Below are 111902 nucleotides of genomic sequence, written 5' to 3'. Positions count from 1 at the left end.
GTCCCCTGCCCGCCGCCGCGCTCGCCTAGCGCGCGTCCAGGTCGGCGTCGGCCTCGGTCAAACGGTTACGGTAAACCGCCGCGCGCATCAGCAGCATTGCCGTCACCGGCGACGATACGATCAGCAGCAACGTGATGATCACTTCATGGAACACGGGCCGCGACGACAGCGCCGAGAACACCAGGATCGACGCCGCCAGCACGCAGCCGCAGCCCATCGTGTTGCCCAGCGTGGGCGCGTGGATGCGGGCGTAGAAGCTGCGAAAGCGCAGCAGGCCGGCCGAGCCGGTCAGCGCCAGCAGGCCGCCCAGCACCAGCAGGATGCTGGCCGGGATGCTCGCCCACAGGGGAAGGTTGTCGATCATGGCTCGATCACCTCGCCGCGCAGCAGGAAACGGGCCATGGCGGTAGAGCCCACGAAACCGAACAGCGCGATCAGCAATGCGATGTCGAAGTACACCGACGTGCCCGAGCGGATGCCGAACACCAGCATGGTCAGCATGCCGTTGATGTAGAGCGTGTCCAGCGCCAGCACGCGGTCCTGCGCGGTGGGGCCGCGCAGCAGGCGGATGGCGGCGAACACCATGCCCAGCGCGAAACACACCAGGGCAAAGGACGCCGCCCAGTAAAGTATGGCGTTCATTCGAAGATCTCCATCAAGGGGCGCTCGTAGCGGTCTTGCACCAGGCGCACCCAGTCTTCCTCGTTCTGCAGGTCGAGCACGTGCAGCTTGAGGCGGTGGTCATCGCCCAGTTCGACCCAGACGGTGCCGGGCGTGTAGGTGACGATGCAGGCCAGCATCGCCAGGCCGTGCGGGTCGCGCATGGTCAGCGGGATCTTGATGAACCCGGGCGAGAAATCGTTGCGCCGCGGGTTCAGGATCAGCTTGCCCACGGCGATGTTGGACTTGATGATGTCCACGGTCACGTGCAGGAACAGCGGAATCGCCTTCCACAGCCGCCGCGGCCGCGCCTTGAGCGGACGCAGGCGCGAGGCGGCCCAGGTGAACCACAGCGCCAACGCCGCGCCCAGCGCGATCTGCCCGGCCGACAGGCTCTCGTTCAGCACCAGCCACAGGACGAACAGGAATACCGGCAGGAAGAGGAAATACAGGCGGCGCATCAGCTTCCTCCTTGCACGCCGCGCACCGTCTGCGCGGACATCACGGCATCGATGTAGCTCTTGGGCTGATCCAGCGAACGCGCGGCGTCATCCAGGTAGGCCGACACCGGGCCCGCGCCCGCCGCCAGCCCCACGCACAGCAGCAGCATGACCGCCACCGGCCCCGCCTCGATCACCCGCAGGCGCGGCGTGCTGCGGTCATCGCTGGCCCAGAACACGCGGATGCCGGTGCGGCCCAGGCCGATCAGCCCCGCCAGGCCGGACACCAGCACGGCCGCCACCAGGATCCAGGCGTCCATCGGCGGCGCCGATTCGTTGGCCGCCGAGACCGCCGCCGACAGCAGCGAGAACTTGGCGACGAAGCCCGACAGCGGCGGCAGCCCGGTCACCAGCAAGGCGCAACAGATGAACGCCAGGCCGAGGAAGGCCATGGCCGCCGGAATCGCCACCCCGACCACGTCGTCCGAGCGGTTCACCGAGGCCGGGTCGTCCAGGTCGAAGGCGTCCAGCGTCACCGCCAGCACGTTGGCGCCGAAGCTGCGGGTGCGTTCGATGAGCTCGGCCAGCATGAAGAATGCGCCCGTGGTCAGCACCGAACTGATCAGGTAGAACAGCGCCGGGCCGGTCAGCGTCACGCCGGGCATGCCCAGCGCCGTCAGCAGCGTGCCGGCCGAGACGATCACGCAATAACCCACCATCTTCTCGAGCTGCTGCGTGGCCAGCAGGCCCAGGCCGCCGAACAGCAGCGTGGCCAGGCCGGCCGCGAACATCCAGTCCAGGCTGAACGCCGCCGGCGCGCCGGTCGGCAGCAGCAGCGAGCCGATGCGCAGCAGCGCGTAGATGCCGACCTTGGTCATGATCGAGAACATGGCCGCGATCGGCGCGCCGGCCGAGCCGTAGCCCTTGACCAGCCAGAAGTTCAGCGGCCAGGCGCCCGCCTTCACCAGGAAGGCCACGCCGAGAATGGCGGCGCCGGCCTCGAACAGCATGCGGTCGGAACCGGTCAGGTTGCCGGCGCGCAGCGCCAGGTCGGCCATGTTGAGCGTGCCGCTCACGCCGTAGATCAGCGCGATGCTGATCAGCAGCAGGAACGAGGCCACCAGGTTGACCGCGATGTACTGCAGGCCGGCGCTGACGCGCGCCACGCCGGAGCCGTGCAGCAACAGGCCGTAGGACGCGGCCAGCAGCACCTCGAAGAACACGAACAGGTTGAACAGGTCGCCCGTCAGGAAGGCGCCGTTCAGGCCCATCAGCAGGAACTGGAACAGGGAATGGAAATGCACCCCGGCCCGGTCCCAGCGCGCCAGCGCGTAGGTCAGCGAGGCCAGGCCCAGCACCGCGGTCAGGGTCAGCATGACCGCGGTCAGGCGGTCCACCACCAGCACGATGCCGAACGGCGCGGGCCAGTCGCCCACCAGGTAGACGCCGACGCCATGCGGCCAGACGTCCGGCACGGCGCCGCCGGCGACCGCCAGCAAGGCGATGGCCGCGGCCAGCTGGGCCAGCGTCGACAGCATGGCAATGGCGCCGCGGGTGTAGCGGCGGGTGTCGCCCAGCAGCAGCATCGCGGCGCCGGCCAGCAGCGGCGTGACGATGGGCAGGACAGGAAGATGTTGAAGCCAGAAACTCAAGATTGGGACTCCCGTCCATCGACGTGGTCGGTGCCCGTCAAGCCGCGCGAAGCCAGCAGCACCACCAGGAACAGCGCGGTGGTGGCGAAACCGATCACGATGGCCGTCAGCACCAGCGCCTGGGGCAACGGATCGGCGTACCAGGAAGGATCATGGGCCATGGCCGGGTCCACCACCGGCGGGCGGCCCGACGTCAGGCGGCCCATGCCGAAGATGAACAGGTTGACCGCATATGAGACCAGCGACAGGCCCATGATGAACTGGAACGTCCGCGGCCGCAGCAGCAGCCAGACGCCCGAGCCCGCCAGGACGCCGATCGCGACGGCGTAAATCAATTCCATCAGGCTTCCCCCGTTTGTGCGGCGGCCGCCTGGCTTTCGGCGGCAGCCTTGCGTTGTGCGCGCAGCGATTGGTGAGCCAGCGCCACCAGCACCAGCACGGTGGACCCGACCACCAGCATGTAGACGCCGAGGTCGAACAGCAGCACGCTGGACAGGTGCACGTGGCCAACCAGCGGCAAGGCGATGTCCCAGGCCAGCGCGGCCAGGAACGGTTTGTAGGCCAGCCACGCCGTCACCGCCGCCGTGCCGGCGAACAGCAGGCCGATGCCGATCCAGTTCTGCGGGTTCAGGCGGCTGCGCGATTCGACCCAGTAGACCCCGCCCACCATGTATTGCAGGATCACGGCGGTGGCGAAGATCAGCCCGCCCACGAAGCCGCCGCCGGGCTGGTTGTGGCCGCGCAGCAGGAAATACACCGAGATCAGCGCCGCCGTCGGCAGCAACAGGCGCACCAGCACCGTCGGCACCATCATCGGGCCGGTCGGCACGATGGCCTTGATGTCCGGCGTGGGCGGCACCGGGCCGTCCTGGTCGATCTGCTGGCGCGGCAGGTCGGCGCTTTCGGCGGCCGGCCGGAAGCGGCGCAGCAGCGCGTACACCGTCAGCGCCACGATGCCCAGCACCGTGATTTCGCCGAAGGTATCGAATCCGCGGAAGTCCACCAGGATCACGTTGACCACGTTGGTGCCGCCGCCATCGGGCAGCGCGCGGTCGACGAAGTATGAGGAAATCGTGTCGGTCTGCGGCCGCACCAGCACCGCGTAGGCCAGCGCCGCCATGCCGGTGCCGGCGGCGGTGGCCATCAGCAGGTCGCGCAAGCGGCGGCCGCGGGCGCGCAGGGTCGCCCCCAGGCCCTCGTCCTCGTCCTGCGCGATGCGGCGCGGCAGCCAGCGCAGGCCGAGCAGCAGCAGCACCAGCGTCACCACCTCGACCGACAGCTGCGTCAGCGCCAGGTCGGGCGCCGAGAACCAGACGAACGTGAGACAGGTCACTAGGCCCGCGCCGCCGGCCAGCGCCAGCGACGCCAGGCGGTGGTACTTGGCCTGGTAGGCCGCGGCCACCGCGCAGACGCAACCCACCAGCCACAGCAGCGCGAAGGCCGGATCGACCTCGGCCGCGCGGCCGGTGCCCTCGAGCCAGCCGCCCGCCCGCAGCGGCAGCCAGGCCACGAACAAGGTGCCCAGCACGATCAGCAGCATCTGCACCTGCAGGCGCGACGACGCCAGCCAGCGCAGCAGCCAGGCGGCAGCGACGCTGGAGCCGTCGAGCAGCGTCTCGAACGAGCGGCGGCCGTCCAGGCGGTAGATGAACGGCACCCGGCCGGGGTTGGCGCGCTGGTGCGCGCGCAGCGCCAGGTACAGGATCACGCCCGAGGTCATGGCCACGAAGCTCATCACCAGCGGCAGGTTGACGCCGTGCCACACGGCCAGGCTGTATTCGGGCATGTCGGCGCCCAGGATGCTCTGCGCGGCGGTGGCCAGGAACGGGCCGAGCGTCAGGCCCGGCAGGATGCCCACCACCAGGCACATCAGCACCAGCAGGCCGCTGGGCAGCAGCATCCAGCCGGGCGGCTCGTGCGGCGCGCGCGGCAGGTCGGTGGCCGGCGGGCCGAAGAACACCTGCAGGATGAAGCGCAGCGAATAGGCCACGCTGAAGGCGCCCGCCACCGTGGCCGCCAGCGGCAGGCCCACCTTGGTGACCCAGTCGCCGCTGACGAAGGTGGTCTCGGCGAAGAACATTTCCTTGGAGATGAAGCCGTTGAGCAACGGCACCCCGGCCATCGAGGCCGCCGCCACCATGGCCAGCGTGGCCGTGATCGGCATGGCCTTGTACAGGCCGGACAGGCGGCTCAGGTCGCGCGTGCCGGTCTCGTGGTCGACGATGCCCGCCGCCATGAACAGCGAGGCCTTGAAGGTGGCGTGGTTGACCATGTGGAACACCGCCGCCACCAGCGCCAGCGAGCTGTTCAGCCCCAGCAGCAATGTGATCAGCCCGAGGTGGCTGATGGTCGAATACGCCAGCACCCCCTTCATGTCCTGCTGGAAGATGGCGGCATAGCCGCCCAGCACCAGCGTGATCAGCCCGGCGCCGCCGATGATCCAGAACCATTCGTCGGTGCCGGCCAGCACCGGCCAGAAGCGCGCCAGCAGGAACACGCCGGCCTTCACCATGGTGGCCGAGTGCAGGTAGGCCGACACCGGCGTGGGCGCGGCCATGGCGTTGGGCAGCCAGAAATGGAACGGGAACTGCGCGCTCTTGGTCAGCGCGCCCAGCGCCACCAGCACCAGCACGGCGGGGTACCAGGGATCGGCGCGCACCAGGTCGCCAGCGGCCAGCACGCGGTCCATGTCGTAGCTGCCGACGATGTGGCCCAGGATCAGCACCCCGGCCAGCAGGCACAGCCCGCCGGCGCCGGTCACGGTCAGCGCCATGCGCGCGCCGCGGCGGGCGTCCAGGCGGTGGTGCCAGTAGGCGATCAGCATGAACGAGGCCAGGCTGGTCATTTCCCAGAACATGACCAGCTGGATCAGGTTGCCCGACAGCACCACGCCCAGCATGGCGGCCATGAAGGCCTGGAAGAACGAGAAGAAGCGCGGCACCGGATCTTCCGGCGACATGTAATAGCGCGCATACAGCACCACCAGCGCGCCCATGCCGGACACGATCAGGGCGAACAGCCAGGCGTAGCCGTCCATGCGCAAGGTGAACTGCAGGCCCAGGGCGGGAGCCCAGGGAATGTCGACGCGGACCACGCCGCCGCCGGCGACCTGCGGATAGAGGCTGGCGACCAGAACCGCGCAGGCCAGGGCGATGATGCCCGCCAACCAGGCCTCGGCATTGCGGGCGTTGGAAGGCAGCAGCGCGGCGCACAGGCTGCCGGCGAACGGCAGAGCGAGGATCAGTATCAGCGACATGGCGTTCCGAGAATGTCCGGGCCCCCTCCCGCCAGCGCAGCAGCGAGAGACGAAACAGACCGGGGATTGAAAAACGGACGGAACCCTGGCCCGGTGCGTCGCTGCACTACACGTTGCCCCGCGGGGACATCAACCTACGCCATTGAACGGCGTGGACAGAAACAAACGCAATAGTTTTCTTGCAAGACCGGCCAAGAATCTCATCCGAAAAATATCAGATTCTTGTAAGTTATGCAGAGATTTATGCGCGTACCTGGGGGATGACGACATGATCGCCGCGCAATGATTACGCATCGATGACCGACCCCAATTTCGTTCAAGTTCTTGTCAGCATACGTTTTTTTCCTGCATCGTCGCCCTTCGGGACCGCTTCTTCCGGGGTAAAAATACCCACACGGAATGCAGGGGGAATACGGATTGACCGGTTCCATATAACTGTGTGGAATGGCGCCCACGAAGCGTCGACCAGGCCAGCAACCGAGCCCGGCGCGCTTCACCGACGCCGGCCAACGAAGCTGGCCGGCCCGGATTTCAATAAATAATATGGAGAAGACTCTTGACCGTGCTGTCTCAAGCCAAGGCCGTCCTGGCCACCGCCCTCGCCGGCCTCTGCCTCGGCGGCGCCGCGCAAGCCGCTGATGCCTACCCGAACAAACCCATCCGCCTGATCGTGCCGTTCGCGGCCGGCGGCACCACCGACATCGTCGCCCGCGTGGTGGCCGAGGGCCTGGGCCGTGAACTCGGCCAGGCCGTGGTGGTGGAAAACCGCGGCGGCGGCGGCGGCTCGATCGGCGCCGACGCGCTGGTCCGATCCGCCCCGGACGGCTACACCCTGGGCGTGGCCACCGTCAGCACCATGGCCACCAACCCCGCCACCAACCCCAAGAACCCGTACAACCCGCTCAAGGACTTCGCGCCCATCACCAACATGGTGAACGTGCCCAACGTGCTGACGGTGAACCCGGCGGTGCCCGCCAAGACGACGGCCGAATTCATCGCCCTGCTCAAGGCCAACCCGGGCAAGTACAGCTACGCCTCGTCGGGCGCCGGCGGCATCGGCCACCTGGACGGCGAACTGTTCAAGTCGCTGACCAAGACCGACATGGTGCACGTGCCCTACCGCGGCTCGGGCCCGGCGCTCAACGACGTGATCGCCGGCCAGGTCAACGCGCAATTCGACAACCTGCCCTCGTCCATGCCGCACATCCAGGCCGGCAAGCTGCGCGCCCTGGCCGTGGCCGCGCCCAAGCGCCTGCCCACCCTGCCCGACGTGCCCACGTTCGCCGAAGGCGGCCTGCCGGAAATGGACAACATGGCCTGGTACGGGCTGGTCGCCCCCGCCGGCACGCCGCAGGCGGTGATCGACCGCATCCACGACGCCACCGTCAAGGCGCTGAAGGATCCCAAGATCATCCAGCGCCTGGCCGACGGCGGCTCGCTGGTCGACGGCAACACCCCGGCGGAATACGCCGCGCAGATCAAGCGTGAACTGGAACTGCGCCAGCGCATCGCCAAGGAACGCAACATCCAGTCGACCAACTGAGGTTTGCCCGGCCGGTTGGGGCCGATGGCCGCCGCAAGGCGGCCAGCATGCGAATCAGGGCCGCCCGAGGGCGGCCCTGATTCATTGCAGCCCTGCCCCCAGGCATCAAAAGTCCATGGTCGCGGACACCAGGACCGTGCGCGGCGCCGCCGGCGACACGTAGCTGGACATGTAGACACCCTCCCAGTAGCGCCGGTCGGCCAGATTGTGGACGCTGGCGCGCAGCGTCAAGGCCCTGCCCGCGACCCGCGTGGCGTAGCGCGCCCCCAGATCGAACCGGGTCCATGACGGCATGCGCAGGACATTGGCGTTGTCGACGTACTGCGCGCCGGTGTGGATGACACGGCCGGTCAGGGTCAGGCCCGCCACGCCCGGCACGTCCCATTCCAGGCCCAGGTTGGCGGCGAGTGGCGCCGTGCCCGGCGCGTCGTTGCCGTTGTCGGCGCCATCCTGGGTCCGGGTCAGCTTGCCCCGGGTGTAGCTGATGCCGCCCAGAACCCGCACGCGCCGGGTCAGCGCGCCGAAGAACGCCCACTCGACGCCGCGATTGCGCTGCTCGCCATCCAGGCGCAACGTGGGCAACGGCGAGGTGCCGCGATCGGACAGGGTGCTCGGCCGGGTGATCTGGAACAGGCTCAGGGTGTTGGCGAAGCCGCCGCGATCCAGCTTGGCGCCGATCTCGAACTGCCGTGTCTTGTAAGGCGGCAAGACCTCGCCGGCGTTCTGGTAATTGCGACCGACCGTCGTGCCCGCCTCCAGGCCCTGGATGTGATTGGCGTACAGCGAAAGAGGCACGAGCGGCTTGATCACCAGGCCGACCATCGGCGTCCAGGCACGCTGATCGTAGGCCGAAGTGACGGGCGTGAAGCCCTGCAGCGTGGCGCCGAAGTTGTCCACCTTGACGCGCTGGCGCCGCGCGCCCAGCGTCAGCAGGGCCCGCTCATCGTCCAGCGACAGCGTATCCGCCAGCGCCACGCCGTCGAACCTGGACCGCGACGTCTTCGGCGGATCCCCGGCGGCAGGGGCCGGGTGCCGTGCCGCCGGCGGGTGACGAATGTGGGTGACACCGATGGGCGCATAGACAAATCCCTGGCGGGTCTCGTCCTGCTGCCGCGTGCCGCTCAGCGCGAACACATGCCTGATGGCGCCCGTGCGGAACGCGCCGCGCGCGCCCAGCTCCGCCGATCGCGCATGGTTGTCGGCCCGGGTGCTGAGCGGAAACAGGTAGGCGCTGCCATCGGCCTTGACGTTGGTCACCAGTTGCCCGTGCCCGGCAAAGTCATTGTGGCGCCTGCCGAATCGGACAAAGGCGGTCCAGTCGCGGGTGAGGTCGAACTCACCGCCGACCAGTGCCGTCGTATTGTGGGCGTCATAGTCGTCGTCCGAGACCGTGATCGCGCCGTCAGGCGCCGCCGGCATCGTGGCCAGCGACGCATCCATGCTGGGAATGATGGGCGTGCCGCCGCGATTCCTGACGGTCGAGCGCCACACGTCCAGGGCCGCGCGCAAGCGCTCGCCGCGGTAGTCCAGCGCGAGCGCGCCGACATCGTCCTTTCTCGACACCCCGGCCAGCGGCGTGCCGCCATCGCGCCGGCTGGCGTTGACGCGCAGCCCCCATTCGCCGCCGGCGCCGAAGCGCCGCCCCAGGTCCGCGTGCGCCTTCGCCAACGACGCCGACTCCCTGCCCACGGTGACACGGGCCAGCGGCTCGTCGGCGGCGCGCTTGGGCACGATATTGATGCTGCCGCCCACCGCGGCCATGCCGTTGAGCAGCGCGCTCGGCCCCAGCAGGACCTCGACGCGCTCCGCGATGTCCAGCGGCGGCGTACCGCCATAGGTCGACACCAGGCCATACAGGCCATTGATGGCCGTCTGCGAATCCGACAGCGCGAAACCACGGATCTTGAACTGCTCGCCGATATTGTTGGGCGGCACCGAGCGCCGCACAGAAGGCATGTTGTCCAGCACGTCGCCCAACGTGGCGGCCTGCTGGTCCTCGATCAGCGCCGAGGTATAGCTGGTCTGGCTGAATGGCGCGTCACTCAGGTCGACATTGCCCAGCAGCCCGAGGCGGCCGCCAATGGCAACCTGCCCGCCCGCATGGACGGGCGCAAGGTCATTGACGCGGCGGCCTTCGACCACCACGGGTTCGAGCTGGCCGGCCTGCACCGCGCCGGACAGTCCACTCACGATGAACAGCAATGGCACAACCCGGCGAGCGTGGCCGGAGCCAGAAAAGGCACGCGTACGCGGCAACGGCCGGCGCGCGCTGAAAACACGGTGATTCACGAGATCGATCCCAGAAAAGTCGGAGGCAACAGGACGGGTGATCGATCGGGAAGGAAAGACGCTCGTATGGCATGGCCTGGAAACGCGGAATACGGCGGGTCTTGATTGAAGCAATGATCGGCGATCCGTTGGATGGGCAATTTGCCTGCATTGCGCCAGGGATCGCGGTTCCGGACAGATCCCGGACCACTCCTACCCTCGGCCATGCGGCACGCTGACAGGAGGCGGCGCGGACACCGCGCGCGAGTCCGCCCGCTCTGCTACCATTTCGCCCGTGCGAACCGATTTCTCCCGTCTCTCCGACGCCGCCTGCGTCCTTTGCGCCCTGCGCTCGACCCTGTTGAGCTCGCAGGAAGTCGCCGCGCGCTGCGCCTACGCGCGTTCCAAGCCCGGCTAAGCGCCCGCGCACCCTCCCTCCCGTTTTGTTCCCACCGGCCCGCCGCCGGCCACCAGCACGTCCGTACGTCCCGATGACGTACACATGATCTGGCGCCAGGCCGGCCGGTACGACCGCCTCGCCTCAAGGCCAGGCGGTCTTCGCCCCATGTTTCGTCCGCGCGCCGGCCCTGTCCGGCGGGCGGCGCCACGCCTTGATTGCCACCGAACGCCATGCAACTCACCAAGAAATTCGTCAAAGCCAAGAATCCCTGCGCGGGCGGCTACAAATGGTTCCTGCGCGACCACAACGGACAGGGGGACTACCAGGCCGTCCTCGATGCCCTGGTCGCCGACGGGCGCGTGGGTGACGCCTGCTGGCTGCTGGACCAGTTCGGCCCGACCGACGCCGTGCTGAAGCTGGACACGCTGGACGCCCACGCCATCGTCTTCGCCGGCACGCTGGAAGTGCGCATGGGCATCAACGTCGACAGCGTGGTGCGGGCCGGGCGCAGCATCGTCACCGGCGGCGGCATCCGCGCCGGCGAATCCATCGTGGCCGGCGAGAACATCAGCGCCGGCGCCAACATCGCCAGCGCAGGCGACCTGCGCGCGGGTGGCGACGTGTCCGCCGAATGGGGCATCGAAGTCGCCACCGCCTTCGACTGCCGCGGCAACCTGCGCGCCAAGTGGGACATCTGCGCCGGCCAGGACCTGGCCGTGACCGGCCACCTGCGGGCCGGCCAGGACGTGCAGGTGCAAGGCGCCCTCAAATGCGGCCAGGGCATCAAGGCCGGCGGCGGCGTCCAGGCCGCCAAGGACATCGATGCCGCCTGCGGCATCCAGGCAGGCGCGGCCATCGCCTGCGGCGGCCACCTGGCCGCGGGCTGGGGCCTGATTGCCGGCGAGGACATCCGCGCGGATGGCTCGATCCGCGCCGGCGAAGGCGTGCAGGCCGACGGCCGGATCGAGGCTGGCGACGGCCATGGCGTCTATGCCGGCCTGAACATGCGCCTGGACGCCTGGGCGGTCTGCGCCCGGGTCCAGGCGTGCGAACGGCCGGCGCAACTGGTCAGCGGCCATTGGGCCGGCCAGGAAGAAGCCGCGCACGCGTAGCGCGCAATCCCCGTCAGCCGCCCGCACGCGCCGCCGCCGGCGTGCGCAGCACCAGCATCAGGCCCAGCAGGATCCCCGCCATGCCGCCCAGGCTCAGCAGCGACAAACGGTTGCCCAGCACCAGGTAATCCAGCGCCGCGGTGCCGGCCGGCACCAGGTAGAACAGGCTGGTGACGTTGACCAGATTGCCGGACTGGATCATGCGGTAGAACAGCAGCGTCGCGCCGACCGAGATCACCAGGCCCATCCACAGCAGCGGCAGGATGAAGCCCACGCTCCAATCCGCGTGCAGCGGCTGGAACGGCGCGAACAGCAGGCACAGCGCCAGGCTCACCACGTACTGCAGCGGCATCACGTCCATCGGCGCCTGGCGCACGCGCTTTTGCAGGATGGCGCCGGCCGTCATGCTGAGCAGCGCCGCGAACGCGAAGGCCATGCCAGCCAGCGAGAAACGCGCCATGCCGATGCTCTGGAACATCACCATGCCCAAGCCGCACAGGGCCAGCAGCAGGCCCGCCAGCCGCTGCGGCGGAAAGCGGCGCTCCAGCAACGCCAGGGTCAGGATGGGCTGCGCCCCCAGCAGCGTAGCCAGCACGCCCGGCGTGATGCCGTGGTCCAGCGCCAGCAGATAGCAGATGGAATAGCTGCCGATCAGCAGCAGACCCGTCAGCGCGACGATGCCGCGCGTGCCCGGCGCCGGCAGCCAGCGCCGCCGCCCCGCGCAGATCAGCAGCAGGACGGCCAGGGCCAGGATGAAGCGCAGCAGCAGGAAGCCGAAGGCCGAGGCGTGCGCCAGGCCCCATTTGGCGAAGATCGCGCCGCCGCTCCACAGCAGCACGAACAAAGTGGTGGAGCCATAGGCGGCCCACGCATTGCGATTGAAAGACATGAGAGTTTCTACCTGTCGGGTATGGAACAGGCTCCCGCGGCGCCGCGCGTCTTGCGACGCGCGAACGGATCAGGCATGGACACGCGGCGGGCGGACGCGAACGTGTCGACGCGTCAGCGCATCAGCGCGGCGGATCCAGGCGATAAAGCGGGAGCGGGAAGTGAGCGGCGGTCAGCCGACGACGGCGGCCACGGGCGGATAGGCGCCCGCGACACCGACGACGACATCGCACGGCGGCGGCGGTGCGGCCGGCGGCGATACGACCGTCGAGACGACAGGAGAAACCACGGGAGGCGACACGCCATGCCGCAGGCTCGCGCGCAGGCCGACGCCGGCTGCGCGGGCAGCAAAGGCGGATTCGGCGGCAGGCGTGAAGTCGGGCATGTGAGACGCGTCGGGTTCGGTGATGAACCCGTGTAGGCTACCGGCGCGGCGCGGCGGCGTCAAGTTGGCCGGCGCCTGCGCGCAGCCGGCGACGCGCTTGCCCGCACCGGTGCGCGCCTGCCGGCGCGGGCTGAGCTTGCCGACAAGGCATCAAGCGCCGATGCGGCGCTGCTCGACGCCCAGGTCGCGCCAGGCCTCGCCATGGCAGGTGAACATCAGGATCTGGTGGCGCGTGGCCGCGTCGAACAGTGCGCGCTTCATCAGGTCGCGGCGGCCGTCGTCGGTGTGCACCAGCGCATCATCGAGCAGCAGCAACGTCGGTCGGCCGGCCTCGCGCAGCAGGTCGGCGTAGGCAAAGCGCGCCAGGATGCCCAATTGCTCGCGCGTACCGAAGCTGAGCGCGTCCAGCGGGTCCTCGCCGCCCGCGCGTTGCAGGGCGGCGGGCAGCAGCGCCTCGTCCAGGCGCAACGCGGAATCGGGGAACAGCAGCGCCAGGTAGTGGCTCAGGCGGCGCGCCAGCGGCGCCTGCAGGCGCTGCGTGGCGGCGTCGCGCTTGCCGGCCAGCAAGGTGGACAGAAGCTCCAGCGCCTGGGCGCGACGCTGGAATTCGTCGCGGCGGCGTTGCAGGCGTTCGCAGGCGGCCTCGGCTTCCGACAGGCGCTCGCCCAGGCCTTGCGCGCCGGCCTGCTCCAGCTTGCCCAGCAACTGCTGGATCTCGCTGTGGCGCTTGTGCTGGGCGTCGCGCTCGATGGCGGCGGACTTCTCGTAGCGCTGCGCATCCTGTTCCAGCAATTCCGGACGCAGCGCCTCCAGCGCGGCCTGCGCCTGATGCAGGCGCTGTTCGAGCAGGTCGTGGCCGCTGCGGGCTTCGGCCAGCCGGCCGGCGCGAGCCTGGCGCTGCGCGGCGCGTTCGGGCGACTGCAGGTCGGCGCCACGCGTGGCGGCCTGGGTGTCGAGCAATTGGGCACGGGTGCTGTCGGCATCCAGCGCACGCTGAGCCGCCGCCAGGGCCTGTTCGGCTTGCGCCGCGCTGGCTTCCGCATCGCGCAGCGCCTGGCGCGCTGCGGGCGCATCGGCGTCGCCCGCCTCGGCCGCTGGCGGCAACAATGCCAACCGTTCGGCCAGTTGCGCGCGCCGCGCCTGCGCCTCGTTGCGCTGCCCGCGCAACGCCTCCACGCCCTTGGGCGCGTGGATCGCCAGCGTCTTGCGCATGGCTTCCAGTTCGCGCTGCAAGTCGATGCCGCGCGCGTGGCGTTCCTCGGCCTCGGCCACGTGCGCCACGCCCAGGCGCGACAGCAAGGCGGCGCTGGCCGCCTGCATCTCGGCCAGTTCGCGCTTGAGCGCCGGCAGGTCCTGGCCGCCCGGCTCGATGCGCAGGCGGCCCAGGCCGGGCAATTCCAGTTCGGCCGCGGCGGTCAGCAGCAACTCGCCGCTGCCGGCCAGCGCGGCGCCGTCGAGCCGGGCCTCGCGGCCCGCGTCCAATGCGTACGACAGGCGCGTGGCGATGGCCTGCTGGCGCAGCTGCAGGTCGCCCAATGCGCGTTCGCTCTTGCGCAAGGCCTGGATGTCGGCGTCGGCGATCTCGATGCGCACGGCCTCGGCCTTCAGGGTCGAGCCCTGCTCGATCAGGCGGGTGGCTTCTTCCAGCGCGCCGTCCAGGCGTTCGATGTCGCGCGCCAACTGGTCGATCTGGTGTTCGAGATCGCGGCGGTCGGCCACGGCCTGCACGGCCGCGACCCGCTGGCGCGCCGCGTCGGCGGCGGCGGCGTGCGTGTCGCGCAGCTTGCGGGCGCGGGCCAGCGGCTCCTGTGCCTGCTGCACCGCGGCGCGGGCGGCCTGCGCCTGCGCCACCAGGGCCTGCAATTCGGTTTCGTCCTGCTGGTCGCGGCGCACCTGTTCCTGCAGCACCGCGAGGGTCTGCGCCGCCTGGCGCTGCTCGCGTTGCAGTGCCTCGAACGCTTCGCGTTCCTTGGCCACGGCCGCAAGCCGGGCGCGCGCCTCGGCGGCGCGGGCCTCGAAGTCTTTCCAAGGCTGGCCGGCTTCGGCGCGCGCGTGTTCGGCGCGCAGCGCCGCCAGCCGGTCGACATCGGCGTCGAGCTGGGCCTTGGCCTGGGCGCATTGATCGCGCTCGGCCTGGGCGGCGGCGAGCGCGTCCTCGGCGTCCTTGTAGATGCCCTTGGGACGGCCGTTGCGCGCATCCAGCAAGGTGGCGCGCTCGGCGGCCACGCGCTCGTAGAGCCGGTCGCCGTCGCCGGAAGCCAGCTCGCCCGACAATTGCGTCAGGGCCTCGCGCAGATGCCCGCCGGCGTGGCCGGCGGCGGTTTGCAGGTTCTGGCCGTCGCCCTGCTGGATCCACAGCAGGCCCGGCACGCCGGCCAGGTCGGGCTTGCTCTGGCCGCGCGCGGCCAGTTCGAAGCCCAGCAGCGCGGCCAGCGCGTTCTCGGCTTCCTCGCCGTCGAGCCGCTGCGCGCCGTCGTCGATCAACAGCTCGCAGCGGGCGCGCGACAGGAAGTGTTTCTTCAGCAGGTAATCGTGGCCGGCATGGCTGAACGTCAATTCGACGCCAGGCCGGGCGCCGCTCTCGCCGCGCGGCGCCAGATCCGACACGGTGCGGGTGCTGTAGCGCTCCAGGAATGCGGCGCGGATGGCCGCGGCCACGGTGCTCTTGCCGGCTTCGTTGGGACCGACGAACAGGTTCAGGCCATCCTGCAGGCCATCCAGCACCAGGGGCTGGCGAAACTTGCGGAATTCTTCGAGGGCGATGCGCGTGAGCTTCATTGCGCGCCTCCCGCGGCCGCGCCTTCGCGCTGGAACCGCAGCAGCAGCCTCAGGGCCTCCCCGGCCACCGCCGCCTGGTCGGGGTCGGCCTGCATGGCCTGCAATTGCGTGGCCACTTCGCCGACGTAGCCGCTGGCGCCCAGTTGCGCCAGGTCGGCCTCGTCGGGTTCGAGCAGCAGGCCGGTGAAGTCCGGCAGCACCGCCCTCGCCTGCGCCGCCGCCTGATCCACCGCGCGTTGCAGCGCCTCCCAGGTGGGCACGTTGACGTGGCCCAGGAGTTCCAGCCGCAGCACGTCTTCGGCCCGCAGCGCCGCCAGGCGCTCGGCCAGCGCCTGGGCGTCGGTCGGCAGGCTCAAGGTTTCGGTCCAGGCCGACCAGCGGTACTTGCCGGTGGCCACGCGCTCGACCTGCGGCGTGGCGCCCGGCGCGGCGATGCGCACGTCCAGCGCGTAACCGGGTTCGTTGCCGCGAAAGCGGTCCTGCTCGGGCGTGCCGGCGTACCAGGTGCGTTCGTCGATCGACAGGCAACCGTGCCAGTCGCCCAGCGCCAGGTAGTCGAGCCGCGCGCGGGCGGCGCGATCGGGCGCGATGGGGTTGGTGGCGTCGATGGTGTCGGGCAGGCGGCCGGCCACGCTGCCATGGGCCAGGCCCACGCGGATGCGGCCGGGCTCGGAGTCCAGGGCGTCGAAGGCCTGGGTGACGTCGTCGTAGGTATGGCGCTGGGTCAGCGGCGCGGCCAGCACCGCGAGGTTCTGCGCCGCCAGGTCGACCACGCCGGTACGTAGCGGCACCTGCACGTTGGGCGGAATGCAGCCCAGTTGCGCCGCGCGGCTCCAGACGCTGTCGGCCAGCGCCGCGTCGTGGTTGCCAGCGATCATGACCCAGGGGCCGGCGTAGGCGGCCAGCGCGGCGAACAGGCGGCGGATGGTGCGGTCGGACACTGCCTGGGTGTCGAACACGTCGCCGGCCACCAGCACCGCGTCGACCTGGCGCTCGGCCGCCAGCGCGGCGATGCGCGCGACGACATCGAAGCGGGCCTCGGCCAGCAAGGCGGCGTCATCGGTTTCGAACTGGCCGTACTGACGGCCGATCTGCCAATCGGCGGTGTGCAGGAAATGGGTCATGCCGGGATTGTAGAGGCCGGCGCTCATCGATACGACCCTCGACATGCCGCAAGGTGTCGCAGGAATGTCCCAGGCACGCCCCCGGAGGAACAACGGCCCGGCCGGCATTGTGCGCCGGGCGGGCCGTCGAGACGCCGGCTTATGGCCGGCGCCGGGGGAAACAGGTGTGGGGAACGGGCCGGAGAATCAGGCGCCCTTGCCGTCCAGCACCAGCGGCCGTTCGGCCGGGGCGTGGCGGTCGTAGCGCGACAGCGCCAGGCCGTCGGTGCGGATCTGCGGCCGCTGGCCCAGGACCTGGTCGGCCACCAGCTTGCCGGAGCCGCAGGCCATGGTCCAACCCAGCGTGCCGTGGCCGGTGTTCAGGAACAGGTTGCCATAGCGGGTCGGGCCGACCACCGGCGTGCTGTCCGGCGTCATCGGGCGCAGGCCGGTCCAGAACTCGGCGCGGGCCACGTCGCCGCTGCCGGGGAACAGGTCGTTGACCACCAGCTCCAGCGTCTTGCGGCGCGCGTCCTTCAGGCGCAGGTCGAAGCCCGACAGTTCGGCCATGCCGCCGACGCGGATGCGGTCGTCGAAGCGGGTGACGGCGATCTTGTAGGTTTCGTCCAGGATGGTGGAAACCGGCGCGGCGGCCTCGTCCTTCATCGGGATGGTCAGCGAGTAGCCCTTGACCGGGTACACCGGCAGGTCCAGGCCGAGCGGCTCCAGGAAGCCGCGGGTGTAGCTGCCGAAGGCGGCGACATAGCGGTCGGCCGTCAGGACCTCGTTGCCGACGCGCACGCCGGTCACCTGGCCGCCGACGGTGTTCAGGCCGGTCACCGACTGGTTGTAGCGGAACTCCACGCCCAGCGCCGCGGCCATTTCGGCCAGGCGGGTGGTGAACAGGCGGCAATCGCCGGTCTCGTCGTTGGGCAGGCGCAGGCCGCCAGCAAGCTTGTGCAGCGAACGCGCCAGCGCCGGCTCGGCGGTCACGAGGCGGTTGCGGTCCAGCAGCTCGTAGGGCACGCCCACTTCTTCCAGCACCGCGATGTCGCGGCGCGCGGCTTCCATCTGGGCCTCGGTGCGGAACAGCTGCAGCGTGCCGCGGGCGCGCTCTTCATAATGGATGCCGGTGTCGGCGCGCAGCTCGCGCAGGCAGTCGCGGCTATATTCAGCCAGGCGCAGCATGCGTTCCTTGTTGACCGCGTAGCGCTCGGCCGAACAGTTGGCCAGCATCGCCGCCATCCATTTCAACTGGTACAGGCTGCCGTCCAGGCGGATCGCCAGCGGCGCGTGCTTCTTGAACAGCCACTTGATGGCTTTCAGCGGGATGCCGGGCGCGGCCCAGGGCGTGGAATAGCCCGGCGACACCTGGCCGGCGTTGGCGTAGCTGGTCTCCTGGGCGGCGCCGGGCTGGCGGTCCAGCACCGTCACTTTGGCGCCCTGGCGGGCCAGGTAGTAGGCGGTGGTGGTACCGATGACGCCGCTGCCGAGGACGATCACATGCATGATTCTTTCCGAAGTTTGGATTTGGTCAGGAATTTCGGTAGTCTATGAGCCTCATCACAGTGAAAATCACTGAAGATTTTCATTCGGCAGTGGTTTTTCCCGGCCAACCGTCCTTTTTAGACCGCCAGAAGTGAAATGCGCGACCTCGATCGTATCGACCTGAAAATCCTGGATATCCTGCAGCGGGAAGGCCGTATTTCCGTCACGGAACTGGCCGAGCGCGTCAGCCTGTCGGCCACGCCCTGCTCCGACCGGGTCAAGCGCATGGAACGCGAGGGCGTGATCTCCGGTTACCATGCGCGCGTCAATCCGGCGGCGCTCGGCAAGAACCTGCTGGTGTTCCTGGAAATCAAGCTCTCGGCCAAGTCGGGCGACGTGTTCGACAAGGTCAAGAAAGAGCTGCTGTACGTGCCCGAGGTGATGGAATGCCACCTGGTGTCGGGCGATTTCGACTACCTGGTCAAGGCCCGCCTGACCGAGATGAATGAATACCGCCGTCTTCTTGGCGAAATCCTCAAGCGCCTGCCCGCGTCGGCCGAATCGCGCAGCTACGTGGTGATGGAGGAAATCAAGGAGACCCTGTACCTGCCCGTTGACCGGTAGCGATTCGCGGCACTTGTTACCGGACCCCGCGCCGCCTGCTGCTATGCTGGCGGCCCTTCCGGTCCGCGCGCCACGCCGGACCCGACCCTGATTTCCTGGCTTTACGACTATGACCCGTCTCTACAAGTACTTCTTCCGTGGCCTGATCACCGTCCTGCCGCTGGCGTTGACGATCTACCTGCTCTATATCTTCCTGGCCTGGACCGAGGCGGTGGCGCTGACCTTCCTGCGTCCCTTCATCGGCGGCTTCTATTTTCCCGGCCTGGGCCTGCTGCTGGGCATCCTGGGCATCCTGGCGATCGGCTACCTGGTGTCCAAGGAACGCGTCAAGCGCGTGATGGCGCTGCTGGAGATGCCGTTCACCAACCTGCCGGTGGTCAAGAGCATCTATTCGTCGCTCAAGAGCTTCGCCGACTACTTCTCGCCCAGCTCCAAGGCCACCGCCCAACAGGTCGTGATCCTTCGCATCCCGGGCCAGCAGCTGGAGCTGGTCGGCCTGGTGACGCGCAGCAACCTGGAAGGCCTGCCGGAAGGCTTCACGCAGGGCGACCGGGTCGCCGTCTACCTGCCGATGGGCTATATGATCGGGGGCTATACCGTGTTCGTGCCGCAGGAATGGGTGCAGCCGATCCAGATGTCGGTCGAGGAAGCCATGCGCTCATCGCTGATCGCCTGGATGGCGCGCGCCGAGTCCGGCAACGGCCGCCCGGTGATGCCGATCGACGTACCGCCCGCGCCTCCCGCCCCGCCGGCCCCGCCCGCCCCGCCCGCCGGCGGCAACGTCCCCGGCGGCCAGGCCTGAACCGCCCGATCCCTATTGCATACCCGTTCGCGCCATGCCCATCATCGAATTCACGCTTGCCGAAGGCAGCCCCTTTATTGAAGTCAACCAGTTGCTCAAGGCCACCGGCGTCTGCGACAGCGGCGGCGCCGGCAAGATGCTGGTGGCCGAAGGCCACGTGAGCGTGGGCGGCGTGGTCGAAAGCCGCAAGACCGCCAAGATCCGTCCCGGCCAGATCGTCACCTGTGGCGACGTGCGTATCGTGGTGCGCGCGTCATGAAGTTCAAGATGTCGCAGAACTCCATCTTCGCGGTGCTGCTGCGCTCGCCGTGGTGGATGAGCGCCGGCGTGGCGCTGCTGCTGTCGGTGGGCGGGTTCGCCGCGCTGCCGCTGGAGTACGCGGCCATGGGCGTGTTCGCCGCGGTGCCGTTCGCGGTGATCGCCATCATGGCGGCCTACAAGCAGTTGCGCGCGCCGTCGGGCGCCCGCGTCGACGCCGTGGCGCAGGCTGCCGCGGCCATGTCGTGGCAGCAATTCGCCGCCACGGTCGAAGCCGGTTTTCGCCGTGATGGCTGCGAGGTCGAACGGCTGCAAGGCCCCGGCGCCGATTTCGCCCTGACCAAGGACGGCCACGTCGCCATGGTCAGCGCCAAGCGCTGGAAGGCCGCGCGGGTCGGCGTCGAGCCGCTGCGTGAACTGCAGGCGGCGCGCGAAAAGCGCGGCGCGCGCGAAGCCATCTACATCGCGCTGGGCGAGGTGTCCGACAACGCGCTGCAGTACGCCCGCGCCGAGGGCGTGTCACTGATGACGGCGCCGGAACTGGCCAAGCTGCTGCGCGACCTGAAACCCTGACCGCCGGCGCCCGATACCCGGCACCGCACCATCCCGCCCCGGGCGCGGCGCCCCAGCCGCGCCTTCCGCACCCGGAGAACTTGCCGCATGATCTACCGCCTGCTGGCCGACGCCGTCCTGATCGTGCATGGCCTGTTCGTCGCCTTCGTGGTGTTCGGCGGCCTGCTGGCGCTGTGGCGCTGGCGCCTGGCCTACCTGCACCTGCCGGCGCTGGCCTGGGGCGCGATGGTCATCGGCATGGGCTGGATCTGCCCGCTCACCCCGCTGGAAGTCTCGCTGCGCCAGCAGGCCGGGCAGCAGGGCTACGCTGGCGGCTTCATCGAGCACTACGTGCTGGCGGTAATCTACCCGGACGGCCTGACACGCGACGTCCAGATCACGCTGGCGCTGCTGCTGATTGTCGGCAACCTCGTCATCTACACCCTCTGGGCGCGCCGCCGCCTGGCCCGCCGCGCCCGCGCGCTCGGCGCCTGAACCCTGGACACGACATCCCATGAGCTTCCTGAAGAAACTCCTCGGCAAGCAAACCACTCCCGCCGATGACGGCGACTCGCCCTCGCCCGACGCCGCACCGCCGGTTTCCGAGCCGATTGCCGAGCCGGACAGCGAGGCCGACATGATCCGCGCCCACGACGCCTACGGCCGCGAGATCTTCGTGCCGCGCGACCAATGGCGCGAAAACGTGCTGGCCGGCGCCATCGAGCGCCACTGGGACGACGCCGATTCCCTGTCCGGCCTCATCATCCAGTCGCTCGGCGACGGCTTCATCGATGAAATGGTCAGGCCCGTGGACCGCCTGGTCGAACTGCAGCCCGGCGCCGAGCGCGGCGTGGTGCTGCAGGCCATCGTCTACATGAAGACCGGCCGCCTGGACGAGGCCGAGCGCGCGCTGCGCGGCTTCATCGGCCAGCATGGCGAGACCGGCGTGGTGCTGACCAACCTGGCCAAGATCCAGGACGAGCGCGGCGACGAGCCCGCTGCCGTGGAAACGCTGTGGCGCGCGCTGGAACTGGACCCCAACCAGGAAAACGGCCTGGGCTGGTATGAAGCCATCCACCGCGAACACGGCGGCGATGCGGCCGGCGTGGCCGCCATGCGCAAGGTCGCCGCGCTGCCCGGCAGCTGGCGCGCGCAACTGTGGCTGGCGCACGGCGAACTGGGTTCGCACAACCTGTCGGGCGCGCTCGCGATGTACCAGGAAGCGCTGGCGCGCGCCGGCACGCCCGCGCCCGCCGACCTGCTGGCGCAGATGAGCGGCGACCTGGGCAACGCCGGCGCGATCGAGCCGATCGTCGAACTGGCCGGGCCGCGCTTCGATGCGGCAAGCCACGGCATCCAGGTCGGCAACAACCTGATCCGCGCCTACGTCGAACTGGGCCGGCCCGACGAGGCCCGCGCCCTCCTCGATCAGCTCTACGCGCAGCAGCGCCCCGACTGGAAGGACAACCTGGCCTATTGGGACACCGAACTGGCGCGCGCCGCCCTGGGCGACGGCGCGGCCGAGCCAGCGCAGATGCGGCTGGCCATGCTGCTGGGCCGCGGCCCGGTCTGGCTGACGCCCGATTCGCCCGCGGCGGCGCTGTTCACGCCGGTGACGCCCGATCGCCCGCTGGTGTCGCTCCTGGGCGGCTCGGCCGAGATCGGCGCCGCGCCCGAGCGCGCCGAGCGGCAACTGGCCGACGCCACCGGCCGCCTGAGCCGCGCCCTGCCGCTGTACTTCAACGAACAGCTGGCGCTGCGCTGCGGCCTGCGCACGCAGACGCTGGTGCCGTGGCTGACCGAACCGCATCCCGGCTTCCTGCTGAGCGGCGCGGCCTGGGACGACACCGATGCCATCGGCTATGCGCAGCAGTGCGAGGCGCAAAGCGATTACGTGGTGATCTCGCACCTGGTCACCATCGCCGAGCCGTGGCGCGCCGAGGTGCGCGTGGTGCGCACCGAGGACGCCGAGTGCGTCGGCGCCCTGTCGGCCGAATTCCCGATGGCCGACCCGACCGCCCCGCTGCAGCGCCTGACCGAGGAACTGGTGGCGCTGGTGGGCCGCGCCACCGCGCAGCCGCCGCTGGCGACGCCGGCCAACTACACGGTGCCGGACGGCGCGGCCTTCCCGTATTACCTGCTGCGCCTGGAACAGCTGCTGGCGGTGCGCTGCAACGGCGCCAACCCGGAGCAGCCGGGCCAGCTCAATGGCGAACGCGAGATCCTCGACGGCAACCTGCGCCAGTGCCTGGACTTCCCGCACAGCATCAACGCGCGCCTGCTGCTGGCGCAGACCGTGCGCGCCATGAAGAAGCTGCGGCCCGACGTGGCGGGCGAGTTCGAGGAAAAGATCGCGCGGCTGCAACGCGAGCAGCCGCTGGCGGGACCGGCGCAAGCCGCGGTGCAGGCGTTGCTGGACTGAGGACTCGCCGACGCCCGCGTGGGCGGCCGCTGCCGGCGCCGGCTTACAAGGCGCGCGCGATCACCAGCCGCTGGATGTCGCTGGTGCCTTCGTAGATCTGGCACACGCGCACGTCGCGGTAGATACGCTCCACCGGGAAGTTGGCCAGGTAGCCGTAGCCGCCCAGCGTCTGGATCGCGGCCGAGCAGACCTTCTCGGCCATCTCGGAGGCGAACAGCTTGGCCATCGAGGCCTCGGTCAGCGCCGGCCTGCCGGCCTCGCGCAATGCCGCCGCGTGCAGCACCATCTGCCGCGCCGCGTGGATCTGGGTGGCCATGTCGGCCAGCCGGAACGACACCGCCTGGTGCTCCATGATGGGCTTGCCGAAGGCCTGGCGGTCGCGCGCATAGTCGCGCGCGCATTCGAACGCGGCGCGCGCCATGCCGACCGCCTGCGAGGCGATGCCGATGCGGCCGCCCTCCAGGTTCGACAGCGCGATCTTGTAGCCCTCGCCCTCTTCGCCCAGCCGCCACGCGGCGGGAATGCGCATGTCCTCGAAGGCGATCTGGCAGGTGTCCGACAGGTGCTGGCCGAGCTTGTCCTCGACCCGCACCACCTCGTAGCCCGGGGTGTCGGTCGGCACGATGAAGGCCGAGATGCCGCGCTTGCCGGCCTGCGGATCGGTCACCGCGAACACGATCACCAGCTGCCCGGTGCGGCCCGAGGTGATGAATTGCTTGGCGCCGTTGAGCACGTAGTGGTCGCCGTCGCGCACCGCGCGGGTGCGCAGGCTGCTGGCGTCGGAACCGGCCTGCGGTTCAGTCAGGGCGAAGCCGCCGATGTGCGCGCCGCTGGCCAGCGGCCGCAGGAACTGGTCCTTCTGCGCGTCGGTGCCGTACTTCAGGATGGGCATGCAGGCGACCGAGTTGTGCACGCTCATGATGGTCGAGCAGGCGCCGTTGCCGGCCGCGATTTCTTCGAGCGCCACGGCGTACGACAGGTAGCCGCTGGCGTTGCCGTCCCATTCCTCCGGCACCAGCATGCCGAAGAAGCCAAGGTCGGCCATCTCGCGGATGGCGTCGGCCGGATAGTGGTGTTCGCGGTCCCAGCGCTCGGAATTCGGCGCCAGGCGTTCCTGCGCGAAACGGCGCGCCATGTCCTGGACGCTGAGCTGTTCTTCGGTCAATAGCATGTTCGATGTCTCCTGGTCGGGCAGTGCCGGACTGGCGCGGGTAGACGCCGCCCGTGTTCTCTTGCGCGGGCCGGCCGCCCGGGATGCGGGCGCGGCACGATTGCGAGAATACACCGGAGCAGCGCCCGCTAGCGCTCCGTGCAGTGCGGATGCAGCTTGAGCCGTCGATGGAAGTCCTGCGCCAGCTGGTCCATGCGGATCGTGGCGAAGCGCTCCAGCAGCAGCCGGCGCGACTCGGCCATCGCGCCCTCGAGTCCGGCGTTGACGGCCTGCTCCACCAGGCACTTCGGTTCGCTCTGGTCCAGCCCCAAGGCGAAGATCGGCGGCTCGCCCAGCGCCTGGTAGACATCCAGCAGGGTCAGCTCGGACAACGGGCGCGTCAGCACCCAGCCGCCGCCGTGGCCTTTTTCCGATTGCACGTAGCCGCGCTCGCGCAGGCCGGACATCATGCGCCGCACCACCACGGGATTGGTGTTGAGCATCTTGCCGATGGTCTCGGAGGTCAGCGGCGCATCCTGCTCCGCCATGTGCAGCAGCACGTGCAGCATGCGGGACAGGCGGTTATCGCTGCGCATGGAAAGACTCCTGGTTCATGGTTTGAAACATTATAAGTTGCATGAACGGACAGGATCGCCGTATCATGCAACTTTTAAAGTATCGAGAAATCCATGAAGCCCGAAAAACTGCTCTCCAGCTATGACGCCGTCATCATCGGCGGCAGCTTCGCCGGCCTCTCGGCCGCCATGCAACTGGCCCGCGCCCGCCGCCGCATCGCGCTGGTGGATGCCGGCCAGCCGCGCAACCGTTTCTCCGCGCATTCCCACGGCTTCCTGGGCCAGGACGGCAAGACGCCGGCCGAGATCGTCGCTGTCGGGCGCGCCCAGCTGGCCGCCTACCGCACCGTGGATTTCATCGACGGCACCGCCGCCAGCGCCAGCGGCGAATCGGGGCGCTTCAGCGTCGTCATGGAGGACGGCCGCGAACTGCGCGCCGCCCGCCTGATCCTGGCCATCGGCGTGCGCGACGAGCTGCCCGCCCTGCCCGGCCTGGGCGAACGCTGGGGCCAGACGGTGCTGCATTGCCCGTACTGCCACGGCTATGAGGTGGCCGACCAGCCGCTGGGCGTGCTGGCCGCCCACCCCATGTCGTCGCATCAGGCCGCGCTGCTGCCCGATTGGGGCCCCACCACCTATTTCACCCAGGGCGAGTTCGAGCCGGATGCCGAACAGACCGCGCTGCTGACGGCCCGCGGCGTGCGCATCGAGCGCACCCCGGTGGCGCAATTGCTGGGCCCGGCGCCGCGCATCGACGCGGTGCAACTGGCCGACGGCCGCCGCCTGCTGGTCAATGCGCTGTTCGTCGCCAGCCGCGTGCACATGAGCAGCCCGCTGGCGATGCAGCTGGGCTGCGCCTTCGATGAGGGGCCGCTGGGACCGTACCTGCGCGTCGATGATTTCAAGCAGACCACGGTGCCCGGCGTCTACGCGGCGGGCGACGCCAGCACGGCGATGGGCAATGCCACCCTGGCCAGCGCCGCGGGCGTCATGGCCGGCGTCGGCGTGCACCAGTCGCTGGTGCACGATGATCCCGCCAAATGCCGGCGGGCGCAGGACGGCAGGCCCGTCTAGCTAGGCGAGCGCGTGGACCGCGCCGCGACGGCGGATGCCTGCCGCGCGGCGTCCAGGCGCATTGCCGCCGTTCAGGTGCATTGCCACAGATGCGCGCTGACGCGGCAATGCCCGCACCAGAAGCTGTAGTTGCAGCCGCCGCTGCCCCACATCCAGTCGCCGCCGTCCGCCTGCGGCAGGTCGGAATCCAGCTGCATCGCGAACGACATGCGCCGCTCGCAATCCGGGCAGGCGGGGTATTCGGCGGACTGCACCCAGCTGGGCGGCCCGCCGACGCGGCTCAGGTTCTGGCGGCCGTTGGACTCGCCCCAGTCCTGCCAGGCCCAGCGCGCCGGCGCCTGGAACAAGGCCACGTCGGCCTCGCGCAGCGGTTCGGCGGGAAACTCCGGCGTCACCGGCTCGGCCTGGCGCTGCGACGGATGCGCTTGCGGCACGCCGTCGCCGTCGTGGCGGAAGAAGAGGATCGGGCCATCCTGTTCCCACCCCTGGCAGGACAGGCAGGTGGCCAGCGTCAGCGGCGTTGGGCAATCGATGCCGGCCAGCGCGGGCCGAGGCAGCGTCAAGAGGCGATGCAGCGGCCCGTGGCACAGGCCGCAGGTGGCCGCGAGCGTGCCGCCCATGTGGCCCTGCGCGACGGCAGGCGCGGCCTCGGCCCCCGGGAAACCCCAGGTGGGATGCAGGCGCTGGATCTCGCGCCGCCATTCGGGTTGCGAGGCGGCCATCTGCTTGCGCTGCGCCGCGTCGAAGCGGATGTGCAGGGGCCGCTCGCCGTGCAGCGCGCGCGCCTGGCCGCCTTCGTCGGCATAGCCCACTTCCATCAGCCAATAGATGGCGTCGGGATCCACGCCTCCCGCGAAGGCCTGGCGCCAGACGCGCAGCACCGTCTCCGGCTGGCGCGAGTGCAGCACGGCGCGGGCGCGCAATGAATCGGGCGAATCATCGTCTTCGATCCGCGGTGGCAATTGCGCCAGCCACGCCTGCGCCGTTTCGGCATCGAGCGCGCGCCAGGCGTGGTCGGTATTGAAGCGCGGCCCGCCCGCGCCGGCCTGCGCGGCCGCCAGCAACGCCGGCCAGGCGCCGGCGAACAGCGCGGGCCATTGCACCGCCGCCGAATCCAGCACCTCGGCCAGCGCCTTGGCGGTCTCGCCGTCCCGCGCGCGCTGCCACGCCCGCCGCAGGGTTTCGGCGTAGGTGGCGTCGTCCATCAGGTCGAGCGCGGCGTCGATGAAGGTGGCGTGCTCCAGCCCGCGATCCAGGAACAGCGTGACCAGTTCTCCCAACGCCGCCGGATCGTCGCGGCGCAATCGCAGCACCTGGCCCATCGGGTCATTGTTCTTCCAGCCCAGCCGCGCGTAGGCGTCGACGATCTGCGCGGGCGACAGCGCGCCTGGCGCGCCCGTATCGCGGGCTTGCGTCATGCCGGCTCCTTGCGGCCGGCGCTGGCGAATTTCTTCCAGTCTTCGTTGTCCACCAGGGTCGAGCGGAACACGCGCAGCTTCTCGCAGCCCTTGATCGACTTCAGCACCTTCTTGACCTGGTCGCAGACCGTGGCCGGCAGCCACGGGCTGAGCGTGACGCGCTTGATGGTCGCCGGCGCCACCGGGATGCGCAGCACCGGCGTGTCACGCGTCTTGCGGCAGACGAACAGGCGGAACTCCTTTTCATCGCGGAAGGCGTGGCGCTTGAGGAACGGCAGGTCGGCCTCGGCCGGCGGCTGCTCGCGCAGCGACTTGATGGTGCGGTACTGCACCGTCTCGGCCCGCAGATCGGGCACGCCGCGCACCTGCTCCACCAGCTTTTCCTTGTCGAACTCGATGCAGACCCCGCCGCTGCCGTTCGAGAACACGCGCCAGTGGTGATAGGTCTCGGAGGCCTCGGCCATGCACAGCGCGTAGATGCCGAGCAGACGCTTGGCGCGCGCGTATTCCTCGATGTAGAACGAGTCGTTGCGGTCGTCCCACGCTTTCGGATTGAGCAGGGCCAGCTCGCCCGTCTGCAGGTAGTCGATCAGGTAGGGAAGCTCGGTGTATCTGCGCAACGAGGTGGCCAAGGCGGTGCTCCGGTGTGTACCCAGACGCCAGTCTACCCGCATCGCCGCCGCCACGACGTTACACTGGCCCGTTACCCAAAGGAGGCTCCATGCAGCAGAAGAATGGTGAAGCAAGACAGGCTCCACGGCGCCACGCGCCCACCAGCAAGCGGTTCTGGTATGTCGTGCTGGCAGGCACGCTGGTCACCCTCAGCTATGACCTCCTGCCGCTGCTGCGCGGCCAGCTCTCGCCGCTGGTGAAGCTGATCCTGCCCGGGCTGCTGCTGGCAGGGCTGTACCGTGGCAGCGAATGGGCGCGCTGGCTGCTGATGGTATTGCTGCTGGGATTCGGCGTGCTGATCATGTACAAGACAACCTCGCTGATGCCCTACTCCATCGGCATCTGGCTGCACCCCTTTGTGTGCAGTGCCTTCATGGTGGCCACGGGGTTGTACCTGGCGCTGGCCAAGAAGGACTTCGCGCATTACTGCAATTACGTCGCGCTGCGCGACGGACCGAAGGCGGCGGCCAGGAGACGGGCCGCGGCACAGGCCGGCCGCCAGGACTCGGCGCGCTAGCCGATAGCGGCCTTCACGACGGCCTTCACGACCGCCGTCATTGAAGGCCGGCTTGCCCGGCGCGGGTCAGCAGCGCGGTCTTGAAGAACGCGACCACCGCCGCGTTGAACTCACGGTGCCACGCCGCCCGGTCGAAACCCGCCGCATCGCGGCAGATCGCCGGCGCGGTCTCGGCCTGCGCGGCGGAGCACGGCGCCAGGAAAGCGAAATGGCCGGCGCCGGCGACCCGATGGAATTCGGGCGCCGGCAATCCCTGGCGCACCGCATCGACGCTGGCCGGCGTGACACCGTCACCGCCCTGTTCCGAGGCCCATAGCTGCACCGGGATCGACACCGCCTTGAGCGCATCGGCGCTGAAGGCGTTGAGCGGATCGGCGATGACCAGGGCCTTGATGCGCGCGTCCTTCACGTAGGGTTGCGCCGGCACATTGCCGTCGCGGATGTCGCGGCACATCGGCAGCGCCGGTTCGTCGGCGCAGATGCCCAGGCCCTGCTTGAAATCAGGCGTCGCGCCCGCCAGCACCAGCCCCGTATAGCCGCCGCGCGAGAATCCGAAGAAACCCACCGCGCCGTCCAGCCGCGCCCGTTGCGGCCACGCGCCGGTCAGGTAGTCGATCAGCCGCCGGATCTCGCGCGGCCGCGTCGAGAAGATCGACAGATAGCCCTGCCGCGAGCGGTCCACCGCGTTGTCGCCGACGTGGTTGATCGCCGCCACCACGAAGCCCGCGTCCGCCAGCGCCGCGGCGGTGTCGTGATGCCCCAGATACGAACCGGCCGATCCGTGCGACATGACGATGAGCGGCCGGGATCCGTCGGGCATCGGGCAGTCCGGCGTCGCCGCCAGGGTGACGCGGCCGATGGCGACGTCCTGCGCGGGCGCGGCGCACGGATACCAGATGCCGCCCTGCAACGCCGGGCCGTTCATGTCCATGGGCAGATTGAGCCGCTGGAAACCGGCCGCGTGCGCGGCGCCGGTGGCGATCAATGACAGGGCGAAGCAGGCGCGCAGGAAAGGCTTGAACATGGAATCGAAGGACGGTGATGCGGGCGGAGCCCTGGCAGGAAAAGATGACGGTATCGCGACGGCAACGCGATCGATATTGTCATTTTAATGTTCGCGAACTGTCGATCGCGGCCGCGCAGACTGCGAGTCGCCCTGCAACCGAAGGCCCGTCCTTCGACCGCACGGCGCCATTCGAGTTTTCCAGCCTACGGAGTCATCCATGAAAAAACAATTCGCCGCCGCGGCCGCCATGGCGCTGTCCGGCGCGGCGTCCGCGCAAACCTCGGTCACGCTCTACGGCCTGATCGACACGGGCATCGGCTACGCCAACGTCGACGGCAGCTACACCGACCCGGCCACCGGCCGCCGCAGCAGCATCGACAACAGCCGCATCGGCACGACCACCGGCACCACGGCCGGCTCGCGCTGGGGCCTGCGCGGCAAGGAAGACCTGGGCGACGGCCTGTACGCCGTGTTCCAGCTGGAGTCGGGTTTCGACAGCCGCAACGGCAGTTCGCCGCAGAGCGGGCGCCTGTTCGGCCGCGAAGCCACCGTCGGCCTCGGCAGCGCCGACTGGGGCGAGGTGCGGCTGGGCCGCCAGTACAACGTCGCCACGCGCTATTTCGGCGGCATGCTCGGGCCAACTTTCGGCGGCGGCTTCAACCAGCTGAACACCGGCGGCGGCCTGGGCTTCAGCTCGGCCTACTTCCCGCGCTACGACAACCTGGTGGTGTACGAGACGCCGTCGATGGGCGGTTTCAAGGCCGCGGTCGGCTACGCCTTCAACATCGACGACCAGAAGACGGCCCAGTCCGGCTTCGCCACCACCGACAACACCCGCGCCATCACCGCCGGCCTGCGCTACGACAACGGCCCGCTGATGGGCTTTGCCACCTACGACCAGCTCAACGCCTCCAACAAGCTGAGCGCGGGCCAGGTCGACGCCACGCCGCGTTCGTACATCGTGGGCGGTTCGTATGACTTCGAGGTCGTCAAGGTGGCGCTGGCGTACAACCGTCTCACCGACGGCTGGTTCGCCGGCAAGAGCCTGCCCGGCGGCGGCAGCATCGGCGCCTTCACGGGCACGCCGTCCTACGCGTTCTCGAAGGGCTTCCGGTCCAACTCCTACATGCTGGCGCTGGCGGCGCCGGTCGGCAAATCGGGCGGCGCCTTCGCGTCGTGGCAACGGGCGGACGCCAACAGCAAGCAGCTCACCGGCGGGGATGCGGCCAGCAACACGTACAGCCTGGGCTACAACTACAACCTGTCCAAGCGCACGGATCTGTACGCGGTGGCGTCCTATACGACGAATTGGGCCTTCCTGGACAACGCCAAGGCGACCGAGGTGAACATGGGGATCCGCCACCGCTTCTGACCGCCAGCGGCGCGATCCCCTTTGCGCAAGATCCCGTTGATGACGCCCGCCTCCGCGAAGGGATGGGTGGTATGTCGCCGCGCGCTGCCGGGCTTGCCCGAAGGCGCGCGTTTTTTTCCCGCCTCGATACGGGCTCGCCACGGCCAGCAGCCCTCGGGCAGCCGCCAGCAGGAGGCAACTTCAGGCGGCCGCGTCAGGCCCCTGGATCATCTTCCAGCCATTGCCGGCCGGATCCCGGAACCCCGCATCGATGCTGCCATAGCGCTCGACCGGCTCCTGCGTGAATTCCACGCCCAGCGCCTGCAAGCGGGCGTAGCTGGCGCGGCAGTCGGCCACCGCCAGCACCAGCGGCGGCATCGCGCCCTTGGCGACCATGGCATGCAAGGTCCGCGCGGTGGCTTCGTCATGAACCGGCGGCCCGGGCCGGAACAGGCCCAGCTGGAACGACGGCTGCTCCGGGTGCTGGACGGTCAGCCAGCGGTATGGGCCATTGCCCACGTCGGTATGGACGCGAAAGCCGAGCTTGTCGACGTAGAACCGCAGCGCCTCGTCCTGGTCGTCCACATAGACGCCGACGACATTGATGCCTGCACTCATGACCACTCCTTGGATACGTTGTTTGGCGACCCAACGCGGGTCGATCAGCGCACTCTATCCTTGCCCTGGCGCCGGCGCTTCTCCAAAACTGCGATGTTCAGGTCAGGCCGCGACGCGGCCTTGACCACGCAGGCGGGCACCTGCCCCAGCCCGTCCATGCCGGCCCGCGCCGCCTCGCGCATGGCGCCGGGGCTGCGGCCCGTGATGTCGTGGAAGATGCGGCCGAAGGTGCCCAGGCTTTCCCAGCCGGTCGCGTAGGCGATCTCGGTAATGGCCAGGTCCGTGTCGCGCAGCAGCGCGACGGCCTGCTCGATGCGCCGCGTCAGCAGGTAACGGTGCGGCGGCAGGCCGAAGGCGCGCTTGAACGACCGCGCGAAATAGGCCGCGGACACGCCGCTGACCTCGGCCAGGCGCGCCACCGGCCAGGCTTCGTGCGAGGCCGCGTCCATGCGGTCCTTGGCGCGCAGCAGGCGACGCAGCAACGCCGGATCCAGCAGCGGTTCCTCGACGGCCCCTGGCGGGCGGGAGGCGCGCGTCGCCGCCATCCTAGACCTCCTCGATTACCGCCGTGGGCGCGAACGGCGTGCCCAGGCCCAGCGCGCGATAGATGCGCTCGAGGATGCGCTGGCGCCGCGTCGGCCGGCCCATGCGCCAACGCGCGTCCAGGAACAGCAGCGGCAGCGCCACGCACAGCCATGCCACCAGCAAAAACGCGAACACCACGGCCGCCAGTTCCGGCGCCTGCTCGCGACTCGATGGCGAATCGGAGGTCGCCAGCACCGCCACGACCACCAACCAGCTGAACACCAGCAGGATGGCCAGCAGCCGCAGCAGCGGCACCCGCTGCCCCAGGCCCACGCCCACCGGCGCGATATCGGTGAACGCGCCGCGGAAGTAGTGATGGCAGACGTAGACGCGATCATCTTCCAGATTGCGCAGGCCGTAGACCAGCTGGTCCGGGCCTGCGCCCGCGAGCTGGCCGGCGTAGGCAGCCAGTTCCACCCGGTCGCCTTCGGCCAGGAACGGCATGGCATCGCCAAAGTTCTCGGCCACGTACATGACGCAGCGGCGCGCGCCGACCTGGAAACGGTAGATGCCATAACTGGGCGTCGTGCGGGTCGAAGGCCTGGCCTCGTGCGTCAGCGAGGCCAGGGCGCCGCGCACCACCAGTATCTCGGGCGCGGCGTCGCTGACGAGCGTCTCGCCCTCGTCCTGCGTCGGGCCGGCGGGCGCTTCGGCCGGCGGCGCGACCGCGATCGGGGTCTTCAGGAGCTCCCGGTAGCGCGCTTCGCTGCGCAGGATCGCCGAACGGTGCAAGCGGTTGTGCCACAGGCCGTGCAACGAGAACCCGGCCAGCAGCAAGGCGACCAGCGTGACCGTCAGCGCCACCACCAGGGCCAGCACTTGCGCGAAGGACGACAGGTCCAGCAGGCAGGCCCCGCCCGCCGCCGCCACGGCGACGGCCAGGCCGATGCCGATGCTGCGCCACGCGCGGCGCCGCTGATCGACGTAGTAGCGCGGCGCGATTCCGCCGCTGGCCGCGCTCAGCCAGGAAAAGTGGCGCAACCCGTGCGCGCCGTCTTCGATCACGCCGACGCGCACCGGCGCGGCTTGCAACGCCAACCCCCGCAACATGCGGATATCGGCCGGGTCTTCGAAGGCGCCATTGACCGGCACTCCGCCCACCCGCAGGTACACCTGGCCGCGCACCAGCGGCACCGCGACGCGGAGCTTATCGATGCGGCCTTCGACCGTGGCAGCGATGGTGTTCTTGCGTTTGGGCATGCGGGGCGGCGGGCCGCCCTATGCGGCCGTGACGGGAAAGCGCCCAGCATAACGCAGGCCCCGTGGCCGCTGGCCAGGGCTGGCGCTTTCATGGATTTTTTGCATCAACCCGGCAGTTAATTGCACTTCACAGGGTCGTCGGCGCGGCGGGAAAATGACCTGGCGCCATCGCGTGCCGCCCGGCGGTCGCCGCCTTTGCGGCGCGCCGCGCAATAACAAGGAGCCCGATCATGAACATCGCCCTGGAACACCTGGCGCGGCAGCTGGACCTGGATGCGCCGCATCACGAAACGCTGCGCCTGGCCTTCGGCCTGGCCTGTACGCGGCGCGTCGAGCATCTGCTCGAAGCGTCCCAGGCAGTGGATTGCCTGGCCATCCTGGGCCGCTATCTCGACGGCGCCTGCGACCGCGAACAGCTCGCGCAGGCCGCCGCCATCGCCTCGCGGCTGGCCAATCATCACCCGGGATCGACATCCATCGACGGCTGCGGCCATGCCGCGGTGTCCGCGACCTACGCCGTCGCCAGCGCGCTGGCCGGCAAGGCGCTGCGCGCGGCCGAATACGCCGCCTACGCCGCGGTCTACGGCCAGGGCGGCCATGGCGCGATCTCGGACCCGGCATCGTTCGACATCGAGCATGCCTGGCAGGTGGCGTGCCTGGAACGCTGCGCACTGCCGGCCTGATAACCCGGCGCGACGGCGCGGCCCACGGCCGCCCGCCGGCCATGGATCCCGAGACTGCCTGGCCGCCTCACAGCGGCCCCGCGGCCAGCATGAAGCTGCCGCCGCGGATCACGTGCAGCAAGCGCGGCCGGCTGCCGCCATCGACCTTCCTGCGCAGCCGGCGCATGGCGATCGCCACCGCCTGGCACTTGACGTGCCCCGCGCCCAGGCCCGGCGCCTTGGCCTGCCAGACCGATTCGGCCAATTGCCAACTGGAGAACACCGCGCCCGGGCTGCCCATCAGCATGGCGAGCAGCCCGAACTCCTTCGGCGTCAACAGCAGCGGCTCTCCATCCCGGTAGGCGCGGCAGCGCAACAGGTCCAGCTCCAGGTCCGCGAAGTGCAGCCTGTCGCCGGACTCGGGAATGCATGTCAACAGGACGTGGCCCATGACCGCGGATGCCCCGATGCCGCGGGCGCGGCTATCGGCGGCTCTCGTTCTGGCGCTGCACTTCGGCCTGGTAGTCCGGACCCGAACGCAGGCGCACATATTCCGAGAACGCCGCTTTGTACTCGGGGCTGTAGATGTCCGGCGTGGCCTCGCCGCGCCAGAACCGGTCCACGCCCGCGCGCTTCCACAGCGCCAGGTCGGCCAGCACCTCGGCGCGCGTCAGCGACGCGCCGTAGGGGCTGGTCAGCGCCGTGGCCGGCGCCTGCTGGGCCAGCGCCGTGCCCGAAACGCCCGCCGCCAGGGCCAGGATCAGTGCGGTTTTACGAAGAATCTGCATGCTTCACTCCTATGAATCGTGGGGGGTACTGCTCGGGATTCATTCTAGGAACGTGATGCGGACAGAAAGCGGATAGGCGGATTACGTTTTCGACAGGTAGCGCACGGCAACCCGCGCCGGACGCGCAAGAAAAAGCGCCACGGAAACCGTGGCGCTTCGAGGCCGCGAAGCAATCGCGCAGTGCTTACCGCACCTTCCCTTCCTTCCAGGCCTCCAGCAGCTTCTCATACGCCACCGTCTCGCCCTTGGGCTTTTCATTGGCCAGCTTCTTCCACGGCGCGTGCTGATCCGACAGCCACTTGTTCGGATCGCCCTTGGCGTTCAGCTTGGGCGCGCATTGCGCCATGCCGGCCCGTTCAAGGCGCGCCATCACCTGGTCCATTTCGTTGGCCAGGTTGTCCATCGCGGCCTGCGGCGTCTTTTCGCCGGTGACGGCAGTGGCGACGTTCTTCCACCACAGCTGCGCCAGCTTGGGGTAGTCCGGCACGTTGTTGCCGGTCGGCGTCCAGGCCACGCGCGCGGGGCTGCGGTAGAACTCGATCAGGCCGCCGTAGTTGGCCGCGTTCTTGCTGAAGTAGTCGCTGTGGATGTCGCTGTCGCGGATGAAGGTCAGGCCGGTGATCGACTTCTTCAGCGACACCGACTTGGCCGTGACGAACTGGGCGTACAGCCAGGCGGCCGCCATCTTGTCGGGGTTGGTGGACTTGAAGAAAGTCCACGAACCGACGTCCTGGTAGCCGTTCTGCATGCCGTCCTTCCAGTACGGGCCGTACGGCGACGGCGCCATGCGCCACTTGGGCGTGCCGTCCTCGTTGACCACCGGCAGGCCCTTCTTGGTCATGTCGGCGGTGAAGGCCGTGTACCAGAAGATCTGCTGGGCGATCTGGCCCTGCGCGGGCACCGGGCCGGATTCCGAGAAGGTCATGCCCATGGCCTGCTGGGGCGCGTACTTCTTCATCCAGTCGACGTACTTGGTCAGGGCGTAGACCGCGGCCGGGCTGTTGGTGGCGCCGCCGCGCGCCACCGAGGCGCCCACCGGCGTGCACTTGTCGTCGGCCACGCGGATGCCCCACTCGTCCACCGGCATGCCGTTGGGCAGGCCCTTGTCGGCGGCGCCGGCCATCGACAGCCACGCGTCGGTAAAGCGCCAGCCCAGCGACGGGTCCTTCTTGCCGTAGTCCATGTGGCCATAGACCTTCTTGCCGTCGATCTCCTTGACGTCGTTGGAGAAGAACTCGGCGATGTCCTCGTAGGCGGACCAGTTGGTCGGCACGCCGAGGTCGTAGCCGTACTTGGCCTTGAACTTGTCCTTCAGGTCCTGGCGCGCGAACCAGTCGGCGCGGAACCAGTAGACGTTGGCGAACTGCTGGTCGGGCAACTGGTAGAGCTTGCCGTCCGGCGCGGTGGTGAACTTGGTGCCGATGAAGTCCTTCAGGTCCAGGCCGGGATTGGTCCACTCCTTGCCGGCGCCGGCCATGTAGTCCGACAGCGGCAGGATGGCGCCGTAGCGGTAGTGGGTGCCGATGAGGTCGGAGTCGGAGATCCAGCCGTCGTAGATCGACTTGCCCGACTGCATCGAGGTCTGCAGCTTCTCGACCACGTCGCCTTCCTGGATCAGGTCGTGGTTGACCTTGATGCCGGTGATCTCGGTGAAGGCCTTGGCCAGCACCTTGGACTCGTACTCGTGGGTGGTGATGGTCTCCGACACCACGTTGATTTCATTGACGCCCTTGGCCTTGAGCTTGGCCGCGGCCTCGATGAACCACTTCATCTCGGCCATCTGCTGGTCTTTGGACAGGGTCGACGGCTGGAATTCCGAATCGACCCACTTCTTTGCTTCCGGCTCGCCGGCCCAGGCTCCTGACGTCCCGATCAGGGCGATGGCGGCCGCCATGGCGTGCATGCGCAATTTCATGACCTGTCTCCTCGATAAGTCTTCCCCTGTGGTGCTGCGGACTTCTGGCCGGGGAAGACATTGGCCGCTCGTCCTTCCAAACCGCTGATATCGCGCGGGGTCTGGCGCCCCTTCAGCCTTTTCTCATGATGAAGGCCAGCAGCAGCATGGACAGCACGAAGCTGATCCACACCGACGGCGGCTCATCCAGCGAAAACCATTCCACTGCCTTCTGCCCGAACCCCAGGAACGCCAGGTTCACCCAGGCCGCGGCCATCAGGCCGATGAAGAGGCGGTCGCCCCGGGTCGTGCGCAGCGGCAGGAAGCCCTTGCGCTCGACCGTGGGCGATTTCAGTTCCCAGATCGTCATGCCGACCAGCATCAGCACGATGCAGGAGAAGAACACGGCGACCGGGGTGGTCCATACCATCCAGCTGAACATGCGCAGCCCTCCCCCTAGACCCGGCCCATCGCGAAGCCCTTCGCGATGTAGTGCCGCACGAACCAGATGACGATGCCGCCGGGCACGATGGTCAGCACCCCGGCCGCGGCCAATACCCCCCAGTCCATGCCCGAGGCCGAGACCGTGCGCGTCATGGTGGCGACGATGGGTTTGGCGTTGACCGAGGTCAGCGTGCGCGCCAGCAGCAGTTCGACCCAGCTGAACATGAAGCAGAAGAACGCCGCTACGCCCACGCCCGATTTGATCAGCGGCAGGAAGATCGTCAGGAAGAAGCGCGGGAACGAATAGCCGTCCACGTAGGCGGTCTCGTCGATCTCGCGCGGCACGCCGGACATGAAGCCCTCCAGGATCCACACCGCCAGCGGCACGTTGAACACCAGGTGCGCCAGCGCCACCGCCAGGTGCGTGTCCATCAGCCCGAACGAGCTGTACAACTGGAAGAACGGCAGCAGGAACACCGCAGGCGGCGTCATGCGGTTGGTCAGCAGCCAGAAGAACACGTGCTTGTCGCCGATGAAGCGGTAGCGCGAGAACGCATACGCCGCCGGCAGCGCCACGGCCAGCGAGATGACCGTGTTGATGACCACGTAGATCAGCGAGTTGATGTAGCCCGAATACCACGCCGGGTCGGTGAAGATGGTGCGGTAGTGTTCCAGCGTGAAATCGCGCGGCCACAGCGTCAGGGTGCTGACGATCTCGGTATTGGTCTTGAACGACATGTTCAGCATCCAGTACAGCGGCAGGATGGCGAACACCAGGTACAGCGCCAGGAAGGCGCCGCGCCACCAGGTCGATTGCTCACGCATTGGCGCGCTCCTCGTCGAAACCACCGGTGGTGCCGGCGCGCTGCATCCAGTTGTACAGAATGAAGCAGAGCAACAGGATGATCAGGAAGTAGATGATCGAGAACGCCGCCGCCGGACCCAGGTCGAACTGGCCCACCGCCTTCTGCGTCAGATACTGCGACAGGAAGGTGGTGGCGTTGCCGGGCCCGCCGCCGGTCAGCACGAAGGGCTCGGTGTAGATCATGAAGCTGTCCATGAAGCGCAGCAGCACCGCGATCATCAGCACGCCGCGCATCTTGGGCAGCTGGATGTAGCGGAACACCGCCAGGCGCGAGGCGCCGTCGATGCGCGCCGCCTGGTAGTAGGCGTCGGGAATGGCGCGCAGGCCGGCGTAGCACAGCAGCGCCACCAGCGGCGTCCAGTGCCAGACGTCCATCACCAGCACGGTGACCCAGGCGTCGATGTCGTTGCCGGTGTAGTTGTAGTCCACCCCCAGCCACGACAGCGTCGCGCCCAGCAGGCCGATGTCGGTGCGCCCGAACACCTGCCAGATGGTGCCCACCACGTTCCACGGAATCAGCAGCGAGAGCGCGATGATGACCAGCACCGCCGAGGCGCGCCAGCCGCTGGCCGGCATCGACAGCGCCAGCAGGATGCCGAGCGGGATCTCGATGGCCAGCACCGCCAGCGAGAAGCCGATCTGGCGCAGCAGCGCGCCATGCAGTTCCTCGTCCTGCAGCACCGCGGCGAACCATTCGGTGCCGACGAACACGCGGCGCTCGGGCGAGATGATGTCCTGCACCGAGTAATTGACGATGGTCATCAGCGGCAGGATGGCCGAGAACGCCACGCACAGCACCACGGGCAGGACCAGGAACCAGGCCCGGTGATCGATTGGTTTCATCGGATCAGCTCCTCGTCGCGGTAAAAGCAGGTGTGCGTATTGAGTACCGACAGCCACACGGTGGCGCCGGGCGCGATCGAGGCGGCGTCGGTGCCCAGCCGGGCGCGCAGCGGCGTGCCCTCGAAGTCGGCCAGCAGCAAGGTGTAGGTGCCCACGTCCTGCACCCGTTGGACCGTGGCCGGGATGGCGCCGGGCGCGCCGGCGTCGGCCAGGCGCAGGTATTCCGGCCGCACGCCCAGCTTGACCGGGCCGGCATCGGCCAGCCTGGCCGCCATCGCGTCCGGCACGCCGTCGACGCGGCGCTGCCCCACCGCCAGGCCGCCGTCGCGCCATTGCGCCGCCAGGAAGTTCATGCCGGGCGAGCCGATGAAGTGGCCGACGAAGGTGTGGGCGGGACGCTCGAACAGGTCATCGGCGCTGCCCACCTGCACCGCGCGGCCGCGCGCCATCACCATCACCTGGTCGGCGAAGGTCAGCGCCTCGGTCTGGTCATGCGTCACGTAGATCAGCGTCAGCTTGAACTCGTGGTGGATTTCCTTGAGCTTGCGGCGCAGTTCCCACTTCAGTTGCGGGTCGATCACGGTCAGCGGCTCGTCGAACAGCACCGCCGACACATCGTTGCGCACCAGGCCGCGGCCCAGCGAGATCTTTTGCTTGGCGTCCGCCGTCAGGCCGCTGGCGCGGCGGTCCAGCACTTGCGACATCTCCAGCATCTCGGCGATGCGGCCGACGCGTTCGCGGATCTGCTTGGCCGGCACGCCGCGGTTGCGCAGCGGGAACGCCAGGTTCTCGGCCACGGTCATGGTGTCGTACACCACCGGGAACTGGAACACCTGGGCGATGTTGCGCGCCTGCGGCGTCTTGTTGGTGACGTCCTGGCCGTCGAACAGGATGCGGCCATGCGACGGCCGCAGCAGGCCCGAGACGCAATTGAGCAAGGTGGTCTTGCCGCAGCCCGAGGGGCCCAGCAAGGCGTAGGCGCCGCCGTCGCGGAAGGTGAACTTCAGCGGCAGCAGCGCGTAGTCCTCGTCGGCCTGGGGATGGGCGACGTAGGAATGGGAGAGGTCCAGCTCGATCTGCGCCATCAGGCCATCCCTCCCCGCTGCGGTGCCGCCAGCAAGGCGCCGTCGCCGCCGAAGGCGTAGGTCTGGGCGGGGTCGAAGTACAGCGTCAGGCGCTGCTCAAGCGTGTAGCGGTGCACGCCCGGCAGCTGGGCGACCACGTCGCCAGCGGCCGTCTCGGCATGCACGAAGGTATCGGATCCGGAGATCTCGGCCAGCTTGACCACGCCGTCCAGGCCGATGTGGCCGGGGCGCGGCGCAATGTCCAGCGCGCCGGCGCGCAGCCCGGCGGTGAGCCCGGCGCCGTCGCCCGGGGGCAATTGCCGCGCCACCGCGATGCCGCCCTGCAGCGTGAAGCCGCTGGCGCCGCGCTGGGCGCTGAACAGGTTCATGGGCGGGTCGCTGAAGGCGCGCGCCACGCGGATCGAATTGGGCCGGTGGAAGACCTCGGCGGTCGGGCCGTACTGCAGCAGCTCGCCCGCATCCAGCACCGCGGTATGGCCGCCCAGCAACAGCGCCTCGCCCGGTTCGGTGGTGGCGTAGACCACGGTCGAACGGCCCTCGGCGAACAGCGCCGACAGCTCGTCGCGCAGTTCCTCGCGCAGCTTGTAGTCCAGGTTGACCAGCGGTTCGTCCAGCAGGATCAGCGGCGCGTCCTTGACCAGCGCCCGCGCCAGCGCCACCCGCTGCTGCTGGCCGCCCGACAGTTCCGACGGATGGCGGCCCAGCAGGTGGTCGATGTGCAGGCGCGCGGCCATGGCCCCGACCTTGTCGGCGATGCCCGACACGCCGCGCAGCTTGAGCGGCGAGGCGATGTTGTCGAACACCGTCATGGACGGATAGTTGATGAATTGCTGGTACACCATGGCGACATTGCGCTGGCGCACCGGCACGCCGGTCACGTCGGCGCCGTCGGCCAGCACCCGGCCCTCGGTGGGCCGGTCCAGCCCGGCCATGATGCGCATCAGCGACGTCTTGCCCGCCAGGGTCACCCCCAGCAATACGGTCATGGCGCCCGGCACCGGGGCCAGGCTCATCGGATACAGGTGCGTCTGCGAGCCGGCTCGCAAACCTATCCTGTCCAGGGTCAGCTGCATCTGGTCTCCTCTACCTCTAATACGTCCCCGGTTTTCAGGCCGGACATCGGTACATCGGTACAGCGGCCCTTGCGGCGCGCGAGAACGCGCCGGTCCAGGTTCTTCTTTCAGATAGCTTTCGTTTTTTGTGCGTTTTACCGAAGAAGCGAAAAAAAAACAATCTTGCAGCGCGTCATTATTTTTCGCTTTTGTTGTTTTATGATGCGAACATGACACTGAATCCCCGACAAAGCGCCTTGATCGAAATGGTTCGAGCCCAGGGCTCGGCCACGATCGAAGAGCTGGCCAAACGCTTCGACGTCACGCTGCAGACCGTGCGGCGCGACGTCAACATCCTGTCCGAAGCCGGCCTGCTGTCGCGCTTCCATGGCGGCGTGCGCATCGAAGCGTCGACCATCGAGAACATCGCCTACCGCAAGCGCCAGGGGCTGCACGCGGCCGGCAAGCAGCGCATCGCCGAGGCCGTGGCCCGCGCCGTGCCCGACGGCTGCTCGCTGATCCTGAACATCGGCACCACCACCGAGGCCATCGCCCGCGCCCTGCTGCGCCACCGCGGCCTGCGCGTCATCACCAACAACCTGCACGTGGCCGACATTCTTTCCGACAACCCGGACTGCGAAGTCATCGTCGCCGGCGGCGTGGTGCGCTCGCGCGACCGCGGCATCGTCGGCGAGGCCACCATGGACTTCATCCGCCAGTTCCGGGTCGACATCGGCCTGATCGGCATTTCCGGCATCGAGGCCGACGGCACGCTGCGCGACTACGACTTCCGCGAAGTGCGCGTGTCCCGCACCATCATCGAACAGTCGCGCGAAGTGTGGCTGGCCGCCGACAGCAGCAAATTCAAGCGCCAGGCCATGGTGGAGCTGGCGCACATCTCGCAGATCGACCGCTTCTTCACCGACGCGCATCCGCAGGAACCGCTGGCGCAAGTGCTGCTGGACGCCGGCGTGCGCTGCGAAGTGGCCGCCGCGCCGAACGCGGCCAAGATACCCGCCTGACCGGCTTGACCCGGCCGGCATGGCGCTTGCGCCCCGCCCGGCCGGCACGAACAGAAACGAACACCGCACCGAACACACGCGGCCCCGCCGCCCCACGCATATGAACCAACCGCTCGCCACCGTCACCCCGCCCGACCGCAACCGCCTGCTGGCGCAACTGGACAACACGCCCGCCTGGGACGTGATCGTCATCGGCGGCGGCGCGACCGGCCTGGGCACCGCCGTCGACGCCGCCAGCCGCGGCTACCGCACCCTGCTGATCGAGGCCGCCGACTTCGCCAAGGGCACCTCCAGCAAGGCCACCAAGCTGGTGCACGGCGGCGTGCGCTACCTGGCGCAGGGCAACATCAGCCTGGTGCGCGAGGCGCTGCACGAACGCGGCCTGCTCAACCGCAACGCGCCGCACCTGGTGTGGCCGCTGGGCTTCGTGGTGCCGGCCTACAACCTGCTGGACCAGCCCTTCTACGGCATCGGCCTGAAGATGTACGACATGCTGGCCGGCAAGCTCAACCTGTCGCCCAGCCGCTGGCTGTCGCGCCGCGACACGCTGGCCAACGCGCCGACGCTGGCCGAGAACGTCAACGGCCGCGGCCTGAAGGGCGGCGTGCTGTACTACGACGGCCAGTTCGACGACGCGCGCCTGGCGCTGAGCCTGATGCGCACCCTGTTCGACCTGGGCGGCACCGCGGTCAACTACGTGCGCGCCACCGGCCTGACCAGCACCGGCGGCAAGGTCGACGGCGTCACCGCGCAGGACGCGCTGGGCGGCGCCAGCTTCACGCTGCGGGCGCGCTGCGTCATCAACGCCACCGGCGTCTGGGTCGACAGCGTGCGCCGCATGGAAGACAAGAACGCGCCGACCATGGTGGCGCCCAGCCAGGGCGTGCACCTGACGCTGCCGCATGACTTCCTGCCCGGCAAGCGCGCCATCCTGATCCCCAAGACCGACGACGGCCGCGTGCTGTTCGTGGTGCCATGGAACGGCCACACCATCGTCGGCACCACCGACTCGCCGCGCGACGACCTGCCGCTGGATCCGCAAGCCGGCGCCCAGGACGTCGACTTCATCCTGAGCACCGCCGCGCGCTACCTCAGCCGCAAGCCCACCCGCGACGACGTCACCAGCGTCTGGGCCGGCCTGCGGCCGCTGGTCAAGGCCACCGGCGACGCCTCCACCAAGTCGCTGTCGCGCGAGCACACCATCCTGGTGTCGCAGGCCGGGCTGGTGACGGTCACGGGCGGCAAGTGGACCACCTATCGCCGCATGGCGCAGGACGTGGTCGACACCGCCATCCAGCACCAGCTGCTGACGCAGGCCAGCTGCCGCACCGAGTCGCTGGCGCTGCACGGCGCCAACGGCCTGGCGCCGTCGCAGGAACACGCCGGCACGCCGGACAGCTACTACGGCAGCGACCTGCCCACGCTCAAGGCCCTGCCCGGCGCCGAGCGCATGCTGGTCAAGAGCAGCGGCCTGTCCGAAGCGCATGTGCGTTTCGCCGCGCGCTTCGAGCTGGCGCGCAGCGCCGAGGACGTGCTGGCGCGCCGCAACCGCGCGCTGTTCCTGGACGCCGAGGCAGCCATGCTGGCCGCGCCCGAAGTGGCGCGCATCCTGGCCGAGGAACTGGGCCACGACGCCGCCTGGCAGCAGCGCACGCTGCAGGAACTGACGACGGTGGCGGCGCATTACCGCTTGAAGTGATCCAACTGAAGCGGCCGGTCTGAAGCACCGGCCCGACATGATCCGCCTGGCTTGATCCCGCTGGCGCCACGGCTACCGTGGCGCCTTCCAGGCGCGTCCGGCGCGAACCGCTACGGCACGCGCAGCGGGCTGGACTGGATCATCGTCTCGAAGGTGCGCAACAGATCAGGATCGCATTTCGAACCCGCCTCGCGGTGCAGGATGCGCATGATCTCGGCGTGCGTGCGCGCCGGATGGTACGGCCGGGCATCGCCCAGCGCGTCGTAGGAATCGGCCAGCGAGATGATGCGCGCCAGCAGCGGGATCTCGTGCCCGGCCAGTCCGGCGGGATAGCCCGACCCATCGAAATGTTCGTGGTGATGGCGCACCGCCAGCGCGATCCGCTCGCGTTGCGGCATGTCGCTCTGCAGGATGATGCCGGCGCCCACGGCGGCGTGGGACTTCATGATTTCCCAGTCTTCTTTTTCGAGCCGCTTGGGCGAGAACAGCACGCGGTCGGGCGTCGCGATCTTGCCCACGTCGTGCAGGCGGGCGGCCACGGCCACGGCGCGTTGTTCGTCTTCGGGCAGGCCGCAGGCCCGCGCCAGCGCCACGCTCAGCGCGACCACGCGGTGGCAGTGGCGGCCGGTGGCGGCGTCCCGCGCCTGCATCGCGGCGAACAGCGCCGCCTCACAGGAGCCGGCGGGCGGCGCGGACAGGTCGCCGGAAATGCTTGGGGGAACGCTGGGAGGTACGTCTGGAGGCATCGGTAATGGCGCGCGGTTGCAACGGAACCGCGCGCTGTGTCAGAAAGTATCAATTCTGACACATACGCATGCAAGCCTCACCCCTTCAGCCGCTCCAGCAGCGCCTGCGCCACGCCCACCGACGAGGCCGGATTCTGGCCCGTGATCAGCAGGCCGTCGGACACGATGTGCGGCTGCCAGTCGGGCCCCTTGCTGTAGAGCCCGCCGAGCAATGCCAGCTCGTCCTCGACCAGGAACGGCACCACCGCCGTCAGCTGCACCGCGGCCTCTTCGGTGTTCGAGAAACCGGTGACCTGGCGGCCCTGCACCAGCGGCTTGCCGTCGGCCGTCTTGGCATGCCGCAGCACGCCCGGCGCGTGGCAAACGGCGGCCACCGGCTTGCCGGCGGCCAGCATGGTCTCGATCAGCGACACGGACTTGGCGTCCTCGGCCAGGTCCCACAGCGGGCCGTGGCCGCCGGGATAGAACACCGCGTCGTAGTCGGCCGCCTGCACCTCGGCCAGGCGGCGCGTGTTCGCCAGGCGCCGCTGCGCCTCGGCGTCCTGGCGGAAACGGCGCGTGTCGTCGGTCTGCGCGTCCGGGTCGTCGCTCTTGGGATCGAGCGGCGGCTGCCCGCCCTGCGGCGAGGCCAGCGTCAGCGTGGCGCCCGCGTCCAGGAACGCGTAGTACGGCGCGGCGAACTCTTCCAGCCAGAAGCCGGTCTTGCGGCCCGTGTCGCCCAGCGTGTCGTGGGAAGTCAGCACGATCAGGATATTCATGTTGCGCTCCTATTCATCCGGGCCGACGCGCACGATGCGCTTGCCGGCGTTCTCGCCCTTGAGCAGGCCCATCAGCCCGCGCGGCGCGTTCTCCAGGCCATCGACCACGTCTTCGCGGTACTTGATGCGGCCGTCGCGCAGCAGGTCCTGCATGGCCGCGCGGAATTCACCGAAACGCGGCGCGTATTCGTTGAAGATGATGAAGCCCTGCATCTTGATGCGCTTGGTCAGGATGGTGCGCATCAGCAGCGGCAGGCGGTCGGGGCCGTCGGGCAGGCTGGTGGCGTTGTAGGCCGAGATCAGGCCGCACACCGGCACCCGCGCGCGCGGATTGAGCAGCGGCAGCACCGCGTCGAACACCGCGCCGCCGACGTTCTCGAAATACACGTCGATGCCCTGCGGCACCGCCTTGGCCAGCAGGTTGGCCATGGCCGGATCGCGGTGGTCGATGCAGGCATCGAAACCCAGTTCCTCGACCACGTAGCGGCATTTGTCGGCGCCGCCGGCGATGCCGACGGCCTTGCAGCCGTGGATCTTGGCCAACTGGCCCACCACCGCGCCGACCGCGCCGCTGGCCGCGGCCACCACCACGGTTTCGCCGGCCTTGGGCTGGCCGATGTCCAGCAGCCCCATGTAGCCGGTGAAGCCCGGCATGCCCAGCACGCCCAGCGAATACGACGGCCGCTCGGGGGACGCCCCCAGCTTGAGCAGGCCGCTGCCATCCGACACGGCATAGTCCTGCCAGCCCGACTGGGACAGCACCCACTCGCCCACCGGATAGTCGGCGTGGCGCGAGGCCACCACCCGGGCCACGGTGCCGCCCACCATGGGCTGGCCCACCTGCACCGGTTCGGCGTACGACGGCGCGTCGCTCATGCGGCCGCGCATATAGGGATCGAGGGAAAGATAGACCGTGCGCAGCAGCAGCAGCTGGCCCGGGCCGGGTTCGGGTACCGCGCCGGTTTCCAGGCGGAAATCGCTGTCGGCGGGTTCGCCGCGCGGCCGCGAGGCCAGGACGATGCGGCGGTTGAGGGAGGACGATTGCGGCATGGCGTGCTGACTCCTTCTGTTCCGGTTCGGCCATTACACCATCCCTGCCCGGCCGCCTGCCGGCAGACCCTGCCGGCTGCCCCGCTTTTAATTAATTAAATATTTAATTAGAATCTGCCCCATGCCTGCCAAGCCTTCCCCCGCCCGCCGCCCCGGCCGTCCGGCCCGCCCCGACAGCGCCGCCGTGCGCGACCAGCTGCTGGACATCGCCACCGACCTGTTCGCCACCCAGGGCGTGGCCGCCACGCGCATCGCCCACATCGCCGAACGCGCCGGCGTGACCTCGGCCATGCTGCACTACTACTTCAAGAGCCGCGACCAGTTGCTCGACGCGGTGGTGCTCGAACGCGTGGTGCCGGTCATCAGCTACGTCTGGAGCCCGGTGCCGCAGACCCCGCGGCGCCTGGACGGGTCGGCCGACACCGCGCGCATCGTCATCACCGAAATCGTCTCGCGCATCGTGCGCTGCGGCACCGACCGGCCCTGGCTGCCGGCCCTGTGGATGCACGAGGTCGTCAACGAAGGCGGCCAACTGCGCGAGCGCGTGCTACGCCACCTGCCGGCCCAGCGCCTGCAAGTATTCGCCGGCCTGATCGCCGACAGCCAGCGCGCCGGCGCCATCACCCCGGGCGTGGAGCCGCGGCTGGTGTTCCTGTCGATCCTGGGCCTGACCCTGCTGCCGCTGGCCACCTCCAGCCTGTGGCGCCGCATCTGGCAGGACGACCCGCAGATCCACGCCATCGACCACGAGGCCATCGCCGCCCATGCCATCGCCATGCTGACGGGCGGCCTGTTCTCGCCGCACGCCGCGGGGCCGCAGGCGGCCGCCGCCGCGCCGCCCGCTCCCGCCCCCAGGCGGCGCCGCGCCCCGCGGCCGGCCGCCCCGGACACCGACCCCGCCACAGGACGCTGACCATGCGCACCGCTTCCCTTCCACGTTTCGCGCTGCCCGCCGCCGCGCTCGGCCTGTTGCTGCTGGCCGGTTGCGGCAAGCGCGACGAAGCCGTCTACCAGGGTTATGTCGAGGGCGAGTACCTCTACATCGCCTCGTCCGAGGCCGGCCGGCTGGATGCACTGTCGGTGCGGCGCGGCCAGCAGGTCGCCGCCGCCGCGCCGCTGTTCGCGCTGGAAGCCGCGCGCGAAACCGCCGCCCGCGACCAGGCCGGCGCGCAGTTGGCGGCGGCCAGCGCGCAGCTGGAAGACATCGCCACCGGCAAGCGCCCGCCCGAGGTCGACGTCAGCCGCGCCCAGCTGGCCCAGGCCGAGGCCGCCAGCCGGCGTTCGGCGGCGCAACTGGCGCGCGACACCGCGCAGTTCCGCGCCGGCGGCGTGGCGCGGGCGCAGCTGGACGACAGCCGCGAACAGGCCCAGTCCGATGCCGCCCGGGTACGCGAACTGCGCGCCCAGCTGGAAGTGGCCAACCTGCCCGGCCGCCAGGACCAGCGCCGCGCCCAGGCCGCCCAGGTCGAGGCGGCGCGCGCGGCGCTGGCGCAGGCCGACTGGACCCTGGCGCAGAAACGCCTGGCCGCCCCCGCCGCCGCGCAGGTGTTCGACACGCTGTACCGCGTGGGCGAATGGGTGCCGGCCGGCAGCCCGGTGGTCAGCCTGCTGCCGCCGGGCAACATCAAGGTGCGCTTCTTCGTGCCGGAAACCGTGGTCGGCACGCTCAAGCCCGGCCAGCAGGCCACGGTGCGTTGCGACGGTTGCGGCGACCCGGTGCCGGTACGCATCGACTACATCTCGCCGCAGGCCGAGTACACGCCGCCGGTGATCTACAGCCGCGAAACCCGCGGCAAGCTGGTCTACATGGTCGAGGCCCGCCCCGCGCCGGACGCAGCCACGCGGCTGCATCCGGGCCAGCCGGTCGAGGCGGCGCTGCAATGAACGACGCCTCCGTCCGTCCCGCGGCCGAGCCCGGCTACGTCATCGACGTGCACGGCCTGAACAAGCACTTCGGCAACAAGCACGTGGTCAACGACGTCTCGCTGCAGGTGCGCGAAGGCGAGATCTTCGGCTTTCTCGGCCCCAACGGCAGCGGCAAGACCACCAGCATCCGCCTGATGTGCGGCCTGCTGACGCCCGACTCGGGCAGCGGCACCTGCCTGGGCTACGACATCATCAAGGACAGCGCCCAGATCAAGCGCCACGTCGGCTACATGACGCAGAAGTTCTCGTACTGGGACGACCTGACCATCCGCGAGAACCTGGACTTCGTGGCCCGCATGTACGGCATGCCGAACCGCCGCGAGACCGTCGACCGCGCGCTCGAGGACCTGGGGCTGCAGACCCGCGCCAACCAGCTCACCGGCGCGCTGTCGGGCGGCTGGAAGCAGCGGCTGGCGCTGGCCGCCTGCCTGCTGCACGAGCCGCGCCTGCTGCTGCTGGACGAGCCCACCGCCGGCGTCGACCCGACCGCCCGGCGCGACTTCTGGGAACAGCTGCACGAACTGGCCGCGCGCGGCATTTCGGTGCTGGTCAGCACCCACTACATGGACGAGGCCGAGCGCTGCCACAAGCTGGCCTACATCTCGTACGGCAAGCTGCTGATCCAGGGCACCGCCGACGAAGTCATCGCCCAGCAGCGCCTGACCACCTGGGCCATCCACGGCCATGACCTGGTGCCGCTGGCGCAGCGGCTGCGCGGCGCGCCGGGGGTGGACCAGACCGTGGCCTTCGGCACCGCGCTGCACATCAGCGGCCGCGACGACGCCGTGCTCGAACGCACGCTGCGCGAGGTCGTGGCCGGCCAGGACCTGCGCCTGGAACGCATCGACACCAGCCTGGAAGACGTCTTCATCTACCTGATGAACCGCTCCGACGACAACTACGCGAGTCCGGCATGAGGCGCCACCTGGAGGGTTTCTCGTGGTCGCGCTGGTGGAGCATGGTGCTCAAGGAATTCCTGCAGCTGCGCCGCGACCGCATCACCTTCGGCATGATCGTCGGCATTCCGATCATGCAGCTGGCGCTGTTCGGCTACGCCATCAACACCAACCCCAAGCAACTGCCGACCGCCGTGATCGTGGCCGACCACAGCCCGTTCACGCGCAGCTTCGTGGCGGCGATGACGGCATCGGATTACTTCAACATCGTCGAGACGCTGCCCGACGAGGAAGCCGGCCGCGCCGCGCTGGCGCAGGGCCGGGTGCTGTTCGTGCTGACCATTCCGCCGGACTTCTCGCGCAAGCTGCTGCGCGGCGAACGGCCGGCGCTGCTGATCGAGGCCGACGCCACCGACCCGATGGCGACCGGGCTGGCGATCGGCTCGGCCACGCAACTGGCGCAGGCGGTGGCGCAGAAGGACCTGACCGGCCCGCTGGCGCACCTGGCCGGCGGCCAGCCGCCGTTCGATGTGCGCGTGCACCAGCTCTACAACGAAGAGCAGATCTCGCAATACAACACCGTGCCCGGGCTGATGGGCGTGATCCTGACCATGACACTGGTGATGATGACGGGCCTGGCCATGACGCGCGAACGCGAGCGCGGCACCATGGAAAACCTGCTGGCCATGCCGGTGCGGCCGCTGGAGGTGATGACGGGCAAGATCGTGCCCTACATCGCGATCGGCCTGATCCAGGCCACCATCATCCTGCTGGCGGCGTATTTCGTGTTCCACGTGCCGTTCCTGGGCAACCTGGTGACGGTGTACCTGGGCGCGCTGATCTTCGTGGCGGCCAACCTGACCGTCGGCATCACGCTGTCGTCGCTGGCGCAGAACCAGTTGCAGGCGATGCAGCTGACGATGTTCTATTTCCTGCCCAACATGCTGCTGTCCGGCTTCATGTTCCCGTTCCTGGGCATGCCCAAGTGGGCCCAGTACCTGGGCAACCTGCTGCCGCTGACGCACTTCAACCGGCTGATCCGCGGCATCCTGCTCAAGGGCAACGGCTGGTGGGACCTGTGGCCCACCATCTGGCCCATGCTGCTGTTCACCGTGGTCGTGATGACCGCCGCCGTGAAGTTCTACCGCCGCACCCTGGATTGAAGGCCGCCATGCCCCGCCCCCACCTGCCCTTCGCCCGCCGCGCCGCGCTCGTGGCCGCCTGCGCCCTGCTGCCCGGCTGCGCCGTCGGGCCTGATTTCGAGCGTCCGGCCGCGCCGCCAGTCAGCGCCTACACGGCGCCCGCCGACGCCGCTGCCGGCGGCGCGCAGCCGCGCCTCACCGACGCCGACATCCCGGCGCAATGGTGGCGCCTGTTCCGTTCCGACGCGCTGGACGCGCTGGTGCGGCAGGCGCTGGACGCCAGCCCGACGCTGGAACAGGCCCGCGCCCGGCTGCGCCAGGCCAGCGAGGACCTGAACGCCGAGACCGGCGGCCGCCTGCTGCCGGCGGTCGACGCCAACCTGTCGGCCACGCGGCAGAAGGTCGATCCGTCCGCCTACGGCGTGCCCGTCACCGAGCAGCCGGCGCCGTTCACGCTCTATAACGCGTCGATCGACGTGTCCTACACGCTGGACGTGTTCGGCGGCAACCGCCGCGCGCTGGAGGCGCTGGCCGCGCAGGTCGACTACCAGTCGCACGAACTGCAGGCCGCGCGCATGACGCTGGCCGCCAACGTCGTCACCACCGCCATCCGCCAGGCCGACCTGGCCGGCCGCCTGGCCGACACGCGCGAGCTGCTGGCGGCCCAGCAGCGCCAGCGCGACATCATGGCGCAACGCCTGCGGGCCGGCGGCATCGCCGAGGCCGACCTGCGCAACCAGGAACTGCTGCTGGCGCAGACCGCGGCCACCGTGCCGCCGCTGGAATACCAGCTGGCGCAGGCCACCCACCAGCTGGCCACCTACCTGGGCCAGCCGCCCGCCGCCTGGCAGGCGCCGCCATTGCGCCTGGCCGACCTGGCGCTGCCGGCCGAGATTCCCACCGGGGTGCCGTCGGCGCTGACCCGCCAGCGGCCCGACATCCTGGCCGCCGAAGCCCTGCTGCACCAGGCCTCGGCCGACGTCGGCGTGGCCACGGCCAACCAGTACCCCCGGTTCACCCTGACCGCCAGCTTCGGGTCGCAACGCACCCGGGCCGGCGATATCACCGATGGCGTCAACGTATGGAACCTCGGGCTGGGGCTGGTGCAACCGCTGTTCCATGGCGGTGAACTGCGCGCCCGCAAGCGTTCGGCCGAGGCGGCCTACGAGGCCGCGGCCGCGGGTTACCGGCAGACCGTGCTCGACGGTTTCCGCCAGGTGGCCGACGCCCTGCGCGCGGTGCAGACCGACGCCCAGGCCTACGACGCCTATGACACCGCCTGGCGCCGCGCCGACGACGCCGCGCGCATCGCCCGCGACCGTTACCAGGCCGGCGGCATCAGCCACCTGAGCCTGCTCGACAGCCAGCGCCAGCTGCTGCAGACGCGCATCGCCCGCAGCGCGGCCGACGGCGCGCGCCATGCCGACGTTGCCGCCTTGCTGCAGGCGCTCGGCGGCGGCTGGTGGAACGAGCCGCCGGCGGCCCCCGCCGACCCCGCGCCGTAGCCCGAAAACCCGCGCCGATACAGGCCTTGCCGGATCATGTCCGAGAATTCGGGTCAGAAAGTGGCGTTGTGCGACGTTTAGGAATCCGTTGTATCCGATGCATCATGCATGCGCTCAAGCTGCACTGATCTCGACAACGATTCATGAATGACCTACTAGACCTGATCGTCTTCTCGCCCGATACCCACCAACGCGCGCGCCGCTGCGACGCGCTGGCGGGCATGGGCTTCTCGCCGCGCGGGTGCGAGGACTCGAACGGCCTGTTCCGCCTGTTCCAGGCGCGGCGCACGCCGCTGCTGGTGATGGAAGCCGAACTGACCGATCTCTGCATGGCCGTCGCCGGCCTGCGCGCCATGGACACCACCGCCGGCATCGTCGCCGTCTCCACCTTCGACTCCCCCGAAAACCGCATCCTCGGCCTGCACTGCGGCGCCGACGCCTGCTTTCCGCCCGACGTGGCCACCACCGAGATCGCCGCCGCGCTGCAGGCGCTGGTGCGCCGCGTGCCCGTCAGCGGCCGCCGGCCGGCCGACCCCGACGCGCGTCCGCCGGCCGCCGCCCCCGCCGAAGCCACCGGCAAGTGGCAGTTCCAGGACGCCGCCTGGACCCTGGTCAGCCCGCGCGGCACGCGCCTGCCGCTGACCCAGGCCGAACGCGACTTCCTGCTCAAGCTGACCACCAGCCCCGACAAGCGCCTGCCGCGCGGCGACGTGCCGCCCGGCGATCCGCAGGCCGGCCGCGAATCGGTGCGCCGCACCGACGTGGTGGTCAGCCGGCTGCGCCGCAAGGCGCAGGAGACCAACATGGAATTGCCGATCCGCACCGTCTGGGGCTGGGGCTACGCCTTCACCGGCGACATCTAGCCCGCGCCGCCGGCCGGGCAGCGGCGTATCATGCGGCATGGCCCGCCGGATCCCTGGCGCCGGCCTTGCCAACCCACCGTTTGCCGCCATGGAAGTCTACGACCGCCTGCAGGCCCTGCTGACCGAGCACCAGGCCCGCTACCGCCTCATTTCCCACCCCGCCGCCGGCCGCTCGGTGGAAGTCGCCGCCGTGCGCGGCACCGCCGTCAGCCAGGGCGCCAAGGCGCTGGTGTGCCGCGTCAAGATCTCGTCCAACCAGCGCAAGAACGTGCTGGCGGTATTCCCCGCCGACCAGCAGGCCGACCTGGAAGCCATCGCCCGCGCCGCCGGCGGCAAGAAGGCCTCGCTGGCCTCGCAGGACCTGGCGCGCGAGCTGACCGGCTGCGAGATCGGCGCGATCCCGCCCTTCAGCTTCAACCCTGACCTGCACCTGCTGGTGGATCCCACCCTGCGCCAGCGGCACGATGAAATCGTGTTCAACGCCGGCCGGCTCGACGCCTCCATCCTGATGGACACCGCCGATTATTTCCGCCTGGCCGCGCCGCAGGAAGCGCCGCTGATCAAGGGCCAGGGTTAACCGGCCCGGGGCCGCCGTGCCGCACTCACCGACCTCCCGCGAGAACCGCCGCGCGCGCGCCTCCAACATGCGCTGGCTGATGAGCCTGGCGCACATGGAGCCGTCGCCGGTCAGCCGCTGGGTGGCGCTGCGGGCGGCGCTGGCCATCGGCCTGCCGACCGCCGCCGGCCTGCTGCTGGACCAGAGCGCGGCGGCCGCGCTGGTGGCGCTGGGCGCGCTGCCCGCCATCACCGGCGACAACGGCGGCCCCTACCGCAACCGCGCGCTGTCCATCGGCACCACCGTGTTCGGCGGCGCGCTGGGCTACCTCCTGGGCACGCTGCTGGCCGGCCACGGCCTCTTCAGCATCGCCGGCATGACGCTGCTGGTGCTGGCCGCCAGCCTGGTCGGCACCTTCAACAACATCGCCGCCGTCGCCACCCTGCAATTCGCCGTCTACGTGATCGTCGGCGCCAGCCTGACCTCGACCCTGCCGCCCTGGCTGCCGTCGGTGCTGGTGGGCGCGGGCGGCCTGTTCGGCCTGGCGCTGACGCTGCTGGGCTGGGTGGTGAACCCGACCGCGCCCGAGCGCGCGGCGGTGGCGCTGGCCTACCGCAAGCTGGCGGCCATGTTCGCCGCCATCGGCACCTCGCGCATCATGACCGCGCGGCGCGACATGGAAGCCGCCATGGCCACCGCCTACGACACGGTGCTTGCTGCCCGCCGCCGCGCCGCCGGCCCCTCGCCGCGGCTGGCGCGGCTGGCTGCCCAACTGCAGGCCTGCACCCCGCTGTCGGACGCCGCGCTGGCGTTGGCGCGCGCCGGACGCACCTTGCCGCCGGACTGCGCGCGCGTCATGAACCTGCTGGCCGACCACGTCGAGAACGACACGCCGCCGTCCCCTGCCGCCGGCATCGCCGCGCTGCGCCAGGCCGGCGCCGACGCGCTGGCCGACGCCCTGACCCAGGCCCAGCCCCTGCTGGAAGGCAGCGGCCCGGCGCGGCCCGACGCCTTCCCGGCCCTGCCCCCGGCGCGCCCGCGCACCCCGTGGCGGGTGCTGGCGCGCACCTACCGCCCCGGACCGACCACCGTGCGCTACCTGGTGCGGCTGGGGCTGTGCCTGATCGTCGCCGAAGCCGTCGCGCGCGCCGTGGCGTTGCCGCGCTCGTACTGGGTGCCGCTGATCGTGGTGGTGGTGTTCAAGCCCAACTTCGGCTCGGTCTTCGCCCGCGCGCTGCAAAGCTGCGCCGGCAGCGTGGTGGGGGTGGCGATCAGCGCCACCGTGATGGCGCTGGACCGCAGCGGCGTCACCAGCCTCATTACCGTGACCGCGCTGGCCGCCCTGCTGCCGTGGTCGATCCGCCGCAACTACGGCCTGTTCTCCGCCATCCTGCTGCCGATCCTGATGCTGCTGATCGGCGCGCTGCAGCCCGGCAGCTGGCCGATCGCGCTGGCGCGGCTGGAGGACGTGGCGGTGGCCGCCGCCATCGTGCTGGCGGTCGGCTACCTGCCGTGGATGCGGATCGAGCGCCACAACCTGGACCAGGCCGTGGCTACCGCCATCGAGACCCTGGCCGCCTATCTCAACACCGTGTTCCAGGCCGACCCGGCCACCCGCCACGACCTGCGCACCCAGGCCTACGCGCGCCTGTCGGACCTGCGCATCGCGCTACAGCGCGGCCTGTCGGAGCCGCGCCTGGTGAGCCGCCGGGCGCTGGCCTGGTGGCCGGTCGAAGTGGCCCTGGAGCGGGTCGCCAACGCCATCTCCGACACCGCCTGGTCGCTGCCGGCCGGACAGCCGCCGCCCGAACCGGCGCAACTGGCGCGCCTGGCCGACGCGCTGCGCGCCATGGCCCAGGCCGTGACCCAGGGCGCCCCCGTCGGCGCCGCGCCGGTCACGACCGACGCCGCCGCGCTGCGCGATGCCGCCGCCGCGATCGAGTCCCTGCGCGCCACGCTGGCGGGCCCGGGCTTCGCCACCGAACCGGGCCGGCCCGCGCCGCCCGCCCCTCTCACCCCTGCGGACTGAACCATGTGCCTTGCCGTCCTCGCCCTGCATACCGTGCCGGGCATTCCCGTCCTGATCGCCGCCAACCGCGATGAATTCCACGCCCGGCCGACGCTGCCGGCGGCGCAATGGGCCGACGACGCCCGCGTCTACGGCGGCCGCGACGGCCTGGCTGGCGGCACCTGGATGGGCGCGACGCGCGACGGCCGCTATGCGCTGGTCACGAACTTTCGCGAACCCGGCCGCCAGATCGCCGACGCGCCCTCGCGCGGCGCGCTGGTCGAGGACTTCCTGCGCGGCAACGCCAGCGCGGCCGACTACATCGCCGCCGCGCATGCCGCGGGCCAGGCGTACAACGGCTTCAACCTGATCGTGGGCGACGCCCGCGGCGCCTGGTACGCCAGCAACCGCGACGGCGCCCCGCGACCCCTGGCGCCGGGCGTCTATGCCCTGTCGAACCACCTGCTGGACACGCCGTGGCCCAAGCTGGCCCGCACCAAGGCCGCGTTCGAGCGCGTGCTGCGGCATGCGCCCCAGCCCGACCTGCCCGCGCTGTTCCAGGCGCTGGCCGACCGCAGCCCGGCCGACGACGCCGACCTGCCCGCCACCGGCCTGGCGCCGGATCGCGAAAAACTATTGAGCAGCCCGTTCATCGTCAGTCCAACCTATGGCACCCGCAGCTCCACCGTCCTGGCGCTGTGCGACGACGGCAGCGGCCAGCTGACCGAAAAGCGCTTCGCGCCCGACGGCTCGGCCAGCGGCGAGAGCGCGTTGGCGTTCGCCTGGCGCGCTGGCGCCGCCAGCGATATGCTCGGATAGGCCGACCGCCCGGGCCTGCCTGTCGGCAGGCCCACTCGACAGGCCCGCTCATGAGCCCGGAAATAGTGGCCGCCGGCGACGAACTCGCCGCCAGCCCTGCGGTCGAAACCCTTGTTGCCCGATCATCCCTTGAAGGAGCTTCTCATGAACAAGCGCATCGAACGCGCCACCCTGGCCGCCGCAATGGCCCTGGGCACCCTGGCCTTCGCCGGCGTGCTCTCCACCGCGCAGGCCGCCCTCCCGCCGGTCAAGCACCAGGGCAGCGTGCAATACGTCAGCGGCGGCATCGGCCTGGATGAATCCGAAGCCCTGAAAGCCGCCGCCAAGGACTACCCGCTGGCGCTGACCTTCGCCGCCCAGCGCGACGGCAAGGCCGACTACGTCGCCAATGTCGCCGTCAGCATCCACGACGCGCACGGCAAGCAGGTGCTGCAGGCCGAGGCCGAAGGTCCGTACATGCTGGTCAAGCTGCCGGCCGGCAGCTACAAGGTATCCGCCACCTACGGCGGCAAGGCGCAGGAACGCGAGGTCAACGTGCAGAACAGCGGCACCGCCCGCGCCGTGTTCGAATGGAAGTGACGCGCGCCTGACGCGGCTGGCGCGCGGCGCGTGCCAGCGGGCCTAGACGCCCGAGAACAGGATGGCGATCGTGAAGCCCATGCTGATCGCCCAGACCAGCGAGCGCAACGCGCCCCAGCCAGCCAGGTACATCGCCAGGTAACCCAGCCGCACGCCCAGCCAGCACGCCATCAGCGTGGCCACGTGCGCGGGCGGCGCCTGGTTGTAGAGCGCGAACAGCACCGCCGCGAAGAAGAACGGCAGGGCTTCAAACGTGTTGATCTGCGCGGCGTTGGCGCGCGCGCGCCAGCCTTCCTGCCGCGCCAGCCAGGCGCGCGGATCGTTGTTGTCGAACTGCCGGCCGCCGGCCTTGGCCACGATCGTGGACACGAACGGCAGGATCGCCGCCGCCAACATCAACCATGCGATCAATTTCATTGCTGCTCCTTGCGGGCGGACCCCGCCACGGGGCGGCGGGCCGTCGCCGCCGCTGCGGCATGGTCGCCTGAAAGCGCGGAAATGAAAAGCTCGGGCGCTTACACTTGCCGCTTTGCGGCGGCGTCGCGCCAGCCGGCACCGGCCGGCGTGCCCGTCCGCGCCTTGCTGGAAGAGTCATGCCCCTCGCTTCACCCGGATCCCTCCTGTTCCTGGCCGCCGCCCTGTTGTGGCTGCCCGCCGCCCGCCCTTGGGCGCTGCTGCCGCTGGCGGCCGCCTATGCCTGGGCCTGGACCCAGGGCGGCATCGAACCCGTGGCGCTGGCCTGGCCGGCCCTGCTGGCGCTGGCCGCGCTGATGATCCAGCCCGGCGGCGCGCCCGCCCTGCGGGCCGCCGGCCATGCGCTGTTCGTCACGCTGGCCGTATTGCTGTTCCTGCATTGGCTGCCGGGGTTCCACAATCCGCTGGTGATCCCGCGCGCGGCGCTGACGCCGGACGCGGTGCCCTTCGGCATGTACCTGAACCTGGACAAACCGCTGGTGGCGTTCTGGGTGGTGCTGGCCGCCGCGCCCGCGATGGCCGGCGCCAACCCGCGCGCCACGCTCACGGCGGCGCTGGGCGCCTGCGCGGCCGCGGTCGTGGCCTGCCTGGGGCTGGCCCTGGCCTTGGGGGTGGTGGGATGGGCGCCGAAATGGCCCGACTCGGGCTGGCTCTGGCTGATCAACAACGCGCTGCTGGTGACGCTGGCCGAGGAAGCGCTGTTCCGCGGCTATGTGCAGCAATGGCTGGCGCGGTGCTGGCGCGACCGCCCCTGGGGCGCCACCGCCGCGCTGCTGGTCGCGGCGCTGCTGTTCGGGCTGGCGCACTATGCCGGCGGCTGGCAGTGGGTCCTGCTGGCCGGCGTCGCCGGGGTGGCGTACGGCCTGGCCTACCGCCATGGCGGACTGGCGGCCGCGGTGCTGGCCCATCTGGGCCTGAACGCGGCGCACTACGGCCTGTTTACCTATCCGATGCGCGCCGCGCTGCATTGACACGCGGCGGCCCCCGCTGGGGCCGCCGCGGTTCGGACTCAGGCCGCCAGGGCCGGGTAGTCCGTGTAGCCGGTCGCGCCGGCGGCGTAGAAGGTCGACGAATCCGGCGCGTTCAGCGGCGCCTTCAGGGCGAAGCGCTGCGCCAGGTCGGGGTTGGCGATGTACTGCACGCCGAACGCCACCGCATCGGCGCGGCCCGCGGCAATCGCCGCCTCGGCCGATTCGCGCGTGAAGCCTTCGTTGGCGATGTACACGCCGCCGAACGATTCCTTGAGCTGCGGACCGAGGCTGTCGGCGCCTTCGTGCTCCCGCGCGCACAGGAACGCCAGGCCGCGGCGGCGCGCCGCGCGCGCCACGTAATTGAAGGTCGTGGCCGGATCCGAATCGCCCATCGTATGGGCATCGCCGCGCGGCGACAGATGCAGGCCGACCCGGCCCGCGCCCCACACGCTGACGCTGGCGTCCACCACTTCCAGCATCAGGCGGGCGCGCGCTTCGAGCGAGCCGCCGTAGCCGTCGGTGCGGTGGTTGGTGCTGTCCTGCAGGAACTGGTCCAGCAGATAGCCGTTGGCGCCGTGCACTTCGACGCCGTCGAAACCGGCTTCCTGCGCCAGTTGCGCGCCGCGGCGGTAGGCCTCGACGATGCCCGGGATCTCATCGGTCTCGAGCGCGCGCGGCACCACATAGCCGCGCTGCGGACGCACGTGGCTGACATGGCCACCCGCCGCGATCGCGCTCGGCGCCACCGGCAGTTCGCCATTCAGGAAGATCGGATCCGAAATGCGGCCCACGTGCCACAGCTGCGCGAAGATGCGGCCACCGGCCTCGTGCACCGCCGACGTCACCTTGCGCCAGCCCTTGACCTGCTCCTGCGACCACAGCCCCGGCGTGTCGGCATACCCCACGCCCTGCGGCGTCACCGAGGTGGCCTCGGTCAGGATCAACCCGGCGCCGGCGCGCTGGACGTAATACTCGACCATCAGGTCGTTCGGCACCCGACCTTCGCTGGCGCGCTGGCGCGTCAACGGGGCCATGATGATGCGGTTGGGCAGGGTCAATTCCCCCACTTGCAAGGGTTCGAACAGCAGGCTCATACAAACAATCCTTGTGCCCGGCGGGCGGGCGCTGGGTAGCGGCGGCAGGCTACATGTCTTGATTCAATTGCAGCAGGAACGCGGCAATCACGGGTTCATTGCGACGGAAGAACACCCACTGCCCCACCTTGGTGGCCGAAATCAGCCCCGCGCGCTGCAGCACCGCGAGGTGCGAAGACACGGTGGACTGCGACAGCCCGCAGCGCCCATCGATATGGCCCGCGCACACCCCGTGTTCGAAGGTATGCCCCGGCCGCTCCTCGAAGTGCGCCTGCGGCGTCTTCAACCACCCCAGGATCTCGCGGCGCACGGGATTGGCCAACGCCTTGAGAATGGCGTCGACATCAATGTCCGTGGTGGCCTCGACGGCGGTGGAAGCAGTGGTCGTCATATTGAAATATCGCAATTTATCGAATCTTATATCGAGACATCCCGATATATCGTTATACCCCTGCCGACGGAGGGGCCTTCTTCGGACCCGACTCCGCACCGGCCCCGCCCCCAATAACTGCCCGCCCGCTACCGGTCGTCCGCTACCGGTCGTCCGCTACCGGCCGTCCACTACCGGCCGTCCACTACCGGCCGTCCGCAGGCACCGACAGCCCGTCCAGGCAGACCATCACTCCCCCTGCACCCGCCCCCGCAACCGCTTCACCTCGCCATGCAGCACCTTGCGCTGCACCCGCCGCCGCTGCGACGCCCGCGTCGGCTTCGTCGCCCGCCGCGGCTTCTCCACCTTCGCCGCCGCCCGCACCATCCCCACCAGCCGCTCGATCGCCTCCGCCCGGTTCTTGTCCTGGCTGCGAAACGACTGCGACTTGATGACGATCACCCCATCCTTGGAAATACGATGGTCGCTCATAGCGCCCAACGCTTCCTTGATCTCGGCCGGCAACGAAGACGCCCGCACATCGAACCGCAGATGCACCGCGCTCGACACCTTGTTGACGTTCTGCCCGCCCGCGCCCTGCGCCCGGATCATCGAGAACTCAATCTCGCGCTCGTCGATATAGAGAGAATCTTGAACATGAAACATAGCGCGAGAGTATATAAGCCCCACGCCGCACGCGCGCCAGCGCACCCCGCCCAACATCCGAAACCGCGTATGCCTGGAGCGGCCGCCCGGGCGGCCACTCCAGGCGGGCCCCGCAAGCCCCTCCAGAACCCCGAAGCCTTGCAGCGCCCCGCCCCGAGACCCTCGCAGCCCTGGGCGCGGGCGGGCTGGGAGGCGGGCAACCTTGATGCGCCCGAGGGAATCCGTAGGGAGCCGAAGGCGTACGAGGATGACGACGGGGCAGTCCGGAGCGAACGCTCCGGACCGCAATCGTGGGCGCCCGCCTCCCAGCCCACCCGCGCCCAGGGCGACCTACGAAGCGCCCAAGCCGCCCCCACGGAAATCCCCCCACGCAAACCCGGAAAAGCAGAAAAAGCCCACGACATCAAGGACATCCCAGTCCTCGCAATCAAGAACGACTAAAATAACGCCCTTTTGCCCCCCCCTAGGCGCTCGCCCCGAGCCCCTCCCCCCCCATGACCTACACCGCCAAAGAAATCTTCAAAACCCTGCAAGGCGAAGGCGCCCACGCAGGCCGCGCGGCGGTCTTCTGCCGGTTCGCAGGCTGTAATCTCTGGACCGGCCGCGAAAGCGACCGCGCGAGCGCCGCCTGCACCTTCTGCGACACCGACTTCATCGGCACCGACGGCGACGGCGGCGGCAAATTCGCCACCCCCGAACTGCTCGCCGACGCCATCGAAGCCGCCTGGGGCCCCGACACCGCCAACCGCTACATCGTCTTCACCGGCGGCGAACCCCTGCTGCAACTGGACGCGCCCCTGCTCGCCGTCGTCCACGCGCGCGGCTTCACCGTCGCCATCGAAACCAACGGCACCGTCCAGCCGCCCCCCGGCATCGACTGGATCTGCGTCAGCCCCAAAGGCACCGCGCCGGTCGTCATCGAACGCGGCAACGAACTCAAGCTGGTCTACCCCCAGGCCAACGCCCTGCCCCCGCGCTTCGAACACCTGGACTTCGAGCACTTCTTCCTGCAACCCATGGACGGCCCCGCCCGCCTGGCCAACACCGAACAGGCCGTCCAATACTGCATGCAGCACCCGCAATGGCGCCTGAGCCTGCAGACCCATAAATACATAGGCATTCCATGATTTCCGTGACCCGCAGGCTTGAATTCGACGCCGGCCACCGCATTCCCGACCACCGCAGCCAGTGCCGCAACATGCACGGCCACCGCTATGTGCTCGAAATCACCCTGACCGGCGACATCGTCCAGGCCCCCGGCGAATCCGACAACGGCATGCTGATGGACTTCGCCGACATCAAGCGCATCGCCAAGGCGCATATCGTCGACGTCTGGGACCATGCCTTCCTGGTCTACGAGGGCGACACCGCCGTGCGCGGCTTCCTGGACTCGATGCCCGGCCACAAGACCGTGGTGCTGGACCGCATCCCCACCGCCGAGAACCTGGCCGCCATCATCTTCGAGATCCTGGCGCCGCACTATCACGGCCACTACGGCGCCGACCTGCGCCTGACCCGCGTGCGCCTGTACGAAACGCCCAATTGCTGGGCGGACTGCAACGGTTGATATCCCCGGGGCGGCCGGCGTGGCTGCCCGCAAGTCGATGCGGCCGCATGCGCTTGCCGCCTGGCGCGACAACGCATGCCGATTGCTTGTTTCCACGGCAGGCATGAACGATGGCCGCCCGGCTTTCCATCCACGGAATACCCGCCCCTGATTTTCCCGATTGAAAAAATCAATGGAGATCTTCGCCATTTTCAATTAATAGTAAGCTAATAGATAGGATACAATCGATTTCCATGGACACCCCCACCGACTCCCAACTCATGGCCACCACCGCAAACCTGATGGTGCTGTCGCGCGCCTATCGCGGCGCCGCCGACAAGGCGCTGGCCGACTACGGCCTGTCGCAAGCCACCGCCTGGCCCGTGATCCTGGCCGGCCGGCTGGGCGACGGCGTGCGCCAGGGCGCGCTGGCCGAGGCCCTGGGGGTCGAAGGCCCGTCGCTGGTGCGCGTGCTGGACCAACTGGTCGCCGCCGGCCTGATGGAACGGCGCGAAGACGCGCACGACCGCCGCGCCAAGACCCTGCACCTGACCGAGGCCGGCCACGCCCTGCGCAAAGAGGTCGAGGACGTGCTGGTGGAACTGCGGCGCCGCCTGTTCGACGGCGTCAGCGAAGCCGACCTGCAGGCCTGCCTGCGCGTGTTCGATTCGCTCAAGGCCGCGCTGGGCCGCGGCGCCGCCGGCGCGCAAGAGGATCCGCGTCCATGAAATACCTGCCCAACGTCCGCGAGACGATCTTCTCCCTCAAGAGCTACCTGAGCGCCATCATGGCGCTCTATCTTTCGTACAGCATCGGCCTGCCGCGTCCGTTCTGGGCCATGACCACCGCCTACATCGTGGCCCAGCCCTGGTCCGGCGCGGTGCGCTCCAAGGCGCTGTACCGCCTGGTCGGCACCTTCTGCGGCTCGGCCATGACCGTCTACATGGTGCCGCGCCTGTCGAACTCGCCGGTCGTCATGACCGCTGCCATGGTGGCCTGGGTCGGCTTCTGCCTGTACCTGTCGGTGCTGGATCGCACGCCGCGGTCGTACCTCTTCATGCTGGCCGGCTACACCGCCGCCATGATCGGCTTTCCCAGCGTCACCGACCCCTCGCAGGTGTTCGACACCGCGCTGGCGCGGGTCGAGGAAATCAGCCTGGGCATCGTCTGCGCCACGCTGATCCACAGCATCGTGCTGCCGCGCGGCCTGGCCCCGGCCCTGACGCTGCAGCTGGACAAGGCGGTGCGCGACGCCAAGCTCTGGATCCACGACACCCTCAGCGGCCAGACCACCGAACAGAAAGACCGCGACCGCCGCGTGCTGGCCAACGACATCACCCAGCTGCGCCTGTTGTCGACCCACGTGCCGTTCGACACCGGCAACCTGCGCTGGACCGTCGGCGCCGTGCGCGCCATGCAGGACCAGATCGCCGCGCTCACGCCCGCCGTGTCCGCCGTCGAAGACCGCATGCGCGCGCTGCAGGCCGACGGCCAGACCCTGCCCGAACCCGTGTCGCAGGTATTGGCCGACATCTCCGAATGGATCAACGCCGGCGCCCAGGCCACCCACGAAACCGCCGTGCAATTGCGCGCCGCCGTCTCGCGCCTGACGCCCGCCATCGACAGCCATTCCGGCTGGCGCGATGCGCTGCTGGCCAGCCTGATGACGCGGCTGCGCGAACTGATCGACACCTATGACGAGTGCCTGGCGCTGCGCCGCGAGATCCGCGCCGGGCTGGCCGGCGCTCCGCTGCGCGCGCCGCGCGCCGCCACCAGCACGCCCAATCGCGCGCTGCACCGCGACCACGGCATGGCGTTGCTGTCGGCCGCCGCCGCCGGCGTCGCCATCTCGGTGGTCTGCGCCTTCTGGATCGGCACCGCCTGGAGCAACGGCGCCACCGCCGCGCTGATGGCCGCCATCTTCAGCTGTTTCTTCGCCTCGCAGGACAATCCGGTACCGGGCATCATGCAGTTCCTGACCTACACGGTCTATTCGATTCCGCTGTCGGCGCTGTACCTGCTGGGCATCATGCCGGCCATCCATTCGTTCGAGATGCTGGCGCTGGCGATGCTGCCCACCGCCTTCGTCATCGGCATCTTCATTGCGCGCCCCACCTCCGCGGGCAAGGCCATGGCGATGCTGTTCGGCTTCCTGGGCACCATGGCGCTGCAGGACACCCACACCGCCGACCTGGTGTCGTTCCTGGACACCCAGGTGGCGCAGTGCATGGGCGTGGCCGCCGCCGCGATCATCGCCGCCATCTTCCGCACCGTCAGCGCCGACTGGAGCGCGCGCCGCATCCAGGCCGCCAACTGGCACGAACTGGCGATGCTGGCCAGCTCGCCGCGCACCCCGGCGCGCCACACCTATGCCGCCCGCATGCTCGACCGCATCGGCCTGCTGCAGCCGCGCCTGGCGCTGGCCAAGCGGCCCGACGACCTGGTCGCCGCCGACGCGCTCAAGGACCTGCGCGTGGGCCGCGACATCACCGAACTGCAACGCGCGCGCCGCCACCTGCCGATGGCCGACGCCACCATCGCGCCGCTGCTCGACAGCCTGGCGCGCTTCTTCCGCGAGCGCTCGGCCTGGCGCGGCGGCGACAAGACGCCGGACATGCTGGCGCAGATCGACCGGGCCCTGGCCAGCGTCACCGCCACCCCTGGCACCGTCGCCGCGCGCGACCGCGCGGTGGTGGCCCTGGTGGGCCTACGCCGCGCCTTCTTTCCCGACGCGGCCGACTATCAACCCGCCCATCCCACGCTGGAAACACCATGATCGGCGAATTCAATCTCTACGGCATCTACTTCCCCTGGCTGCTGGTGCTGGGCGTGGCCACCCTGGCCGTCGCCTGGGCCGTGCGCCGCGTGCTGGCGCGCGCCGGGCTGTATCGCCTGGTCTGGCACCCGGCGCTGTTCGACCTGGCGCTGTTCGTGGTGCTGTTGTACGGCGTCTCCCTGATTTCCCCTTATTTTCTGCAGAGATAGGTATGAAACTCCCCAATGCCCTGCGCCCCGCCGCCATCGGCAAATTCGCGGTGACCGCCGCCGTCGTCGCGGCCGCCGTCTACGCCGGCTGGCAGCTCTGGGTGCACTATGAAGTCGAACCCTGGACCCGCGACGGCCGCGTCAAGGCCTACGTGGTGCAGGTGGCGCCGGACGTGTCCGGCCTGGTCACCGCCGTGCCGGTGCGCGACAACCAGGACGTGAAGGCCGGCGACGTGCTGTTCGAGATCGACCGCGCCCGCTTCCAGTTGGCCTTCGACCAGGCCGAAGCTTCCGTGCGCTCGCAGCAGGTGGCGCGCGAACAGGCGCTGCGCGACGCCAAGCGCAACCGCTCGCTGGGCCAGCTGGTGGCCGCCGAGGCGCTGGAACAGAGCCAGACCAAGCTGCAGCAGACCGAGGCCGCGCTGGCCCAGGCCGAGGTGCAGTTGAACACCGCCCGCCTGAACCTGGAGCGCAGCCGCGTGCTGGCCGTGACCGACGGCCGCGTCACCAACCTCGACCTGCGCGCCGGCTCGTACGCCAGCGCCGGCCACGGCGTGATGGCGCTGGTCGATGCCAGCTCGTTCTACGTCGAAGGCTATTTCGAGGAAACCAAGCTGCCCGGCATCCACGAAGGCGATCCCGTCACCGTCACGCTGATGGGCGACAGCCGCCAGATCCGCGGCCACGTCGAGAGCATCGCGCTGGGCATCGCCGACCGCGACCGCAGCACGGGCGCCAACCTGCTGCCCAACGTCAACCCGACCTTCAACTGGGTGCGCCTGGCGCAGCGCATCCCGGTGCGCGTGAAGATCGACGAGGTGCCCGCCGGCGTGCGCCTGGTGGCCGGCCAGACCGCCACCGTCGCGGTCGGCGCGGCCGCCGCGCCCGCGCAAACGCAGGCGAAAGCGCAAGCAAAAACGCCAGCACAAACGCAAACCGACGCGCGCCAACCTTCTTGAGCGCGCCCTTTCCGCAACCCTTTCAACCTCCTAGACAACGCCAAGCCGTAATCGCCATGAACACCAGATTCTTCCTGCCGCTGATGCTGTCCGCCGCACTGGCCGGATGCGCCGCCGTGGGCCCTGACTACCAGGTGCCCGCCGGATCGGCCATCTCCCGGCCCAGCGCGCAGGCGCCGTTCGCCGAAGCGCAGGCAAGCGTGTTCCAGCGCGACCAGGTGCCCGGCCACTGGTGGCGCCTGTATGACGATCCGGTGCTCGACGGACTGGTGGAAAAGGCGCTGGGCGCCAACACCGACCTGCGCGTGGCCAGCGCCAACCTGGAACGGGCCCAGGCCGCCGTGCGCGAGACCGAGGCGCAGCAGCAGCCCAGCCTGGGCGTGAATGCCTCGCCCACCTTCGGCCACGTGTCCGGCATCCAGGAACTGGCGCCCGGCATCGATCCGCCCAATCGCTGGTCGTACTCGGCCGGCGCCAGCATGTCGTACCAGCTGGACCTGTTCGGCCAGATCCGGCGCGCCGTGGAAGCGGCCGGCGCCGACGCGCAGGCGGCGCAGGCCGCCTACGACGCCACCCGCGTCACGGTGGCGGCCGAGACCACGCGCGCCTACGCCAACCTGTGTTCGGCCGGCATGCAACTGGCCTCGGCCGAGCATTCGGTCAAGGTGCAGCAGGAATCGCTGGACGCGGTCAGCCGGCTGCAACGCGCCGGCCGCGGCACCGCGCTCGACGTCACCCGCGCCCGCAGCCAGCTGGAACAGCTGCGCGCCAACCTGCCGCCGTTCCAGGCGCAGCAGCGCACCGCGTTGTACCGTCTGGCGGCGCTGACCGGCCAGACCCCGGGCGAGATCCCGACCTCGCTGCTGCAATGCGCCGCCGCGCCCCGGCTGAGCCAGACGATTCCCGTGGGCGATGGCGCCGCGCTGCTGCGCCGCCGTCCCGACATCCGCCAGGCCGAACGCACGCTGGCCGCCGCCACCGCGCGCATCGGCGTGGCCACGGCCGACCTCTACCCCAAGATCACGCTGGGCCTGTCCGGCGCCTCGGGCGGCCCGGCCGCGATGTTCGGCGACCGCGGCACCTTCAGCTGGAGCGTCGGCCCGCTGATCTCCTGGACCCTGCCCAACACCGGCGCGGTGCAGGCGCGCATCGCCGAGGCCGAGGCCAACACCAAGGCCGCGGTGGCGCGTTTCGATGCGTCGGTGCTGAACGCGCTGCGCGAAACCGAGAGCGCGCTGGTGGTGTACGCGCGCCAGCTCGACCGCGAGACCTCGCTGCGCGCCGCGCGCGACCAGGCCGCCCAGGCCGCGTCGCAAGCGCGCCAGCTGTTCCAGTACGGCAAGACCGACTACCTGACCGTGCTCGATGCCGAACGCACGCTGGCCGCCAGCGAAAGCGCGCTGGCCGCCAGCCAGGCCGAGCTCAGCAACGACCAGATCGCCGTGTTCCTGGCGCTGGGCGGCGGCTGGGAAAAGTAAGCGCCGCGCGCGGCGTCCGGGTGGCCATGGCCGCCAGGGCGCCGCCGGCCTGTTGCCTTTTCTCCCTCCAGCGCGCGACCCGCCGGCTTGCCCGCAGCGGCCCTCGCGCCCGCTTCCAGGGCATCACGCCCTTCCCCCCTTTGCATTGATCGCGCCACGCCCCGGTGCGCGTGATCGTGTCACGCCCCCATCTGCGCGAACGAGCGGCTTCTGCGGATGCCTCGCTGGCGCACGCACGTCCTGCGCCCCCTCCCCGCCAAACACACCTCCCGACCTCGCTCGCCCCAAATTCAAATTAGTTTCCATAATATGGAGACAGCATTGTTGACCCGAAGCCGCGCCTCTTAGAATCGGTCTCATACGATTATTCCAATTCAAGCAGAGACAAATCGATTCCCTCGCAGACGCCCTAACAGGCGCAGGGATCGAATCAGATATCCATAATATGGAAAACAAGAATCACACCGAGGCTGCCCGCATCCTCGACAGCATCACCAAGCTGGCGCCCGAAGACGCCGGCCGCGTGGTGATCGCCGCCTCGCACGGCGGCGACTACGCCGCCTATTGCGCGGCCCGCGGCCGGGTGCGCGCGGTGGTGCTGAACGACGCCGGCGTCGGCTGGCAGCGGGCCGGCATCGCCGGGCTGGACGACTTGCAGCAATGGGGCGTGGCCGCCGCCACCGCCGACTACCGCAGCTGCCGCATCGGCGACGGCGCCGACATGGCGCGCCACGGCATCGTCAGCCACGTCAACGAACTTGCCCACGCGCTCGGCTGCCGGCCCGGCATGGCCGTGGCGCAGGCCGCCCAGCGGCTCGCCGCGGCCGACATGGCGCCGACCTGGCCGGCGCCGCGCCACGAAGCCCGCACGGTCCTGGCCGCCACCGAGGACGGCGCGCCCCTGGTGATAGGCGCCGATTCGGTCTCGCTGCTGGAAGCGGCCGACGACGGCCTGATCGCCGTGACCGCCTCGCACGGCGAACGGCTGGCCGGCCTGGCCACCGACGGCGTGCGCCCCGTGCCCCGGCTGGTGACCTTCAACGACGCCGGCATCGGCAAGGACAGCGCCGGCATCGGCCGCCTGCCGCTGCTGCAACGGCGCGGCATCGCCGCGCTGACGGTGTCGGCCCACAGCGCGCGCATCGGCGATGCGCGCTCCTGCTACGAAGACGGCGTGGTGTCGTGCGCCAACGCCCGCGCCCGCGAACTCGGCTGCCGCATCGGCGCCCCCCTCAGAACCTTTATCGACGCCCTGCTCGCAGGGCGCGCAACCTGCTAGGAGCACCCTCCGCATGTCGGAAAAACTGGAAATCACGGGCGGCGAAGCCATCGCCCGCATGTTCGCCGCGCACGACGTCGGCCTGATGTTCGGCATGGGCGGCTTCCAGCTGCTGCCGTTCTACGACGCGGTGCGGCGCCTGAAGCTGAACCACAACCTGATCAACGACGAACGCTGCGCGGTGTTCGCCGCCGACGCCTACACCAAGGTCAGCGGCCGCCCCGCCGTGTGCGACGCCACGCTCGGCCCCGGCGCCACCAACCTGGTCACGGGCCTGGCCGAGGCCTACAACGCCGGCACCGCCATGGTGGCGCTGGTGGGCGACTCGCACCGCATGCATTCGTGGAAGAACATGACCCAGGAGGCGCGCCAGCTGGAAGTGCTGCGCCCGGTGGTCAAGGACGTGCTGCGGGTCGAGAAGATCGAGCGCATTCCCGAACTGGTGCGGCGCGCCTTCGCGGTCGCCACCAGCGGCCGGCCCGGCCCGGTGGTGCTGGACGTGCCCGAGGACATCGCCCACGAGGTCCACGCGTTCGACGCCGACGCCTTCCACGCCAGCGCCACCTATCGCCGCGCGCCCGCCCTGCGCTGCCGCCCCGACGCCGAGGCGCTGGCGCAAGCCGCCGCCATGCTGGCCGGCGCCGCCCGCCCGCTGATGCTGTGCGGCGGCGGCGTGCACATCAGCGAGGCCGCCGAGGCGGTGCAGGCCTTCGCCCGGCGCTACAACATCCCGGTCGCCCACACCATGAGCGGCAAGGGCGCCATCGCCTGCGACGATCCGCTCAACGCGGGCCTGTTCGGCCGCTACAGCCGCATCGCCAACGACCTGATCGCCAAGTCCGACTGCCTGTTCGTGGTCGGCTGCAAGCTGGGCGAAGTCGCCACGCGCCGCTATGACCTGCTGGCCACCGGCGCGCCCATCATCCACCTGGACATCGTGGCCGAGGAATTCGACCGCACCACCACGCCCACGCTGCGGCTGTGGGGCGACGCCCGCGCCACGCTGGCCGAGCTGGACCAGGCCCTGGCCGCCCAGTCCGACAACGGCGGCGCCCGCCGCGAAGGCTACGCCGCCGAAGTCGGCCAGGCCATGCACACTTGGCGCGAATCGGTGCACGCCAAGCTGACCTCGGCCGACCGGCCCATCGGCATGGCGCGCCTGATGCACGAGATCAACGCCAGCCTGCCCGCAGACGGCGTGCTGGTGGCCGACGGCGGTTTCGCCGCGCACTGGGGCGGCCTGCTGTTCGACACCAAGCGCGCCGGCCGCGGCTTCGTGCCGGACCGCGGCTTCGCGTCGATCGGCTACGGCATCCCCGGCGCCATCGGCGCGGCCGCCGCCGCCCCCGGGCGCCAGGTGGTCAGCCTGACCGGCGACGGCGGCTGCAACATGTCGCTGGGCGAACTGGAAACCGCGGTGCGCATGGGCATGGCCTTCACGCTGGTGGTGGTCAACAATGCCGCCTCGGGCTATATCAAGGCCTTGCAGCACCTGATGTACGGCAGCGGCAGCTACCAGTCGTCGGACCTGGCCGAGACCAACTACGCCAACGTGGCGCGCGCGCTGGGCTGCAACGGCATCCGGGTGGAGGACCCGGCCGAGATCCCGGCCGCGCTGGCCGCCGCCTACGCCTGCAAGGACCGCCCCACCGTGCTGGACGTGGTGGTGACGCGCGACCCCGCGCACATGCTGCCGGGCGTGGACAGCCGGGCCGCCAAGATCAAGCCAGGCGATCGCATCGCCTGATGCCTGAATAAAAACATAATCAATCCAAGCGAGGAGACAACCCATGAAGATCCGTACCTGGCTGACCGTGGCCGCGACCGCCCTGGCCACCGTGCTGGCGGCCCCCGCCAGCGCCCAGAGCAACTATCCCGACCGCCCGATCCGCCTGATCGTGCCCTTCCCGCCCGGCGGCACCTCCGACGTGGTCGGCCGCATCTTCGCCGAGGCGCTGGGCAAGCAGATCGGCCAGCCCGTGGTGGTGGAAAACCGCGGCGGCGCCGGCGGCACGGTCGGCTCGCGCGCGGTGGCCAGCGCCACGCCCGACGGCTACACGCTGCTGCTGGGCACCTCCAGCACCAACGGCACCAACTCGGCGGTCTACAAGAACCTGCCGTACGACGCCGTCAAGGACTTCACCCCGGTCACGCAGATCATCCGAGTGCCGGGCGTGATCGTGGTCAACAAGGACTTCCCGGCCAAGGACTACGCCTCGTTCGTGGCGCTGGTCAAGGGCGCGCCGGGCAAGTATTCGTATGCCTCGTCGGGCAACGGCGGCGCCACCCACATGGCGATGGAGTACTACAAGTCGCTGTCGGGCCTGGACATGATGCACGTGCCGTATCGCGGCACCGGCCCGGCGCTCAACGACGTCATCGCCGGCCAGGTGCCGATCCTGTGGGACACGGCGGCCTCGTCGATGGCGCACATCCAGTCGGGCAGCCTGCGCGCCATCGTGGTGGCGGCCAGGAAGCGCCTGCCGCAACTGCCCGACGTGCCCACCTTCGCCGAAGTCGGCCTGCCGACGTATGACGCGGAGATGTGGAACGGCCTGCTAGCCCCGGCCGGCCTGCCCGCGCCGGTCCTGGCCAAGCTCGGCGAGGCCTCGCGCCGCGCGCTGGCCGACCCCGAGGTGCAGGCCAAGTACGCCGGCGTGGGCGCCTATGTGGTGGCCGACAAGCCGGAAGCCTTCGCCGCCATGATCAAGGAAGACGTGGCCAAGTGGAAGAAGGTGGCCGAGTTCGCGCACATCTCGGTGGACTGACATGGGCCAGCGCATGCAAGGCAAGACCGCGCTGGTGTTCGGCGCGGGGTCGTCCGGGCCGGGCTGGAGCAACGGCCGCGCCGCCGCCGCGCTCTATGCCCGCGAAGGCGCCCACGTGTTCGCGGTGGACCTGCGGCCGGAATCGGCCGAGGAAACCCGCCGCATCATCCTGGACGAAGGCGGCCGCTGCACCGCGCTGGCGGCCGACGTGACCGACAGCGCGCAGATCCTGGCGGCGGTGCAGGCCATGCTGGCCGAGGCCGGCCGCATCGACGTGCTGCACAACAACGTCGGCATCACCGAGATGGGCGACCCGATCGAGGCTAGCGAGGACAGCTGGCACCGGGTCATGGACACCAACCTGACCGGCGTGTTCCTGACCTGCAAGCACGTGCTGCCGGCCATGCTGGCCCAGGGCGGCGGCAGCATCGTCAACATCTCGTCGCTGGCCTCGATCCAGGTCAACACCTATCCGTACACCTCGTACTACGCCGCCAAGGCCGGGCTGAACCACCTGACCCGCGCCCTGGCGGTGCGCTACGCGCCCGACAACATCCGCGTCAACGCGGTGCTGCCGGGCGTGATGGACACGCCGCTGATCTACGCCCAGATCGCGGGCCAGTTCGAGGACGTGGAGGAAATGCGCCGGCGCCGCAACGCCGCCAGCCCGATGGGCCGCATGGGCGACGCCTGGGACGTGGCCCATGCCGCGCTGTTCCTGGCCAGCGACGAAGCGAAGTACATCACCGGCGTGTGCCTGCCGGTGGACGGCGGCAAGTCCTGCGCGGGACGATAGCCGGCGTAGCAGGCCGGCCAGCGGGGCGCCAGGACGCGCCGCCTGCCGGCCATCTCCCGATCGGTCCGATAACTGTCGGATTGCCCGGATCCGAGACGCGCGCGGTCGCGCCACGCGTCAGGCCGGGCGCGGCGCCAGCTCCGCGCCCAGTTCCGTGGCGGCGCGCTGCAGCGCCGCCACCACCTCCTGCAAACGCGCGCCCGACAAGCGCGAGCGGATCGCGGCCACGCTGAGCGCGGCCACTACGTGCTGCTCGCGGTCGTACACCGGCACGCCCACCCCCAGCATGTCCGGAATGATGCGGCCCGGGTTCAGCGCATAGCCCTGCTTGCGGGCGGCGGCGATGTCCTCGCGCAGCATCGCGGTGGACGGCAGGTCCGGCGCGGCCGAGGCGTCGTAGCGCGCCAGCACCCGCTCGATATCGTCATTGGGCAGGAACGCCAGCAGCGCCAGGCTGCCCGCCCCCACGCCCAGCGGCCGGCGGTGGCCGACCTCCAGCGTCAGGATCTTGATGGGGAAATCGCCCGTCTTGCGGTCGACGCAGACCGCCTCGTGGCCCGACCGCACCGACAGGAAACTGGTGTCGCCGGTGGACTCGGCCAGCCGCAGCACCGCCGATTCGGCGATCGCCTTGATGCCGTGGCGGCTTTCGGCCGCCAGCCCCAGGATGTACGACTCGCGCCCCAGGCTGTAGGTCTTGAGCTTGGGGTTGAGCGCCAGGAAGCCTTCCTGCAACAGGGCCGACAACATGCGGTGCGCGGTCGGCGGCGTCAGGCCCAGGTCGCGCGCCACGTCGGTCAGGCCGACGCCGCGCGCGGGCGCGGCGCCCACGTACTTGAGGATGCGCAGCACCCGGAAGATGCTCTGCGCGCCGCCGACCGGATCGGCGTCGCGGGCGGCGGCGGAGGATTTGGCGGGACTCATCGGCGCGGCGTCAGTGCACCGTGGTGCCGTCCGGCGGCGACTGGTTCAGGCCCAGCGCCGCTTCCCAGCTGCGCAGCGGCACGCAGGTCTGCAGCCGCTCGATGGCGCGCTGGATCAGCGCAGGGTGCAGCTCGTGGCCGACCTGCGAGGCCACGTCGATGGTGGCGTCGCCATGCAGCTCGTCCAGCCGCGCCTGCGCCGCCTGGATGTGCGCCACCGGCATGATGCCGTCGGCCGCGCCGTGCAGGAGGTGCAGCGTGGTGTACTGCGGCGCGGCCTTGGGCAGTTGCGCATAGCGGCCCGAAAAGGCGATCACGCGGCCGGCCATGCCGTCATGCGCCTGCACCAGTTCGAGCGCCATGATGGCGCCCTGCGAGAAACCGGCCAGCGCGGTGTCGGACTGCAGCAGGCCGAAGCGGGCCTGGGCCTGCTTCACGTAGGCCTCCAGCGGCGGCAGGGCCTGGGCCACCCGTTCGGGGCGGTTTTCCTCGGTGACGCCGCGCACCGAGAACCATTGCCGGCCGGCGCCGCCGCCATCGAAAGGCTCGAAGCCCTCGGGGATCAGGATCGCCGCCGCGGGAAACGCGGCGCGCACGGCCTGGGCCAGCGGCAGCAGGTTGTCGGGCGCGCCGCCGACGCCGTGCAGCAGGATGAACAGTTGGCGCACCTCGGCGCCCGGTTCGGGCAGCAGTTCGATCGCGCGGGAAGATGGGGAGGAATCAGGGGAAGAAGCAGCCATGCAACGGCTCCGTACGGGCACTGGATGGCCCCATTGTAAAATGCCCGTCACACGCAATCCTAGGCAAGGCGCCCCCCGGGCCGGCTACTGCCCCCGGTGTCCACAAGGCGCTGACGGGCGTTCGTGGCCGGCGCAGCGCTTTGCATCAACCTGTGCATTCCATGAAAACACCGACGACAGATTCGGGAACCCCTCCGGCCGGCAAGAACCAGTTGCACCGCGTGCTCAAGGCGCGCCACCTGACCATGATAGCCCTGGGCGGCGCCATCGGCACCGGCCTGTTCATCGCCTCGGGCGCGGCCATCGCCCAGGCCGGCCCCGGCGGCGCGCTCACGGTCTACCTGCTGATCGGCCTGATGGTCTATTTCATCATGACCAGCCTGGGCGAACTGGCCACCTTCATGCCCGTATCGGGCTCGTTCTGCACCTACGCATCGCGCTACGTCGACGGCGGCTTCGGCTTCGCGCTGGGCTGGAACTTCTGGCTCAGCTGGGCCACGGTGGTGGCGGTGGACGTGGTCGCCGCCCAACTGGTGATGGCGTACTGGTTCCCCGACACCCCCGGCTGGATCTGGAGCGTCCTCTTCCTGGCGCTGACCTTCGGCCTGAACGCCTTCTCGGCGCGCAGCTTCGGCGAGGCCGAGTACTGGTTCGCCATCATCAAGGTGGTGGCGGTGCTGTGCTTCATCGTGCTGGGCGTGGCCATGCTGGTCGGCATCATCCACAGCGACGCCCCGGTCGGCCTGCGCAACTGGACCGTGGGCGAGGCGCCGTTCGTCGGCAACGCCGCCACCTGGGTCGGGGTGGCCATGGTGGTGGCCTATTCGTTCCAGGGCACCGAGCTGGTCGGCGTGGCCGCCGGCGAGTCCGAGAACCCGCGCCGCAACGTGCCGCGCGCCATCAACCACGTGTTCTGGCGCATCCTGCTGTTCTACGTGCTGGCGATCCTGATCATCGGCCTGCTGATTCCCTATACCGACCCGCAACTGCTGCGCAACGAAGTCGAGGACATCGCCGTCAGCCCGTTCACGCTGGTGTTCCAGCACGCCGGGCTGCTGTCGGCCGCCACCATCATGAACGCGGTGATCCTGACCTCGGTGCTGTCGGCCGGCAACTCGGGCATGTACGCCGCCACCCGCATGCTGTTCAACATGGCGGTCGAGGGCCAGGCGCCGGCCGTGTTCAAGCGCCTGACCGGCAACGGCGTGCCGCTGTACGCACTGCTGGCCACCACCGCGCTGGCCTGCCTGTGCATGTTCAGCGTGGTCTACAGCCCCAAGGCGGTCTACATCTGGCTGCTGAATTTCGCCGGCATGACCGAGTTCATCGTCTGGCTCAGCATCGCGGTCAGCCACTACCGCTTCCGCCAGGGCTACGTGAAGCACGGCTACGACACCGCCAACCTGCCCTACAAGGCCGGCCTGTTCCCGTTCGGCCCGCTGCTGGCCTTCGTGCTGTGCCTGCTGGTCACGCTGGGCCAGAACTACCAGGCCTTCCTGGACGAGCGCATCGACTGGATCGGGGTGGTCTCGACCTACCTGGCGATCCCGCTGTTCCTGGCGTTCTGGATCGGCCACCGGCTGGTCAGGAAGTCGCGCTGGATCCGCTACGAAGACATGCAGTTCTACGGCTTCGAGGCCGACCGCGCCGCCGGCGTCGGCCAGGACGCGCCAGTCGCCGCCGGCGCCGCCGCGCGCCCCTGACGCGGCACCGGGCCGCCCCGTGCGGCGGCCCGGCCCTCCGGCCCTGAATCCCCCTCCATGGCAGTGCAATCCCGGGATACATCCCGACGCTTTCGCGTCGGGTAAAATACTGTATATTCATACAGCAATCATTGATTTCCCAGGGCGGCCCGACTGCCCTCCACCCCAGGAGAACCGGGTCGTCCAGCCGCCATGCCGTCCCCAGAACAGATCCATCCCGCGTTGTGGCGCGCCACCCAGCTTGCCCGGGGCGCCGCCCGCAGCCTGCCCACCGGCCACGCCGCCCTGTCGGCCGAGCTGCCGGACGGCGGCTGGCCGCTGGGTTCGCTGATCGAGCTGCTGTCGCCGCAACCCGGCATCGGCGAAATCCGCCTGCTGCGCCCGGCCCTGGCGCAGCTCGAAACGCGCCGCGCCATCGCCCTGGTGCAGCCGCCGCACGCGCCGCACATCGCCAGCTGGATGAGCTGGCGGCTCGATCCGCGCCAATTGCTCTGGGTCGCCCCCGAAAAACCCCTGGACGCCCTCTGGGCCGCCGAGCAGATCCTGAAAAACGGCAGCTGCGGCGCCCTGCTCTGCTGGCTGCCGCACGTGCGCCCCGAATCGCTGCGCCGGCTGCACCTGGCGGCCCAGGCCAGCGACCTGCTGTTCGTCGCCCTGCGCCCGGCCAGCGCGGCGCAGCACGCCACCCCCGCCCCGTTGCGCCTGGCGCTCGCGCCCGCGCCGGGCGGGCTGTCCGTCCATATTCTCAAGCGCCGGGGACCGGTCTGCGAGGCCCCGCTGTACGTGGGCCTGGAGCCCGGCGTCCTCGCGCCCACCCGCCATGCGCCTCTGGATCGCCGCCTACCTGCGCTGCCTGCCGCTGGACGCACTGCGCCCGCACTGGCCGCATGAGGCGCAGGCCTGCGCGGTCCTCGACCAGGAACGCGTCGCCGCCCTCACGCCCGCCGCGCGCCAGGCCGGCGTGCGGCCGGGCATGCGCCGCGGTGGCGCGGCCGCCATCGCGCCCGAGGTCGAGCTGCTGACGCGCGACCCGGTGGCCGAGGCCGACACCCTGCAGGGCGCGGCGCTGGCGCTGCTGCAATACACCCCCGAGGTCGCGCTGTCCGGCGACGACACCGTGCTGCTCAGCGTCGGCGCCAGCCTGCTGTTCTTTGGCGGGCCGCGCGCGCTGCACCGGCGCGTGGCCGCGACGCTGGCCGCGCTCGACCTGCGCGTGTCGCTGGGCATGGCGCCCACCGCCGCCGGCGCCTGGCTGCTGGCGCACCGCAGCGGGCGCCGGCCACCGCGCCGGGTGCTGACCCCGCGCACGCTGGCGCGCCGGCTCGACGCCCTGCCCGTGGCCCTGCTGCCGCAGGCCCAACCGCGCCTGGACTGGCTCAACGACATCGGCTGCCACACGCTGGCCGACCTGCGCGCCCTGCCGCGCGCCGGCCTGCAACGGCGCAGCGCGCCCGACCTGCTGCAGGCGCTGGACGCCGCCTATGGCCAGTCGCCCGAACTGCATCGCTGGATCGAACCGCCGCCGCGTTTCGAGCGCCGCATCGAGCTGATGGAATACCTCGAACACACCGACGCGGTGCTGGCCGTGGCGCGGCGCCTGGCCGAGCAACTGGGCGGCTGGCTGACGGCGCGGCAACTGGCGGTGCGGCGCGTGCTGCTGCGCATGGACCACGAGCGCGGCCGCCATGCGCGCCCGCCCACCGAACTGGAACTGGCGCTGGCCCAGCCCGTCTGGCAGGCGCCACAGATCCTCAACCTGCTGCGGGAAAAGCTTGGCCGCCTCACGCTCGAAGCCCCGGTCATCGCGGTATCCCTATTGGCGCCCGACACCACCGAACAACCCGCCGCCAGCACCACGCTGTTCCCCGAGCCCGGCGGCACCGCCGCCGACCACGCCCGCCTGCTGGACCTGCTGACGGCGCGGCTCGGCCGCGACCACGTCCGCCACGCCTGTCCCACCCCCGACCACCGGCCCGAGGCCGCCAACGCCTGGGGCGACGCGCTGGAGCCGCCGCAGCGCCCCGAGCCGCTGCCCGACCAGCTGGACCGCCCCTTCTGGCTGCTCGACCCGCCGCTGCCGCTGAAGCTGGCCGGCCACCGGCCGCAATACGCCGGCCAGGCGCTGCGGCTGATGCGCGGCCCCGAGCGCATCGAAAGCGGCTGGTGGGACCCGGCCCTGACCGTGCGCGACTACTTCGTCGCCGAGGACGCCGCCAGCGCGCGCTACTGGATCTACCGCGAACGCGACGACGAGCACGCGCGCTGGTACCTGCACGGGCTGTACGCCTGACCCCGCCATGCAAGCGCCCGACGATCCCCATGACGACGCCCCCGGCCCGCCCGCCGGACTGCCTGGCTACGCCGAACTGCAATGCCAGTCGAACTTCTCGTTCCTGCAGGGCGCCTCGCACCCCGAGGAACTGGCCGCCCGCGCCGCCGAACTGGGCTACGCCGCCCTGGCCATCACCGACGAATGCAGCCTGGCCGGCGTGGTGCGCGCCCACATGGAGGCCAAGACCCAGAAGCTGCCGCTCCTCATCGGCGCCACCTTCCGGCTGCGCGCCGGCCCCGACACCGCGCCGCTCGACCTGACCCTGCTGGCGCAGACCCGCGAGGGCTACGGCAACCTGTCCGAACTCATCACCCTGGCCCGCACCCGCGCCCCCAAGGGCGAATACCGGCTGGCGCCCGAGGACTTCACCGCCCCGCCGCCGGGCTACGAACACCTGCGCCACCTGCCCGAGTGCCTGGCGATCCTGTCGCCCGTCTACGGCGACGACCCCGACCGCATGGCGCAGCAGGCGCGCTGGCTGGCCGCCACCTTCCCGCACCGCGCCTGGGTCGGCCTGACCCTGCTGTACCGTTCGCGCGACGACCTGCACCGCGCCGCCGTCGACCACGCCGCGCGCGCCGCCGAACTGCCCGTGGTGGCCCTGGGCCAGGTGCAGATGCACGTGCGTTCGCGCAAGCCGCTGCACGACACCCTGACCGGCATCCGCACCCACCAGCCCGTGTCCCAATGCGGCTACGCGCTGTCCGGCAACGCCGAACAGCACCTGCGCACCCGCATGCGGCTGGCCAACCTGTACCCGCCCGAGGCGCTGGCGCAGACCCTGGTGGTGGCGCGGCGCTGCGCCTTCTCGCTGGACGAGCTGCGCTACGAATACCCCGACGAGATCATCCCGCGCGGCCACACGCCCGCCACCTACCTGCGCCAGGAAACCCTGGCCGGCGCCGCGCGGCGCTTTCCGGCCGGCACGCCGGCCCACGTCACCGAGCAGATCGAAAAGGAACTGGCGCTGATCGCCGACCTGCAATACGAGGCCTACTTCCTCACGGTCTACGACATCGTCCTGTTCGCCCGCAACAACGGCATCCTGTGCCAGGGGCGCGGTTCCGCCGCCAACTCGGCGGTGTGCTACTGCCTGGGCATCACCGAAGTCGACCCGCGCCGCGGCAACAACCTGTTCGAACGCTTCATCAGCAAGGAACGCAACGAGCCGCCCGACATCGACGTCGACTTCGAGCACCAGCGGCGCGAGGAAGTGATCCAGTACATCTACGGCAAGTACGGCCGCCAGCGCGCCGCCCTGACCGCCGTGGTGATCTCCTATCGCCCGCGCAGCGTGCTGCGCGACACCGGCCGCGCGCTGGGCGTGGACCTGGGCGTGATCGACGCGGTGGCGCGCGCCCACCAGTGGTGGGATGGCAAGAAGGAAATGCTGCGCACGCTGGGCGCCTGTGGCCTGGACCCGGAATCGCAGGTGGCGCGGCAATGGGCCGCGCTGGCCCAGACCCTGATGGGCTTTCCGCGCCACCTGTCGCAACACCCCGGCGGCTTCGTCATCTCGCGCGGCAAGCTGTCGCGGCTGGTGCCGATCGAGAACGCCGCCATGGCCGACCGCAGCGTGGTGCAATGGGACAAGGACGACCTGGACGCGCTCAAGCTGCTCAAGGTCGACGTGCTGGCCCTGGGCATGCTGTCGGCGCTGCGCCGCACCCTGGAGCTGGCCGGCCAGCGCCGCGGCCAGCCGCTACGGCTGCAGGACATTCCCGAAGGCGACACCCCCACCTACGACATGATCTGCGAGGCCGACACCATCGGCGTGTTCCAGATCGAATCGCGCGCCCAGATGACCATGCTGCCGCGCCTGCGGCCGCGCGAATACTACGACCTGGTGGTGCAGGTGGCGATCGTGCGGCCCGGCCCGATCCAGGGCGGCATGGTGCATCCCTACCTGCGCCGCCGCCAGGGCAAGGAAGACATCGACTACCCCAGCGACAAGGTGGAAGGCGTGCTCAGCCGCACCATGGGCGTGCCCATCTTCCAGGAACAGGTGATGCAGATCGCGGTGGTGGCGGCCGGCTTCACGCCCGGCGACGCCGACCAGCTGCGGCGCTCCATGGCCGCCTGGAAGCGCAAGGGCGGCGTCGACAAATACCGCGTCAAGCTGGTGGGCGGCCTGCTGGCCCACGGCTACACCCTGGAATTCGCCGAGGCGCTGTTCCGCCAGGTCGAGGGCTTTGGCGAATACGGCTTCCCCGAAAGCCACGCCGCCAGCTTCGCGCTGCTGGCCTACGCCAGTTCCTGGCTCAAGCGCCACGAGCCCGAGGCCTTCCTGGCCGCGCTGCTCAACTCCCAGCCCATGGGCTTCTATCCCCCCGCGCAACTGGTGCAGGACGCGCGCCGCCACGGCGTGCGGGTCTTGGCGGCCGACGTGACCGTCAGCGGCTGGGACGCCGCGCTGGAAACCGCGCCGGACGACGCCGCGCCGCGCCGGCCTCACCCTCATGCGCCCCCGCCAGACGAAATTCGCCCCGCCGTGCGCCTGGGCCTGAGCCTGATCCAGGGCCTGCACGAAGACAGCGCCCGCCGCATCGAGGCGGCCCGCGCCCAGGCGCCCTTCACCAGCACCGGCGACCTGGCGCGCCGCGCCGCCCTGACGCGCCACGACCTGAACGCGCTGGCCGCCGGCGACGCCCTGCTGACCCTGGCCGGCCACCGCCGCCAGGCCAGCTGGGAAGCCGCCGCCAGCGTCCACAGCCGCGACCTGCTGCGCGACGCCGCCATCCACGAGACCGAGACGCCGCAACTGGCCGCGCCAACCGAGAACCAGACCGTGGCGGCCGACTACCGCAGCGTCGGCCTGACCCTGCGGCGCCACCCCGTCGAACTGCTGCGGCCGCAACTGGCGGCGCGCAATTTCCAGCCCGCCAGCGTGCTCAACGGCTACCCCGACAAGCGCGTGGCCCGCGCCTGCGGCATCGTCACCGTGCGCCAACGGCCGCAGACCTCCAAGGGCGTGATCTTCGTCACCCTCGAAGACGAAACCGGCCCGGTCAACGTGGTGGTGCGCCCCGAGCTGATCGAACGCCAGCGCCGCGAACTGCTCGCCTCCTCCCTGCTGGGCGTATACGGCAGCTGGCAGAGCGTGGACGGCGTGCGCCACCTGATCGCGCAGCGGCTGGTGGACCTGTCCGAGTTGCTGGGCGGCCTGAGCATGCCCAGCCGCAACTTCCACTGACGGCGCTACGCTGTCGGCACCACGTTCGCCGCGGCCCCGCCGAGCGCGGGGCGGGCGGGTGGTCTATGATGGTTTTTCCCCGGCGCCCGCCAGCGCGCGCGATGGCCGCGCCGGGGAAACGTTTTCTTTTTCAGGAGTGATCATGATCCGCAAGCTGATTCCCGTTCTGCTGGTAGCCGCGCTGAGCGCCTGCGCCAACTCCGGCGCCCCGCGTTCCTCTTCCGCCCCCGCCGCGTCCAGTTCCTCCAGCGCGCCCGCGGCGTCGGACAGCGCGTCCGGCACCACGTACGGATCCTCGTCCTCCTCCCAGCCCACCGGCAAGACCTGCGACGCCAGCTCACTGCAATCGCAGATCGGCCAGAAAGCCACCCAGTCCGTCCTGGAAGACCTGCGCACCCGCAGCGGCGCCACCACCGCCCGCATCCTGCGCCCCGGCCAATTGGTCACCATGGAATACAACGACACCCGCCTGAACCTGATCGTCGACGACAAGGACGTGATGACGGCGATCCGCTGCGGCTGAACGCCCCGCATGAACCGCCAGACGGGCGCGACGGGCACCACCGCCCCGCGCCCGTTTTTTCCAGATGGCGCCGCCGGACTGATGGCCCTGGCCGCGCGGGCACGCTACCAACGCATCTCCTGCACGAAGTCCACGAAGGCGCGCAGCGGCGCCGGCAGATAGTGGCGGCCCGGAAAATACAGCAAGGGTCCGGTGAAGCTCGGCCACCAATCCGCCAGCAGCGGTTCCAGTTCGCCGCGGTCCAGGTAAGGCTGCAACCATTCCTCGAACAGGTAGACCACCCCGGCGCCCGCCACGGCCGCATCGACCGCCAGGTCCACCGCCGCGCCCAGGCTGACGATCAGCGGCCCGTCCACCTCCACCGTGACGGACTCGCCACCGCGCTCGAACCCCCACGCCGGCATGGCGCCGCTGGTGAAGCGGCCGCGCAGGCACAGGTGCTGGCGCAGGTCTTGCGGGTGCAGCGGCCGCCCCTGCCGGGCCAGGTACGCCGGCGCGGCGGCCACCGCCATCCGCTGGCGCCGCGGGCCGATGGGAATGGCCACCATGTCCTGGTCCATGCTCTCTTCGTAGCGGATGCCCGCGTCGCAGCCGGATTGCAGCAGCTCGACAAAGCGGTCATCGACGATGACCTCCAGCCGGATCTCCGGATACTTGGCCAGGAACGGCGGCACGATGCGCGGCAGCACCAGCCGCGACGCCGCAAGCGGCACATTCAGCCGCAGCCGGCCCGCCGGCCGGTCGCGGAAACTGTTGGCCACGTCCAGCGCCGACTCGACCGCGTCCAGCGCGGGCGTCAGCTGTTCCAGCAGCCGCTGCCCGGCCGCCGTGGTCGCCACGCTGCGCGTGGTGCGGTTCAACAGCCGCACGCCCAGCCGCGCCTCCAGCCGGCGCACCGCTTCGCTCAACTGCGACGCGCTGGTCCCCGTCTGGCGCGCCGCGCCGCGAAAGCCCCCATGGGTCGCCACCGCGACAAACGCGCCGATGTCTTGCAGGTTGGACATGGCCGGCCCCGATTGTTCGAAATTCCGCACAAGTTGTGCAATTACCAGGGATTGTCGCACGCACCGCGCCGCCCTAGACTCGATGTCATTCCCCCCTGCCTCGGAGCAAGTCATGACCTCGATTCAACAAGCCGGCGCCTATCCGCTGGGCGATCTGTCCGTCAACCGCCTGGGCTACGGCGCCATGCAACTGGCCGGCCCCCACGTGTTCGGCCCGCCGAAGGACAAGGCGCAGGCCCTGGCCGTCCTGCGCGAAGCGATGGCGCTGGGCATCAACCACCTGGACACCAGCGATTTCTACGGCCCGCACATCACCAACCAGCTGATCCGCGAAGCGCTGCACCCCTACCGCGACGATCTGGTCATCGTCACCAAAGTCGGCGCGCGCCGCGGCGACGATGCCTCGTGGCTGCTGGCCAACTCCCCCGCCGAACTCGAATCGGCGGTGCACGACAACCTGCGCAACCTGGGCCTGGACGTGCTGGACGTGGTCAACCTGCGGCTCATGTTCGACGTGGCCGGCCCCGCCGAGGGCGACATCGAGCAGTCCTTCACCACCCTCGCCGAATTGCAGCGCAAGGGCCTGATACGCCACCTGGGCCTGAGCAACGCCACCGCGCGCCAGGTGGCGCAGGCCCGCGGCATCGCCGACATCGTCTGCGTGCAGAACCAGTACAACATCGCGCACCGCGGCGACGACGCGTTGATCGCGCAGCTGGTGCAAGATGGCATCGCCTACGTGCCGTTCTTCCCGCTGGGCGGCTTCTCGCCGCTGCAATCGGCCACGCTGGAACGCGTGGCCGCCGACAGCCAGGCCACGCCGATGCAGACCGCGCTGGCCTGGCTGCTGCAATGCTCGCCCAACATCCTGCTGATCCCGGGCACCTCGTCGGTCGACCACCTGCGGCAGAACGCCGCCGCGGCAAACCTGGCGCTGACGCCGCAGGCGGTGGCCGAGCTCGATGGGATTGGCGCCGGCGGCCAGGGCGGCGGGCGCGGTTGACCAATCCGGCGCATAGTGGCACCTTACCCCGAAGTGCCACGCCCGGAACCGCCCTTGGACCACCCCCAACCCCTCGTCACCGTCGACGCCGTCCTGCTCACCCTGCGCGAGACCGGCCTGGAAATCGCCCTGCACCCGCGCGACCGCGCGCCGTTCAAGGGCGCCATGGCCTTGCCCGGCGGCGTGGTGCACGTGGATGAAGACGCCAGCACCGAAGCCAGCATCCGCCGCGTGCTGCGCGACAAGACCGGCTTCGAGCCGCGCTACCTGGAGCAGTTGCAGGTGTTCTCGGGACCGGACCGCGACCCGCGCAAGTGGTCGCTGTCCGTGTCCTACGTGGCGCTGGTGCCGGCCGCCGAACTGGAGGCCGCCCCCGCCGGCTTTCGCTTCGTCAGCGTGGACGCGCTGCCGCCGCTGGCCTTCGACCACGCCGACATCGTCACCGCCGCCGTGGCCCGCCTGCGCGGCAAGTCGAGCTACTCGACGCTGCCGTTCTTCCTGCTGCCGGAACGCTTCACGCTGACCGAGCTGCAACGCACCTATGAAGCCATCCTGCAGACCACGCTCGAGAAATCGAACTTCCGCCGCAAGATGGAAGCCTGGGGCGTGCTCGAAGCCACCGACGACTACGTGCTCGGCGCCCAGCGCCCCGCCCGCCTCTACCGCCTGAAAGACTTCACCCTGTTCGACCGCAGCGTCGGATAACGCCACGCCGAACCCGCCTTAGTTGCAAAGAAACAATAAGCAGGCTTATACTTGCCTCACTTAGTTTTAATTTGCCACTAAGGCCCGATCATGTTCACCATCACTGCGGTAGTAGAAGGACAACGCCAAACCGAAACGCCCCGCGCGTTCGTGTTCCCCGGCGGCGAAAGCCAGGTCACCGTGCCCGCCGCCTTGCAGGCCTGCGCCGACGCGGCCAGCGCATTCCGCATCCACGCCCTGCTGAAGTCGGCCGATGACGTGATGCAGTTGCTGCTGCTGACCGACGCCCTGCGCCGCCTGAACCCCGCCGTGCCCGTGCACCTGGACATGCCCTACGTGCCCTACGCCCGCCAGGACCGCGTCTGCAACCCGGGCGAGGCGCTGGGCGCGGCCGTGTTCTGCAAGCTGATCAACGACCAGCAATACGCCACCGTCACCGTGGTCGAGCCGCACAGCGACGTGACGCCCGCCCTGCTGCAGCGCGTCCGCGTGATCGATGCCGCCGCCTTCCTGAAGAACGTGCTGGCCGCCCCCGCCTTTGCCAACGGCGTCACCCTGATGGCGCCCGACGCCGGCGCCCGCAAGCGGGTGCAGGCCCTGGCCAAAAAGCTCGGCGTGGCCGACGTGCGCTACGCCGAAAAAGTCCGCGACCCGCAGACCGGCCGCATCACCGAAACCCGCGTGCCCGACGACATCCCCGCGCAACCCGTGCTGGTGGTCGACGACATCTGCGACGGCGGCCGCACCTTCCTCGAACTGGCCGCGGCCCTGCGCGACAAGACCGACCAGCCGCTCTACCTGTACGTGACCCACGGCCTCTTCAGCAAAGGCTTCGCCGAACTGAACGCCCGCTACGCCGGCCTCTACACCGCCTACGACTGGACCGCCACCGAAGGCGCCGGCGCGCCCGTCCTGGTCAACACGATCGAAGCCGCCAGCACCGCCATCCCTGACAACGCCATCGAGGCCGCCCGCGCCCCCGCTATCGCCGCCACGGCCAACTGAACATCAAGCAGGAGTCCACACCATGACTACCACCGCCCCCCTCAAGAACGGCATCAACCCCTTCCTGCAAGCCGACTTCTACAAGACCGGCCACCCCTTCCAGTACCCCAAGGGCACCAACAAGATCCTGGCCAACTTCACGCCGCGCTCGGCCCGGCTGGCGCCCGTGCTGCCTGAACTGTTCGACAACAAGATCGTCTGGTTCGGCCTGCAAGGCTTCATCAAGGAAATCCTGATCGACCTGTTCAACCGAGAATTCTTCGGCAAGCCCGCCGGCGCGGCCGTGCGCCAATACCAGCGCCGCGTCGACAACGCGCTGGGCAAGGGCGCGGTCACCGTCGACCACCTGCAGGCGTTGTACGAACTGGGCTACCTGCCGCTGGAAATCCGCTCCCTGCCCGAAGGCGCCCGCGTCGACATCCGCGTGCCGCCCGTCACCTTCGTCAACACCAGGCCGGAATTCGCCTGGCTGGTCACCTACATCGAAACGCTGTTCAGCTGCGAATCGTGGAAGCCGTCCACCGTGGCCACCATCGCCTTTGAATATCGCAAGCTCCTGACCTACTTCGCCCGCCTGACCGGCAGCCCCATGGACTTCGTCAACTGGCAGGGCCACGACTTCTCGATGCGCGGCATGTCGGGCCTGTACGACGCCCGCAAGAGCGGCGCCGGCCACTTGCTGTCGTTCACCGGCACCGACACCATCCCGGCCATCGACTACCTGGAAGACATCTACGGCGCCGACTCCGACCGCGAACTGGTCGGCGGCTCGGTGCCCGCCACCGAACACTCGGTCATGTGCCTGGGCAGCAAGGAAGGCGAAATCGAAACCATCCGCCGCCTGGTCACGCAGGTCTACCCGGCCGGCATCGTGTCGGTGGTGTCCGACACCTGGGACTTCTGGCAAGTAGTCACGGACTTCGCCGCCGCATTGAAGTCGGAAATCCTGGCGCGCCAGCCCGATCCCTTCGGCAACGCCAAGGTCGTGTTCCGCCCCGACTCGGGCGACCCGGTGAAGATCCTGACCGGCTACTTCTGCACAGACGTACCCAGCGTGGAAGACGCCCCGGCCCTGGCCGCCGCCCGCCGCGACGGATTCGACGCCGTGCGCGATACCGCGACCGGCCTCACCTGGCGGCTCGACGACGACGCCCGCGCCAGCCAGACGCTGCGCGAGGCCGAAGTCAAGGGCGCGGTGCAGTGCCTGTGGGACATCTTCGGCGGCGTGGTGACCGAGCGCGGCTACAAGCTGCTGGACCCGCACGTCGGCCTGATCTACGGCGATTCGATCACGCTGGCGCGTGGCCGCGACATCCTGGTGCGGTTGGAAAGAAAGGGGTTTGCGTCCGGCAACGTGGTCCTGGGCATCGGCTCGTACACGTATCAATACCTGACCCGCGACAGCTTCGGCTGGGCACTCAAGGCGACGTACGCCGAGGTCAATGGCGAACCACAGGAACTGGTGAAGGACCCGGTGACCGACTCCGGCGTGAAGCGTTCGGCCAAGGGGTTGCTGCGGGTGGATGAAACGGCGACGGGGTATGTGTTGCGCGACCAGCAGACGCCGGAACAGGCGGAAGGCGGGGCGCTGGTGCCGGTGTTCCGGGATGGGCAGTTGCTGGTGGAACAGAGCCTGGCGCAGATTCGGGAACGGTTGCAGGGGTCGTGGGTGTGCCCGGAGCCGGGGAGTGTTGATTGGATGGGAAATGTGAAAAAAATGGAAAAAGTGGAAAAAATAGACTAAGCTATGAACCAACTCGGATGTTCACCCATGAGGGTCGCATGACCGCCACCGTATCGTCTCGCTCAGAAAGCAACCTGCTCACTTGCAGGGAAATCATGGCGCTCGGCCTGGACGAGGCTACAAGCCAGGCGTACCAAGAAGCGGTCGAACGCTATGAGCAGACCCATCCGACAAGCAATAGTCGTGACTATCTTGAATATGCGTTTGATGTGCTTCGTGGCATCGCCTATCAAGAGGAAGAACGCTACGGCATCCACAGATTTGAGCCTGGCCGGCTCAGGGAAAGATTGATCCCGGTAGTCCGGCGCTTGTTGGGCGAGCGGCGCATTCGACTTCTTGCTCGAATCGCGATAAGCGGCCGCCCTAGGTCCAGAAACAGCACGACGCGCAGTAGCGCCACCACTCGACGGCAAATGGCTCCGGTCGCAGCACCGCCGCTATTCGCCTGAGGAGGTAACCATGGGACTGGTCTCACACAAATACCAAGCAACCCCCAAAGATGTCCGGGCGATTGTCAATGGAAGCTATCCAGGCGATCCCCACGCAGTGATCAAAAGCATGGCGTCCACGCTGGCCAAGGAGCTCTCCCCGCTCCAGAAACCTGGCCGCACGGACGACCTGCTGAACATCCTTGTGCGACAGCTCGAAGATTGGTTGGTATGTGACGCAAATGTAGCGCTGCCCGAAGAAAAGACGGCCGCTCTGCCAGTTACCATGTGGTCTCCCGCCGAGGTGGTTGCGAAGCAAAAGCTGAGCGCGTTGACGACCCTGTACAGATACGACAAGGCCGGCAAGCTCTATTGCGTGAAGCCGTCAGCGAAACAGAACGGGCGCATGTTCCCGGCCTGGCAGTTCGTGGATCCGGTTCCCAGCCTTTTGTCGCACGTCATCACCGAGTTGCGTGGAGTGTTGCAGTTCGAGCTTCATGCTTTTTTCGTTACCCAGCAAGACGACCTCAACGAACTGTCACCCGCGGAAATGTTGGCGGGCCTGCCCTTTGAGAATCGAGGCGCGGTATCGCCCGCACAGGCGCGACTGCTCTCGCTTCCAACGGCAGAACGGTTGCAGCGGGTTCTGGCGCTTGCAAGGTATGCAGGAAGGGGCATGACTGATTGAAATCGGTCGTGGTATGCAATTCGATGAACAAGCGCGTTACGAGCCGCCGTCTCACCTACAGGCACTAGTTCCCAGTACCGCCGCCCTGCTGGCCGCGCTGACCCATTCCGTCGAGCGGCTGGCGGCAGGCACCGTTCTATACCGCACTGCCGGCGACGCAAAATACCTGCTGCCGGAAGTACTGATCAATGCCTCCAGGTTCGGTCCACCGATGGCGTTGCGTCATGAAGATGGGACGCTACCTTACGCTTGGCTCTATCTCGCTCGGGACCTCCCTACCGCCATTTGGGAAGGCCAGTTCGTCCGACACGACGCCACGCGCGCGGGGAATTTCTACATACATCCGTCTGCCGCGGAAACCGGTGCCATCGGCACCCTGGCCTTCGGCCGAGACCTTCGCCTTTGGAACCTGTCGGGTGAAGCGTGTGCCAAGCTTGGCATTCACGACACGATTTCATCGAGCGACTACGAAGCGTGCCATTGGATCGGGCATCGCCTCCGTGAAGCCATGATGAGCCGTGAACCGGATGCGATCCCCGATGGCTTCTGCTATCCCTCCAGACGGATGCGAGGGCACCAGGCGATCGCCATCCGCAGCGACATTCTGCCTGACCTCAGGACAGGCGCAGTGGTCACGCATGAACCGTTCGGGCAGAGCGCCGCCTATGACGCCTTGCGCGCCGATGCGCTCTGCGAACCTGCACCGAGCGCAACGCGGCCCATGCCCCGGCAGCGTCCAAGGGAGCGTTGATTGAGGCAGCCGCTGACGGGATAGCCGGCCGCGCGTGCCCTGCCACGCACCGCATCGGCAATCCCGATACCCCCATCGAGCATTCCTGCTGGCGCCTCCCCCAACGCCGCGCCACCATCGCACCTTCCAGACACATTCACCAAGGAAGCGAGCATGGGCAACAACCTGACGGGACAGCGGGTCATGGTAGTGGGCGGCAATTCGGGCATGGGCCTGGCCGTCAGCGCACAATTGATGCGGATGGGGTGTCAAGTCCTGATCGTGGGCCGGTCGCGCGACAAGCTCGACGCCGCGCGCGATGCGTTGCGGCCCTTCGGGCAAGCGCAACTGCACCCCGCCGACGTGACAGACGAAACACAGGTACAGCGGCTTTTCGAGGCAGTCGGCGCGGTTGACCACCTGGTCTGTACCGCCGCCGATATCCGTGGCGCCTACGAACTGCTGCCGCAACTAAGCCTGGACGCGCTGGACCGCGCCATCCGCTCCAAAGTCGTCGCGCCCATCCTGCTGGCCAAGCACGGCGCGCCGCGCATGCCATCGCACGGTTCCATCACCCTCACCTCCGGCATCGCCGCCTATCGCCCCCGACCCAAGGGCGTCGCGGTGGCGGCCATCAATGCCGCGCTCGAAGGCATCATGCGCGCCATGGCCGTTGAACTGGCGCCGCTGCGCGTCAACGCCGTTTCGCCCGGCTGGGTGCGCACGCCCATCTGGAACGACGTCGCCGGCGCCGACAGCGAGGCGCTGCTCGCGTCGATGGCAGAGCGACTGCCGGTGGGCCGGGTGGGCAGCGGCGAGGATATCGCCGACGCCATCGTCTTCCTACTCGGCAACGGCTACACGAGCGGCACCGTGTTGCATGTCGATGGCGGACACCGGCTGGTCTGACGGCGTGGTGGCAAGCCGCATCAACGCGATGATCGCGGCCACCGGCCCGGCCGGCACGCGCCGCGCCGTGAGCAGGCAGATGGGCAGGCCCTGCCCGCGGGTCGCCAAGGGGCGCCACGCCACGCGCGGCGCCGACTCGGCCGGGTCCAGCGCCATCCTCGGCAAAATCGCCACGCCCAGGCCCGCCGCCACCATCTGCGTCAGGGTCGCCACGCTGTCGGCCGTGCCGGCGATGCGAGGCCGCACGCTGGCCTCCTGCAACAGCGCCTCCAGGTAGTCGCGATAGCGGCAACCCGGCATCGTGACAACCAGCGCCAACGCCGCCAGCGCCTCGGGTCCGACCTCATCAGCGCGAGCCAGCGCATGGCCAGGGCGCGTCACAAGCACGGGCATGTCCCAGGCGATCACCTCGGCCTGAAGGTCGGCATCCGGCGCCGGCCAGCCATGCACCACGCCAAGATCGGCCGTGCCGCCCAGCACCGCCTGGGCCGTCGCCTGGGAGTTCCTTTCCTGGACCTCGACCTGCACGTCGGGATGGCTGGCGGCGAAACGCAGCAGTTGAGGCACCAGCAGGCTGGTGCATAACGTTTGCGGCGCCGCCACTCGGATCGTGCCGACGGGATCATCGGCGTTGCCGCGCACCTCGCGCAAGGCATCGTCGGCCAGGGCCAGCAACTCGCGCGCGCGAAGAGCCAGCGTCTGGCCGGCTGGGGTCAACTCCAGGCGGTTGTTGTGGCGGACGAAGAGCGGCTGTCCGACGCTTTCCTCCAGCGCCCGCACCTGCTCCGTGACGCTGGGCTGCGACAGGTGCACCCGCTTGGCGGCCTGTGTGAAGCTCAACGTATCCACCGCCGCGACGAAGATTTTCAGTTGTCGTAGTTGGAACATGGAGCGTCCGAAGTATTGCCGGGCACAATGGTCCGGCTCGAGGGCGAGGGTTTTGGTGGGGCAGCAATACCGCCGCGACTATCTCATTGAACGGGGACAATAACCGAGGGCGATTTTGCGTCAACCTAAAAAAAGAAAGACACGAAAAAAATTATTAAACCTGGCCCATCCTTGTAATCACACACCCCGCCGTCCACGAAAAACTCGCGATCAAAGCGCACTTTCATCGAAGTTCATCGATAAATTTATCTCATACCCTCGCTCGTGCCTTACGCCAACGTTCGATCAACTCAGTATTCCCCGAAGCCACCTGAATGAGCATTTCGAGAGTCAGGACCGCGCCCGGAACAATGTCTTCTTCCTTAATATCGTTCCCAGCGAAGTCTGGGTTGGTCGGAATTTCTACATTAATTACCCACCAAACACCAATTTTTCGCAATAGCGCAATAAGGTCATCAAACTGCTGTTCGTGCGCAGACTCAACTTGCCCAGAAACTACACCGAAGAGCTCATGAGCGAGTAGATTGCGAGTCTTCTTCAGTTGCTCAAATTTTTCGAGATCGCCCTCATTAATAGCGCCATGCTCCCGCAACCATCCGAGCGATGCGTAAAGCGGACTATTATTCCTTGATAAAACCTTAGAGCGATACTCAGAGTCTACAATAGACCCATCCTCGCCAAAGCCGCTTATATAGAAGCCACGGACATCGTCCACAACGGAGTCCCGCAGGATTTCAAACGCGGCAATAAACATGGTCGCCAAGAAAAGTGATGGCCTGACCACATCAGGATCTAAAAATCGCTCCCAAGCGGCAGTGTGACTCATAACCAATTAAATTCAAGATGTACGGAAGCATTCTGGATGCATGAAATTCCAAACAAGGCGACAGATGAAATTTATACATATTTTATTCTGGAAAAGCGTACGCTGATAAGTATCGATATCAATAACGTATCGAATGCGCTGCATGCGCAGTTTCACCCAGTACGCACCCGCTATCTCCATACCCTCCTTAGCCCACTATCGATTGCTCACCCAAAGCGATTCACGTACGGTTCGTGGAATCACCGTGGTCGCGTTACGCACCAATCGCAAAAATAAAGCGCTAGCAGGAATCTGGTAGATCGCTTTTTCACGCTCCTGCCGGCGATCAGCACGGTGACTTGCCCCCTCATTGCAGGTGCAACCATTAATTCGGATCTGTTTTCACATTGGCTATCGACCTAAAGAGCTCCGCATTTGATAGTCCACCAGCTGGATGCTTAACGAAGATGAATCGCTCGTCAGAGGCATACCCAAGCGCTTTAACAGCTTTCCGGGCAAATGAGCCAAAAACAACAATTCGAGAAAATGGACGAGACCTGATGTCCTCAAGCAACCATTGCCCACAGCGCTGGCGCACCAAAGCGGGAGGCAACTTGTCACGCGAACGCTCAGCGCGAGACTGTTCTCGTTTTCCGGGAAAACACTGCACTGTATTCGTAATGCTGTAATCCGTTCGGTTTTTTCCAATCTCTTTGAAAGCCCGAGCAAGCCTACCTCCCGCAGACAAACTCTTAGTGTTGGAGATCGGTTTTCCTAATCGCCACTCTTCCTCGCCTGGCGCTTGAAAAATGAGCAATACAGATGCCGAACAACCCTCCATTGACAAGGGCAATGTTCGAACTTGCCGCTCCTCATCGGACAAGTGTTTCGAGTTTTCATACGGACAGCCGACGCAATGACTAACGAAGCTGATGGGCATTTTTTTATGCAATGGAGGATGTAGGGCAATAAATTACCAGATTGAACCCGCATCAGACGAATGCCACCGTGCCGCATGCTAAGTAATCAGGGTGTAAGGGCATTGACACTACAGTCGACTGCGCTGCATCACGTTCTGTTCAATGCCCCCGCCCTACTCCCCGCCCGTCCGCACCGCCGGCGGCACATGCGGCAGGAAATCCCCCGCCACCTCAAACGCGCACTCCTCCCGCGCGATATCGATCACCCGCGACACCACCGGATTGACGATGCTTTTCTTGTGCACCGCGTAGTAATTGATCGTGGGCAGATCCGGCTGCACATCCAGCCGGCACAACGCCCCGCGCTCGACCAGCGGCGCGAAATACGCCCCCGGCAGGTAGCTGATGCCCAGCCCCAGCATGGTCAACTGCGCCATCATGCCCAGGCTATTGCAGGTCAGCACCCGCTTCACCGACAACCCCTGCTCGGCGAACCAGGCATCGTACAGATGCGACAGCGCCGAATTGGTCGGCTGCGAAATCACCGGATACGGCGCCAGGTCCTGCGGCGCCAGCCGCGCCGAGAAATCGATGTCCAGCGACGGGCTGGCCATCCAGACGTTGGTCACCGCGCCCAGGTGGACGCAGTCGTACTGGTAGCTCCAGAACGGCCCCGGCATGATCGCCAGGTCCAGCTGGTCCTGCTCCAGCCGTTCATACAGCGTGATGCCGCCGTCGATCTCCGGCATCAGTTGCACCTTGGGATAGCGCAGGCTGATCTGGCTGACCAGCCGCGCCAGCCAGGTCATGCCGACCAGCTCGGTCACGCCCAGCCGCACCACGCCCTCGAAACTGGCCGGGTCCGCCATGTTTTGCACGATGCGGCTGTTCAGGTCCAGCATCTCGCGCGCCAGCTCGAACAGCTTGCGGCCCTGCGCCGTCAGCACCAGCTTCTTGGCGCGGCGCTCGAACAGCGGCGCGCCGGCAAAGGCCTCCAGCTCGCCCACCCGCTTGGCGACCGCCGACTGGGTGGTGTGCAGCTTGCGCGAGGACGCGCTGAAGCTGCCCAGTTCCGAGCTCCAGTAGAACGCCTCCAGCTGTTTGAGGGTGTACATCGCGGCGGTGGATGTGAAATGCATGAAGAACCCTCACATTATCGTCGACACCGGCGCGGCCGGGCGCCGCCCGGTCCCTGACCAGAACACCAGGCGGCCATGGCGGCGCGGGGCCGGTCGCTGAATGCGGATTGATGCCACCCCACGCCCGCCTCACACCCGCCCAATCGCAACATGCCGAGCGCGGCCAACATGCGCCCGCGCCCCGGCATGTCCCTACCCGCGCGGATGCAAAATATCCGCCAGGAACCGCTGCGCCCGCAGATGCCGCGGCGCGCTAAAGAAACGCTCCGGCGTATCCATCTCCAGGATCTCGCCCGCATCCATGAACACCACCCGGTCGCACACATCGCGGGCAAAGCCCATCTCGTGCGTCACGCAGACCATGGTCATGCCGTCCTTGGCCAGGCCCTTCATCACCTGCAGCACCTCGCCCACCATCTCGGGGTCGAGCGCGCTGGTGGGCTCGTCGAACAGCATCACCGGCGGTTGCAGCGCCAGCGCCCGGGCGATCGCCACGCGCTGCTGCTGGCCGCCCGACAAGGAACCGGGATAGGCGTCGATCTTGTGCTCCAGCCCCACCCGCGCCAACAGCTGGCGCGCCAGCTCGGTGGCCTGCTTGCGCGGCTGCTTGCGGATGTTGACCGGCGCGAACACCACGTTGTCCAGCACGCTCATGTGCGGAAACAGGTTGAACTGCTGGAACACGAAACCAATCTTCTGGCGCAATGCGTTCAGGTTGACGCCCTTGCCGTAGATGTCGGCGTCGTCGATCAGGATGCGGCCCTTCTCGATCGGTTCCAGCCGGTTGATGGTGCGGATCATGGTGGACTTGCCCGAACCCGACGGCCCGCACACCACCAGCACCTCGCCGCGCGCCACCGACAGGTCCACGTCCTTCAGGACGTGGTGCTCGCTGTACCATTTATTGACTTTCTCAAGCTTGATCATGATGAATTCCGATAAGCGCCGGCTCAGGGCCTGCTCGCGCTAAAAGGGGCCTCGCACAGGCCCTAGGCCATGGCGCGCTGGCGGCGGATGCGCAGGTCCAGCCACGACAGGCCGCGGCTCAGGCTGAAGCACACCAGGAAGTAGATGATGGCCAGGATGCCGAACACCTGCAGCGGCTTGGTCAGCACCAGGTTGTTGACCTGGTTGGCGGCAAAGGTCAGTTCGTTCACGCTGATCACATACCCCAGCGAGGTCTCCTTGATGGTGGAGACGAACTGGCTGGTCATGCTGGGCAGCACGTTGAACAGCGCCTGCGGCAGCACCACCCGGCGCATCGTGGTCCAGTAGCCCACGCCCAGCGAGCGCGACGCCTCGATCTGGCCACGCGGCACCGCCTCGATGCCCGAACGGATCACCTCCGACAGATACGCGCTCTCGTACACCACCAGCGCCGCGATCAGCGTCCAGAAGCCGCTGATCACCTGCCCCGTCAGCTTCGGAATGACAAAATAGGCCCAGAAGATCAGCATCAGCAGCGGCATGCCGCGCACCACGTTGACCAGCGTCTTGCTGGCCACGCGCAGCCAGCCATACGGACTGACCCGCGCCAGCGCGATCGCCAGCGCCAGCGGCAACGACAGCGCCAGGCCGCACAACGCCAGGATCAGCGTCAGCGCCAGCCCGCCCAGCGGGCCATTGGGGTATTGGCCGACCAGCAGCGTCGGCCAGTATTGCGATAACAGATCAAGCACCGTGGCCTCCCTGGTTCAGGCGGTAGCGCGCATAGATGCGCGAGCCGATCAGCATGATCAGGAAGGATCCCAGCAGGTACATGATGGTCGCGGCGCCAAACGTGGCGAAGGTCCGATAGGTTTCGTTCTCGATCTCGCGCGCCTGGTAGGTCAGCTCCATCACGCCGATGGCCATGGCCACGCTGGTGTTCTTGAACAGCAGCAAGGCGCGCCCCACCAGCGGCGGAATGGAAATCCGCACCGCCTGCGGCACGATCACGAAGCGCATGCATTGCAGGTAGCTGGCGCCCAGCGCCCGCGCCGCCTCGAACTGCGTGCCGGGAATGGCGCGCAGCCCGCTGCGGATGTCCTCCGCGATATAGGCGGCCGACCCCAGCGCCAGCGCGATCGCCGCCAGCGACATCTCGGCGTTGTGCTGGTACAGCCACATCCGGAAACCCTCCGGCAGCAGTTCGGGCATGCCGAAGTACCAGAACAGCACCTGCACCAGCAGCGGCACGTTGCGGTGGTATTCCACATAGGCGTCGACCAGCCAGCGGCACGGCGCCAGGTTGGTGGCGCGCACCACCACCAGCGTCACCGCGATGGTGAACGCCATCACCCAGGACACCAGGAACAGCTGCAGCGTCACCCCCATGCCGCTGAGCAGCAGCTGGTATTGCGAAGCGTCAAGTAAGCTCATTGCGCGGGCACCGGCACTCAGCCCGCGATGGGGCCGATCTTGAAACCGCGTTCGAGCTTGTACGGCGTCTGCGGGCCGAACCACTTGTCGAACAGCTGCGCGGCCACGCCCGAGCTTTCGGCCTCATCCAGCGCCTGGTTCACCACCGTCAACATGCCAGGCTCCGACTTGCGCACGCCCAGGCCCCACGGTTCGTCGAACACCGACTTGGCGATCACGCTGACCGGCGCCGTCGGCGGGCTTTGCAGCACCAGGCGCACCAGCACCAGTTCCGACGCGAACTGCGCGTCCACCTTCTTCTGCTGCAGCGCCAGATACGTGGCCGAGCTGTCGCCGTAGCCAATCACCTGCGACTTGTCCAGAATGCGCTTGATCTCGCGCTCCGAGCTGGAACCCTTGGTCGCGCCGACCCGGCGGCCGTTCAGCGACTCGATCGTGTCCAGCCCCGAATCCTTGCGCACCAGCAGCTTCTGCGGGCTGACGTAGTACGCATGGCTGAAGGCGATCTGCTGGGCCCGGTCCGGCGAATACCCCAGGTTGGCCGCCAGGATGTCGACGCGGCCCTCGTTCAATTCCGGCACGCGCGCCGCCACCGACAGCAGCTTGTAGCTGACCTTCACGCCCAGCTTGTCGGCCACCAGCTTGCACATGTCCACGTCATAGCCCACCAGCTGGCGCGTCGCCGCGTCCTGGAAGCTGAACGGCTGCGACGTGCCCAGCGTGCCGCAGATCAATTCGCCGCGAGCCTTGATGTCCGCGACCTGGTCGGCGTGGGCGCCCGCGCCCAGCGACAGCGCGGCCAGCCCCAGGCAGACGGCCAGGAAAGATTGGCGTTTCATGGTGATTCCCCTTGTGTTGTGGTTTGAACAAAAAACAGAACCGGCCCGCTCGTTGGCGGGCCGGGGAACAATCAGGCGAGCTTGGCGCAGGCCTCGCGGATCGCCGCGCAGCCTTGCCGGATATCGTCCAGCGACGCCGCGAACGACAGGCGGAACGTGCCCGGCGCGCCATAGGCGTGGCCGTCGATCACCGCCACCCCCGCCTCGCGCAGCAGGTAATGCGTCAGGTCGGTATCGGTGCGGATCTCGTCGCCGGCCGGCGTGCGCTTGCCCAGCAGCCCCGAGCAATCCGGAAACACGTAGAACGCGCCCTGCGGCACCACGATCTCCAGCCCCGGCGTGCCGGACAGCTCCGCCACCGCCAGATCGCGGCGCTCGCGGAACACCCGCGCGAACTCCGTCACGCAGTCCTGCGGCCCCGACAGCGCCTCCAGCGCCGCCGCCTGGCTCACCGACGACGCGCCCGACGTGCTCTGCGACTGCAGGATGGCCATGGCCTTGATCAGCTCGTCCGGACCCGCGCCATACCCGATGCGCCAGCCCGTCATGGCATAGGCCTTGGACACGCCATTGACCACCAGCGTGCGCGCCGCCAGCGCCGGCGCCACCTGCAACGGATGCACCGTCGGCTCGTCCGTGAAGTTCAGGCGCGCATAGATATCGTCCGTCATCAGCCAGACGTGCGGATGGCGTTCCAGCACCGCGGTCAGCCCGCGCAGCTCGTCGGCAGTGTAGACCGAGCCGGTCGGATTGCTGGGCGCGTTCATCATCAGCCACTTGGTGCGCGGCGTAATGGCGCGCTCCAGCGCCTCGGGCGTCAGCTTGTAATCGGTGGCCGGCGTGGTCGGCACAGCCACCGGCACGCCGCCGTTGACCAGCACCATGTCCGGATACGACACCCAGAACGGCGCCGGAATCAGCACCTCGTCGCCGTCGTTCAGCGTCGCCGCCAGCCCGTTGAAAATCACCTGCTTGGCGCCCGTGCTGACGATGATGCGCGCCACCGGATAATCGACGCCGGTCGCTTCCAGCAGATGCGCCCGCGCCGCCTTGCGCAACGCCACCGTGCCCTGGGCCGGCGGATACTTGGTCTCGCCGCGGTTCATGGCGGCGGTGGCGGCCTGGCGGATGTGCTCCGGCGTCGAGAAATCCGGCTCGCCAATCGTCAGGTCGATGATGCGCCGGCCCTGCTCGCGCAACTCGGCGATGATGGCGCGCGCCGCCACGCTGGGCGACAGCTTGATGCGCTTGATGCGGTCGGCAATGATGCTGGTGGCTTGCGCGGCCTGGGGCTGGGTTTGCGCCGGAGTCTGGGCTTGGGTCGGGGTTTGCGTCAGGGGTTGCGTCTGGGTTTGCGTCATTTCACGGCTCCCGTCTTCTCGGCCAGGGTCTTTTCCAGCCAGGGCTTGGTGTAGGTGCCGGCGCGCAGCTTTTCCTTGGCCACCGCCTCATCGGCTTCCTTCTTGGTCGCCAGCGCCAGCACGGCCGCGGCATGCTCGGCGGGAATCACCACCACGCCGTCGGCATCGCCAACCACCACGTCGCCCGGGTTGACCACTTGGCCGCCCACCGACACCGGCACATTGATCTCGCCCGGGCCGTCCTTGTACGGCCCCTTGTGCGACACGGCGCGGGCAAAGCAGCCGAACTGCCCCTGCGCGAACACATCCAGGTCGCGCACCGCGCCGTCGATCACAAACCCGGCGATGCCGCGCCCCTGTGCGTCCATCATCATCAACTCGCCAACCAGCGCATTGCTGGTATCGCCGGCGCCATCGACCACGATCACGTCGCCCGCGCCCCCCAGCGAAATCGCCTTGTGGATCATCAGGTTATCGCCCGGCCGAGTCTTCACGGTCAGCGCCAGGCCGACCGTGCGCTGGTTGCCGGCATGCAGCGGACGCAGCCCACTGACGCCGTACAGGCGGTTCATGCAATCGCTGATCTGGGCCGAACCAATGGCGGCGAAACCGGCCAGCACGTCAGCGGCGACGGCCGGCGCGGTCCGGGGAAGAATGCGGTATCCGATGGGATTCATAGCGAGGAATTTTCTTGAAGGCGTGAACGGCAATAAGCGAACACGCATTACAAGGCCTCGCGGGGCGATCCTCAAAACGATATAAATTCCCGGTTATGTAGGAATTATTTTCGTGGATGTTATTGGATCGAGGGGGAGCGTTGTGGGTGGGGTTGGGGGCTTCCCTTTCGTCCTTGGCTTGCAGGGCCTCGTCGAGCATGGCTTCGGTCAGGGTGCCGAGGTGTTCGCAGAGGCTTTCGACGCCGCCCATCAGGGCGGTGATTGCCCAGGGGTCTAACGGTGGGGAGCCGGTGGCGTCGGGTTCGGATGCGCTGTTGCCGACCATGCGGGCGATGGTCTGGATGGCGTAGCGGGTGCGGTCTAGTTGGTGGAGGTGGGACAGGGAGACGGGGCCGGATTCGCGGTCGGTGTCGATTTGCCAGGGGTTTTGAGTGAGGGGGTGCAGCATGGGGGACTGCCTCCTATAGCGAGTGAAGAACCCGCCTCCCCGCTTCCAAACGGGGCGGGCGGGCACAAGACAGGGTTGGAAGACCGGAGCTATAGGACCCGGCGTGCGCAAGCGCACCCCCGTCCAGGCCCGCCCATAGGGACGTGCGTGAACGCTGGACATGAAAATGCCGCCTGAGCGGCGGCTGTCCCGCCTATAGCTTACCCGGCTTCCATTCCGGGACTACCGTTGGTGCGGTAGTGGGGGAAGTATACGGGAGGCGCGGCCGGTGGTGGACCTGGGAGGGACAATTTGGCTACTTGTGCCGACACACGGCCGTGAGGCGTCACTGAAAGATACCGTCTAAGCGACCGCTATAGGTTGATCTGAGTCATCCACAGTTCTGGGCCTGAGCGAGGGTTCTCGCCAACACCGGTCACCTAGTACCGCTGACTTGGCACACAGGCGCCCGGCGGAAGTCCGGCGTTTACCAGCGCCTGCACGCTCGCCATGGCATCCGTTGCTCGATGACTGACGGCTACGACTGCTACCAGAATGCCTTGGTCGAGCGGGTCAACGGCATCCTGAAGGGGGAGCTGTTGCTCCAAAGACCCGCTGATCTGGCCCAAGCCAGGCTCATGGTCAGGCAGTCTGTCCAGATCTACAACACCGAGCGCCCACATCTGTCCCTACAATGCAAAACACCCGATGAAGCTCATCGGGTGCTCAGTCCGTAATCGCTACGGATACCGGCCCGTAGGTGTCAACCTAGGGCAGGACGGGTCAAGACGTACAAACTAGCTCATAACACCTTGATAAAATTCATTTTTAGCGTCATCGCCGTCTAATTTCGTGGTTCAATCGTTCTCGGTGTAAGGTATTGTTTTTTATAGATGTTCCCCCACGTTCTAGACAGCCTAGGCGGGGATCCGCGTACACTCGGAACTTAGGATAGAGACCTACCTATCCAAAACGCACCTGCCTCTCCAGAATCTGACGGCCTAGTCGTATACGCCGCACCAAAGAGCTAAATTTGTGATCCAAAACATCGAAATCCGTAACTACAAATCCATAGAGAAGATATCCCTTCCTCTCGGCAGGGTAAATTTATTTATCGGAGAGAACGGCGCCGGTAAAAGCAATATTTTGGAAGCAATAGCACTAGGTGCCGCTGCCGCCTCAGACAAGCTCGACAACGAATTTCTAAGCACTCGCGGGATTAGAGTTACGCCTGCGGAAGATATGCGCCCGGCGTTTGCTGACTTTTCCCATAACGAGAACATTTTTATTTCGGCCACATTCGAAGACGAGATCAAGGCCTCGTATGAATTATCGAATGATAATAAACCTTACTCAAAATGGCAGTGCCGTGCTGGAATCCAGGGCCCCAACCTCCCAAGCCTGCATGAAGTAAGCCATAATTTTTGGGACTATTTCTCCACAAAAAACAAAAGAAAACCCAACAAAACAGAGAAAGATTTAATCAATTTTGTCATAAAATCCTTCGAAGAAAAACACCCGCCGAAGATTAAATACAACAACGAAAAAAACGACGAACTCAGCATAACAATCACGCCCGACCAAAGGATATTTCATCTTATATCTCAGGGCTGGTTTGTCGAAGAAAAAAAAGAACCAAGCCTGTCATTTCAGGACTTCATGATTTACTCCCCCGAAAACTCAGCTTTAAAAAGCTTACATCGGGAGGGTCAAATTGAACCCCTGGGCGTGAACGGAGAAGGCCTTCTAAAATTGCTCTCCGTCTTGAGTTCCGACCCAAAATATGTAGATGTCTACAGAGATATCCGAGAATCGCTGCGCCTCCTGGGATGGTTTAAGGATTTTGAAATCATATCTGGCGACCATACAAAGAACAGAATACAGATACAAGATAATTTTTTAGAAGAGGACAGAGCCTACTTCGATCAAATGAGCGCCAACGAGGGCTTTCTATTTCTTCTTTTTTACTTTTGTTTATTTTCTAGCGAACTGACCCCCAAGTTTTTTGCAATAGACAACATCGATTCATCGCTAAATCCAAAACTATGCCAAGAGTTGATAAAACAGCTCGTAAACTTGAGCAAAACACACAACAAACAAGTTATATTGACCACACACAACCCCGCGATTTTGGATGGCTTTAATCTCGATGATGACTCGCAGCGCCTATTCGTGGTTTCGCGAAACAGAAAAGGCTACACTCGAATTGAGAGAATAAAAAAGAAAAATACAGACTCAACACCAGTAAAGCTGTCGACAATGTTTTTAAACGGAGTCTTGGGTGGACTACCAAAAGGATTCTGAATGACGACGTTCGCGTTAATAACAGAGGGAATCACGGATCAAATAGCCTTGGATGCAATACTTGCAGGTCACTATCAGAGCGATGATATTTCTGTTCGAGAACTGCAGCCCTTGAGAGATGAAACAGACAAAAATAGACAGGAATCAGGCGGAGGCTGGGAACAAGTTCTGGAATACTGCCGCCACAAAACCAACATTGCGGATGCACTACAATTCAATGATTTCGTCATCATTCAATTCGACACCGACTGCGTCGAACATAAGAATTTCGATGTAAGGCTCACTACATCCGGAGCGGAAAAACCAGAAGAACAATTAATAGAGGAAGTCAAAGCAAGAATAATTAAAGAAATTGATGCCGACTGCTTTGAAAAGCACAAAGAAAAAATATTCTTTGCGATATCCATTCACTCATTGGAATGCTGGATAATTCCTCTTCACGAAAAAGATAACCAAAGAACAACACAAACAAAAAACTGCGAAGACCGTCTCAGGTATATTCACAACCAAACCAAGCAACAAGAGAGATATTCAAAAACAGCAAGGATATACAAAAAAATAACAAAGAAATTTGAAAAAAAAGATCACATATCCTCCGCCTGCGAAGCCAGCATAAGCTTTAATTACTTCATCAAATCATTACCAGCGATCCCTAATGAGTGAAGCCGGCGTTCCTCACGGAGGAGGTGGCCAAGGAGGCACTCATTGCTATCAGCAAGGCGGATAGCAATAATGACAGGGAATTCTGTCCGCGCTGCTACGCAGCACTTAAAGCCGTGCGGATGGCGACGCTAACCGCGAAGAGGCCTGACATGCCGTCGTCGCATGCCATTTACCATGCTTGTGCATCGACGCCCCAAAAATAGCGCAGAAGCGGCAAGGAAGACCTAGAAAAAAATGCGCTGGCTCCTAATGCCACACCAGACCATCTTGATAGACCTATGATGCTTGCGACGCCCATGCCGGCCGCCGTAGAATATTCGCCCCAGCTCTTTCACGGGTTGAGGCGTTTTGTGCACCAAAGCGGAGCTAGACGCTACTGAATGCCCAGCTTGTGAAAGAAGGCCTTGTTCCGAATTTCAGCATCTTTGAGCACCTTTGACCAGCTCAGAACCTCAATATACAGATTGATGTTCCCGCGCCAACTGAAGTAGCCCATTCCATCTGGCATCGGCTTGAAGTCCTTCTCGCTGTACAGCCATTCTTTGACCTTGTTGCTCAGGTCGCAGATTACATAGCCATAAAATGGCGTAGTGCTGGCGATGTGGATCGCACGCCCTTTTGGGGTACGATACTGCCCGTTTTTAAGAGCATTGACATAGCGAATCACCTGCTCGACGGGATCTTCCTTCGATGATGGATTTGCGAAGTCGTCTCGCCCGGGCCGCTTGAACTCGAATATGGTGACCGGGTTGCTGGCATCATTCTCTGACCGATACGCTACAGGACGATCAAATGCGATGATATCGGGGCGTTGGGTATTACCGCCGTTCAGAGGGAGATCCGACGCGAGATAACTGGTAAAGGTGAGGCGTTCGTCCAGCATCCAAAGATTGTGAGACTCATATCCAATTTCGACGCTATCCATCTTCGTCGGAAAAATCACATCGTGGACAGCACCTTCAGAAGGATAAGAGCCATCGGCGTCTATTTCCAGACTCCGCTTAAAAATCTCGAGGAACTGCTTCCGCAGAGCAACGTAGTGCACAAGTTCATTTTTGCTCGTTTCGGACACCCGATCAGCAAGCTCGCTTGCCCGCTCCCGAACCTGAGCCAGATCAGCTGATGCCAGGATTGATGCCACATCCTCCCTGATCCGCACCTCCTGCCTGAACTGCTCCTTGTGCAGGATGGCATCCATTTCCGACTCAGATGCCGAAGCGGGTAGCGAGGACGCGTCCACGCTCTTCACCAATGGGCGATACCATGGGGCTTTTTCCTCAACGTACTGCTGGAGACGTTCGCGTTTCCGCTCTTGGCGCGTCATAACCTGATCGTATACGGCCGCCTTCGTCAGTTCCGCAGCTTTCGCCTCAATTTGCACCTGAGAGATTCCAACGAGCAGATCCGCCTCTTTCGGAAACGAGAATGAACCTCTCTCCAATTGGACATTTCCATCGAGATAGGGGCCAAACACATATGCCTTGAGAATGTAGTTTCGCCGCCGCCCATCGTCCCCCTCTGGCCCTTCAATAAATTCATCAGAAAACTCGGGGATGTGCGCAGCCAAAGACGCTTCCGTCACCTCACGCTTGTGAGCAACCAAACTTACCTTGCTGACTTTGTTCTGAGGGGAAAAGAACTTGAACACCCGCACCGAGAAAGCCTCCTCACCACCTCCGCCGGTGAGGCAGAACGTTCCAACCGGTAATGAGACTTCGTGAATGATGGCAGCGGAGCTATCCACATAGTCGTTGAGAACGATCAGTCCTGAGCCGTCTGATTCCGATAGTTCAATTCGCGGGCATGCATACCCGTGGGTCGAGAAATAGGGAAGAAGCAACTCGACAAGCCCGCGCGCAATGCCGGTCAACTTGCGAGGGAGTTTTCCGCCCCGCTCGAATGCTAGCGTTACAGTTGTGCCAGTCGTCTGTTGGATTGGATCTGAGAATCGTTCATTGACGATTAGATCAGTCTTCTTACCCATGTCGAACTGACGGCGTTTCAGCACCCCATCCTGCCGATACGTACTGTCGATTCGAACATCGTCAAAATAGCGCAGACAGATAAATCGGCCAAAGCCTTTGCAGCCCTTGTCAATCTTGAGATCGCTATAGAGCGTATCGAACGACGCCCTGTTTGCATCGGTAAATCCAATTCCATTGTCTTCGATGACGACATCCTGAATTCTGGAATCGATCATGTCCTCAGATTCCAACTCATGCTGCGCGGACCGATTTACTTTGAGTCGTATGACTCCGTGAGACTCGCCAGCCTCTTCAATAGCCTCAATCGCATTAACAACCGCTTCAACGATGGGCGTAAAAACTGTGGTATTCGAACGGATGTTCTCCACTGCACGCTGGATATTGATGTTGCTCATCGTGACCTGAAAGCTAGGATAGGTTGACTTTTCCCGATCGGGGGCCATGCCAGATGTTACATGATCCATCACAGTTCAGTACTTTGAATCCTGTTACGTATGCCAGCGCATGCCCTTTGGTGACATGGGTCCGCAATATCCTGTGCGGAGGTTCGATGGCACCGTCACGGCCTCACTACCGACGGCTCACGAACAAATCAGCGTAGGCCGCCTGGCCGGACCTACACACGGCGTGCTCAGCGTCGCTCAACTGAGCTGAATGGCCTTTCGATTGTCCGACCATATCGCTGATTGAACGGCCGGCCGTGGCCGACTGCGGGCTTCCGTGGCCGTCTGCATAATCAACCTTGACATCAATTCTGCGGAGCCGCCGGCTTTTGCAGCCAACAGCTTGAGTTAGAGGGTGCGGCAAGCTCCCCTCCCGCCCTACTAATAACTCAGCCCCTGCGGTTGGACATTGTGAACCAGTCCGAATAGCGCTAGCTCGGACGAGTTGGGCCGGGCGACCACCAGAACAAAACTATCCGCCCAACCGCTCCCGCACGGTCGCCAAAATTTCTTCGGAAAGCCCCGGGTTACCCGCCGCCGTGGCGCGGGCGAGGGTCAATGCGCCCACCATGCTGCTCAGTGTCATGATGGCCTGCGCGCGCCTCGCCGGATCATCCCCCTGAAGCTCGCCCATGAAGCGTTGAAAGTTGCGTTCCACCCCCTGCACAAAGACCTCCGACATTTCCGGCCCTGCCCGGGCAACGTCTGCCGCCAATGCCGCAACAGGGCAACCCTCTCCGGGGTGATCGCGGTGGAACGTGGAAAGATAGCCGTGCACCAGTGCGCGGAGTCCGCCTGCACATGCGCCCTCCGCCTCCGGGGACTCCGATCCCTCTTGCGGCGTAATCGTCCACTCAAACGCGCGCGTGCAGGCCTCGCGAGCGAGGGCATCCCGGGACTCGAAGTGCCGGTACAGCCCGCCATGGGTCAACCCTGCCTCGCGGGTGATCTCGGCCAGGCCCACGCCATCCAGGCCCTTTTCTCGATAGAGGCGTGCGGCGGCGTCCACGATCCCTTCGCGGTTCCTGGCGGCCTGTGCTTTGCTGACTTTCATGGGTTAGATGATACCCCTCATCAAAATTGATTTATGATTATGTTCATCATCAATAACATCACACTCAGCCCATCGCAAGGGCTGGGTTCAATTGCAGAAGGTGCGGCATGGAACGTCGGGTAGTCATCACCGGTTTGGGCTTGGTGTCCCCTCTCGGATGCGATGTGGAGCTGGCCTGGCAGCGCTTGCTGGCGGGCCAGTCCGGAATACGCGCCTTGGATGCGGCGGTTGGCGAAGGCACCGGCGTTTCCATCGCTGGCCGGGTGCCAAGCCAGGAGCAGGATCCGCAAGCCGGATGGCGCGCCGAAGCCGTCATCCCGGCGAAAGAGCTACGCCGCATGGACCGTTTCATCGCATTTGCATTGGGCGCGGCGGATCAGGCCCTGGCGCACGCACAGTGGCGCCATCCGACCGCCGAGCAGCAGGAGCGCGCGGCGACCATCATCGGCTCCGGCGTGGGCGGTTTCAGCACCATTGTCGAAGCTGTGCGAACCACGGATGGCAAGGGGCCGCAACGCTTGTCGCCTTTCACCGTGCCGGCTTTCCTGGCCAATCTGGCGGCGGGACAGGTGTCGATCAGGCACCAGCTAAAGGGTCCGTTGGGAGCGCCGGTGACGGCCTGTGCCGCCAGCATCCAGGCCATTGGCGATGCGGCGCGCCTGATTCGGAATGACGAGGCCGACATGGCGCTCTGCGGCGGCAGCGAAGCCACCATCGACAGAGTGGCGTTAGGCAGCTTTGCGGCGGCCAAGGCGGTGAAGACCCATTGCGACAGCGAGCCCGCGAAGGCTTCCCGCCCGTTTGACCTGGCCCGGGACGGCTTTGTCATGGCCGAAGGCGCGGGACTTTTGGTGCTGGAGGCGCTGGATCATGCGTTGGCTCGCGGCGCCAGGCCGCTGGCGGAAGTCGTAGGCTACGGCACTTCCGCCGATGCCTATCATGTCACTTCCGGGCCGGAAGATGGTTCCGGCGCCGCCCGATCGATGCGCGCGGCGTTGCGGCAGGCACGGTTGCAACCCCATGACATTCAACACCTGAATGCGCACGCGACATCCACGCTTGTCGGTGACCGAGGAGAGCTGGCGGCCATTCGCCAAGTGTTTGGAGCAGGCTCCGGCCCCTCCATTACGGCCACGAAATCCGCCATGGGCCACATGCTGGGAGCCGCTGGCGCGGCCGCCGCGATTTTCACTATATTGGCCTTGCGTGACCAGATTGCGCCGCACGTGCTCAACCTGGAACATCCAGATCCGTTGGCCGACGGCCTGGACCTGATCGCTGGACGTGCGCGCGCTCATGCCATGGAGCATGCCATGCTCAACGGATTTGGCTTTGGTGGCGTCAATGCGTCGCTGGTTCTCAAGCGATTTTCAGCCTGAGCCCTGTCTCGCGGGCAGGCTCCCTGTGCCGAACTTCACGCGCTTGCCCCCCTTCAGTAATAACTAACCATCACCACCACCTGAGTAGAGTACCGACCAACCTTCAACACCTTCCCCGCCTCCGCCATCAGCGACGCCATATACGTATGAACCGCCGCAGCAGGCTTATCACCCGCCAACTCCCCGAAATTACCCACCTCCCACCGCGACACAGGCGCCGGAGCCGCAAGAATCGCGACAGGCAGATTCGCATTGTTGGGATCCAGTATCTGCATCTTCAGCCCGTTTTCCACGCCATCGTCGTTGCTCAGGATGATGGACGTACCGTCGACGTCGATGCGCCCTGCCCCCTGCAGTACGAACTGCGCCGAAAGCAGCATCAGGAATCGGGTATTTTCGTTATCCGGCGTCAGGGGGGCAGTGAGGCCGCCCGTGGGGCACAAGGGATTGATTCGAGCGCTGATCCTGAAGGGCTGTTGCTGCGGCAGATTTCCCTGGGTGCCCGTCATGGCGAGGACGCTCTTGAACTGCACCAGGTTGTCGACGCTGACATCGCCGATGCAGGTGGGCGTGAACTGCATGCGCGTGGGGGTATTGGTGATGAACGGGCCGGGATAGCCGCCAGCGCCATATGCGGCGGAGATCTTGAATATGGTTGACGACGGGACGGGGTAGCGCGCCGGCGGGGGATGATCGTTCAGTATCTTTAACCTGGCGACCAAGGTAACGCTTCTTGGGCCGGAAGCGCCCACGTAGGCAGGCGGAATATCACGCACTTCCGACAGCGGCACGCCGGGCGTGGGGACCAGGTTTGGAACCCACGGGTGGGCCTCGTCGCCGTTGACGATGATTTCCAGTTTCAGCCCGGCCTTCGTCAAGGCCTGGTTCAGTGTGGTGTAGCCGGCGAGCGCCTGGAGTTGGGGTGTCGCGGCCAAAGGCTTCCCGAACCTGTCCGCCATGAAGCACTGATAGTCGACCGTATAGGTTTTGGTTCTGTAGATTTCGGTGCCGATCGGAGGCAACGCACCAATCGAGAAATTCACTGCGGGGATCAGATCGATCCTGACGCCTGCGATGGCTTCGCATCCTGGTGATGTCGCCGATACCGCCGCCTTGGCCACGCCCGGAAGGACGAGCACAGCCGCGCACGCGACGATCAGCTTGCCTGCCTTGCGCAGGCAAGCCCGGGCGCGGAATCTCCCGCCGTTGCGACGGGTTTCCGCCTTGATTTCCGTACTGCTCATTGACGCGCTCCGTTGCCCGGGCCGCATGGAGAAATCCGCGCTTACCCGGCCACGGAACCAGCGGTTGAGGGTATTTGCCGCTCATGCTCTGGTGGCGCGCGACCGCGTCGCAGCCGATGGCTGCGTTCAGATTCTTGATGGTTTCCGGGCGATTGTCGTTGGCCTGGCCGACGACCTGTTTGATGTGACCATGCCCGCTGTTCTGTCGCTGGCGCTATCGCGGGCCGCCGATGGAACTGGGCAGGATGCCTTTAGTCGTTCTGATTCTGCATGGGAAGGATTATCCGAACGTTAAATTTTCGTCGGAGTGATCTTGGGCAGGGTCTGGATGGTGCTTGCCCGGGCGATCGGGATTCCGCTGCGGGGAGAAGGATATCGTTCCGCCCCGGCCCCACGCGAGGTATTGGATCGAAAACAGACGATTTCAAATACCGGGTTTCGCATTTCGCTGGTTACATCTTTTCGTGAACGATTTGGACCGTCCTGTCACTGAAGCAGCTCGTTGAATCAGCTGATCAGTCCCATGACCGCGTCCATGCCCCCCGTATACGACCGCAACGGCCAAGACCGCGGCCGCCTTCGTCTCGCCCTGCCCTGCAGCGACATCCACGGTGTCGGCCGGCTGAATGCGGTCGTGTACGCGGTCTGTATCGCGCTCCTGGCCGGCCTGGCCTCGGCGGCCCCGGGCGACGCCTGGGCGGCGGCCGGATATGGCGGGGGTGGCGCTGGTGGCGCCGGCCTCAACGCAGGCGGAGGCGGTGGCCAAGGCGGAGGCCTGACCGGAGGGGTCGGCGGCGCGGGCGGCAATGCGCTTCCCGGATCGCCGGCCGGTTTCGGCGGTAATGGCGGTGGAGACGGAATCTCCCCCGGCGCTCAAGGAGGGGTGGCAGGCATGGATGGTCGCGCTAGTAGCGACGGCGCGGCAGGAGGCCGCTACGGCACGCCGCAAGGTGGCGAGTCGGGCGGTGGCGGTGGAGGAGGCGGCGTCATCGGCGCGGGCGGCGGCGGCGGTGGCGGGGGCGGCACCAGCGGCCTCAACCCGGGTAACGGCAACTCCGGCGGAGATCGCGGCTACACCATCATCTTGCCCGGCTCGGTAGTCACCCTCGGGTCGACGACGGGTAACGCCGGACGGAGTTTTTCTACCGGTTCAGGTGGCGGCGGCGGAGCGGGCGTCACCGTTCCAGTCCCAGGCGTCGACATCACCATAGCCCCTTTGATGACGATAACCGGTGGCCAAGGAGGCGACGTTTACAGCTGGACTGTGACTGGAAGCATCAACCACGTCAGCGGCGGCGGGGGCGGCGGCGCGGGGCTGGTTATGTCATCCGGAACATTGTCCGTAGTCGGCAGGGTCAACGGCGGCACCGGCGGCGCGTCGCCATACATCTCTGGCTCCGGGGGAGATGCGATCGTTATCACCTCGGGATCGGTGACAGTCAAGAGCCAAGGGCAGGTCGTTGGAGGCCAGGGTGGCTTGAATGTCGCAACCCTTGCCGTGGATCCCGGGCGAACCGGAGACGGAGGCACGGGCTTGTCCATAGGATCCGGTGCCGTCATCAATGAAGGACTTATTGCCGGCGGGATGTTTGGGGATCCGCGCGCCGATCCCGCAAAACCGGTGGGGGTCGAAGGCGCGGCCTTACGCGCCGGCAGCGCGACGACCGTCATCAACAAGGGGACGCTCTCCAGCGGATCGGACGCCGTGGTGTTCGAGGGTAGCGACAACGCCCTGACGCTGTGGCAAGGGTCCACCACCACTGGCGATGTGCGCTTCGAAGGCGCCCGCAACAAGTTGGCGCTGGGCAGCGACCCCGGCATGCCGACCGCGGCGGTAAGCATGGTCGGCTCGCTCCGTTTCGGAACCAACGGCGTCTACGCGGTACGTGCCACCGCCACGCAGGCCGATTTCTTGACGGTCACCCGCAGCGCGACGCTCACAGGCGCCACCGTGCAGGTCTTGGCCACGCCGGGCGCGTACGCGGAAAGCACTGTCTACAGCATCCTGCACGCCGGCGGCACTTTCAACGGCACGCGCTTTGCCGGGGTGACGTCCGATCTGGCGTATCTCGCGCCCACGCTCAGCTACTCGGCCAACGACCAGGACGTCACCCTGACGCTGACCCGCAGGCAGGTCCAGCCGGGCGGCGACCCTTCCCTGCCCGGTCCAGGCTCAGGCGGCAACCCGCCTGCGCGCCCGATCCGCTTCGCCGACCTGGTCAGCGGCCGCAACGCGGTGGCCGCCGCCAACGCCGTCGATGGCATGCCGACCGGCAACGAGATCTACCGCCACGCCTTGACCCTGCCCAACGGCGCGCCCCAGTCCTTCTTTTCGGCGCTGTCGGGCGAAAGCCATGCCAACGCCATCGGCGCCTTGCAGGGGCTTGGTGGACAAGCGCGCAGCGTGCCGTTCTCGCACCTGCGCGCCAACCTGGGCGCCGGCCTGCGCGCCGGTTCGCCGACCGCGGCCGTGGGCGCGAGCGATGCGGCGCCGCCCTCTTCCGTCCTGCCCACAAACGGCGCGCAACCCGCCTGGGCCGAGCTGGTCGGCAACTGGCAGCGGCTGGGCGCCACGGGCGACACTTCCGAAGTGCGCATGCACACCGGCGGCATCTTCGCCGGCGCGGATGGCGCGATCGGCCGTGGCTGGCGGCTGGGCGGCGCGCTGGGCTACACCGACAGCAACCTGCGCACCGACGGCGTCGACGGCAAGACCGATATCGCCAGCTACAGCGCGGTCGTCTACGGCGGCAAGGCCTTTGACGCCGGCGCCGGCAAGCTCAATCTGTTGCTGGGCGGGGCCTACACCTGGCACGACATCCACAGCAAACGGCGTGTGGCGGTCGGCGGCCTCGATCAGACGCTGCGCGCCGATTACGGCGCCAGCACCGCGCAGGTATTCACTGAACTGGGCTGGGCGCTGAAGGCGGGTGATGCCCTCACCCTGGAACCCTATGCGGGCCTGGCCTGGGCCAATCTGCGCAGCCGTGCGTTTCAGGAAAGCGGCGGCAGCGCCGCGCTGTCGGGCGCCAGCCAGAGCAACCGCACCACCACCAGCACGCTGGGCCTGCGCGGCCGCCAGGCGCTGATGCTGGGCAACCTCCAAGGCACTCTCACTGCCGGCGCCGGCTGGCGCCATGCCTTTGGCGACGTGAACCCAACGTCGCGGGTCGCGTTCGACGCGGGCAATGCGTTCACGGTGGCGGGGGCTCCGATTGCCCGCAATGCGGCCGTGCTGGAAGCGGGGCTGGACGCCAAGGTCGGCCGTAGCGCCAGCGTGGGGCTGAGCTATGCGGGGCAGTTCGGTGCCGGTAACCAGGACCACAGCGCCACGTTGGAATGGCGCTGGGCGTTCTGACTGGGGCCGATTCGGAAGATTCGGTCCCGCCGGCTTGGGCGGCGGTGTCTTGGCCTGGCGCACTTCGCGCGCCGGCTGGGGCAATGCCTGCCTGCCCACCGCCGCTGTCGCTGATTGGCCGTTTCCGGCCCGTTGTGGTCCTTCGCTTCGCCGAACGGCCTTGCGTGAAGCGCGGTAACCCGATCAGGACGTCCGCCACCGCAACGAGGTCTGCCCTACGTTGCGTTCATTTCCTTCTCTTTCTCCTTCTTCATCTTCTCCTTGTCCTTCTTGGCCCCATCGTGATGAGACTTGATGGCGAGAAACATGCCCGTGCCCAGCACCAGGAGCTTGAACGTACCGAAGATTACAGGGACCCAAAAATTCATCATTTCCTCAAAACGCTGCGGCGGCAGCTGCATGTACTGCGCGAGGGCCAGGCAAGGCCGACCGGGCGATGGCCGTGAGGACCACGAAGCGCATCAGCCCGATTCAGCGCGGTGAGCGCCCTACTCCCTACAAGCGTCGAATTCTACCGCCGAATCCATACAAACTCTTGAATGATTCTTTATGCATGGATTTTATATCCATACAAAGGCCGTAAAATCCATACATCCGGCTCGCGCGGCGAAGCGGCATGACCCAAACCGCGCCTGGCACGCCACCTGAGGACGCCGCTCACCTTCAGTTCAAGGCGCTTAGCAGTGCGTCTGCGGTGACGACTGTGCAGTACTCGCCGTCCAGGTTGGCAAGCGACATGGCGTGGACATCTTCGGCGCTTCGCGGTGTCCCGTTCCAGTCTGTCCGACCGAATGTGAAACAGCCGTCAGCCACGAGCCACGCCTGCAAGCCAAGGTTGCCGGCCATGCGGACCGTTGCCTCGACTGAATTGTTAGTGATGACGCCCGCCACGACCAACGTGTCGTGGCCATGGGCGCGAAGCCTCTTTTCCAGGTCGGTGCCGATAAACGCGCTGTTCGTCTGCTTGGGAATGATCGGTTCGCCGGCGATGGGCGCTGTCTCGGGCTTGAATTCATGCCCTGGCTGGCCCGGCCGATAGT

General features: G+C 67.8%; 108 protein-coding genes and 1 pseudogene (1 of these 109 only partly in view). 55 read left to right on the top strand and 54 right to left on the bottom strand.

Going from position 1 to position 111902, the window contains the following annotated elements; all coding sequences use genetic code 11:
* Window positions 1-25: 25 nt before the first annotated feature.
* Genes mnhG through AC1HFW_RS06785 form a run of 6 tightly spaced genes read right to left on the bottom strand, consistent with a single transcriptional unit; the run spans window position 26 to window position 6008 of the window.
* Window positions 26-364, bottom strand: a complete 339-nt coding sequence (gene mnhG / locus AC1HFW_RS06810) for a monovalent cation/H(+) antiporter subunit G (protein WP_061071408.1) — start codon at window positions 362-364, stop codon at window positions 26-28.
* Window positions 361-642: a K+/H+ antiporter subunit F gene (locus AC1HFW_RS06805; RefSeq protein ID WP_006394683.1), complete on the bottom strand. Its 282-nt coding sequence runs from the start codon at window positions 640-642 to the stop codon at window positions 361-363. Before AC1HFW_RS06805 ends, mnhG begins: the two co-directional genes overlap by 4 nt.
* Complete coding sequence (locus AC1HFW_RS06800) at window positions 639-1121, bottom strand: Na+/H+ antiporter subunit E (RefSeq protein WP_006394682.1); 483 nt, start codon at window positions 1119-1121, stop codon at window positions 639-641. The genes AC1HFW_RS06805 and AC1HFW_RS06800 overlap by 4 nt, the downstream gene beginning before the upstream one ends.
* Window positions 1121-2752, bottom strand: a complete 1632-nt coding sequence (locus AC1HFW_RS06795; protein WP_479282398.1) for a monovalent cation/H+ antiporter subunit D — start codon at window positions 2750-2752, stop codon at window positions 1121-1123. Before AC1HFW_RS06795 ends, AC1HFW_RS06800 begins: the two co-directional genes overlap by 1 nt.
* Entirely contained in the window at window positions 2749-3093 is a 345-nt protein-coding gene (locus AC1HFW_RS06790; protein ID WP_006227452.1) for a Na+/H+ antiporter subunit C, read from the bottom strand. Before AC1HFW_RS06790 ends, AC1HFW_RS06795 begins: the two co-directional genes overlap by 4 nt.
* A complete protein-coding gene (locus AC1HFW_RS06785) occupies window positions 3093-6008 on the bottom strand; it encodes a monovalent cation/H+ antiporter subunit A (RefSeq protein WP_006394680.1) in 2916 nt (971 codons plus the stop codon). The genes AC1HFW_RS06790 and AC1HFW_RS06785 overlap by 1 nt, the downstream gene beginning before the upstream one ends.
* A gap of 556 nt (window positions 6009-6564) precedes the next feature.
* On the opposite strand from AC1HFW_RS06785, the gene AC1HFW_RS06780 reads away from it, so the two are divergent.
* Window positions 6565-7551: a Bug family tripartite tricarboxylate transporter substrate binding protein gene (locus tag AC1HFW_RS06780; RefSeq protein ID WP_006394679.1), complete on the top strand. Its 987-nt coding sequence runs from the start codon at window positions 6565-6567 to the stop codon at window positions 7549-7551.
* A 105-nt stretch (window positions 7552-7656) separates the two neighbouring features.
* Here the strand turns inward: AC1HFW_RS06780 and AC1HFW_RS06775 are convergent, their stop codons facing one another.
* Entirely contained in the window at window positions 7657-9741 is a 2085-nt protein-coding gene (locus AC1HFW_RS06775; RefSeq protein WP_479282396.1) for a TonB-dependent receptor, read from the bottom strand.
* Between the two features lie 708 nt (window positions 9742-10449).
* On the opposite strand from AC1HFW_RS06775, the gene AC1HFW_RS06770 reads away from it, so the two are divergent.
* Window positions 10450-11331, top strand: a complete 882-nt coding sequence (locus tag AC1HFW_RS06770; protein ID WP_479282394.1) for a hypothetical protein — start codon at window positions 10450-10452, stop codon at window positions 11329-11331.
* Between the two features lie 13 nt (window positions 11332-11344).
* On the opposite strand, the gene AC1HFW_RS06765 is transcribed toward AC1HFW_RS06770, so the two are convergent.
* The 5 genes from AC1HFW_RS06765 to AC1HFW_RS06745 form a co-directional block, all read right to left on the bottom strand.
* Window positions 11345-12220: a DMT family transporter gene (locus AC1HFW_RS06765; protein ID WP_241067746.1), complete on the bottom strand. Its 876-nt coding sequence runs from the start codon at window positions 12218-12220 to the stop codon at window positions 11345-11347.
* A 171-nt stretch (window positions 12221-12391) separates the two neighbouring features.
* Window positions 12392-12604, bottom strand: a complete 213-nt coding sequence (locus AC1HFW_RS06760) for a hypothetical protein (protein ID WP_479282392.1) — start codon at window positions 12602-12604, stop codon at window positions 12392-12394.
* Window positions 12605-12754: 150 nt separating this feature from the next.
* Window positions 12755-15382: an AAA family ATPase gene (locus AC1HFW_RS06755; RefSeq protein WP_479282390.1), complete on the bottom strand. Its 2628-nt coding sequence runs from the start codon at window positions 15380-15382 to the stop codon at window positions 12755-12757.
* Window positions 15379-16506, bottom strand: a complete 1128-nt coding sequence (locus tag AC1HFW_RS06750; protein WP_479286468.1) for a metallophosphoesterase family protein — start codon at window positions 16504-16506, stop codon at window positions 15379-15381. Before AC1HFW_RS06750 ends, AC1HFW_RS06755 begins: the two co-directional genes overlap by 4 nt.
* 186 nt (window positions 16507-16692) lie before the next feature.
* Window positions 16693-17994, bottom strand: a complete 1302-nt coding sequence (locus AC1HFW_RS06745) for a D-amino acid dehydrogenase (protein WP_479282388.1) — start codon at window positions 17992-17994, stop codon at window positions 16693-16695.
* A gap of 135 nt (window positions 17995-18129) precedes the next feature.
* Here AC1HFW_RS06745 and AC1HFW_RS06740 point away from each other — a divergent pair, with 135 nt between their 5' ends.
* From AC1HFW_RS06740 to AC1HFW_RS06715, 6 genes are all read left to right on the top strand, one after another.
* Complete coding sequence (locus tag AC1HFW_RS06740) at window positions 18130-18597, top strand: winged helix-turn-helix transcriptional regulator (protein ID WP_006394672.1); 468 nt, start codon at window positions 18130-18132, stop codon at window positions 18595-18597.
* 109 nt (window positions 18598-18706) lie between these two features.
* Window positions 18707-19399 (top strand): DUF502 domain-containing protein, encoded by a 693-nt coding sequence (locus tag AC1HFW_RS06735; RefSeq protein WP_479282386.1) that lies wholly within the window; start codon window positions 18707-18709, stop codon window positions 19397-19399.
* A 34-nt stretch (window positions 19400-19433) separates the two neighbouring features.
* A complete protein-coding gene (locus tag AC1HFW_RS06730) occupies window positions 19434-19658 on the top strand; it encodes an RNA-binding S4 domain-containing protein (protein ID WP_006394670.1) in 225 nt (74 codons plus the stop codon).
* A complete protein-coding gene (locus AC1HFW_RS06725) occupies window positions 19655-20230 on the top strand; it encodes a restriction endonuclease (RefSeq protein WP_116522786.1) in 576 nt (191 codons plus the stop codon). Before AC1HFW_RS06730 ends, AC1HFW_RS06725 begins: the two co-directional genes overlap by 4 nt.
* 87 nt (window positions 20231-20317) lie before the next feature.
* Window positions 20318-20704 (top strand): DUF2784 domain-containing protein, encoded by a 387-nt coding sequence (locus AC1HFW_RS06720; RefSeq protein WP_479282383.1) that lies wholly within the window; start codon window positions 20318-20320, stop codon window positions 20702-20704.
* A gap of 19 nt (window positions 20705-20723) precedes the next feature.
* Window positions 20724-22631, top strand: coding sequence for a tetratricopeptide repeat protein (locus AC1HFW_RS06715; protein ID WP_479282382.1), 1908 nt, complete (start codon window positions 20724-20726; stop codon window positions 22629-22631).
* A gap of 43 nt (window positions 22632-22674) precedes the next feature.
* On the opposite strand, the gene AC1HFW_RS06710 is transcribed toward AC1HFW_RS06715, so the two are convergent.
* Window positions 22675-23802, bottom strand: coding sequence for an acyl-CoA dehydrogenase family protein (locus tag AC1HFW_RS06710; protein ID WP_479282380.1), 1128 nt, complete (start codon window positions 23800-23802; stop codon window positions 22675-22677).
* Between the two features lie 128 nt (window positions 23803-23930).
* On the bottom strand, window positions 23931-24377 hold the full coding sequence (locus AC1HFW_RS06705; protein ID WP_006394665.1) for an Rrf2 family transcriptional regulator: 447 nt from the start codon (window positions 24375-24377) through the stop codon (window positions 23931-23933).
* 93 nt (window positions 24378-24470) lie between these two features.
* Here AC1HFW_RS06705 and AC1HFW_RS06700 point away from each other — a divergent pair, with 93 nt between their 5' ends.
* Window positions 24471-25430 carry an NAD(P)/FAD-dependent oxidoreductase gene (locus tag AC1HFW_RS06700; protein WP_479282378.1) on the top strand — a complete coding sequence of 320 codons (960 nt, stop codon included), beginning with the start codon at window positions 24471-24473 and terminating at the stop codon, window positions 25428-25430.
* 71 nt (window positions 25431-25501) lie between these two features.
* On the opposite strand, the gene AC1HFW_RS06695 is transcribed toward AC1HFW_RS06700, so the two are convergent.
* The gene (locus tag AC1HFW_RS06695; RefSeq protein ID WP_479282376.1) at window positions 25502-26848 is read right to left on the bottom strand and encodes a hypothetical protein; all 1347 of its coding nucleotides are present in this window, start codon (window positions 26846-26848) and stop codon (window positions 25502-25504) included.
* Complete coding sequence (locus AC1HFW_RS06690; protein WP_479282374.1) at window positions 26845-27480, bottom strand: DUF2971 domain-containing protein; 636 nt, start codon at window positions 27478-27480, stop codon at window positions 26845-26847. Before AC1HFW_RS06690 ends, AC1HFW_RS06695 begins: the two co-directional genes overlap by 4 nt.
* An 89-nt stretch (window positions 27481-27569) precedes the next feature.
* Between AC1HFW_RS06690 and AC1HFW_RS06685 the strand changes: the two genes are divergently transcribed.
* Window positions 27570-28037, top strand: coding sequence for a hypothetical protein (locus AC1HFW_RS06685; RefSeq protein WP_006394661.1), 468 nt, complete (start codon window positions 27570-27572; stop codon window positions 28035-28037).
* Window positions 28038-28074: 37 nt separating this feature from the next.
* On the opposite strand, the gene AC1HFW_RS06680 is transcribed toward AC1HFW_RS06685, so the two are convergent.
* Window positions 28075-29061 (bottom strand): alpha/beta hydrolase family protein, encoded by a 987-nt coding sequence (locus AC1HFW_RS06680; protein WP_479282372.1) that lies wholly within the window; start codon window positions 29059-29061, stop codon window positions 28075-28077.
* A gap of 199 nt (window positions 29062-29260) precedes the next feature.
* Between AC1HFW_RS06680 and AC1HFW_RS06675 the strand changes: the two genes are divergently transcribed.
* Window positions 29261-30415 (top strand): porin, encoded by a 1155-nt coding sequence (locus AC1HFW_RS06675; protein ID WP_479282371.1) that lies wholly within the window; start codon window positions 29261-29263, stop codon window positions 30413-30415.
* Window positions 30416-30595: 180 nt separating this feature from the next.
* Here AC1HFW_RS06675 and AC1HFW_RS06670 read toward each other — a convergent pair whose 3' ends face one another.
* From AC1HFW_RS06670 to AC1HFW_RS06660, 3 genes are read right to left on the bottom strand one after another with little or no spacing between them, the layout of a single operon-like run.
* The gene (locus AC1HFW_RS06670; protein WP_006394658.1) at window positions 30596-31012 is read right to left on the bottom strand and encodes a VOC family protein; all 417 of its coding nucleotides are present in this window, start codon (window positions 31010-31012) and stop codon (window positions 30596-30598) included.
* A gap of 44 nt (window positions 31013-31056) precedes the next feature.
* The gene (locus AC1HFW_RS06665) at window positions 31057-31557 is read right to left on the bottom strand and encodes a helix-turn-helix transcriptional regulator (protein WP_116522796.1); all 501 of its coding nucleotides are present in this window, start codon (window positions 31555-31557) and stop codon (window positions 31057-31059) included.
* 1 nt (window position 31558) lies between these two features.
* The gene (locus AC1HFW_RS06660) at window positions 31559-32797 is read right to left on the bottom strand and encodes a hypothetical protein (protein ID WP_479282368.1); all 1239 of its coding nucleotides are present in this window, start codon (window positions 32795-32797) and stop codon (window positions 31559-31561) included.
* A gap of 230 nt (window positions 32798-33027) precedes the next feature.
* Between AC1HFW_RS06660 and AC1HFW_RS06655 the strand changes: the two genes are divergently transcribed.
* Entirely contained in the window at window positions 33028-33480 is a 453-nt protein-coding gene (locus AC1HFW_RS06655) for a hypothetical protein (protein WP_116522798.1), read from the top strand.
* A gap of 67 nt (window positions 33481-33547) precedes the next feature.
* On the opposite strand, the gene AC1HFW_RS06650 is transcribed toward AC1HFW_RS06655, so the two are convergent.
* From AC1HFW_RS06650 to AC1HFW_RS06615, 8 genes are all read right to left on the bottom strand, one after another.
* Complete coding sequence (locus AC1HFW_RS06650; RefSeq protein WP_006394650.1) at window positions 33548-33910, bottom strand: winged helix-turn-helix domain-containing protein; 363 nt, start codon at window positions 33908-33910, stop codon at window positions 33548-33550.
* A 31-nt stretch (window positions 33911-33941) separates the two neighbouring features.
* The gene (locus AC1HFW_RS06645; RefSeq protein WP_241069145.1) at window positions 33942-34247 is read right to left on the bottom strand and encodes a DUF4148 domain-containing protein; all 306 of its coding nucleotides are present in this window, start codon (window positions 34245-34247) and stop codon (window positions 33942-33944) included.
* Window positions 34248-34431: 184 nt separating this feature from the next.
* Entirely contained in the window at window positions 34432-36162 is a 1731-nt protein-coding gene (locus tag AC1HFW_RS06640; RefSeq protein ID WP_479282365.1) for an ABC transporter substrate-binding protein, read from the bottom strand.
* 112 nt (window positions 36163-36274) lie between these two features.
* On the bottom strand, window positions 36275-36583 hold the full coding sequence (locus AC1HFW_RS06635) for a DUF2160 domain-containing protein (RefSeq protein WP_006394646.1): 309 nt from the start codon (window positions 36581-36583) through the stop codon (window positions 36275-36277).
* Window positions 36584-36597: 14 nt separating this feature from the next.
* Window positions 36598-37410: a carbohydrate ABC transporter permease gene (locus AC1HFW_RS06630; protein WP_006385279.1), complete on the bottom strand. Its 813-nt coding sequence runs from the start codon at window positions 37408-37410 to the stop codon at window positions 36598-36600.
* Entirely contained in the window at window positions 37403-38293 is an 891-nt protein-coding gene (locus tag AC1HFW_RS06625) for a carbohydrate ABC transporter permease (protein WP_006394645.1), read from the bottom strand. The genes AC1HFW_RS06630 and AC1HFW_RS06625 overlap by 8 nt, the downstream gene beginning before the upstream one ends.
* The gene (locus AC1HFW_RS06620; protein ID WP_479282364.1) at window positions 38290-39378 is read right to left on the bottom strand and encodes an ABC transporter ATP-binding protein; all 1089 of its coding nucleotides are present in this window, start codon (window positions 39376-39378) and stop codon (window positions 38290-38292) included. The genes AC1HFW_RS06625 and AC1HFW_RS06620 overlap by 4 nt, the downstream gene beginning before the upstream one ends.
* Window positions 39378-40451, bottom strand: a complete 1074-nt coding sequence (locus AC1HFW_RS06615; protein ID WP_479282362.1) for an ABC transporter ATP-binding protein — start codon at window positions 40449-40451, stop codon at window positions 39378-39380. The genes AC1HFW_RS06620 and AC1HFW_RS06615 overlap by 1 nt, the downstream gene beginning before the upstream one ends.
* A gap of 209 nt (window positions 40452-40660) precedes the next feature.
* Here AC1HFW_RS06615 and AC1HFW_RS06610 point away from each other — a divergent pair, with 209 nt between their 5' ends.
* Window positions 40661-41452: a DeoR/GlpR family DNA-binding transcription regulator gene (locus AC1HFW_RS06610; RefSeq protein ID WP_061071425.1), complete on the top strand. Its 792-nt coding sequence runs from the start codon at window positions 40661-40663 to the stop codon at window positions 41450-41452.
* Between the two features lie 100 nt (window positions 41453-41552).
* Window positions 41553-43151 carry a glycerol-3-phosphate dehydrogenase/oxidase gene (locus AC1HFW_RS06605; protein ID WP_479282360.1) on the top strand — a complete coding sequence of 533 codons (1599 nt, stop codon included), beginning with the start codon at window positions 41553-41555 and terminating at the stop codon, window positions 43149-43151.
* Between the two features lie 110 nt (window positions 43152-43261).
* On the opposite strand, the gene AC1HFW_RS06600 is transcribed toward AC1HFW_RS06605, so the two are convergent.
* The 3 genes from AC1HFW_RS06600 to AC1HFW_RS06590 all read right to left on the bottom strand — a co-directional run bounded on the left by AC1HFW_RS06600 (window position 43262) and on the right by AC1HFW_RS06590 (window position 45705).
* The gene (locus tag AC1HFW_RS06600) at window positions 43262-43897 is read right to left on the bottom strand and encodes an HD-GYP domain-containing protein (protein WP_061071427.1); all 636 of its coding nucleotides are present in this window, start codon (window positions 43895-43897) and stop codon (window positions 43262-43264) included.
* A gap of 77 nt (window positions 43898-43974) precedes the next feature.
* Window positions 43975-44655: a type 1 glutamine amidotransferase domain-containing protein gene (locus tag AC1HFW_RS06595; protein WP_006394639.1), complete on the bottom strand. Its 681-nt coding sequence runs from the start codon at window positions 44653-44655 to the stop codon at window positions 43975-43977.
* A 9-nt stretch (window positions 44656-44664) separates the two neighbouring features.
* Window positions 44665-45705, bottom strand: coding sequence for an NADP-dependent oxidoreductase (locus AC1HFW_RS06590; RefSeq protein ID WP_479282358.1), 1041 nt, complete (start codon window positions 45703-45705; stop codon window positions 44665-44667).
* 121 nt (window positions 45706-45826) lie between these two features.
* Here AC1HFW_RS06590 and AC1HFW_RS06585 point away from each other — a divergent pair, with 121 nt between their 5' ends.
* The 10 genes from AC1HFW_RS06585 (at window position 45827) to AC1HFW_RS06540 (ending at window position 55999) form a co-directional block, all read left to right on the top strand.
* The gene (locus tag AC1HFW_RS06585; RefSeq protein ID WP_479282357.1) at window positions 45827-46618 is read left to right on the top strand and encodes a TetR/AcrR family transcriptional regulator; all 792 of its coding nucleotides are present in this window, start codon (window positions 45827-45829) and stop codon (window positions 46616-46618) included.
* 2 nt (window positions 46619-46620) lie between these two features.
* Window positions 46621-47589, top strand: coding sequence for an HlyD family secretion protein (locus tag AC1HFW_RS06580; RefSeq protein WP_479282355.1), 969 nt, complete (start codon window positions 46621-46623; stop codon window positions 47587-47589).
* Window positions 47586-48548 carry an ABC transporter ATP-binding protein gene (locus AC1HFW_RS06575; RefSeq protein WP_479282353.1) on the top strand — a complete coding sequence of 321 codons (963 nt, stop codon included), beginning with the start codon at window positions 47586-47588 and terminating at the stop codon, window positions 48546-48548. Before AC1HFW_RS06580 ends, AC1HFW_RS06575 begins: the two co-directional genes overlap by 4 nt.
* Window positions 48545-49690, top strand: coding sequence for an ABC transporter permease (locus tag AC1HFW_RS06570; protein WP_006394634.1), 1146 nt, complete (start codon window positions 48545-48547; stop codon window positions 49688-49690). The genes AC1HFW_RS06575 and AC1HFW_RS06570 overlap by 4 nt, the downstream gene beginning before the upstream one ends.
* Window positions 49691-49698: 8 nt before the next feature.
* Window positions 49699-51174 carry an efflux transporter outer membrane subunit gene (locus tag AC1HFW_RS06565; protein WP_479282351.1) on the top strand — a complete coding sequence of 492 codons (1476 nt, stop codon included), beginning with the start codon at window positions 49699-49701 and terminating at the stop codon, window positions 51172-51174.
* A 143-nt stretch (window positions 51175-51317) separates the two neighbouring features.
* Entirely contained in the window at window positions 51318-52037 is a 720-nt protein-coding gene (locus AC1HFW_RS06560) for a response regulator transcription factor (RefSeq protein WP_006394632.1), read from the top strand.
* Window positions 52038-52125: 88 nt separating this feature from the next.
* Window positions 52126-52614, top strand: a complete 489-nt coding sequence (locus AC1HFW_RS06555) for a YbaK/prolyl-tRNA synthetase associated domain-containing protein (RefSeq protein WP_198484246.1) — start codon at window positions 52126-52128, stop codon at window positions 52612-52614.
* A gap of 16 nt (window positions 52615-52630) precedes the next feature.
* Window positions 52631-54622: an FUSC family protein gene (locus tag AC1HFW_RS06550; protein ID WP_479282349.1), complete on the top strand. Its 1992-nt coding sequence runs from the start codon at window positions 52631-52633 to the stop codon at window positions 54620-54622.
* A 3-nt stretch (window positions 54623-54625) separates the two neighbouring features.
* Window positions 54626-55420: an NRDE family protein gene (locus AC1HFW_RS06545; protein WP_116523051.1), complete on the top strand. Its 795-nt coding sequence runs from the start codon at window positions 54626-54628 to the stop codon at window positions 55418-55420.
* Between the two features lie 144 nt (window positions 55421-55564).
* Entirely contained in the window at window positions 55565-55999 is a 435-nt protein-coding gene (locus AC1HFW_RS06540) for a peptidase associated/transthyretin-like domain-containing protein (protein ID WP_006394628.1), read from the top strand.
* Between the two features lie 42 nt (window positions 56000-56041).
* On the opposite strand, the gene AC1HFW_RS06535 is transcribed toward AC1HFW_RS06540, so the two are convergent.
* Complete coding sequence (locus AC1HFW_RS06535) at window positions 56042-56416, bottom strand: MAPEG family protein (protein ID WP_006394627.1); 375 nt, start codon at window positions 56414-56416, stop codon at window positions 56042-56044.
* Between the two features lie 176 nt (window positions 56417-56592).
* On the opposite strand from AC1HFW_RS06535, the gene AC1HFW_RS06530 reads away from it, so the two are divergent.
* Window positions 56593-57444, top strand: a complete 852-nt coding sequence (locus AC1HFW_RS06530; RefSeq protein WP_479282346.1) for a lysostaphin resistance A-like protein — start codon at window positions 56593-56595, stop codon at window positions 57442-57444.
* Between the two features lie 38 nt (window positions 57445-57482).
* On the opposite strand, the gene AC1HFW_RS06525 is transcribed toward AC1HFW_RS06530, so the two are convergent.
* The 3 genes from AC1HFW_RS06525 to arfB all read right to left on the bottom strand — a co-directional run bounded on the left by AC1HFW_RS06525 (window position 57483) and on the right by arfB (window position 59574).
* On the bottom strand, window positions 57483-58538 hold the full coding sequence (locus tag AC1HFW_RS06525; protein WP_116523049.1) for an alkene reductase: 1056 nt from the start codon (window positions 58536-58538) through the stop codon (window positions 57483-57485).
* 49 nt (window positions 58539-58587) lie between these two features.
* Window positions 58588-58929 carry an ArsR/SmtB family transcription factor gene (locus AC1HFW_RS06520; RefSeq protein WP_006394624.1) on the bottom strand — a complete coding sequence of 114 codons (342 nt, stop codon included), beginning with the start codon at window positions 58927-58929 and terminating at the stop codon, window positions 58588-58590.
* Between the two features lie 228 nt (window positions 58930-59157).
* A complete protein-coding gene (gene arfB / locus AC1HFW_RS06515) occupies window positions 59158-59574 on the bottom strand; it encodes an alternative ribosome rescue aminoacyl-tRNA hydrolase ArfB (RefSeq protein WP_006394623.1) in 417 nt (138 codons plus the stop codon).
* Between the two features lie 494 nt (window positions 59575-60068).
* On the opposite strand from arfB, the gene queE reads away from it, so the two are divergent.
* The 11 genes from queE (at window position 60069) to AC1HFW_RS06460 (ending at window position 71385) form a co-directional block, all read left to right on the top strand.
* Complete coding sequence (queE, locus tag AC1HFW_RS06510) at window positions 60069-60701, top strand: 7-carboxy-7-deazaguanine synthase (protein WP_006394622.1); 633 nt, start codon at window positions 60069-60071, stop codon at window positions 60699-60701.
* Window positions 60698-61141, top strand: a complete 444-nt coding sequence (queD, locus tag AC1HFW_RS06505; RefSeq protein ID WP_061071438.1) for a 6-carboxytetrahydropterin synthase QueD — start codon at window positions 60698-60700, stop codon at window positions 61139-61141. Before queE ends, queD begins: the two co-directional genes overlap by 4 nt.
* A gap of 233 nt (window positions 61142-61374) precedes the next feature.
* Complete coding sequence (locus tag AC1HFW_RS06500; RefSeq protein ID WP_006394620.1) at window positions 61375-61848, top strand: MarR family winged helix-turn-helix transcriptional regulator; 474 nt, start codon at window positions 61375-61377, stop codon at window positions 61846-61848.
* Entirely contained in the window at window positions 61845-63896 is a 2052-nt protein-coding gene (locus AC1HFW_RS06495; RefSeq protein WP_479282342.1) for an FUSC family protein, read from the top strand. The genes AC1HFW_RS06500 and AC1HFW_RS06495 overlap by 4 nt, the downstream gene beginning before the upstream one ends.
* On the top strand, window positions 63893-64105 hold the full coding sequence (locus tag AC1HFW_RS06490) for a DUF1656 domain-containing protein (RefSeq protein WP_006394618.1): 213 nt from the start codon (window positions 63893-63895) through the stop codon (window positions 64103-64105). Before AC1HFW_RS06495 ends, AC1HFW_RS06490 begins: the two co-directional genes overlap by 4 nt.
* Window positions 64106-64107: 2 nt before the next feature.
* A complete protein-coding gene (locus tag AC1HFW_RS06485; protein WP_479282340.1) occupies window positions 64108-65064 on the top strand; it encodes an efflux RND transporter periplasmic adaptor subunit in 957 nt (318 codons plus the stop codon).
* Window positions 65065-65120: 56 nt separating this feature from the next.
* Complete coding sequence (locus tag AC1HFW_RS06480) at window positions 65121-66542, top strand: efflux transporter outer membrane subunit (protein WP_479282338.1); 1422 nt, start codon at window positions 65121-65123, stop codon at window positions 66540-66542.
* A 445-nt stretch (window positions 66543-66987) separates the two neighbouring features.
* The gene (locus tag AC1HFW_RS06475; RefSeq protein ID WP_006394615.1) at window positions 66988-67821 is read left to right on the top strand and encodes a hypothetical protein; all 834 of its coding nucleotides are present in this window, start codon (window positions 66988-66990) and stop codon (window positions 67819-67821) included.
* A gap of 13 nt (window positions 67822-67834) precedes the next feature.
* On the top strand, window positions 67835-69568 hold the full coding sequence (locus tag AC1HFW_RS06470; RefSeq protein ID WP_479282336.1) for a thiamine pyrophosphate-binding protein: 1734 nt from the start codon (window positions 67835-67837) through the stop codon (window positions 69566-69568).
* 43 nt (window positions 69569-69611) lie between these two features.
* Complete coding sequence (locus AC1HFW_RS06465; RefSeq protein ID WP_006394613.1) at window positions 69612-70589, top strand: Bug family tripartite tricarboxylate transporter substrate binding protein; 978 nt, start codon at window positions 69612-69614, stop codon at window positions 70587-70589.
* 1 nt (window position 70590) lies between these two features.
* Window positions 70591-71385, top strand: coding sequence for an SDR family NAD(P)-dependent oxidoreductase (locus AC1HFW_RS06460; protein WP_479282335.1), 795 nt, complete (start codon window positions 70591-70593; stop codon window positions 71383-71385).
* A gap of 117 nt (window positions 71386-71502) precedes the next feature.
* On the opposite strand, the gene AC1HFW_RS06455 is transcribed toward AC1HFW_RS06460, so the two are convergent.
* Together AC1HFW_RS06455 and ypfH are read right to left on the bottom strand one after the other, a co-directional pair.
* Window positions 71503-72309 (bottom strand): IclR family transcriptional regulator, encoded by an 807-nt coding sequence (locus AC1HFW_RS06455; RefSeq protein WP_054431275.1) that lies wholly within the window; start codon window positions 72307-72309, stop codon window positions 71503-71505.
* A 10-nt stretch (window positions 72310-72319) separates the two neighbouring features.
* Window positions 72320-73048: an esterase gene (gene ypfH / locus AC1HFW_RS06450; RefSeq protein WP_035360336.1), complete on the bottom strand. Its 729-nt coding sequence runs from the start codon at window positions 73046-73048 to the stop codon at window positions 72320-72322.
* 161 nt (window positions 73049-73209) lie between these two features.
* On the opposite strand from ypfH, the gene AC1HFW_RS06445 reads away from it, so the two are divergent.
* From AC1HFW_RS06445 to AC1HFW_RS06425, 5 genes are all read left to right on the top strand, one after another.
* Window positions 73210-74751, top strand: coding sequence for an amino acid permease (locus AC1HFW_RS06445; RefSeq protein WP_479282334.1), 1542 nt, complete (start codon window positions 73210-73212; stop codon window positions 74749-74751).
* Window positions 74752-74943: 192 nt separating this feature from the next.
* Entirely contained in the window at window positions 74944-75642 is a 699-nt protein-coding gene (gene imuA / locus AC1HFW_RS06440) for a translesion DNA synthesis-associated protein ImuA (protein ID WP_116522037.1), read from the top strand.
* A complete protein-coding gene (locus tag AC1HFW_RS06435) occupies window positions 75572-77041 on the top strand; it encodes a Y-family DNA polymerase (protein WP_479282333.1) in 1470 nt (489 codons plus the stop codon). The genes imuA and AC1HFW_RS06435 overlap by 71 nt, the downstream gene beginning before the upstream one ends.
* A gap of 7 nt (window positions 77042-77048) precedes the next feature.
* The gene (locus tag AC1HFW_RS06430) at window positions 77049-80276 is read left to right on the top strand and encodes an error-prone DNA polymerase (protein ID WP_479282331.1); all 3228 of its coding nucleotides are present in this window, start codon (window positions 77049-77051) and stop codon (window positions 80274-80276) included.
* A gap of 142 nt (window positions 80277-80418) precedes the next feature.
* Window positions 80419-80799, top strand: a complete 381-nt coding sequence (locus tag AC1HFW_RS06425) for an I78 family peptidase inhibitor (protein ID WP_006394606.1) — start codon at window positions 80419-80421, stop codon at window positions 80797-80799.
* Window positions 80800-80903: 104 nt separating this feature from the next.
* On the opposite strand, the gene AC1HFW_RS06420 is transcribed toward AC1HFW_RS06425, so the two are convergent.
* Window positions 80904-81803 (bottom strand): LysR family transcriptional regulator, encoded by a 900-nt coding sequence (locus tag AC1HFW_RS06420; RefSeq protein ID WP_006394604.1) that lies wholly within the window; start codon window positions 81801-81803, stop codon window positions 80904-80906.
* A 112-nt stretch (window positions 81804-81915) separates the two neighbouring features.
* On the opposite strand from AC1HFW_RS06420, the gene AC1HFW_RS06415 reads away from it, so the two are divergent.
* From AC1HFW_RS06415 to AC1HFW_RS06380, 8 genes are all read left to right on the top strand, one after another.
* Window positions 81916-82806, top strand: a complete 891-nt coding sequence (locus tag AC1HFW_RS06415; protein ID WP_479282328.1) for an aldo/keto reductase family oxidoreductase — start codon at window positions 81916-81918, stop codon at window positions 82804-82806.
* A gap of 54 nt (window positions 82807-82860) precedes the next feature.
* The gene (locus tag AC1HFW_RS06410; protein ID WP_479282326.1) at window positions 82861-83511 is read left to right on the top strand and encodes an NUDIX hydrolase; all 651 of its coding nucleotides are present in this window, start codon (window positions 82861-82863) and stop codon (window positions 83509-83511) included.
* Window positions 83512-83601: 90 nt separating this feature from the next.
* Window positions 83602-84516 carry a ribose-phosphate diphosphokinase gene (prs, locus tag AC1HFW_RS06405; protein WP_479282324.1) on the top strand — a complete coding sequence of 305 codons (915 nt, stop codon included), beginning with the start codon at window positions 83602-83604 and terminating at the stop codon, window positions 84514-84516.
* Between the two features lie 22 nt (window positions 84517-84538).
* Complete coding sequence (locus AC1HFW_RS06400) at window positions 84539-86260, top strand: nicotinate phosphoribosyltransferase (RefSeq protein ID WP_479282322.1); 1722 nt, start codon at window positions 84539-84541, stop codon at window positions 86258-86260.
* 38 nt (window positions 86261-86298) lie between these two features.
* Window positions 86299-86709, top strand: a complete 411-nt coding sequence (locus AC1HFW_RS06395; protein WP_157146253.1) for a hypothetical protein — start codon at window positions 86299-86301, stop codon at window positions 86707-86709.
* Window positions 86710-86719: 10 nt separating this feature from the next.
* Window positions 86720-87376 (top strand): hypothetical protein, encoded by a 657-nt coding sequence (locus AC1HFW_RS06390; RefSeq protein WP_479282320.1) that lies wholly within the window; start codon window positions 86720-86722, stop codon window positions 87374-87376.
* Between the two features lie 13 nt (window positions 87377-87389).
* Window positions 87390-88127, top strand: coding sequence for an RES domain-containing protein (locus tag AC1HFW_RS06385; RefSeq protein ID WP_479282318.1), 738 nt, complete (start codon window positions 87390-87392; stop codon window positions 88125-88127).
* A gap of 153 nt (window positions 88128-88280) precedes the next feature.
* The gene (locus AC1HFW_RS06380) at window positions 88281-89015 is read left to right on the top strand and encodes an SDR family oxidoreductase (RefSeq protein ID WP_116522026.1); all 735 of its coding nucleotides are present in this window, start codon (window positions 88281-88283) and stop codon (window positions 89013-89015) included.
* Here the strand turns inward: AC1HFW_RS06380 and AC1HFW_RS06375 are convergent.
* The 11 genes from AC1HFW_RS06375 to AC1HFW_RS06325 all read right to left on the bottom strand — a co-directional run bounded on the left by AC1HFW_RS06375 (window position 88950) and on the right by AC1HFW_RS06325 (window position 98453).
* Entirely contained in the window at window positions 88950-89903 is a 954-nt protein-coding gene (locus AC1HFW_RS06375) for a LysR family transcriptional regulator (protein ID WP_479282315.1), read from the bottom strand. The genes AC1HFW_RS06380 and AC1HFW_RS06375 overlap by 66 nt on opposite strands.
* A gap of 250 nt (window positions 89904-90153) precedes the next feature.
* Window positions 90154-90729 (bottom strand): hypothetical protein, encoded by a 576-nt coding sequence (locus tag AC1HFW_RS06370; protein ID WP_479282314.1) that lies wholly within the window; start codon window positions 90727-90729, stop codon window positions 90154-90156.
* A gap of 364 nt (window positions 90730-91093) precedes the next feature.
* Window positions 91094-91648, bottom strand: a complete 555-nt coding sequence (locus AC1HFW_RS06365) for a uracil-DNA glycosylase family protein (protein WP_116522023.1) — start codon at window positions 91646-91648, stop codon at window positions 91094-91096.
* A 153-nt stretch (window positions 91649-91801) separates the two neighbouring features.
* Window positions 91802-92767 (bottom strand): LysR family transcriptional regulator, encoded by a 966-nt coding sequence (locus AC1HFW_RS06360; protein ID WP_104021520.1) that lies wholly within the window; start codon window positions 92765-92767, stop codon window positions 91802-91804.
* A 192-nt stretch (window positions 92768-92959) separates the two neighbouring features.
* Window positions 92960-93694: an amino acid ABC transporter ATP-binding protein gene (locus AC1HFW_RS06355; protein WP_479282311.1), complete on the bottom strand. Its 735-nt coding sequence runs from the start codon at window positions 93692-93694 to the stop codon at window positions 92960-92962.
* A 62-nt stretch (window positions 93695-93756) separates the two neighbouring features.
* Window positions 93757-94446, bottom strand: coding sequence for an amino acid ABC transporter permease (locus tag AC1HFW_RS06350; RefSeq protein WP_006394595.1), 690 nt, complete (start codon window positions 94444-94446; stop codon window positions 93757-93759).
* Complete coding sequence (locus AC1HFW_RS06345; protein ID WP_006394594.1) at window positions 94439-95128, bottom strand: amino acid ABC transporter permease; 690 nt, start codon at window positions 95126-95128, stop codon at window positions 94439-94441. The genes AC1HFW_RS06350 and AC1HFW_RS06345 overlap by 8 nt, the downstream gene beginning before the upstream one ends.
* Before the next feature lie 17 nt (window positions 95129-95145).
* Window positions 95146-95967 carry an ABC transporter substrate-binding protein gene (locus tag AC1HFW_RS06340; RefSeq protein ID WP_054417452.1) on the bottom strand — a complete coding sequence of 274 codons (822 nt, stop codon included), beginning with the start codon at window positions 95965-95967 and terminating at the stop codon, window positions 95146-95148.
* A gap of 71 nt (window positions 95968-96038) precedes the next feature.
* Window positions 96039-97328 (bottom strand): aminotransferase class I/II-fold pyridoxal phosphate-dependent enzyme, encoded by a 1290-nt coding sequence (locus tag AC1HFW_RS06335; RefSeq protein ID WP_479282308.1) that lies wholly within the window; start codon window positions 97326-97328, stop codon window positions 96039-96041.
* Window positions 97325-98005 (bottom strand): RraA family protein, encoded by a 681-nt coding sequence (locus AC1HFW_RS06330; protein WP_054417450.1) that lies wholly within the window; start codon window positions 98003-98005, stop codon window positions 97325-97327. Before AC1HFW_RS06330 ends, AC1HFW_RS06335 begins: the two co-directional genes overlap by 4 nt.
* Window positions 97950-98453 (bottom strand): hypothetical protein, encoded by a 504-nt coding sequence (locus AC1HFW_RS06325; RefSeq protein ID WP_479282306.1) that lies wholly within the window; start codon window positions 98451-98453, stop codon window positions 97950-97952. The genes AC1HFW_RS06330 and AC1HFW_RS06325 overlap by 56 nt, the downstream gene beginning before the upstream one ends.
* 443 nt (window positions 98454-98896) lie before the next feature.
* Here AC1HFW_RS06325 and AC1HFW_RS06320 point away from each other — a divergent pair.
* The 3 genes and pseudogenes from AC1HFW_RS06320 to AC1HFW_RS06310 all read left to right on the top strand — a co-directional run.
* Window positions 98897-99169, top strand: a pseudogene (locus AC1HFW_RS06320) (integrase core domain-containing protein); the annotation flags it as partial.
* Between the two features lie 298 nt (window positions 99170-99467).
* Window positions 99468-100736 carry an AAA family ATPase gene (locus tag AC1HFW_RS06315; protein ID WP_479282304.1) on the top strand — a complete coding sequence of 423 codons (1269 nt, stop codon included), beginning with the start codon at window positions 99468-99470 and terminating at the stop codon, window positions 100734-100736.
* Window positions 100737-101399, top strand: coding sequence for a hypothetical protein (locus AC1HFW_RS06310; RefSeq protein ID WP_479282302.1), 663 nt, complete (start codon window positions 100737-100739; stop codon window positions 101397-101399). It begins immediately after the preceding gene.
* Between the two features lie 373 nt (window positions 101400-101772).
* Here the strand turns inward: AC1HFW_RS06310 and AC1HFW_RS06305 are convergent, their stop codons facing one another.
* Both AC1HFW_RS06305 and AC1HFW_RS06300 read right to left on the bottom strand, forming a co-directional pair.
* Window positions 101773-103779, bottom strand: coding sequence for an ATP-binding protein (locus AC1HFW_RS06305; protein WP_479282300.1), 2007 nt, complete (start codon window positions 103777-103779; stop codon window positions 101773-101775).
* 520 nt (window positions 103780-104299) lie between these two features.
* Window positions 104300-104881 carry a TetR/AcrR family transcriptional regulator gene (locus AC1HFW_RS06300; protein ID WP_479282298.1) on the bottom strand — a complete coding sequence of 194 codons (582 nt, stop codon included), beginning with the start codon at window positions 104879-104881 and terminating at the stop codon, window positions 104300-104302.
* Window positions 104882-104988: 107 nt separating this feature from the next.
* On the opposite strand from AC1HFW_RS06300, the gene fabF reads away from it, so the two are divergent.
* Entirely contained in the window at window positions 104989-106260 is a 1272-nt protein-coding gene (gene fabF / locus AC1HFW_RS06295; RefSeq protein ID WP_479282296.1) for a beta-ketoacyl-ACP synthase II, read from the top strand.
* A gap of 53 nt (window positions 106261-106313) precedes the next feature.
* Here the strand turns inward: fabF and AC1HFW_RS06290 are convergent, their stop codons facing one another.
* Window positions 106314-107504, bottom strand: a complete 1191-nt coding sequence (locus tag AC1HFW_RS06290; RefSeq protein WP_479282294.1) for a hypothetical protein — start codon at window positions 107502-107504, stop codon at window positions 106314-106316.
* Between AC1HFW_RS06290 and AC1HFW_RS06285 the strand changes: the two genes are divergently transcribed.
* Window positions 107485-107799, top strand: coding sequence for a hypothetical protein (locus AC1HFW_RS06285; protein WP_479282292.1), 315 nt, complete (start codon window positions 107485-107487; stop codon window positions 107797-107799). The two genes, AC1HFW_RS06290 and AC1HFW_RS06285, sit on opposite strands and share 20 nt — an antisense overlap.
* A 1290-nt stretch (window positions 107800-109089) precedes the next feature.
* Window positions 109090-110862 carry an autotransporter family protein gene (locus AC1HFW_RS06280; protein WP_479282290.1) on the top strand — a complete coding sequence of 591 codons (1773 nt, stop codon included), beginning with the start codon at window positions 109090-109092 and terminating at the stop codon, window positions 110860-110862.
* A gap of 215 nt (window positions 110863-111077) precedes the next feature.
* Here the strand turns inward: AC1HFW_RS06280 and AC1HFW_RS06275 are convergent, their stop codons facing one another.
* Entirely contained in the window at window positions 111078-111263 is a 186-nt protein-coding gene (locus AC1HFW_RS06275; RefSeq protein ID WP_006394571.1) for a hypothetical protein, read from the bottom strand.
* A 262-nt stretch (window positions 111264-111525) separates the two neighbouring features.
* Window positions 111526-111902 carry the 3' portion of a cysteine hydrolase family protein gene (locus AC1HFW_RS06270; RefSeq protein ID WP_479282288.1) on the bottom strand. The gene runs 163 nt beyond the window's last position, so only the last 377 of its 540 coding nucleotides appear in the window; its start codon lies beyond the right edge, outside the window — the gene reads right to left on this strand; it ends in the stop codon at window positions 111526-111528.

Source organism: Achromobacter sp. ISS7 (genome assembly GCF_056523125.1).
This window is presented reverse-complemented; position numbering and strand designations above follow the sequence as displayed.

Coding starts and splice junctions, on each gene's coding strand:
- AC1HFW_RS06740 (WP_006394672.1), top strand. CDS start 18,130: ATGCGCGACCTCGATCGTATCGACCTGAAAATCCTGGATATCCTGCAG.
- imuA (WP_116522037.1), top strand. CDS start 74,944: ATGCCGTCCCCAGAACAGATCCATCCCGCGTTGTGGCGCGCCACCCAG.
- ypfH (WP_035360336.1), bottom strand. CDS start 73,048: ATGGCTGCTTCTTCCCCTGATTCCTCCCCATCTTCCCGCGCGATCGAA.
- queD (WP_061071438.1), top strand. CDS start 60,698: ATGATTTCCGTGACCCGCAGGCTTGAATTCGACGCCGGCCACCGCATT.
- AC1HFW_RS06395 (WP_157146253.1), top strand. CDS start 86,299: ATGACCGCCACCGTATCGTCTCGCTCAGAAAGCAACCTGCTCACTTGC.
- AC1HFW_RS06585 (WP_479282357.1), top strand. CDS start 45,827: ATGCCTGCCAAGCCTTCCCCCGCCCGCCGCCCCGGCCGTCCGGCCCGC.
- AC1HFW_RS06600 (WP_061071427.1), bottom strand. CDS start 43,897: ATGCCTCCAGACGTACCTCCCAGCGTTCCCCCAAGCATTTCCGGCGAC.
- AC1HFW_RS06445 (WP_479282334.1), top strand. CDS start 73,210: ATGAAAACACCGACGACAGATTCGGGAACCCCTCCGGCCGGCAAGAAC.
- AC1HFW_RS06680 (WP_479282372.1), bottom strand. CDS start 29,061: ATGTTCAAGCCTTTCCTGCGCGCCTGCTTCGCCCTGTCATTGATCGCC.
- AC1HFW_RS06275 (WP_006394571.1), bottom strand. CDS start 111,263: ATGCAGCTGCCGCCGCAGCGTTTTGAGGAAATGATGAATTTTTGGGTC.
- AC1HFW_RS06710 (WP_479282380.1), bottom strand. CDS start 23,802: ATGCTATTGACCGAAGAACAGCTCAGCGTCCAGGACATGGCGCGCCGT.
- AC1HFW_RS06305 (WP_479282300.1), bottom strand. CDS start 103,779: ATGAGCAACATCAATATCCAGCGTGCAGTGGAGAACATCCGTTCGAAT.
- AC1HFW_RS06325 (WP_479282306.1), bottom strand. CDS start 98,453: ATGCTGCACCCCCTCACTCAAAACCCCTGGCAAATCGACACCGACCGC.
- AC1HFW_RS06805 (WP_006394683.1), bottom strand. CDS start 642: ATGAACGCCATACTTTACTGGGCGGCGTCCTTTGCCCTGGTGTGTTTC.
- AC1HFW_RS06535 (WP_006394627.1), bottom strand. CDS start 56,416: ATGAAATTGATCGCATGGTTGATGTTGGCGGCGGCGATCCTGCCGTTC.
- AC1HFW_RS06475 (WP_006394615.1), top strand. CDS start 66,988: ATGGAAAACAAGAATCACACCGAGGCTGCCCGCATCCTCGACAGCATC.
- AC1HFW_RS06755 (WP_479282390.1), bottom strand. CDS start 15,382: ATGAAGCTCACGCGCATCGCCCTCGAAGAATTCCGCAAGTTTCGCCAG.
- AC1HFW_RS06335 (WP_479282308.1), bottom strand. CDS start 97,328: ATGACGCAAACCCAGACGCAACCCCTGACGCAAACCCCGACCCAAGCC.
- AC1HFW_RS06300 (WP_479282298.1), bottom strand. CDS start 104,881: ATGAAAGTCAGCAAAGCACAGGCCGCCAGGAACCGCGAAGGGATCGTG.
- AC1HFW_RS06560 (WP_006394632.1), top strand. CDS start 51,318: ATGAATGACCTACTAGACCTGATCGTCTTCTCGCCCGATACCCACCAA.
- AC1HFW_RS06605 (WP_479282360.1), top strand. CDS start 41,553: ATGAACCAACCGCTCGCCACCGTCACCCCGCCCGACCGCAACCGCCTG.
- AC1HFW_RS06575 (WP_479282353.1), top strand. CDS start 47,586: ATGAACGACGCCTCCGTCCGTCCCGCGGCCGAGCCCGGCTACGTCATC.
- AC1HFW_RS06470 (WP_479282336.1), top strand. CDS start 67,835: ATGTCGGAAAAACTGGAAATCACGGGCGGCGAAGCCATCGCCCGCATG.
- AC1HFW_RS06750 (WP_479286468.1), bottom strand. CDS start 16,506: ATGACCCATTTCCTGCACACCGCCGATTGGCAGATCGGCCGTCAGTAC.
- AC1HFW_RS06330 (WP_054417450.1), bottom strand. CDS start 98,005: ATGAATCCCATCGGATACCGCATTCTTCCCCGGACCGCGCCGGCCGTC.
- AC1HFW_RS06620 (WP_479282364.1), bottom strand. CDS start 39,378: ATGGCGCAGATCGAGCTGGACCTCTCCCATTCCTACGTCGCCCATCCC.
- AC1HFW_RS06640 (WP_479282365.1), bottom strand. CDS start 36,162: ATGAAATTGCGCATGCACGCCATGGCGGCCGCCATCGCCCTGATCGGG.
- AC1HFW_RS06725 (WP_116522786.1), top strand. CDS start 19,655: ATGAAGTTCAAGATGTCGCAGAACTCCATCTTCGCGGTGCTGCTGCGC.
- AC1HFW_RS06615 (WP_479282362.1), bottom strand. CDS start 40,451: ATGCAGCTGACCCTGGACAGGATAGGTTTGCGAGCCGGCTCGCAGACG.
- AC1HFW_RS06765 (WP_241067746.1), bottom strand. CDS start 12,220: ATGTCTTTCAATCGCAATGCGTGGGCCGCCTATGGCTCCACCACTTTG.
- AC1HFW_RS06670 (WP_006394658.1), bottom strand. CDS start 31,012: ATGAGTGCAGGCATCAATGTCGTCGGCGTCTATGTGGACGACCAGGAC.
- AC1HFW_RS06590 (WP_479282358.1), bottom strand. CDS start 45,705: ATGCCGCAATCGTCCTCCCTCAACCGCCGCATCGTCCTGGCCTCGCGG.
- AC1HFW_RS06355 (WP_479282311.1), bottom strand. CDS start 93,694: ATGATCAAGCTTGAGAAAGTCAATAAATGGTACAGCGAGCACCACGTC.
- AC1HFW_RS06420 (WP_006394604.1), bottom strand. CDS start 81,803: ATGTCCAACCTGCAAGACATCGGCGCGTTTGTCGCGGTGGCGACCCAT.
- AC1HFW_RS06290 (WP_479282294.1), bottom strand. CDS start 107,504: ATGAGCAGTACGGAAATCAAGGCGGAAACCCGTCGCAACGGCGGGAGA.
- queE (WP_006394622.1), top strand. CDS start 60,069: ATGACCTACACCGCCAAAGAAATCTTCAAAACCCTGCAAGGCGAAGGC.
- AC1HFW_RS06310 (WP_479282302.1), top strand. CDS start 100,737: ATGACGACGTTCGCGTTAATAACAGAGGGAATCACGGATCAAATAGCC.
- AC1HFW_RS06520 (WP_006394624.1), bottom strand. CDS start 58,929: ATGACGACCACTGCTTCCACCGCCGTCGAGGCCACCACGGACATTGAT.
- AC1HFW_RS06745 (WP_479282388.1), bottom strand. CDS start 17,994: ATGCATGTGATCGTCCTCGGCAGCGGCGTCATCGGTACCACCACCGCC.
- AC1HFW_RS06695 (WP_479282376.1), bottom strand. CDS start 26,848: ATGACGCAAGCCCGCGATACGGGCGCGCCAGGCGCGCTGTCGCCCGCG.
- AC1HFW_RS06360 (WP_104021520.1), bottom strand. CDS start 92,767: ATGCATTTCACATCCACCGCCGCGATGTACACCCTCAAACAGCTGGAG.
- AC1HFW_RS06785 (WP_006394680.1), bottom strand. CDS start 6,008: ATGTCGCTGATACTGATCCTCGCTCTGCCGTTCGCCGGCAGCCTGTGC.
- AC1HFW_RS06665 (WP_116522796.1), bottom strand. CDS start 31,557: ATGGCGGCGACGCGCGCCTCCCGCCCGCCAGGGGCCGTCGAGGAACCG.
- AC1HFW_RS06495 (WP_479282342.1), top strand. CDS start 61,845: ATGAAATACCTGCCCAACGTCCGCGAGACGATCTTCTCCCTCAAGAGC.
- AC1HFW_RS06570 (WP_006394634.1), top strand. CDS start 48,545: ATGAGGCGCCACCTGGAGGGTTTCTCGTGGTCGCGCTGGTGGAGCATG.
- AC1HFW_RS06655 (WP_116522798.1), top strand. CDS start 33,028: ATGAACATCGCCCTGGAACACCTGGCGCGGCAGCTGGACCTGGATGCG.
- AC1HFW_RS06375 (WP_479282315.1), bottom strand. CDS start 89,903: ATGTTCCAACTACGACAACTGAAAATCTTCGTCGCGGCGGTGGATACG.
- AC1HFW_RS06425 (WP_006394606.1), top strand. CDS start 80,419: ATGATCCGCAAGCTGATTCCCGTTCTGCTGGTAGCCGCGCTGAGCGCC.
- AC1HFW_RS06720 (WP_479282383.1), top strand. CDS start 20,318: ATGATCTACCGCCTGCTGGCCGACGCCGTCCTGATCGTGCATGGCCTG.
- AC1HFW_RS06675 (WP_479282371.1), top strand. CDS start 29,261: ATGAAAAAACAATTCGCCGCCGCGGCCGCCATGGCGCTGTCCGGCGCG.
- AC1HFW_RS06645 (WP_241069145.1), bottom strand. CDS start 34,247: ATGCAGATTCTTCGTAAAACCGCACTGATCCTGGCCCTGGCGGCGGGC.
- AC1HFW_RS06280 (WP_479282290.1), top strand. CDS start 109,090: ATGTTTGGGGATCCGCGCGCCGATCCCGCAAAACCGGTGGGGGTCGAA.
- AC1HFW_RS06660 (WP_479282368.1), bottom strand. CDS start 32,797: ATGCCCAAACGCAAGAACACCATCGCTGCCACGGTCGAAGGCCGCATC.
- AC1HFW_RS06500 (WP_006394620.1), top strand. CDS start 61,375: ATGGACACCCCCACCGACTCCCAACTCATGGCCACCACCGCAAACCTG.
- AC1HFW_RS06770 (WP_479282394.1), top strand. CDS start 10,450: ATGCAACTCACCAAGAAATTCGTCAAAGCCAAGAATCCCTGCGCGGGC.
- AC1HFW_RS06370 (WP_479282314.1), bottom strand. CDS start 90,729: ATGAGTCACACTGCCGCTTGGGAGCGATTTTTAGATCCTGATGTGGTC.
- AC1HFW_RS06415 (WP_479282328.1), top strand. CDS start 81,916: ATGACCTCGATTCAACAAGCCGGCGCCTATCCGCTGGGCGATCTGTCC.
- AC1HFW_RS06635 (WP_006394646.1), bottom strand. CDS start 36,583: ATGTTCAGCTGGATGGTATGGACCACCCCGGTCGCCGTGTTCTTCTCC.
- AC1HFW_RS06630 (WP_006385279.1), bottom strand. CDS start 37,410: ATGCGTGAGCAATCGACCTGGTGGCGCGGCGCCTTCCTGGCGCTGTAC.
- AC1HFW_RS06430 (WP_479282331.1), top strand. CDS start 77,049: ATGCAAGCGCCCGACGATCCCCATGACGACGCCCCCGGCCCGCCCGCC.
- AC1HFW_RS06625 (WP_006394645.1), bottom strand. CDS start 38,293: ATGAAACCAATCGATCACCGGGCCTGGTTCCTGGTCCTGCCCGTGGTG.
- AC1HFW_RS06555 (WP_198484246.1), top strand. CDS start 52,126: ATGGAAGTCTACGACCGCCTGCAGGCCCTGCTGACCGAGCACCAGGCC.
- AC1HFW_RS06715 (WP_479282382.1), top strand. CDS start 20,724: ATGAGCTTCCTGAAGAAACTCCTCGGCAAGCAAACCACTCCCGCCGAT.
- AC1HFW_RS06525 (WP_116523049.1), bottom strand. CDS start 58,538: ATGAGCCTGCTGTTCGAACCCTTGCAAGTGGGGGAATTGACCCTGCCC.
- arfB (WP_006394623.1), bottom strand. CDS start 59,574: ATGTTTCATGTTCAAGATTCTCTCTATATCGACGAGCGCGAGATTGAG.
- AC1HFW_RS06390 (WP_479282320.1), top strand. CDS start 86,720: ATGGGACTGGTCTCACACAAATACCAAGCAACCCCCAAAGATGTCCGG.
- mnhG (WP_061071408.1), bottom strand. CDS start 364: ATGATCGACAACCTTCCCCTGTGGGCGAGCATCCCGGCCAGCATCCTG.
- AC1HFW_RS06485 (WP_479282340.1), top strand. CDS start 64,108: ATGAAACTCCCCAATGCCCTGCGCCCCGCCGCCATCGGCAAATTCGCG.
- fabF (WP_479282296.1), top strand. CDS start 104,989: ATGGAACGTCGGGTAGTCATCACCGGTTTGGGCTTGGTGTCCCCTCTC.
- AC1HFW_RS06700 (WP_479282378.1), top strand. CDS start 24,471: ATGAAGCCCGAAAAACTGCTCTCCAGCTATGACGCCGTCATCATCGGC.
- prs (WP_479282324.1), top strand. CDS start 83,602: ATGTTCACCATCACTGCGGTAGTAGAAGGACAACGCCAAACCGAAACG.
- AC1HFW_RS06790 (WP_006227452.1), bottom strand. CDS start 3,093: ATGGAATTGATTTACGCCGTCGCGATCGGCGTCCTGGCGGGCTCGGGC.
- AC1HFW_RS06460 (WP_479282335.1), top strand. CDS start 70,591: ATGGGCCAGCGCATGCAAGGCAAGACCGCGCTGGTGTTCGGCGCGGGG.
- AC1HFW_RS06455 (WP_054431275.1), bottom strand. CDS start 72,309: ATGAGTCCCGCCAAATCCTCCGCCGCCGCCCGCGACGCCGATCCGGTC.
- AC1HFW_RS06385 (WP_479282318.1), top strand. CDS start 87,390: ATGCAATTCGATGAACAAGCGCGTTACGAGCCGCCGTCTCACCTACAG.
- AC1HFW_RS06800 (WP_006394682.1), bottom strand. CDS start 1,121: ATGCGCCGCCTGTATTTCCTCTTCCTGCCGGTATTCCTGTTCGTCCTG.
- AC1HFW_RS06540 (WP_006394628.1), top strand. CDS start 55,565: ATGAACAAGCGCATCGAACGCGCCACCCTGGCCGCCGCAATGGCCCTG.
- AC1HFW_RS06340 (WP_054417452.1), bottom strand. CDS start 95,967: ATGAAACGCCAATCTTTCCTGGCCGTCTGCCTGGGGCTGGCCGCGCTG.
- AC1HFW_RS06730 (WP_006394670.1), top strand. CDS start 19,434: ATGCCCATCATCGAATTCACGCTTGCCGAAGGCAGCCCCTTTATTGAA.
- AC1HFW_RS06595 (WP_006394639.1), bottom strand. CDS start 44,655: ATGAATATCCTGATCGTGCTGACTTCCCACGACACGCTGGGCGACACG.
- AC1HFW_RS06705 (WP_006394665.1), bottom strand. CDS start 24,377: ATGCGCAGCGATAACCGCCTGTCCCGCATGCTGCACGTGCTGCTGCAC.
- AC1HFW_RS06400 (WP_479282322.1), top strand. CDS start 84,539: ATGACTACCACCGCCCCCCTCAAGAACGGCATCAACCCCTTCCTGCAA.
- AC1HFW_RS06530 (WP_479282346.1), top strand. CDS start 56,593: ATGCCCCTCGCTTCACCCGGATCCCTCCTGTTCCTGGCCGCCGCCCTG.
- AC1HFW_RS06465 (WP_006394613.1), top strand. CDS start 69,612: ATGAAGATCCGTACCTGGCTGACCGTGGCCGCGACCGCCCTGGCCACC.
- AC1HFW_RS06545 (WP_116523051.1), top strand. CDS start 54,626: ATGTGCCTTGCCGTCCTCGCCCTGCATACCGTGCCGGGCATTCCCGTC.
- AC1HFW_RS06380 (WP_116522026.1), top strand. CDS start 88,281: ATGGGCAACAACCTGACGGGACAGCGGGTCATGGTAGTGGGCGGCAAT.
- AC1HFW_RS06735 (WP_479282386.1), top strand. CDS start 18,707: ATGACCCGTCTCTACAAGTACTTCTTCCGTGGCCTGATCACCGTCCTG.
- AC1HFW_RS06480 (WP_479282338.1), top strand. CDS start 65,121: ATGAACACCAGATTCTTCCTGCCGCTGATGCTGTCCGCCGCACTGGCC.
- AC1HFW_RS06610 (WP_061071425.1), top strand. CDS start 40,661: ATGACACTGAATCCCCGACAAAGCGCCTTGATCGAAATGGTTCGAGCC.
- AC1HFW_RS06565 (WP_479282351.1), top strand. CDS start 49,699: ATGCCCCGCCCCCACCTGCCCTTCGCCCGCCGCGCCGCGCTCGTGGCC.
- AC1HFW_RS06490 (WP_006394618.1), top strand. CDS start 63,893: ATGATCGGCGAATTCAATCTCTACGGCATCTACTTCCCCTGGCTGCTG.
- AC1HFW_RS06345 (WP_006394594.1), bottom strand. CDS start 95,128: ATGAGCTTACTTGACGCTTCGCAATACCAGCTGCTGCTCAGCGGCATG.
- AC1HFW_RS06650 (WP_006394650.1), bottom strand. CDS start 33,910: ATGGGCCACGTCCTGTTGACATGCATTCCCGAGTCCGGCGACAGGCTG.
- AC1HFW_RS06435 (WP_479282333.1), top strand. CDS start 75,572: ATGCGCCTCTGGATCGCCGCCTACCTGCGCTGCCTGCCGCTGGACGCA.
- AC1HFW_RS06365 (WP_116522023.1), bottom strand. CDS start 91,648: ATGCCCATCAGCTTCGTTAGTCATTGCGTCGGCTGTCCGTATGAAAAC.
- AC1HFW_RS06685 (WP_006394661.1), top strand. CDS start 27,570: ATGCAGCAGAAGAATGGTGAAGCAAGACAGGCTCCACGGCGCCACGCG.
- AC1HFW_RS06580 (WP_479282355.1), top strand. CDS start 46,621: ATGCGCACCGCTTCCCTTCCACGTTTCGCGCTGCCCGCCGCCGCGCTC.
- AC1HFW_RS06760 (WP_479282392.1), bottom strand. CDS start 12,604: ATGCCCGACTTCACGCCTGCCGCCGAATCCGCCTTTGCTGCCCGCGCA.